This is a genomic window from Bacteroidia bacterium (genome assembly GCA_041391665.1).
Taxonomy (GTDB): Bacteria; Bacteroidota; Bacteroidia; order J057; family J057; genus JAGQVA01.
Genome location: JAWKNO010000002.1, coordinates 173014 through 288356, shown reverse-complemented (window position 1 = coordinate 288356; position 115343 = coordinate 173014). Strand labels below are relative to the sequence as shown.

Here is a 115343-nt window from a genome sequence, read left to right as displayed (position 1 = left end):
GTAATTATGTACAAACGCATGGGGATCAGCAATACCGATATTGCGTTGTACACATCCTGGCTGTATTTCCCCTGGGTCATCAAACCCTTCTGGAGTCCGCTGGTTGAGGTACTGCGCACCAAACGATTCTGGATAATTTCCATGCAACTGATTATGGGTGCTGGGTTTGCAGGTGTGGCACTTATGCTTCCATTGGAAGGATTTTTTCGATATTCCCTGCTTTTTTTCTGGCTACTTGCCTTTAGTTCTGCTACTCATGATATCGCCGCAGACGGATTTTATATGTTGGGGTTGAGACAGAATCAACAGGCCTTTTATGTGGGGTTTCGCTCTACCTTCTACCGGTTGGCCATGATCACGGGGCAGGGACTCATTGTCATCCTTGCAGGGTTGCTGGAAACAAAGGTCAGCCTGGTTTTGGCCTGGCAAATTTCGCTGGGGGTATTGGCAGTAATTATGATTGCCTTGTGGCTTTACCATTCATTTATCCTGCCAAAGGTCGAAGAAGAACCCACAACAAAACCAGATCTTCAGGAAATCCTTCAGGAGTTTGTGAAGGTATTTGTCGATTTTTTTCAGAAAAAACAGATACTGCTGATTCTGGGATTCCTCCTGCTCTACCGGCTGGGAGAAGCACAACTGGTAAAGATGACTTCTCCGTTTATGCTCGATGCGCGGGCTGATGGCGGACTGGCACTTTCGACTCAGGCCGTAGGCACGATTTACGGTACTATCGGCGTGATTGCCCTTGTCCTGGGAGGAATTCTGGGTGGCGTCCTGGCCTCAATCAACGGACTAAAATACTGGATATGGTGGATGGCCATTGCTATCAATGTGCCAAATGGCCTCTACATTTTACTCGCCCATCATCAGCCTGAATCCATACTTCTTATCGCCGGGTCAGTAGCCATCGAACAATTTGGGTATGGATTTGGATTTACGGCATTTATGTTGTTTTTGATTTATGTCGCCGACGGAAAACATAAAACTGCACATTATGCACTGGGCACAGGCTTTATGGCAATGGGAATGATGTTTCCGGGAATGGCCAGCGGCTGGATCCAGCAACAACTCGGATACGAAAACTTTTTTATTTGGGTATTGATTGCCACCATTCCAGGTTTTATTTTAATCAAATTTCTCCATATCGATCCTGCATTTGGCAAAAAAAAATGAATAAGCGCCCTGAATTTCTGCAATTCCTCCACACCGAATGGGTAAATCAGCAATTGGAACAGATGACACTTGCTGAAAAAGTTGCCCAGCTCCTCCACGTCGCCACGTGGTCCAACCGAGATGAAAGCCACTATCAATCTATAGAATCCCTGATTGGCAAATATGGCATCGGCGGACTCACCTTTTTTCAGGGCGATCCAATCTCCCAGGCCAAACTCACCAACCGATACCAGGCTGTTTCTAAAATTCCCCTGATGATATCCATTGATGCAGAATGGGGACTTGCGATGCGGCTCAACGATACCGTGCGTTTTCCCTATCAGATGGCATTGGGAGCGATTCAGGACAATACCCTGATTTACCAAATGGGCAGAGAGATAGGCAGACAATGCCGGAGGCTCGGAATTCATATCAACTTTGCGCCAGATGTGGACATCAATACACATCCGGACAATCCGGTGATCGGCTTTCGGTCGTTTGGTTCTGACAAGGAAGCCGTGGTTGAAAAAGCCAAAGCCTACATGGAAGGATTGCAGGAAGAAACTGTTTTAGCCGTAGCCAAACATTTTCCCGGGCACGGCGATACACATTCAGATTCCCATTTCACGTTACCCGTACTAACACACAGTAGGGAAAGACTCGAAGAGATAGAGCTTTATCCTTATAAAAAGCTCATCCCCGAAGGAATCGGAGGAATCATGACCGCACATCTGCATGTACCGGCTATAGACCCTGAGCCAGACTCAGCGGCCTCTCTTTCCCCCAGGATCACGCGGGAGCTCCTGATTGATCATATGGGCTTCGAAGGGCTGATCATCACTGACGCGCTTGATATGAAGGGTGTGGCAGCATTCAGAGAAGCCGATGAAGTAAATCTTATGGCATTTCTGGCCGGAAATGATATCATGCTTTTTTGCACAGATGTCAAAGGGTCGATCGAAAAAATCATTCAACAGGTCGATGCAGGAGCAGTTTCTAAAATCGAAATCAATAGACGTTGCCGGAAAATACTGGCAGCAAAATACTGGCTGGGACTCAGCCATTTTGAGCCAATCCTGTTATCCGGATTGGACGGGTATCTCAACAATGCCCATTCAGAACAACTAAATCAACGACTGGCTGCGGAGAGTATGACATTTTATTCTCCCAACGCCTCCGCTACTCCGGTATTTGTGCAACCCGGAGAAAAAACGGCCTCGCTCGCTATATTTGCCCAAAAAGAACAATCAGCCAACCAGCTGATTCACCACAGATTTCAAAGAACCAGGGAGGCTGCCAAAAACGATCCTGCCCCACTGTTCCAACGAATACTTTCTCAAACAGATATCGAAACTTATACTTTAGGGCATACATTTGAAGAGGAAGAAATCGCAAAAATCAACACCCAAATGGCTGAATATGATCACGTAGTTGTCAGCCTTCACGACATGCAGATCAAAGCTGTTGAAGGATTTGGAATCACTGAGAATATTGTAAAACTTGTGGATAACTTATCCACATCTACCCAAATAAGCTTTGTCCTGTTTGGCAGTGCTTATGCTTTACGAAAGTTCCAGTCACTGAATCATATGCGCTCGATATTGGTTGCTTATCAGGAAACGGCATTCACAGAAACAGCCGCCGCAGATGTTTTGAAAGGAAATTTAATTGCAAAAGGCAAACTACCCATACTCTTATAACATATAATTGATATTTAAAAACACCTTGCGGACAAATTTTCTACCTGCCACAAAAAAAATATACCATATGGGCCAATTTTATACACAATCTGTTTTCAGATGTGGATAATTTGGTTTAATTTTAGAGCATACTCAAGCGAGTGTATTTTTCGTAATGTAAAATAAGTATCATCGGTTGTTTGCGCGTGAAAAGAATTATATTTTTCCTGATCACTGTCTCCCCCATCCTATTTTCTACCGGCTGTCAAAACCAACCGTCAGCTACGATTTCGACGATGTCGAAGTTGCCTGCACCGGGTCTGAAAAGGATGTCTCAGGAGCAGTTTGGGATTGATGTAAATGCTATGAAAGTGGTACAATCCAATTTCGAACGCAACCAGTTCCTCACCGATGTTTTGCTGGAACATAATGTTGACCCTACCATAATCGATGAAGTTGCCAGAAAATCTGAGTCGGTATTTGATGTTCGCCGTATGCGTGCAGGCAATTCATTCACCATTCTGAAAAACAACGCACACAAAGTCAACTATTTTATTTACGAAAAAAATCCTGCGGACTATGTCGTGTTTGACCTCCGGGACAGTGTTCAGATTTATGAAGGAAGAAAACGGGTAAATGTCCAGGAAAAAACGATTTCTGCCACCATTCATGGTTCGCTGTTTGAAACGATTCATGAAAACGGACTGGACGCAAGGCTAGGCAAACTCCTCGAAGAAGTGTATGCATGGTCAGTAGATTTTTTCCACCTCGAAAAAGGCGATTACTTTAAAGTCATTTACGAAGAGGAATTTGTCGACGGGGAATCTATCGGCATTTCGAGAATTGTAGCTTCTGTTTTCCATCACAACGGAAAAGAATATTTTGCTATCAGCTTTGCACAAAATGATCAGATCGAGTATTTTGATGAAGCAGGGCGCAGTCTCCGCAAAGAACTGCTAAAGGCCCCGCTGAAATACTCCAGGCTTAGCGCCAGATACGGAGCACAGGCAGAATCCCTGCCCAACAAAGAAAAAGAAGTAAACTATACGGCACCCGCAGGAACGCCCATTTATGCTGTTGGGGACGGTGAAATTATCCGTGCCAAATATCGCAAAGGACTGGGCAATCACGTCAAAATTAAACACGGCATCTATACCACCCAATATGCCAATATGTCCAAAATCTCAGCCGGTATCCGGGAAGGAGATGAAGTCCATCAGGGTGATATTATTGGATATGTCGGCACTTCCGGCGATGGCGCAAATCCGCGTATGAGTTTCCGTGTATGGGAAAATGGCAAAGTCGTAAACCTCTCTTCCCTTTCCCTCCCGTCCGTAGAGGTCATTACTGAAGAAAATCAGGACAAATTTCAGTCAGTTACGACCCGTCTGCTCAAAAAGCTGGAAGCCGTAAAAGTAAAACCAGGCACCCACATCCTGGTTATGAGAGACTAATCTCTACCACTCAAGTCCCGGCGTTTACCATTTATGAAAAAAAATAGTTTTTTCACACATAAATAACGCCCATTCACAACCCGGCCCGGAATTTGTAAAGTATCAGGGAAAGGAAGTGATTTCCACAAAAAATTTCTCCCTTTTTTCAACTGAATTTGTTATTTTTAATTTGAAACAGATCGGATAAAAATTCCGACCCCCAACGCCAAAACACCGTGCTACTTACCAGAAATGGTCATTCAGAACTTTCCTGTTACGAATCTGTATTTAAAGTTAGTACGAAAATGAAATATACCTCTACCCTCGCCCTCTCCCTTCTCGTTTGTTCTACTGTATTGGCACAGAATAATTTGTTTATTCCTTTTGGCCAATCCAGAGAAGACGTAAAATCCTTTTTGGGTACGAAAGATTATATTGCCCAGGTACAGGAAGACAATGAAATGCAAAGCGTTCGGGCCGTACTGGATAAAGATAAGCATGTGGAATATGCTTTCGAAAATGACGCCCTTTATGCCACAACCGTTACCCGCAACTATGCTGACAAAAAGACCGCGAAGGAAATTCAGAAAGATTGTATGGACTACATGGCCAATGTATGTATTGAAGAAATCAAGGCCAATGCCAACGACAATATCACCTGTTATACCGCAGTAACTGAGGCGAAAATTATTAAGTTATTTGTGATTAATCACCCTCGGAGTACTACCCTGACCCTTACTTCTGTGAGCCGTAACTATGGGCCCATCATTCAGGAGCAGGATTTCTTCTATGAAATCGAACTTCTGCAAAGAAAGTTCATCTCCAACTGAGGCTAAAACCTACGGTCTTCAAACTGTTATGCCCGCACATTTCCAGAGAATTGTGCGGGCTTTTTTTATCGCGATGCGGATGTTTGTTGTGGCACAAACCCCGTGTATAAATAAGCCTCATACATATCCCCGGAAGGAGATAACTGAAAGCCAACCTCGGGAAAACTCATAAAATAAGCCTGGTTTTTCTGCATATCCTTGCGCGCTGCCGCATCCAGGGTCGTCATATAATAGTTTAGAAAACGGCCATTGTTGATATAGGTAAATATGCTGGAAGACGAAGAAAAATGGTCTGAAAAATCTTTGTATTGCGGGTCTCTGCCCAGCACATTTTCGGCCAGATACTGATCAATGACATACTGCAGTGCCGTAGTATCATTGGAAAAAACCACATAATCGTCAATATAAGTAAAGTGTGGTTTTTCTATCCGGGAAAATAACTTCTTGAAGAAGATCTTAAAAAATCCTCTGAGCTCCAGATATTTGATTGTATACCCCTGATAGTCCAGTTCTTCAAACTTTACCGGTGTTTTTCCGATTCGTTTGGTTACATAATCCAATCGCTCTTTGACCAGGTCATAATCGTCAAAATGAAGCATGGCATAATAGGCATACTGTGCGGTATCTGAAGACACCGGAACCACCGCTGTCACCATTTCATCCGTCATCCAGGCAAAGAAATCTCTTTCAAATTCGATTTTCAACAACTTCTCTATCCGGTCTTTATTTTTTGCCATACTCTTATACCCTTCCGGGTCAGATTCGGCATAATAACTATCAAACCGCCGATAGAAATCACCAAAATCAGAAAACCCCATAGAAGTAAACATCGCCGTATTGGAAGGAAGAACATCCTGCGCATGAACCGCCCCTTTCCCCACTTCCTTAAACACCTGCAAAAATGACCCGACAGAATCCAATTGTTTGATGAACCCTTCCATTTCCACCTTATCGTCATCCATACTCAGGTCAAATCCGCCAAAAGAGAGAATTTCATTTAACCCATCGAGCATTTCAGGCATTTCGCTGGTATAGGCCAGAATGAATTTATCAATTACGGAAAAGTTCATGTATATAGAGTACAGTTCTCCCCGGTCAGTCTTATCCCTTACCTTAGTAAAATCCGGTACTTCCGTAATACTTTCTTTTTCTGACTGATCAATTGCCTTCCTTATCAGATCTGCACGATAAGATGTGATCAGCACATTGTCCACTACCGCGAGTGAAAGTGTTTCATTATACACCTTATCGTGGAGATTGTAGATCTCGATATTGAAATATTTATCTGTAGTAACCTCATATCCCAGGCTTTCAAACAGCGGTACTGTCAGGGGTTTGAGCTTGGGAAGCTTGCGGCCTTTTCCTTTCAAATCCACAAGAATCAGAAATTCATAGTCCTGCTTGGAAACCATATGGGCAGAAATCACCAGATCTCCCAGTTTGACAAAATCCACCAGCGTCTGATTGGCCTTAAGCAAAGAGTCCAGATAATCTGCGGACTCCGTAATGTCGGCAAAATACTCGATGCCTTTGAGGTATTGCCAGACTTCGGTTTTACTGAGATCCTGCCAGTCTCCGATGGGACGGTCAGACTCAATAGCATAGACAAAATCGTGAGGCACAAAGGAAAAAAGGCTTCGCTCTTCGGAGTCAAGATCAATGAAAAAATATCCGGCGACAGCAGCCACAGCCAGCAGTACCAGAAAAAGGATGATTTTGAAAAAGGTTTTCATGAAACCGCAATATTAAGATTTGGAAGACAGGGGTGTTTTTTCTGTTTCGGGATCAAGGATCAGCTTGCGTCCGGAGGTCAGATTATAAATAGGTGAATGTACCAGTTTCAATTTATTGAGCACATACAAAACGGAAACTCTCAGGACTCCTAATCCATACACAACACTTCTCGAAAAATTGATGGAAGAAGCTTCGTGAAAATATTTAGTCGGGCAGGTTACCTCTCCGATCGTGTAGCCGGCATAAGCGATTTGGCCCAGCATCTCATTATCAAATACAAAATCGTCGCTATTTTCTTCCAGTGGCAGTTTCAGCAAAATTTCCCGGGAAAAAGCGCGATAGCCGGTATGGTACTCGGCAAGTTTCTGATTCATGAGAAGATTCTGGAAAAACGTAAGTCCCCGGTTGGCTATATATTTATAAATAGGCATGCCGCCGGTTCGGGCACCTTTTCCAAGAATTCGCGAACCCAGCATTACCGGAAACAGGCCATTCGCAATCGGATAGATCATCGCCTCCAGCAGGAGGGGCGTATATTGATAGTCTGGATGCAGCATGACGACGATATCAGCCCCTGCGGCAATTGCGGCAGCGTAGCAGGTCTTCTGATTTCCTCCATAGCCGCGATTTGCCGGATGCCGGATGACTTTGTGCACACCCAGTTGCTCAGCCTTTGCGGCAGTATCATCACTGCTTTTATCATCCACTAAAATCACTTCATCCACAATGTCAAAAGGGATTTCCCTGAAGGTAGCTTCCAGTGTACGCTCTGCATTATAGGCGGGCATGACCACCACAACTTTTTTTCCTTTTACCATATCAGCGGTTTCGGGCACAAATTACAGATAATTCTGCTTTCTACCCAGAATCCACAGGCAAATCAATTGACGCTGGTTTTTCCATAAAAAAAACCTACTTTCAGCTAACAATTGACATTTCCATGAGACTACTTGCTGCTTTTACGGGTATCATAATGGTGCTGCTCCACCAGGGCTATTGCGGTGGCTTTCAGCTGAATCTTCATGGTCAGCGCCAACTGGGGATGGCTCATACAGGCACAGGGCTTGCGCTTGACGGTAGTTCGGTATTTTTTAATCCCGGTGCACTGGGATTTCAGCCGCGTGGCTCTGTGATGATTGGAAGCAGTGCAGTTTTCCCCGTTACCAGTTTTCTTGCCCGAACGCCAAGCGTATATCAGGTCAATATGGATACCCTGCTTTATACCCCTATCTACCTGTATCTCTCATGGAATGGTAAAGCGGATATTGTCAAAGAAAAAGGATTTTCATTTGGGATTAGTGTCAACAACCCTTACCTGGGCGGTTCCAAATGGCCCGATGACTGGAAAGGAAAATATATATCGCAGGAATTCGCGATCAATACGTACTTTATTCAGCCCACCATTAGCTATAAGTTTAATGAACAGTTAGGAATCGGCCTGGGGTTTTCTTATGGCTTTGCCAGTCTTTTTAACCGTAAAGCCATAAAAGGAGACGGCCCCAATGGAAGTGAAGGCGCAGCGATTTTATCAGGAACCGGAAGAGGAATCGGTATCAATGCAGGAATATTTCTCAAACCCAATGAACAAGTTAGTCTGGGTATCTCTTACCGCTCCAGCGTAAGGATTGACATCCTGCATGGAGTCGCAAAATTTGACGTTCCGGAATCCCTGGCTGATGTTTTCCCCGATATGGGTTTTTCTACAGATTTTACGCTTCCGGGTGTGCTCAACATTGGGATCGGTTACAGGCCGGATGAACGGTGGCTCCTTGCCTTTGATTTAAACTTTACGGGGTGGAGCAGCTTTGATTCTTTGGCTTTTACCTTTGACCAGGAAATACCCCCCGTAAATAAATGGCCTGCCCGCAGAGGTTTTATCAATTCGACCACACTCCGAATTGGCGGCGAGTATCAGGCTAATCAAAAAATCCGTTTCCGTGGCGGTGCTTACTACGATAAATCTCCGGTTCCCGAAGGCTTTGTCAGCCCTGAAATTCCCGATGCAGACAGAATCGGGCTATGTTTAGGAATGGGCATAAATCTTGTAGAAAGACTTTATTTCGATCTTACATGGTTATATGAGTTTACGGGTGAAAGAACTGCTATTTTTGACGAAGCCGTATTTGGAGGAACGTATCAGACGTCAACGAATATCGTGGGTGTCGGCCTGAGATATGATTTTTAAAAAAATATGTTTCAAGCAGAGTAAACGATCTTGACCCGGAATGCGATATACTAATAAAGAAGACCCAATAGAAGGCGTTGAGTGGATACTATATGAGAAGAATTTTTACGATTGCCTGCACCCTTTTCCCCACACTTACAATATTATTGCTCTATAGCGGCTGTAAACCGGGACTTGTCGGACCAGCCCCTTCGACCGGATTCCTGAATGTGTTCCGCTACGTCGCCATCGGCGACGGGTTTACCGCTGGTGTAACCAACGGCTCACTGGAACCTTACAGTTATTCCGGACTCTATGCCGAAGGGCAACAATATGCATTCCCGAAACTGATCGCTGATCAGTTTCTGCTTGCACAACTCATTGATTTTGAGCAACCTGAGATGCCAGGCGTAGGTTCCGGACATCTCCGCATTGATTCTATGTCTCATACGGAATGCCCTTTGGAATCACCGGCACCGGTACTGAGTACCGTAAACCCTCAGGCTGGATGGAAAGATGTTTATGTGCCTAAAAAACAGATCAATAACCTGGGAATTCCTCAGCTGAAAACCAGCCATATCTTGAAGGATAGTATGATCCAGATGAACCCATTTTTTACCAGAATAAACCCCTCCGGAGATTCCTATATTTCTCTGATAAAGGAAAGTCGCCCGGGGTTTTTCACCCTCTGGCTGGGTATGACGGATTTTCTGGGGTTTGCAATGAAAGGTGCTGAATATTACGGCTTTCACCCTGCCGATGCAGAGCAGTTTGCACAAGCACTTGGCCTGTTACTCGACGAAGTGGTCCTTGCTAGTCCCCAGGCAAAAGGTGTGATTGGAAATATCCCGGATATTACCCTTTTTCCTTATTTCAAAACAGTTCCGTCTCAATATGTCAACCGGGAAAAATGTAAAGGTTCCATCATCCCCATCTACATTTCGACCGATGCTGGCGTTCGTATTGCAACAAATGAAGATCAAATCTTATTACCGGCCAAAGATCAAATTGGAATGGAATATGGGCAGGGATCATCCTTCGGATTAGTCGCAGAAAACCCTGTTCCCGGTCATTGGGTTCTGGACAAATCAGAGATTGAACTGATCAAAAAGCTGATTAATGAATACAACCTGAAAATCAGTGAAAAAGTCGCTTCGCTCAATGCTTCTCTGGAAAAGCCTGCATTTGTCATTGCTGATATTCACTACCTGATAGGCCAGCTGGCTCAAAGCTATACAGAAGATGGGTTGGAGGTATCCAATGAGTATCTTTCCGGGGGAATATTTTCACTGGATGGAATCTACTTCACCCCAAGGGGTAATGCAGTCATTGCCAATACATTTATCCGTACGATCAACAGTTTTATTAGCTTCGGGGCTTCTATTCCGCCGATTAATATTACCGATTATCCGGGCGTAGTCTTCCCCTGAGAAAATTTTTGTTCAAGAAAACGTATCGCAGCCGTAACCTGGGTAGAAAGCGGCTGAATGCCGTCATTGTAGATGACGAAGTCAGATCGGAAAATTTTTTCTGATTCAGGCCATTGTTTATTCATCCGGGAAAAGACTGCCTCCCGTGTAGTATGGTCGCGTGTTACGACCCGACTGACCCGGATATTCTTAGGTGCGTATACAGAAATTACGGCATCAGAAGTTTTGTATGCCCCAGACTCAAAGAGGATGGCCGCTTCTTTCAGCACAAATGAACGGGAATAGTCAGCCGGTGTGTGTGTTACCCAATCTTCGAAATCCTGACCTGTAACCGGATGAACATATGCATTGAGTTGAGACAACAAAGCCGCATCGGAAAATACCTTTTGGCTGATCAGGCTGCGGTTGAGAGAGCCGTCTGACAGGTACGCTTCATCGCCAAACAAACGGCGTATATTTCCCACTAATTTCTCGTCGTGAGCCATCAGCCACCTGGCACGATCATCCGCAGAGTATACCCTATACCCCAAAGTGGAAAAAATAGTACAGACGCGGCTTTTACCGCTGCCAATACCGCCGGTAATGCCTATTCTCCAGGGATTCATTTCTTAATAATTACATAGGACAACCGTAAAGGTGTACGACTCACCACTTTAATAGGTTCAGGAAGCTCTATTCGCGGAATAAAAAAAGGCACTTGTGGGTCCAGATCCTGAAAGGGAACCATGACGGTGAGATGCTCATTTTCCTTTTTTAGCTGTTGAAAACGCTCCATCGGAACCAAAGCCGTAACATTTACGAGGGTCTCACTAAGTCGTACCTCCATTCCGGGTGGAATATCATCCACCTCGATCTCAACAGGGATCTGCGTCTGCGTATACAGAACAGGGTTGATCCAGACCCTGACCTTATGAGGGCTGACCGACAGCCCCGGAACCGTGTTCAGGACATTTACTTCAATCTCCCCCGTTGACGAAATAATATCTGTTTTTTCATCAGTTGTAAACCATTCTTTAATACTATCAAGACGGGTTTGAGGACCCAGAATAATCACAGAATCCTGTTGAAGTACCGGTGCTTCCAGGAGTTGGTAGGTAGGTTTGAGTTGTATTCTTGTGCGAAGGCGCAAAGGAACACGTTTGTATATTTTTTTTTCGTATTCAAAATAAATACGGCCGGGATTGATCGCCTTTATTGTATAAGGGATAATCCGGGTAAAGCCATCTTTATAAGTACCAGTCGGAATAAAATTATTCTTCCGGTATTCCTCACTAAAGGGAAATTCGAGTGTATCACGGGAGAGCTTAAAATGTTCCACTAAAAGATCAACGCCTCCCCCCCTTGCGACAATATCTACGGTAGGGTTGAGATTTCGCGTAATTTGAATCGTTTCAGGGACAGCCGTAATTTTTACCGGGTAGTTAATAGAGGTATCGTACTCCTGATTGATTGTAACAAGAAACCATAAAGTAAGAGAGAGCAGGGCTGCAATCAAAAAGGTTGCACCCTGATCATTTTTACCCGGAAAAGAGGTGATAATTTTCCGTATAAATTTCCGGGCTGCGAGGCCTGGATTATTTTTCATTTTCAGCAGCCGGTACAGGCTTTAATGCTGCTTTCTCAAAGCGAAGTTTTACGTTAGTATCCACTTTTACGAGTACAGACTTTTCGTCAATACTTTCGATTTGCCCGTAGATGCCACCGATGGTGACCACTTTGTCGCCTTTATTGAGGTTTTCGCGAAATTGGCGTTCCTCTTTAGCTCTTTTTTGCTGGGGGCGAATCATAAAAAAGTAGAAGATGGCGATAATACCACCGAAAAACAAAAACTGCTCCATGCCGCCAAGGCCTCCGCTCGCGCCGGTCTCTGTGGTTTGCAGTAAGATCATTATGTTTTGCATAAAAAAAGTATCAAGTCAAATTAGGATCTAAAAGTAGATAAAAATACAACAAAGGCCAAAGGGTAAAACGCCTTTGGCCTTTGCAATACGTTGTATGATCCAGGTAGTTTTAAGTACCAGGAAATAATCGAAATTTAGTTGGCAGCAGCTAACACTTCTCCGGAGATGCGGAGAATTTTGTTGATGGAGCCTTCGAAATTACCGGTAACAGTTACGGTTTTATTCTGAACACCTGACTTACCAGCAGAGTTAAATACTACATCGATAAAACCTTCCTGTCCGGGTGGAATAGGATCTTTGGAGTAGCTGGGAGTTGTACAGCCGCAGGAAGCTTTTACACGGGTAAGAACCAGAGGCTCTGTACCTGTATTTTTAAATTTAAACTGGTGGGTAACATTTGTACCAGCCTGAACCTGACCATAGTTGTATTCTTCTGAAGCAAACTCCACGGTAGTTTTGGCCATTTCTTCAGCTTTTGCCTGAAAATCAGGAACTTTAGGGGTGGTTGCAGGGTCAGCATTCTGAGCAGCCAGATTTTGACCGTCAGGAGAAACCTGTACAGCTGAGTTGCCGTCAGCGGTGGTTTTTTCTTCAGTAGATCCGGAGGTCTGACATGCAGCAAAAGCCATGATTGCTACTACTGCAAGAAAGGAATAACGGAATTTTTTCATGATGACAAATTGATATTATAGGTGATATCGGTATCCGATTAACTAAAACCTTAGTGCAAATATACTAACTAATTCTTTAGTGCAAAAAAAATTATACAACTAATCCAGATTTTCTATAACAAATCGCGCAAAATCAGTGGTAGAAGCACGACCGCCAAGGTCACCGGTTGTTTTTTCTTTTTGGGAAAGGGTTTTAAAAAGCGCCTTTTCGACACGATTGGCAACCTCAAACATGGAAAGGTAACGAAGCATCATGATCGCTGACTGCAGGAAAGCGGAAGGGTTTGCCTTATTTTGTCCGGCAATATCAGGTGCACTGCCATGGACTGCTTCGAAGACCGCCACATCTTTCCCGATATTTGCACCGGGTACAAGTCCCAGGCCACCGATAAGACCAGCGGCGAGATCTGATAAGATATCGCCAAAGAGGTTCGTGGTTACAATTACCTCATATCGTTCCGGATACATGACCAACTGCATACACATGTTGTCAATAATTCTTTCTTCCACTTTGATTCCGGGAAACTCTTTGGCTACCTCCATTCCTGTTTTCAGAAACAATCCACTGGATTGTTTCATGATATTGGCTTTATGAACGATCGTAACTTTGCTGCGATTATTTTTGACCGCATATTCAAAGGCAGAGCGAATAATTCTTTCAGAGCCAGAGCGGCTGATACGCGCGATCGCATCGGCAATTTGGTTGCGTTCGTCAAAAATTTCGAAGCCTGAGTACATCCCTTCGGTATTCTCACGAAACAGCACCAGATCTACATTATCAAACCGGCTGTTGATACCGGCTACACTTTTACAGGGTCTTACATTTTGATAGAGATCAAACATTTGCCGGAGCGTCACATTAATACTTTTAAACCCTTCTCCTACGGGAGTAGTCAGCGGGCCTTTCAAGGCGATTTTTGTGCGCTTAATGGATGATATAAGATCTGCGGGAATAAGGTCGCCTACTTCGCGGAAAGCGGTGAGGCCAGCTTGTTGTTCATCATAGTCAAGGTCTGCGCCGGCAGCCTGTAGGATACTGACTACGGCGTCTGAGATTTCCGGTCCAATTCCATCTCCGGGAATTAAAGTAATGGTCGTCATTAAAAAAATAAATTGTCTTTACGTTATAAATCAGAAGGTACAATCAGAGAGCTGTATCTTCTACTGAATTTCCGATGGAATGGTTTATCAGTCCACGTCCTTTTTTTACAATTTTCCCATTAGTATGGAGATCATTGTACAAACTGTCGAGGATACCATTGATAAACTTGCTGCTTTTGGGGGTGCTATAAGTTTTTGCCAGTTCCAGGTACTCATTAATGGTAACCTTAACCGGGATTTCTTCAAAATTGAGCATTTCACAGATGGCCATATGCATCAGGATCCGGTCAATTCTGGCGATCCGTTCGAGTTCCCAGTTTTCGGCTTTCCCTTTGATCATATCATCGTACTTTTCTGCATTCTGCATAGAGTCGTAATACAGGGAAGTTAGTAACTGAGTATCGCCGGAAAGCTTTTTTTTCTTTTCCAGGTCTTCAACCTCATCTCCCAGCTCCTTTAGCAGGAGTTGAAATACTGCCTCAGGTTTTTGTCCTGAGGTGATACAGGCGTACACCGCCTGCATAACTTTTGCCCGAATCTGCCTTCTAGTAATCATCTGGAATAAGCTAGTGAAATTGCGTGTAAGTTAAGTAAAGAGCAAATTGTTGCCAACCGCACGAATTCGCGCTTCTGCCATTTGCAGGGCTGCATCGTGGGTCGTGATCCCCTGTTCATTTGCCATTTGGAAAATATTGAGGGTCGTATCGTATATTTTTTCTGTCATTCTCATTGCAATCTCACGATTGTAAGTGCCCAGTTCAAGACTGACATTGATTATCCCGCCGGCATTCACCATAAAATCTGGTGCATACAGGATGCCCCTTTCCCGGATCAAATGCGCATCAGCCACCTCATCCAGCAATTGGTTGTTGGCAGCACCATTGATAATCGCACAATTCAGGGTGGGAATGGTCTCAGAATTAAGGGTAGCACCCAGGGCACATGGGGCATAAATATCTACAGGGAGCGAATATACCTGATCTTCGGTAATCACCGTTGCACCTGTTTTTTTCGCTACTTGTGCCAGCACATCGGGATAAATATCATAAATAAAAACCTGCGCATTTTCTTTCACAAGATAATCGACAAGATGTGCGCCGACATGACCTACCCCCTGTACAAGCACTTTTTTTCCAGAAAGAGAATCATTTCCTGTCAGCACTTTCACCGAGGCCTTCATACCCAGATATACGCCATAGGCGGTTACCGGTGAGGGATCCCCGCTTCCTCCCCTTTCTATTGGGAGTCCGGTGACATAAGGTGTTTCCATACGGATATAATCCATATCCGTAGTAGTCATCCCCACATCTTCTGCGGTATAGTATTTACCGCCGAGGTTATGCACAAATTTTGCGAAGCGCCGGATCATCGCTTCAGATTTCCGGGTACGGGAATCCCCGATAATTACAGCTTTTCCTCCACCGATATTGATACCAGCCAGCGAGTTTTTGAGGGTCATACCCCGGGAAAGGCGCAAAACATCCGTCAAGGCAGCCTGTTCAGAGGTATAAGGCCACATACGCAACCCACCCATAGCTGGGCCAAGGGTTGTATTATGAACAGCGATGATCGCTTTCAGACCGGTAGCATTGTCATTACAAAAAAGGACAAGCTCGTGGTTGTGTTTGGCTAGTGAGTCAAATACAACTGGTTCGGCTTTGGTTTCAAAAAACTGTATTCCAGACATATTCGTGGGGCGAATTAGCAATTAAGAACCACAAAGGTAACTATTGTTTTCAAAAAAAACGGGCTCCCCAAAGAAATCATTACAAGGTACATGGCAATTTTCAAATTACCATACATTAATTGATAAAAACCATTCTGTGATCATTCATAAGGAATCATTTGCATTTCACGTGGTTTCCTGTCTATTTTTACCACACCAAATGATTTGTTTATGAGCAACGAAATTTTTCCCTCAAAAGATAGCATAACATCAAAGGTTAAACCTGGGTTTTTCCCAAAGCACCAGAATGCCATATATAAACGCCTTGAGGATAAACATACTACCGTAGAAGTAGATGAAGATCCATTGGGTACAAGAATGGTCATCAATCTTGGCCCCCAGCATCCGGCGACACATGGGGTTTTGCGAGTGGTTCTGGAAGTCGATGGGGAGACGATTCTGAAATGCGTCACAGATATCGGCTATCTGCACAGGGGAATAGAAAAAATTGCTGAAAACAAAACCTATCAGGAGTTTATGCCCTATACCGACCGGATGGACTATATGTCTCCCTACTCCAACAACGTGGCGTTCTGCCTGGCTGTGGAAAAACTGGTTGGCATAGAAGCTCCGGAAAGAGCGCAATATATCCGTACGATTGCCTGCGAACTTGCAAGGGTATCTGCCCATCTTCTTTGGCTGGGTACGATGGTTATGGATGCTGGCGCGATCTCTATGTTCCTTTGGACATTCAGGGAAAGAGAAGTTCTCTATGATGTGTTTGACAAACTCGCAGGTGTACGTTTTACGGTCAGCCATTGCCGCATTGGAGGTATCCAGTATGATATGAATGATGAAACGCTGAATGCCATCATCAAGTGGAAAGAAAATTTTAAGAAGGAACTTAAAAGCTGGAAAAAACTTCTCGGCAATAATGGTATCTGGCTCAACCGCAACCGGGGAGTGGGGGTTATTACCAAAGAAACTGCAATCAATAGCGGCCTCACCGGGCCTGTACTTCGCGCCTCGGGCGTCGCACATGACATTCGTGTGTTTGAACCCTATCTGGTTTATGATCAGGTCGAATTTGATATCCCGATCCGTGAAGAGGGAGACTGCCTTGCGCGTTATCTCGTGAGAATGGACGAAATGGAACAAAGTATCCGTATTCTCGACCAGTTGATTGCCAAACTGCCCAAAGGGGATATCCGGGTAGATAATGCCAAACATACCTACGCATCCAAAGATGAAGTGTACTATTCCATGGAAGGAATGATCCACGACTTTATGATGACCGACGTAGGGGTTATGCCTCCTGAAAATGCAGAAATTTATCATGCAATTGAAGCGCCCAAAGGCGAACTGGGTTTCCACCTCAAATCTGATGGAACCGGATCTCCCTGGAGATGTAAAATCAATTCGCCATCCTTCACCAATCTGCAATGCCTTGATGACCTCATGGAAGGTCATATGATTGCGGACACTGTTGTTCTGATTGGTTCAATTGACCCGGTAATGGGAGAATGCGATAAGTAACAACCTGACCGTTGTGCCGTATATTCATCGCCCTGGCCTTAACCTATAAAGATTACCTATGGATTTTATTCAGATCGTATTCTGTACGATTTGTGCATATTTGATCGGATCAATTCCTACCGGTATTTGGATCGGAAAGATCTTCTACGGAATTGATATCCGTGATCATGGTACAGGCTCAGCCTGCCATATCAATATAGCCCGGATTATGGGCCCCAATGCAAGTATGATTGTTCGGATTCTCGATGCGGTAAAAGGCTTCCTTGCCGCCAATCTTGCATTTTTTGTTTACAACCGCTATGGCATATTTGCCGAACTGGAATACCCTGTTTTGACGCTCAGCTTTGGTCTGGCTGCACTAATGGGGCATATTTTCCCCGCTTTTGCCCGCTACCGGGGTGGAAAAGGGGTCCACGTTACGCTGGGAGTTCTGGCCGCAGTAAATCCTATCGCCACTGGCGTATTTGTGCTGATTGCATTGATCATATTCATGATCTCCCGCTACCCAATTTTGGGTTATGTAACCGCCGGTCTGGCTTTACCTGTATATGTAATTGTCACTCGGGCTGCCTACGGCTATATGCTGATCCCAATGTATGTTTTTGCCACATCCATTTTCCTCATGCTTTTTATGACCCACAGACAGGATCTGCTGGGGATTATTCACGGAAAAATCTTACCGCAGCAACATCTTTGGCCTCATTTCCGAAGAAGACATTAATCTATTATCTTTGCAGCCTCATATCTGTTTAACCTTTACGCGATGAAAGTACTTGTATTTCCTGGCCAGGGCGCCCAATATCCCGGAATGGGTAAAGACCTATACCTGACTTCTGATCAGGCAAAAAATATGTTTCATATTGCCAATGAGGTATTAGGCTTTGATATACAGTCCGCAATGTTTGAAGGTACGGAAGAAGATCTGAGAAGAACTTCTGTTACGCAACCTTCCATTTATATTCATTCCGTAGTCGCAGCTATGGTCCATAATGTGATTTCAGATGTAGCGATGACCGCAGGCCATTCACTCGGGGAATTTTCGGCCCTTACGGCTGCCGGCGTTTTGAGTTTCGAAGATGGTCTTCGCCTCGTAGCCATTCGCGCCAATGCTATGCAAAAAGCATGTGATATTCAGGAAAGTACAATGGCGGCTATTCTCGGAATGGAAAACGAAGTGGTTGAAGAAATCTGTGCAGAAATTGACGATATCGTTGTACCTGCAAATTACAATACCATCGGTCAGCTGGTAATTTCAGGGACAAAACAGGGAATTGCCAAGGCCATTCAACTGGCTGAGCAAAGAGGCGCTCGCCGCGCAGTGGAAATCCCCGTAAATGGTGCATTCCATTCTCCTCTTATGGAACCTGCCAGACTCGAACTCGCCGAAGGAATTGAAAAAACCACCTTCCATGATGCAAATATTCCTGTCTATCAGAATGTTACTGCATTACCTCACACCGACAAGGAAACCATTAAAGCCAATCTGCTAAAACAGCTTACCTCACCGGTAAAATGGACCCAAACCATGCAGGCCATGATTGAAGCAGGAGCAACAGCGTTTATTGAAGCTGGTCCCGGGAATGTCCTTTCCGGACTTGTAAAGAAAATTGACCGGAAAATGCCTGTGAGCCAGGTAAGCTAATGGCTAAAATGGATAAAAGACAGGAATCAGCCAGGTTGCCATTGCCCAGAAAATAAGACTCAGCCCCACTCCTACTTTGGTAAAATCGTTAAACCGGTATCCTCCGACGCCATAGACCATTGTATTACACTGATACCCAATAGGTGTCATAAAGCTGGCGGATGCAGCAATGGTTATGGCAACCAGAAATGGTACGGGGGACAACTCCATATGCGTTGCTGTTGAGATTGCAATAGGGGCCAGCAAGGCCGCAGCTGCATTGTTGGACATAACTTCTGTCAACAGTGCTGTAATAAAATATAAACCGGCTATTATCGCCACCGGGCCAAAGGGACCGATCGTCTTGATGGTAAAGTCAGCAATCGAGGATGAAAGACCGGTTTTTTCCATCGCAGCACCAAGGCTCAGCGCACCAGCAAGCAGAAAAATTACTTTCCAGTCCACCTCATCATATAATTCTTTGACTGGCAGACAACCGGTGAGAACCAGAATGAGCGCTGCGATCAAACTACCTCCCAACACGTGAATAATATTAAAAGATGACAACACCACAACGCTTACCAGACAGGTGATCACAATCGAAAAGTTGCGCCAGTTGACCGAAGAAGTCTTAAATTCGGTAAGCAGCAAAAATGGCTGATAGTGGGAAGATTCCTCTTCCTTCAACTTATCCAGCCGGTTGTTTTTAATTTCAACCAGTACAATATCTCCAGCCTTTAATTTCGCTTCTGCCAGTCTTTCATGCACGATATCCTCTCTGTGTTTGATAGCTAACGGAATGGCGCGGAAACGACGGCGAAAATCTACTTCATCGAGGGTTTTTCCTTCAAACCGTGAATTGGAGGTGATAATTAATTCGACCAGAGAGGTATCTTTAGTCGAAAAATCATGATTACTGACTGTAAGCGTGTGTTTGATACGAATATTCAACTTATCCTTTAACGCATTCAGCTTTTCAATATCACATCTGACTTTGAGAATATCACCTTCTTTCAGGATAAAATCACCGGTCGGAAGTGTAAAAGATTCGGTTTCTCTGATTACCTGAAGAATATCCATACCATATTCCGTGACCAATGGCGAATGATGGATAGGCTTATTGGCAGACCGGGCTTCTTTAAACAATTGAATCTCGGTAATATAGCTTCTTAAAGGAAGATTGCCATTGTCTTTCAAACTCCGCCAGGGAAGGAGTTTGCGGCCAATCACCGTCATATACAGAATACCCGTAACCAGGAAAATTCCTCCTATAGGAGCCAGCGTAAACATTCCGAAACCGGGTAATCCTGCCTTCCGCGCAATACCGTCAACCAAAATATTGGTAGAAGTACCGATCAACGTTGTCATTCCACCCAAAATAGATGCAAATGAAAGCGGAATCAGAAATTTACTGGCAGGCTTGCCAACCTCTTTGGAAGTCTGAAGAATTACGGGAATAAAGGCCGCTACAACTGGTGTATTATTGATAAATGCAGAGATAAACGCAATAATACACATCATGACAATCAAGCCGAGGGAAAAACTCTTTTTGAAAATATTTGCAAAAAATACCCCTACCGGCTTCAGTGCACCTGTTCGCATCAATGCTGCACTTAAAATAAACATGAACAATACGGTCAGGGTGGCCGCATTACTGAAACCATTAACTGCCTCCTGCGGAGTTAATATTCTCGTCAATACTAATGCAGCCATTATCATCAACGCGACAATATCTACCCGCAACTTTTCGGAGATGAAAAGAGCCAGAGAAGCAAGAATAATAACGCCAACAATGATACCGTCCATTTCAAATTCAATAATTCCTATAGAATCAGTAGAATATTAATTACTAATTATTTATTATCCCGAAGCTGATCTTCCTGATCCGCTAATTCGCGCAGGCTATGGCTCTTTAAGATGCGAACTGTCGTCTCCCTCACCTCCTGAAACGCCTTTCGAATGGAGCAGACATCTTCATCTTTACACTCTTCGCACCGCTCATAAAACCGATAAGTAACACACGGAAGCAACGCAATCGGCCCATCAAAAATCCGCATAATATCTGCGATATTGATCTCTGAAGGGTCTTTTCGCAGATAGTATCCCCCACCTGTACCCTTTTTACTACTAAGAATTCCCGCCCTTTTCATCTCAAGAAGGATCGTCTCAAGAAATTTGGGCGGGATATTTTCGGATTCAGCGATCTGGCTTATCAAAATAGGTCCTTTCCCAAACTCCCGGGTCAGGTACAGAAGCGCGTTCAGTGCATATTTGGACTTCTTCGAAATCATAGTCCAAAATACACAATAACTCTACCAAGTATATAGGGTATGTTAGAAATTGTAGAAATGGTACGTCCAACCGCCCCAAATACTGTGTAACCGGAGGAAATAAAATTATTGGAAACGAATGGCTACGCGAGCAAACTCTCCTTTATCCACGAGGTTGTTGGCATTTCTGTCAATAAAAATTACCAGGTAGATATTGTCTGATGCCCATTTTTTTACGGATAGTTCTTTCCCGTTAAAATTAAAGGAATTGACTGTATACGAAAGATCCAGCAGATCATCAGGTCCCTCTGAGAGCAGGTCACAACGGCTTGTCTCGTCTCTCGAATAGTAGATAAAGTGATGGGAATTGGGTTCATCGACGTACAGGTATCCACCTTCGTAGGGGCCGGCAAGACCTGTACCGGGCTCGAAGAAAGAAATTTTTGAAGTACCTACGCCTGATGTTACTTCAGACATATTTTTGGGTTGGGAAAAAGCAGCAATCTGTGCAGCACCGTATAGATTGCGGTTGGGATTGTATTCGGTATTCTGAAACTGAATGGAAAATGGCGCTTTTTTCAGCGGTACTGCATTATACTCCTCATCCAGGTTAATTACCGTTTTGCCCTGAACGATACGCATCCCTTTGGAGTGAAACCCCTCTCCAACAGAAGAAACGGTTTTACTGGACTTACAACCCTGCAGGGCAAACATTCCCAGTAATACTGTAGAAATAATCAGAAGTCTTTTCATTTTTATTCGTGTTTGTTAAGTTGACGATTTAATAACGCAATATCAGTCCGGATTTTTATAAAATTATCCGGAGTCATAAAAAAACCGACAGAAGAAAGATGCCTCCTGTCGGTTTTATGTCTCTTATTCATTGTTATGCTTTCCGAACCAGCTGACCGTTGAAATGGTTGCTGGTAAGAGAATCCATTTCTCTCGTCCCAGCCACAATATCTGTCAATTTCTTCCAGTCTCCATCTTTAATAAGTCTGCGCAAAGGTTGAGAGACTTTAAGCACCTCAGGAAATACAGAAAGTAGGATTTGATCCCACTCTTTTCCATAGCGAAGGAGGTCATCCGGGTACACTACTTTTCTTTCGGTACCTTCATCAAAAGGGACAAACGGCTCTGTCACGTTCAAATATCCATAATCATCCGTAAGTTCTTCCCCCGGAAGAATATCTTTGATGGCAACTTCAAACTCATATGGGGTTGTAAAACAATTGGGCCGAAAACTGTGGTTGACAAATCGAGCATAATCCCAGCAAAGGATAAAGTCGCCTTTACGGTTTCTATAGCAATATTTGTCTATTTGAGCCCAATAAATTTCGTCCAGTTTTTCGACATCCTTTTGAGGGATGGCCCTGTCGAGGGCATCTATCGACCAGGTTATCGTACCCTTCGGGATAAATTCTTTTGCGAATACCCCAAAGCCAATTTCATTGTTGATGAATTTTAGTTCTGTGCCAGGATGCATCATAATCTTAAGATACTTTGAAAGTTAATTGATTTTATTGAGTTAGATTTAGTAGACAAAAAAAATCCCGCTTCCACATTTACGCGGAAGAGGGCGAATATGAAAGGTATTGGGACCAGGTCGAAAGTCAGACCAACCCGGGTCAAACTTCCGCATTTGCAGGGATTTCACCTATTGAAAGCTAGGATCGCACACGCAATCTCAGAGAATTCCCAATTACAACCACATCTGACATTGCCATGGTAAACGCACCAATTATAGGACTAAGAAAACCTGTCGCAGCCAGCGGAATAGCCAGCACATTGTACAAAAAAGCCCAAAAAAGATTTTGCCGGATCGTTCTTACGGTGAGTTCGCTCGTCCGGTAAAGTTCTTCTATCAGGGACAAATGATCGCCCAGCAATACAATCTGAGCAGATTGGATTGCCGCTGCAGTTGCTTTTCCCAACGAAACACCGACGGTAGCCCTTGCCAAAGCAGGTGCATCATTTATACCATCTCCTACCATAACTGTAGGTTTTTCGTTGGAAAATTTTTCAATCAATGCCAATTTTTCATCAGGAAGTTGTTCGCCATATATATTTTCAATTCCCAACGCCGCCCCTACCAGACGGCATTTTTCTATTTTATCTCCACTAACCATGATTGTTTCGACATTTTTACTATGAAGAAACCGAACCATTTCTGCTGCTTCCGGTCGAATTTCATCAGCAAGGTCTATGGAGGCCAGCAGGTTGCCGTTTTCAATCAGGTATAAATCGTGGCTCAGATCCGTTGTCAGACCTGTAGCTATCCGGAAAGATCCCAGTTGATATTGGTTACCATTTCTATCTTCTGCTGTCATCCCAAGACCTTTCTGCTCTGCGACGTTTCTCATAAATAAGGGTTTTACCCCAGCCAGAGATTTTACCAGAGACCTTGCTACCGGGTGGGTAGAATTGCGTTCTATACCCATAATAATTTGCTCTACCCTTTCCCGGTTTTCCTCCGGGCAGGTAAGTTTTTCGAGGGTAAATGCACCGGTAGTAAGTGTACCGGTTTTGTCAAACACGATTCTTTCTGATTCATGAAAGGCAGCAAGTGTTTTCCCCCCTCTGACCAATATACCTTTTCTTGAAGCCCGCCCCACGCCGACAATCACAGCCGTAGGGGTAGCCAGCCCCATCGCACAGGGACAAGCAATCACCAGTACCGCTACACTATGAATGACTGATGCATGAAGAGAAACCCCAAACACCCAAAATGACAGGATAAATGTCAGCGCAGAAATACTCAGTACTACAGGAACGAAAATTGCGCTGATCTTATCAGCCAGTTGCTGTATTTCAGGTTTTTCGGCCTGTGCCTTTCTGACCAGGTCAATCATACGGTTGAGCACCGTTTTGGGGCCGACTTCTGTGGCTGCCATTCGTACAGGACCCGATACCAGAATAGAACCAGACATCACATGATCACCCGGGGACTTAAATACCGGTAAACTTTCCCCTGTAAGCATGGATTCATCTGTTTCTCCTGTACCTGCGAGAATTTCGCCATCTACGGGGATTTGGTCGCCGGTATGGATCGCCAACTGGTCGCCGGGACGTATGGAACCGGCAGGAACCATGAGCATGACCTCCTGCCCTTTATCAAAGACAATTTTCCGTGCGTGTTCTGGCTGAAGCCGGGTTAGTGCTTCGATCGCAGAGGTAGTTTTTTTTACGGCACGATGTTCCATCACATTTCCCAAAAATACGATAGTAATAATACTGGCAGCTGTCTCATAAAAAAGAAAGTCGTGCCCAAGGTTCATTACGGTACCGTATAAGCTATAAAAATAAGCCGCTGCGGCCCCCATAGCAATCAGCACATCCATGTTGGGAACCCCAGATCGCAAAGACTTCATTGCACTGCTGCCAAAATGATACATTCCCAACAAAAATACAGGCGTCGCAAGCACAAGTTGTATCCAGGGATTGTGTAAGGGCTCCCAGGACAAAAACATATGCAGAAGAAGCGGAATCGTAAAAAACAGCCCAAACAGGAAATATTTTTCTATATCCGAAAGTCCCTGTTTTTCGACAGCATCTTCTCCCATGACTTTATACCCCATCCGCTCAATTCCGTCGATAACAGAAGCGATCTTTTCCTCCTCATTGGTTTCAAACAGGACGGATTCTCCGGCAAAGTCAACCATCACAGCATCCATACCTTCTTTCTCCAGATATTTGGTAATACCCAGCGCACAATTGGTACATGTCATTCCCTTTACCGCCAGTTCAACTTGTTTCATGACTTAACCTTTCTTCCCAATGAAAAGCATGGGAAATATAATACAATTCTCTATTCAAGCAACAAATGTAAATCAATTGAATTGACAATTGACAACAGTTTATCTTACTTATACGTTTTATCTACGAGCTTTCATCATCTATGTTGATTTAGGGTTGTATTTATTTAATTATTTTCAGTGTTTAGGAGATATTTTAAAGATTTTATCATGAAACAGTTTCATATTCACGCACTCATTGTATTAATGTTTTCCACTCTTTTTTTGGGTGGAATGAATGCTTTTGCACAAGACGCTGCTGAAAAGGCCAATGTCAAAAAAGAGCTCAGCAAAGTAATGAAAGACTTGCCTGAGGATGTACAGGTACAGATTCTTCGTTATGCGCAGCGTAAACGAGATGCCTTAAAAGCGGCACAGGCAAAACAACTGGAGGCAGAAGCAAAAACCGCCATCGCTCAACCCGTTGAAAAAGCACAACAGGAAATGGCAACGCCACAACCTAAACCTGCACAGCCTGCGGCTATTGAAGTTGCCCCTTCTTCGCCTGCTTCTGTCGCAACCCCTGATCCAAAGCCTGTACCGGCAGTACCTACTTATATCCAGGAGGCAAAGGAAATGGCCGAAACGAATCTTCAGTTTGAAGATGAAGCCTACAACTATGGGAAAGTAGAAACAGGAACAGTGGTTACCCACACCTTTAAATTTAAAAACACCGGCACCGAACCGCTGAAGCTTACCCGCGTTAAAGCCAGCTGTGGCTGTACAACGCCCAAATGGTCACAAGAGCCTGTGCAGCCAGGTGCTGAAGGATTCATTGATGTATCATTCAACAGTACCGGAAAAGTTGGTGTTCAAACCAAAACCATCACCGTTACAGGTAACTTCCCCGGCAACAACAAAGTGCTGAGAATCAGCGGAGAAGTTCTTCCAAAACCGGTACCTGAAGGAAACTGATTCCGAATCGTACAATAAAATTTTACCAGGCAACCCCTTCTGTATTAAAAGAAACGGGTTGCCATTTTTTATTTTTCAACACATAGACTTCTTCATACCCGATCTGCCTTAGTACCCGGGCTGCCTCCGGAAACTGGGCAATCAGTTCTCTGGGATGATGGGAATCTGAGTTGATCGTAACCGGGATATTCATTTCCAATGCGGCCTTCAATATTGGTGCACCCGGATAATTTTCCTGCAATTTTTTCTTATAACTGCCTCTGGTATTGACTTCAAGAATCAAGCCTTCCGAAGCGAGCGTCTCCAGCGTAGCCATAACTTCCGCCCGATACCAGTCTGAATCAGGATCAAACAATCTGCCACCTTCGCTTTGAATCTTTATTTTATCGATATGCCCGACCACCTCAGGTTTGAGGCGGGTGATCATCTCCCGGGTAATTTCAAAATAACGCTTTATGGCTCTTTGGGAATCGTTATCAAAAATTTCTCTTAATCCCTTGAGAAATACCTCATGCTCCCCATCAATCTCCCAGGGCTCTCCATTGGAAAAAGTATCGACAAAATGAATGGAACCAACGATATAGTCCAACTTATCACGGGAAAACAAGGTGGATTTTTCATCAAAAATACCGGGAAGAAAATCCATTTCCATCCCCAGATACACTTCAATCTGCTCCTTATACTTTTCTTTTAAGCGGGCAATATCTTCACAATACTGCTCCATTCGCTCCAGCTTCATACTCCATGGACGGAAAAAAGGAAGCGGAGAATGACAGGAAAAGCCGAGCGCAACCATTTCAAGCTCAATGGCGGTTTTCAGATGATCTTCGGGAGTAAACTTGCCATCAGAGTACTGGGTATGAGAATGGTAATTGGTCCAGTGCATCAGGTTAAATTTTCCCGGCAAGATACACTTCACATGTAAATTAAATGTGAAAAAATTACTACTCCTTCAACAGTTTCCTGCAAAAATATCTGTCCCGGAACAATAGACGAAGGATATACCCTCCGCTGGGGAGATGGTTCATGGCATCGACTTCCACAAACAGATTTTCGCTGGCTTTTTCAGACATATACCAAATCCTTTTCCCCTGCATATCCAGTATTTCGAGGAGAAATTCTTCCCCCGGATTACCGGGTATTTTCAGCAAAAACAAGTCTTTAAAGGGTTGAGGGTATATTTCCAGTGAAGAGGTAAAATCTTTCCTGCCAGGCACTTCGAGGTAAGAGGAAAATTCGTAACGCCCATCCTGATAATGAAACACAAGCCGGTAGTAGGTACGGGATGCAGAATTGTTGGCATCCTGCCAGGATCGTGCGCCCCGGACTTCAGGAAGGGTGATTATTTTTTCAGGTAAAAAGTCTCCTTCTTTACGTCTTTCAATGGTTACGGAGTCTGCCCCGGTTTCCTGAGCCATTTTCCACTCGATGACAACCGTTTCGTCGGTCAGTCTCGTCGCATACAAACGATCATACAATACCGGAAGCAGGCTACCGGCAGATTCTTCCGCACCTACATCAAACTGCCCGTTGGCGGGAATTGTATTGTTAAAAAAGTCTTGATTCCCCACATCTACTCCAAATACAGTGTTGAGCGTCAACCCCATATCTTTCAGTGGAGAAGTATTCATCAGGTTGTAGGCATTTAAAGTAAACAGCAGGGTAGGGTCGCCAATCGTCCCTCCGCCTCCCGGGTTGCTTACCATAGGATTTCCCTCAAAACCAACCGCGTTGCTGTTGAGCATTTCCTGCCCTTTGCCGGTTTGCCATGCAGCCAGATTGTTGTATTGGTTGGCACCTTCGGAATACCGGTATTGCCCGGTCATAGAGTAATAGGCATTCCCTCTGAAATCGATATTGGCAGAATTGCTCGATTTATCCACCAGATCAATATTGCCAGAAGTGATGAATAAATTATTTGAAACTAGCACGGAGTCAATCCCGGCAGAAACAGACCGGAAAGCCGCAGGATTAATCCCGGGTGCGTCGCTTATATAGATGACATTGTTGTAGATTTTTATATCGGACAGTATCCCCGATCCTTTCCAGAAATGAATCCCCCCGTAGTCGTTATTCCGCGCATCATTCTGGCTGATATTGTAGCGGATAGAGTTATTGCGCAGTGGCCTGGCTCCGTTATATTCCGCCAAAAGAAAACCTGCCCCATCATTATCATGAGAATAACAATATTGAATCACGGACTCCGTACAACCGCCATCAAGATCAAAGCCTCCCCCGTCTTTGGTTGAACCTGTTTTATTGTGGTGTGATTCACAAAACTGTATCACCCCTTTGTGGGAATCCCATATCCAGATTCCAACAGGGCCTCCGCCATTGTAAAAATTTTCGGCGCCGTTGTTATACGCTTCGCAATATTCAATGACTACCCCATCTGTATTCCCGACAACAATACCATTGCCTGTATGGGCGGTATTTTTCCCGATCTGGCCCGGGTTGTCGTACACTTTACAATGACTGATATGGATGTTTTTATGAGGATGCCCCGTAGTAAGCACTTTTCCAAGAACCCCTATCCCATAATCCCCGTTGTCATGCAAAACGGCATGGGTAATTTCAATATTACTAAATCCCGAGTCAGAAAAGATTACATCAGCCAGAATCGTTATTCCGCCCCGGTTAAATCCACTGACCTCGACTTCATCGATAGAAATAAAGTCAAACCTTTGGGCAGAGTTAAGAAAAGAATAAAACAGAATACCATGCTTGTCATTAAGTGCGCGCCCATCGCCGACGATATTTAACGCAGCTATTCGTATTCCGGCACAGTTAGACACCTCAATCCCATTGTCTGTACCTGCGAGGATTGTGGCGCGTCCGGTTCCATAACTACTGATCAGCAAGGGGCTGGCGGCAGTACCGCAGTTCGGTCCGGAAAAGGAAAGGTTACCGGCAAAGTTTTGCCCACCTTCAAAAAGGATGCTGTCTCCGGGCACAAATGACTGACTATTGACCTGGGCGATAGATTGCCACGCCAGAAGAGGTGTCGTACCAGGATTTGCATCATCACCGGATGGACTGATATAATAAGTGGTAGCCATTGCCGGGGATAAAATCTGTAATAAAAACAAAACAACAAACCATATCCGCCTTTTCCATAACGGACTAAAGCAAAAGAACTGTAGAAGCGCTGTCATGATTCATTAGGTCTTAATACAGTAAAACTGCGACGACTTCATTTTTGTTAAAGCCGTCGCAAAATATTTTTAATGAAAATCAACGATCCTGATCGTAAGGCATCCGGAGTGCCTCATTTAGCTGGGACTCTATTTCTGCTCCACTGGGGCGACTGGGGTTAGAATTGGCAATGGTTCCATCCCGGTTAATGAGAAAATAATTGGGAATAGATTTGACGCCATATTGGTTGGCCACTTCCGAATTCCCCCCCTGGGAGAAAAGCAGTACACCCTGAAGTTCTTCTTCAGATACCGCTTTACGCCATGCGGCTTCGTCATCATCAATAGAAATATACAAGAAAACCACATCCTGCCCTTTAAAGGTCTGGTATAACCTTCTGGATGCGGGCATTTCTCTGCGGCATGGCCCACACCAGCTTGCCCAGAAGTCGAGGTAAACTACTTTACCCCGGAAGTCGCTCAGGGAAACACGTGCACCATTGATGTCCAACAAGGAAAAATCCGGCGCTGGCTGCCCGGGTGCCAGGCGCATTGCCTGTTCATAAATCGGTTTTAAAATCTTTGCATACTCTCCCTTCTGGTCCATTGCAATAAAGGAAGCATAGGCACCTTCCGCATGAAGCGGGTTTCCATATTCAAAGAGGTCTTTCAGCATGGACGCCTGAATCAGCAACCGCGAATCACCCTGAAGAATAGAGCTGACAAACTGATATTCCTGCGCAAATCGCTCTTCGGGTTTAGGTGCAGTTTCAGCTTCGGCAAACTGCTTATCCATTTTCCATGAAATATAGTTCTGCACAAAGCTGATATATTCTGGAATGCTTACTGCCCGGTCATTCATTACCCGGATCTCATTGAGGAAATCATAATAATTTTTGGAAAGCTTTACTTCTGCTATATCCTTTTTCGCCAGATAAGCATAATAGGAAGGGAAACTCATCAATCGATTGGCACGGGTGTAAAGGCTTCGATCTGAAGCAAAATTCATAAATGCCTCGGAGAGTTTATGGCCTTTGGCATAATCAGAAAGGAAGCTGACCTGATTATTGTACATGCGGTTTACCCAGGCGGCATACTCCAGTTCCAACCCTTCTTTTACCAGATTTTGTGCGTCATCTTCAGCACCTTCATCTTCAAATTTCAGGAAATATTTTGCCAGAAAGTTGGATGCATCTACACCTGGGCCATCGCCTTTATATTTGATGGATTCATCAAATTCTTCCGTATTGAGTGATACTGTGATATTGTCTCCGGGGTGAATGAACATGGCTGTTCGCTCACGACCATGGCTGAAAGTAGCAGAAACGGGTTTTTCAATTTGAAAGGTCATCTGAAATTTACTTTCTTCATCGAGCGTCGCTTTGGTAGATACAGGTCTCTCCATCAACAGATTAGGATAGTAGTAGACAACAACCGTTTTACCTGCAGGATTATCGATTTTGCCGGAAATCGTCACTACTCCCTGCCCAAAAGCAGTAAAAGCAGAAGATATGACCCACAAAAGGATTAAAACATAATTTTTCATACACCAGTGAAATTAGGGTTACAGATTGGATCAAAGTATCAGGTCTATTAGTTAAGTTACTGATAAGTGTCTATCTTGTCAATTAGTTCAACGGCTAAAAATACATATTTGGTAAATGAAAACCTACAATGAACAAGAGGCGGCCCGTCTGCTTGAGCCATTACCCGGATGGGAATTTCGCAACGATGGTATTGTAAAACAGTATAAATTTCAGGATTTCATCGCAGCATTTGGGTTTATGACTCAGGTAGCATTACTCGCAGAAAAAGCCAACCATCATCCTGAATGGAGCAATGTGTATAACCGGGTGGAAATCAGACTCAGCACTCATGATGCAGGCGGGCTTACGGATCTGGATATTTCGCTTGCAGGGGCCATCAATAAAATTGCCAATGGTTAAGATAAAAATCATTAATCGATCAGAAAATCCGCTGCCTTTTTACGCTACGGCTCTATCAGCTGGGATGGATCTATATGCCAATAATGATACCCCTGTTGTATTGGATTCTCTTGAGAGGGCGATGATCCCAACGGGTCTGTATATTGAACTGCCTCCGGGATATGAAGCGCAGATTCGTCCCAGGAGTGGCCTTGCTGTCAAACACGGGCTTAGCATGGTAAATACGCCAGGAACAATCGATGCCGACTACAGGGGGGAGATCCACGTGATATTGGTCAACCTTAGTAAGACACCGTTTACCATTCAAAAAGGAGAAAGAATCGCACAAATGGTCATTGCCCGCCATGAAACAGCAACCTGGGAAGAGGTGGAAGTGTTATCTCAGACAGACCGGGGAACAGGGGGATTTGGGCATACCGGGAAATAATCATAATTTATTAGCCATGAGGATAAGGAATTGGTTTTTTTATATAGGGACAGCCAGTCTGATGTTAGGGCTTTGGGGCTGTAAAGGTTCGAAATCTGTTTCGGGGAATACAACGCCCCCCCCATTTAAGCCTGAAGTAGCCGGTGCATCTGGTCTTCAAATTGAACAGCTGTACGTGGAAGCCTGTACACAACTGATGCGCGGCGATTATTCTGCGGCGGAAGGTCTCTTTGAAGAGGTTTTATCTAAGGACCCGGCCAACCATGCAGCGATGTACAATGTCGGCAGGCTTGCCATGGAAAAACGCGACTATGATCGTGCAATCCGTTATGCAAAATCTGCAATAGAAAAAGAGTCGGGAAACTACTGGTATTACAGCCTGCTGCAGAAAGCCTACGAATTTAAAGGTGACTACGAAAACTCTGTCGCCGTACAGGAGTCCATCGTAAATACTTTCCCCCAACGTTTTGATGACCGCCTCCGCCTGGCAGAGCTTTACATGCAAAACAATAAAATAGAAAAGGCAGTCGCACAGTTGCAGTCAATAGAAGCTCAGACCGGGCCCAATGAAGAAACCACGCTGAGAAAATACCAGATTTACGACAGGAGCAAACAATACGAAAATGCCGTCCAGGCAGCTCAGGCGTTGATCGACATGAACGAAGATGAGCCGCGTTATTACCAACTAAAAATCGAAGCTTATCAGAAATCCGGACAAAATCTTGCTGCCATTCAAACGATGGAGCAATTGCTCGAAAAAGAACCGGGAAATGGGTTTGCCCTCCTTTCCCTGGCCGAATACTACAAATCTACCGGAAACCTCGAAAAGTCAGACGCATTTCTGTTCCGCGCATTCCAAAATCCCGATATTGATCCTGATTTTAAAATGAACCTGATTTCCGGATTGCTGCAGTATGTGGAAGGTGAGCCGGAAATCTTACCGAGAATCCAAACACTTGCCGGCATTTTTAATCAGACACACCCGGGTTCAGCCAAATCCTATGTTATTCAGGGAAAACTGTTTTTCATTGAAAAGCAGATCGATTCAGCTAGGGTTTATTACCGGAAATCACTCGAAATAGAACCCTCCAATACCGAAACATGGATGGAATTGTTGGAAACCTCGCTTGAGGATGAAAACTTCGACAGGCTTTATGAAGATGCCGGGGAAGCACTCGAATATTTTCCCAATCAGGAACAGTTTCTTTTCTTTCATGGTATTTCCGCTTCCTATACCAACAGATACCCTCAGGCGATCCGTTCATTTGAGAAAATCAAAAAAATCGGATCCAAAGACCATGATTTGATGGCGCAGGTTTACGCCGAACTCGGAAAAATCTATCACTTCCAGAACAACTATACAGAATCTGATCAAAACTACGAAAAAGCGCTTGAGCTAACACCCGACGATCCTTTTATTCTGAATAATTATGCGTACTACCTTTCCCTGAGAGGCGACAAGCTACCCAAAGCCAAATCACTGGCTGAAAAAGCATTAAAACTCAGCCCAAACCAGGTCTCCTATCAAGATACCTATGGCTGGATATTGTATCAGGAAGGGCAATACGCAGAAGCTGCCAAATGGCTGGAAAAAGCGACGGCTACAGCAGATTCTCCCATAATATTTGAGCACTATGGAGACACATTATTAAAACTCGGACGTAAGGATGAGGCCATAGTACAATGGAAAAAAGCACAGGAAAAGGGCGCTAAAGACCTGCAAATTGAGATAAAATTACAAGACCAATGACTATATTCGCGCGTTTGAACAAATGTAGCATACAATTTGTGTATCTCAATTTCATAAACCAGATCCCTGACTGAATGTTGATTCGAATAAATTACTTCTGGTGGGCATTGATTCTCCCCTTAATGACCCTCAGTGCGTGCAAAGGATTAAAAAACACCACGGACGAAGAAAACGCCGGCAGTGGATGGCGCATGATACTCAACAAAACAGAAGCAGAAACTGTTCAGTTTGACGAATTAACGATCTCCGGAAAGTCGATTTTGAATATCCCTGAGGCCAATATCTCGGGAATGAGCGTACAATACCGGATCAATATTGCCAAAGACAGCATGATCCTCATCCGGGTTTCCAAAATTGTGGAAGCTGCCAGAATTCTCATTACCCCGGATTCTGTATTTGTCATGGACAAAATCAACAAAACGTTTATCGCCTGCGACTACCATCTCGCTACCGAATACACAGGCCTGGAAGCCAACTTTTCTATGCTTCAGGATCTCCTTCTGGGCAATTATCACCCGATTCCGGAAAAAATTACGGCAGACAAAAAGGTAACAAACCCGCGTATTTTCAGAGGGGTGGAATCAGGAACGGATTTTGCTTATTTCATTGATACCAAGCTTCATAAGGTCGTAACAATTGAAGCAAAAAACGCTTTAAAAAATCAGGAATCACAGATAACTTATCAGGACTTTGAAGAAAATGGAGGTACGACAATTCCAATGACTACCCGCATTTCAGTTTCGGCACCTTCACAAGTTTCTTTTGAGCTTCAACATAAAAAAATTCAGATAAACCCCGGCGATGTTTCATTTGTGCTGGGTTCGGCTGACAATTATGAGCGGATGTTGTGCAAATAGAATAGGGGTACTTCTCCTTTTTGTCTGGGTAATTTTTTTACCCGGGTATCTGTTTGCCCAGGAATTTGTGGAGGAATTTGCAGAAGAATCCGTAGATGAAAGGGAGACCCTTCAAAAACAGCTTCGGCTCACCGATCAGTTGCTGGAAGAAACAGCCGGAAACAGAGAAAAAACCGTCAACGAACTTCGGCTCATCAATCAACAGATTGTCTTGAGAGAACGGCTGATTGATATTCTCAATGATGAGGTGATCGCCCAATCAGCAGAAATAGAAAAACTCAACGAAATCATTTGTCAGATGGAGGAAGATGTTTCGGGAATTTTTGAAAACTACGCAAAAACTGCCCACATCACTTATAAATCATTTGACAGGGATAATTTTTTTCTCGCGATTCTCACTTCTGGCAGTATTTCGGAAGCATATTATCGGGCGCAATATTTCCAGCAGTTTAGCCACTACCGCCAGCAGCAGATTCAGATGATCAAACAGGCACAACTATTTCTGGCCAATAAAAGTATGGATTTGCAGGAAAGTATGTTGGAAAACGAGTTGCTTTTGGAAGAAAAGCAAATAGAAATCGCCCGTCTTCATTTAGCCAAAGGCAAACAGACCGATTATTTCGCGGCCGTACGACCCAGAGAAAAAAACTACCGTAAGTCCGTATCTCAACAACAGACTACCGTAAAATCCCAGATCAAAAAAACAGAAACCTCCTCCAATATTCAGCAGGCCGCGTATGTAACCGATGGCGCAGGCCGTGCAGATGTGGATTACGCAAAATCATTTGTCAAAAACAAAGGTTTCCTCGTCTGGCCGGTTCCCTCAGGAAAAGGGATTGTCATTGGGAAATTTGGTAAAACCGAAGATCCCTTTGGAAATCAGATCCACAATGAAGGCATTTATATTCGTACCCCCAAAGACCAGAGAGTACGGTCAGTTTATACAGGGATCGTTACCGGAGTAAAACAGCTTCCCATGAATGGCGGGGTTATCATCATTGTCGAACACGGACAATACCGCACCGTTTATGCAAATCTGGAAGAAAGTTTTGTAACGGAAGGGCAAAAAGTCTCCGCCAATGACGAACTCGGCGTTGTCAAGACTGACAAGCGAACCGGGGAAACTATTCTCAACTTCCTGATTTACAAGGAACCCGATACTTTTATGGATCCGGAGCGCTGGATGATCAGCCAATAATCTTCTCAAAAAATCTTATCCCCGGTGTGGGATTTTCGTTGTATCGCGGGATCTCATAAAAGCCCATAGAGATATAGCGTTTATGCGCATCTTTCATCCAGGGATGTGTATCCAGTCGCATGGTATGGTAGCCTTGCTGCACGGCATATTCCTGAAGCGTTACAATCAGCTTAGAGCCGATTCCCTGACGGCGGAAAGATGGCCGCACAAACATTCTTTTCATTTCACAAATACCTTCGCCAACTGGTTGATATGCAATACAACCTGCGGGCTGAAAGTCAAGGGTTGCCAGCAATACACAACCCGAAGGGGGCGCATATTTCCCGGGAAGATGAGTCAATTCATACTGAAAATTGCCGAGCGCAGCGTCGTGGTTGCGAAGCACGGCGTATTCGGCAAATAGTTCTCTTATCTGAGCAATTGCAGGTTCAGTAATTGCCGGAAAGATTTCTACCATATCCGATCAGTTACCCGACCATGAAAAGAGTAAAATACCACCGATTGCCAGCATAAAATAAGGAACCAGAATCGCCGCACCTGCATAATCTTTAGCCATACGCTGGCCAAAAAACAACATAACCAGACTCAATGCAGCAACCTGTGCGCCAATCAACGCAATGCCTGTCTGCCCTGAAAACAAGATCTGCCCCGCACCAACCGCTGAAAGCAACCCGGAGGCCACCTCAAACACTGTGATGACGGAAAGCAGCAACGGAACCATATTCTTCAATGGGCTATTGCCGAAGTGCCCTCCCAGCCAGGAGAGATTCCCTTTCCGGTCGACGATCTTGTCAATACCTGACTGAAGAAACAAAATCGCAATAAACGCCGCAACGAGCAACTGCGCAGAAGTAAGCGGCTGAAAGAGTTGAGTAATATCCATAATAGTAGTTAGAGCATAGATATATAATACACGAAAATAGCTGAATTTATTTTCTGTTTCTGATTTTCCCCAAACCTTCTTCGGGAGCCGGAATATGATGCCCGACGCCTCCCCCTTTCGGATCGTCAAAGCTAACCGGAATATCACCTGACGCAACGCGATCTTTCCAGGTCTTAGTTGGCAAATCGTCTCTTCGTTGCATGGTGATACAATCCTCCACGGGGCAAACCAGCGCACAAAGATTACAGCCCACACAATTTTCCTCTATCACAAATGGTATCCGCGAATCCCCCTTCAAACCGATCGCCTGATGCGCCCCGTCATCACAGGCTGTATAACACAGCTGACACTGAATACATTTATCCTGATTGATTTCAGCAACGACTTTATAATTCATGTTCAGATCCTCCCAATGCTGAACATTAGGGAGTGCCTTTCCGCGAAAATCATCCATTCGCTCAAACCCCTTCTCCACCATATACATTTCCAACCCGGCCACCATCTCCCGGATAATGCCAAATCCATAGTGCATGACGGCTGTACACACCTGAACAGAAGTTGCGCCTAGCAGAATATGCTCTACTGCATCGCGCCAGTTTTCAATTCCGCCAATACCGGAAATGGGGATTTTCACCTCAGGGTGTGCCGCACATTCCCGCACCATATTGAGGGCAATGGGTTTGACAGCCGGGCCGCAATACCCCCCATGTGTGCTTTTTCCATCTACAACAGGATAGGGAACAAAATAGTCGATGTCCACTCCCGTAAGGCTCTGGATAGTATTGATCAGAGATATAGCATTTGCACCGCCTTCCGAGGCCGCTATGGCCGGAACGGTAATATCGGTGATATTGGGTGTCAACTTTACAATTACAGGCTTAGTGGCCACTTCCATGACCCAGGAAACAATGGTTTTGAGCACTTTGGGTTCCTGCCCTACCGCAGATCCCATTCCCCGCTCACACATGCCATGCGGGCAGCCGAAATTCAACTCATGTCCGTCAACACCTGCATTTTCAGCATCTCGCACGATCTGATGCCATTGTTCGCGGGTTTCCACCATCAGCGAAGCAATCACTGCATGGTGTGGAAAGCGTTTTTTGACTGCTTCAATTTCCCGGAGATTGTCGGAGAGCGGGCGATCAGAAATCAGCTCAATATTATTGAAACCCATCATCCGCGTATTGCGGTAATTGACGCTGCCATAGCGGCTCGAAACATTGACAATCGGAATGCCCATGGTTTTCCATACCGCACCACCCCATCCGGCATCAAAAGCTTTCATCACCTGGTAGCCAGAATTGGTTGGCGGTGCGGATGCCAGCCAGAAAGGATTAGGCGAAGTAATTCCCGCAAGGTTTATTGATAAATCAGGCATGCTGTTATTTCCCTAAAAATAAATAGTCGTGGATTCCTTTTGCTGCTTTTTTTCCTTCAGCTACGGCATTTACAACTTCAGCCCCCCCATTGACCGCATCTCCGGCAGCAAAATAACGAGGGTTGCCGGTCTGAAATGTCAGCGTGTCAATCTCTATTCTCCCACTACCGTCCCATTTTAAGTCTTTGATCCGTTCCAGAAAATGCACCTGTTTTTCCTGTCCGGTGGCGCGTATTACCATATCACAGGACTCGATAAATTCACTGCCGGGAATAGGGGTAAGTTGTCCGCTTGTTGCGCTCAGCCGCACAAATTTCACCCCTTCTACCTGGGTGGTTCCGATAATTTCTATGGGCTGAACATAAAATAGACCTTTCGCACCGACCAGCTTTGCGAGTTCATACTCAAACGAATACGCACTCATTTCGCGCTTTCCGCGCCGGTAAGCGATGATGACCTGTTCGGATCCCAGACGCGACGCTTCAGAAGCCGCGTCCATAGCGGTATTCCCACCGCCGAGTACAATTACCTTTTTGCCGGTAGTAACATTGTGTTGAAGGGTTCTGAGATTTTCGATAAATTCTACTGCTCCCAGGCTGTTTTCCAGATCCTCACCAGGCAGATTCAGAGATTTTGTAAGTCCAAGTCCGATTCCGAGAAAAATCGCATCATACGTTTCTTCCATCTGGCGGAGCTGGTCTTCAGATTCTATCAGATGATCGTAGTGAATATGGAAACCAAATTGTTTTTCCAGCCATCTGACTTCAGCGAGCGCCTGTTCATTAGAGATTTTATACGGCGCAACACCGTAAATTGTCAGGCCTGAAGGTTGATTTTTGGCCTCAAAAATGTCCACTTCATACCCCAGCATGCGCAATTCGCAGGCGCAGGAAATTCCGGCAGGACCTGCACCTATGACCGCTATGCGATAGCCATTGGGTCTGCCGGAAGTAAACAGTCGTTTGTCCAAAGCCAGTACATGATCTGTAGCGAAGGCCTGAAGCCTGCCGATTTCTATCGGTTTTACGTCCTGATGGTTGTACACACAAGCGCCTTCACAGAGTACATCTGTAGGACAGACTTTGCCGCATGCGAATCCGAAGAAATTATCTTCATAGATGGTTTTTGCCGCCCCCGAGACATTGCCGGTTTGAATCTGCCGGATAAACAGCGGAATGTCGATTCCCGTCGGGCAGGCATTTACGCAAGGCGCGTCATAACAATACAGGCAGCGAGAACTTTCGTAATAGGCCTGAGTTTCATTCATCAGCGGATGAACATGCGCAAAATTCTCTTCGAATTCCTGCTGGTTTACCGGTCGTTTATATTCAGCCATTCCCTCATTTTTGATATTACAACTCTGTCAGCTTTCCATACGTTTCCGGGCGGCGGTCGCGGAAAAACTGCCAGACAGAACGCACCTCTTCGATTTTGTCGAGGTCAAATTCGGCTACCAGCAATTCATCTTCTGTCTCTGAAGCCTGAGCAAAAATCTGTCCCCTGGGATCTACAAAATAAGAGCTTCCGTAAAAACGGCCAATTCCCCAGGGTTTTTCTTCCCCTACCCGATTGATGCAACCCATAAAATAACCGTTGGCAGCGGCATGCGCAGGCTGTTCGAGTTTCCAGAGATATTGCGAAAGCCCAGCAACAGTTGCCGAAGGATTATATACAATCTCTGCCCCGTTGAGTCCCAGAATGCGCGCACCGTCGGGAAAATGGCGGTCATAGCAAATATACACGCCAATCTTTGCGTAAGCCGTTTCAAATACGGGATAGCCTAAGTTGCCCGGGCGGAAAAAAAACTTTTCCCAGAAACCAGAGGTATGAGGAATATGATTTTTGCGATACTTACCCAGGTAGGTTCCATCTGCGTCAATGACGGCGGCAGTATTGTAAAGAAAACCCGGGGCCTCCTTTTCAAAAAGTGGAATGATCATCACCATCCGATACTTTTTGGCGTATTCAGCCAGGCGTTCGGTGGTGGGGCCGGGGACAGATTCAGCGGCGGCATACCAGGCATGATCCTGTCCGGGACAGAAATACGGCGTATCAAAGACCTCCTGAAGACAGAGAATCTGTACCCCCTGTTTACCAGCGGCATCAATAAATGGCAGATGTTTTTGCAGGTTTGCCTCTTTGATTTCAGCAATAGTACCCTCCCCCTCGGTTTTGGCGAGGCTGGTCTGGATAAGGCCTGATTTAATAATTCTCGGCATAGGATAAGTTTTTGTGATTTCAAATGGTTTTAGAGACTTTATTTCGGCGGATAAACCGGCCATAACCTTTGGAGATTTTCACCTCTCCGTTGTCAATAGCAACTTTCCCCCGCAGGATTACTGTTTTTACCTTCCCGGTTACTTCCCAGCCTTCGTATCCAGAGTAATCCACATTCATATGGTGGGTGGCTGCGGAGATGACATGTTTTTCGTTGGGGTCAAAAATAACGATATCGGCATCAGCGTCAGGCGCAATACAGCCTTTGCGCGGGTACATACCGAAGATTTTGGCGGCATTGACAGATGAAACCTCCACAAATTTGTTGAGGCTGATACGGCCTTTGGCCACTCCTTCGGAGAACAGCAGTTCCATCCTGTTTTCAATGGCCGGATGGCCATTGGGAATTTTGGAGAAATCTTTTTCTCCCATTTTTTTCTGTTCCCACATAAAGGGACAGTGATCGGTAGCAACTACCTGAACCAGTCCCTGATTGATCCCGGCCCAAAGCGTTTGCTGATCTTTTTTCTGTCGGAGCGGCGGGCTCATCACCCATTTGGCACCTTCAAAATCTTTTTCATACAGCGAAGCGTCCAGCAAAAGATATTGAATACAGGTTTCGACAAATACCTTCTGATTTCGGGCAGTAGCTTCACGCACCTGATTGAGTGCGCCTTCGCAGGTCAGGTGTACGATATATGCAGGCACATCGGTATAATAGGCCATATCCACAAATCTGCCGGAGGCTTCTGACTCCGTGATTTCTGGTTGAGAAAGGTAATGGTACAAGGGAGAAAGTTTTCCCGCTGCGCGGTGAAGCGCAATCAGCCGGTCAATCATATCGCCGTTGGTGGCGTGAACAGTAACCATTCCCCCGAGTTTTTGCACCTCGCGCATAAGATCGACCATTTGTCCGTCGTCGATCATCAGGGCGCCTTTATAGGCCATGAAGGTTTTGAAGGAAGTGATTCCCTCCTTTTCGATCATATCACGGATTTCGGCACGGGTATTTTCATTAAAGTCCGTGACAGCCATGTGGAAAGAATAGTCGCCAAAAGCATTGCCCTCAGAGCGCCCCTGCCATTCCCCCAAAGCATGATACAGCGATTTTCCCTGTGTTTGAAGAATAAAATCGATCACCATCGTCGTACCGCCAAACAGCGCAGCGCGGGTACCGGTTTCGTAGTTATCGCTGGAATAAGTACCCATAAAGGGCATATCGAGGTGAACATGCGGGTCTATTCCCCCGGGAAACACGAGTTTACCTGAGGCGTCTATCACCTCATCTGCCTGAAAGGTCAGATTTTTACCTACCGCAACTATGGATTCTCCCTCAATATAGACATCACCCGTAAAGTCAGCGTCTGCGGTGATAATTCTTCCGTTTTGAATAAGTATTGACATAAGTTTTCATCCGAATGCTGAAGGAACCTTCAGCGTTTTGAACCAAAACTTAATTTAGCTTGTCTTAGCGATAAGGCCTAATGAATGAGCAGAAAATTTTGCAGGGGATAATCAATATCTGGAATCATCAGTAACCCATTCCCGCAATACAGAACCAATCGCCCGGAAATATTTCACCTGATACCTATGGCAAATATCCTGCAATTCAGAAAGTATTGCGTTTATTGATTTTTACTGCACAAAGTCCGGAGCCTATCAGGCCTAATTCTCTTTCTTATGTCTGCGCCTTCTTTTTTTGCTGTCACCACTGTCGTCAAAAAAGGTGGTTTTGGAGGAATTTGAGGATTTATCCGATTTGAAATTTTTGTCTGACTTGAACGGTTTGTCAGATTTGAATGGTTTGTCGGATTTGAATGGTTTTCCCTTTCCAAACGGTTTTCCAGGTTTCTGATCGTTTTGCTGGTATGAGTCCGGCTTGGCTACTTCTACATCAATTGTTACCCCTTCAATTTCCTGATTTTTAAGAGAACGGATGATATCAGGCGCGATACGGCTATCTACCTCAAAGAAAGAAAACTTGCGAAGAATATCAATTTTCCCAATCCTGAACCTCCGGTTGGATACATAGTCATTGAGGATGCCCATGAGGCGTGCCGCATGAAGCTGGTGTTTTTCGCCGAGGTTGATATATAGTCGGGTGAAGTCAATTTTCTCTCTTCCCCCACGTTCGCCTCTCTCTGTTTCGTGGATATTGAGATCGGGGGCATTTTTATAGTAATCGAGAAACTGGTTAAACTCTACGGAGAAAAAGCGTTTGATCAGCTCTTCTTTGCTCATGGCTTCGAGCTGCTCGTTGATTGCGGGGAGAAATGAAGCAATTTGTTTTTCATTGACCTCTACATTCTCCACTTTTTTGACAAGCTGGTAAAGTCTTTTTTCACAGATTTCTTCACCGGTCGGGACCTGCATCCGTTCAAATTTTTTGCCGGACATATTTTCCAGCAAACGAATCTGGCGAATCTCCCTGGTGTGGATGATCGATATGGAAACCCCACTTTTACCTGCTCTTCCGGTACGTCCGCTGCGGTGGATATACACTTCGAGTTCGTCAGGAAGCTGGTAATTGATGACGTGGGTAAGGTCATTGACGTCAAGTCCGCGCGCAGCCACGTCGGTAGCGACGAGGAGTTGAAGTTGTCCGGAGCGGAACTGATCCATCACCTGGTCGCGCATGGCCTGGGACAAGTCCCCGTTGAGCACGGCGGCGTTATAGCCATCGTTGATCAGTTTTCGGGAGACCTCCGTCGTATCAGTACGAGTACGGCAGAAGATAATCCCGTAAATATCGGGATGAATATCGGCAATACGTTTCAGGGCTTCATACCGGTCTTTGGCATGAACCATAAAGTATTCATGTTTGACATTTGCCGCACCGGTATTTTTGGTTCCAACCGAAATTTCTTCCGGCTTGTTCATATAATTGCGGGCCATGCGGGCAATTGCCTGCGGCATGGTTGCCGAAAAAAGCAAAGTTTGTCTGTCGGCAGGAGAAGTCGAAAGAATGGCATCCAGGTCTTTCTGGAAACCCATGTTCAACATTTCATCAGCTTCGTCAAGGACCAGATAGCTAATCGAACTGATATCAAGCGCACCTCTTTCGATCAGGTCAAGGACACGACCGGGGGTACCAACGACGATCTGGCAATTGTTGCGCAGGGAGCGAATCTGATCACGCATACTTGCACCGCCATATACTGCGGTAATTCCCAGTCCTTTGATATATTTAGAATAGCTTTCCAGATCGTTATAAATCTGAATCCCCAGTTCACGGGTCGGGCAAAGAATCAGTCCCTGCACTTTTTGTACTCCTGTGTCAACCTTTTCGATCAGTGGCAGACCAAAAGCGGCAGTTTTACCTGTACCAGTCTGAGCCAATGCAATCAAATCGCGGCCTGATGTAAGAATAACCGGGACAGCTTTTTCCTGGATGGGGGTTGGTTTTTCGTAGCCTAGTTCGGTAATGGCTTTAATTATTTCCGGGCGAAGGCCTATATCTGTGAAATTTTCCATTTGTCTTTCTCCTGCTTTACTCCCGCCCGAAACCCCACCTTGAGGTATTCTGTCCGGAAATCATTGATAATGAGTGAAAACGCGCCGCAAAGGTATGAAAAAAATAGTGTTTTTAATATCCCGTCAAAGATTTATCCGATAACATTTACTTCGCGCTCCAGGCTAACATCAAACTTCTCTTTCACAGAGTCCATAATCCGGGTGGAAAGTGCGAGCAATTCGCTGCCTTTTGCCTGGCCATAATTGACCAAAACAAGGGCCTGGTTTTTGTGAACCCCAAAATCATTTTCGCGATATCCTTTCCAGCCACAGGTCTGTATCAGCCAGGCGGCTGGTATTTTTACTTGCCCTTCTTCGGCAGGAAAAGATGGTACCTGAGGATACTCAGACTGTATGCGTGCAAAAACATGGGCATCCACGACAGGATTTTTGAAAAAACTGCCCGCATTGCCGATCTCTGCCGGGTCGGGTAGTTTGCTTTGCCGGATACGGATGACGGCATCGCTTACCTCACGGATTCCGTGAGGGCCGGGAATCGCCGCCAGCTCCTCCGCGATCGCGCCGTATGCCGTATTGATTACCGGGTATTTTGACAAACGAAAAACCACGCGGGTAATCATAAATTCGCCCTTACAGTCTTGTTTGAAAATGCTGTCGCGATACCCAAAATGGCACCCGGCATTTGTGAATGTGTGAATTTCTCCTGTTCGAATATGAATCGCCTCCAGATGATCGAGCACGTCTTTAATCTCGACACCATAAGCGCCGATATTCTGAATCGGTGCAGCACCCACACTCCCCGGAATCAATGATAGGTTTTCGATTCCTCCCCAACCATTTTCTATACAAAAAAGCACAAACTGATGCCAGTTTTCCCCAGAGCCCGATTTTACCCAGACAAACTGTTCGTCCTCCCCAACGATTTCCTTTCCAAGAATACGATTGTGTAGTACCACGCCGTCAAAATCGCCAGTAAGCAAAACATTGCTTCCTCCGCCTAAAATCAACAAGGGTTCTTCACCATGCATATTGTCTGACAGAAACTCAATCGCTGCCTGTTCTGAGTCTATTTCCAGCCAGAATCTGGCCGTAGCAGCAAGTCCAAAGGTGTTGTAGGGTTTTAGTTGAACGTTTTGTTTTAACAGTGGCATAGCTGACATTCAAATGATGGGCAAGTTGCACGATTATTTCGTTGGAAAAAAAGCAAAAATTAAACTAAATTGATGGTTGAACCTTAATCTCCACTGCTTATGAAAGGATGTATCTTTACCCTCCTTATCGGTATTTTTGTACATGCAGCCGGACAGCAAACCATGACCATCAACCGAACCTTCCGGCCTGCACAGGAAGAAGAGTCGGAAATGGTATTTCTGTATTATCCCTACAAATCCAATATTCTCGATCTTTCACACTTCAGAAATGCGTTTCCCGCATCCAGGCTGGAACTTCAGGAAAAAATTGTCATTCTGCCACCTGATCTTTCACAAATGCAGGATACCGTCTATGGTATCACATATTTCCCTCCTGAGAAAAACCGCCCCGGCAAAATGGTAATCCTTATCATTGGTAATTTTAAGTCGTCCGATCCTGTCTACTTTATTGATTATAATCTCGATCGGAATTATGCCAATGACGGGCCGCCCTATGTTTTTGGTAATGAAGCATTTACTACGCTTACATTTACCAACAACCAAAATGCTTCACATCCTTATATTCTTCGTATTCTCAACCCCGGAGATCAGAGAGAAATTCAGCAGGCTGCACTTCACAACAACCGAAAAGACCAGCGCAATATACGGAAGGAACAGCGACAGATTGACTATGATGCCTATCAACGCTATACGGTTCAGTATGCCAGTAATATGAGAGAATCCAGTCATGTGGGAATAAGAGTTCTTGCTTCCGTGGATTTTGGTACGCTGAAGTACAATTTCCAAAACGGCCAAACGGGTTATCCTACCAAGTTTTTTGTAGATTTTAATACCAAAGGTATTTCTGCACAGGCAACCTACCGCTTGGGGCAGTTTAAAGCAGGTGTGATGGGACGGTATGAAAACATATTTTACTGGAGTTCTACCAAAACTACCCGGCTGGGCGATCCATTTTTTGCCTGTGATGACAATGGCGACTGTAAGTGGTATAATAATATCAAATATGACTTTAACTCAGCCATTTTACCCAGAAACCGGTTTTCCTATGGGTTTACTGCCGAATATGGATTCAGGATCAGCTCTTATACTTTTTTGCTGCCTTATTTTGCGACGTTGGGTCATATCTATACGGGAAATGGATTCATTCCGTCCCGCTACCAGGATCCGGAAAGAAGTTATCAGATGGGGCCGGATCTTAGTTTTGAAGCAGGTATGATGCTGGTTACGGATATCAATCGAAGTATGTCTTTTGTTGCAGGCATCCACGCCGCAAATCTGGGCTTTCGCCCACGGGAATATTTTGAACAGTTTTCACCGCAAAATCTCTATGCAACCAACCGCCAGGCAGGCGTAAGTCTCGGGTTTCAATTCAGAATGGAGTAACAGACGAGGAAATTTGATCTGTAAAACTCACTTTTATTGCAAGGATTGTTTGTAAATTGCGACGGGAAAAATTATAACCAAACTGTGCTTCACGATCTGAATATGAATCGTATTATCAAAACTTTCATCCTCACCGGATTACTCTTATTCGTGATCAATGGTATTATTTCTGCGCAGAACCAGATTTATATCAACCGAAATTACCGGCCGGGCCAGACGGAACGAGAACAGATGGTCGCCCAATATTACCCATTTTCCTCTACGGTATTGGATCTGAGTAAATTCAGGGAAAGATACCCCGCCTATAAAAATATGGTTCCGGAAGAGGTTACGATACGGCCTCCCGATCTTACGGGATTAAAGGATGTGGTTTACAGCGTCAGCTATCTCGAAGTGCCCGGTGAAGCCGAAGGAATTCTGCTCATTACGCTGGTTGCCAATTACTTCAGTGATGAACCCATTCACTTTTTTGACTTTAATCTGGACAAAAATTTTACCAACGACCGAAATTCCCGCTACATATTTCCGGAAAAAACCGAAGTACAGTCCTTCACATTTACCAAAACAGGCAATAATTTTCGCCAATACACAATCGATATTCTCAACCCTGAGTTTCAGGTAAGCACTGATCCTGAACTGGAAATCGCACAAAACAAACAGGAAGGTGAAATGGCACTTCCCTCAATCGACTATGCGAATCTGGAAAAATCTTCTTCAAAAAACGCCATTCCCCGAAAAAAACAGCTCATATTTCTACAGTTTAAAACCGTCATCGGGTTTGGGGGCATAAGCTATTCTTATACGCTGCCCGTAACAAACTATCCTTCCAGGTATAATGTAGAGTTTAACTCCAAAGGTATTGGTACAGAACTGACTTTTGCGTTTAAACAGTTCCGGCTGGGAACTACAGCAAGAGTAGAAAATCTTTTTTACTGGACCTCAAAACGCTACACGCAAATTCAGGAACCCTATACTACTTGTGAAAAAGACCGGTGGGGACGGCTTGTATGTACCAATTATGACGGGGTAATGGAGGAAATCAACCGGGAAATAAAGCCTAAAAACCGGTATTCCGTGGGGCTGATTGGAGAGTATGCGTTTATTCTCACGCGAAGAACCGACCTGGTGCCTTACATAGAGGCAGGGTTTATGCAGTATTTCAATGACCAATTTGTGCCCAACCGTTCTTATCCAGATGTGAGTTACACATTTGATATGTTCCAAACTTATGGTGGCGGGCTTCGCCTGAAGCACAATGTGGGCAACAATGGCGATATCGTCATATCTGCCGGTTTTGAGAAGATGCAGTTTAATCCAAAAGGATATTTTGACGGAGTTGAAAATTTACAAAACGGGCAATACCAGACGGCTTTTAGCCTGGGTTACCAGTTTGGTATTTTGTAAGTGCTTCAGATTTTAGCTTTGAAGGGATTGCGCAGATTTTGGTATTCCACGAGATCCGCTTTCAATGAACCAATCGCCAGATCAGACTGAATGCGAAGCGGGATTTTATTGTCATCATCAGAAATCCAGAAGACAATCGTGCTCCCATCTGTAACCAATCCGGCTTCTTCTATCAGAAGATTCATTTTCAGTGCATTGTACCAGTTCCCGTCAATTTTTATTTTCTCCCGGGCGACAAGGCTTGCCTCAAGGCCAAAATTTTTCCTGTCCAGAAAATTGTGTAAAGAAATTCTGTCGCCAGGCTTTAGCGAATCCTGGTCATAACGGGTCCGGGCATAATAAAAAGCGGAAATCACATCCTGAATATTCGCAGGCACATCGTAGGTTGTCCTTCGTTTTTTGTGGTCAATGTATAAGGCCTTCCCGTTTTGCTGGTCAAAATGAGTTTCAGAATAATTTTCAAATCCACCTTCACGTATATAGCGGTTAAACTGCTGGGAAAGCATCGACTCCTCATCCATAAAAGTCTCATAATTGTCTCTGACTTTATAGAAGACGTCAAAAGTAGCGTTGGTAAATCCCTGCCCGACAATATGGTAACAATTCTTACCATTGACGACTTTCCGCGCTTCTTTTACCTCCAGCGTGGCAAAACCCGCAGTAATCAGCCCGTAGTGAATCCGAAACTTAAGGAATTCGCCTCTGTGGAAAGTATCATTGTTGATCATGTAATGATCCTCACCGCGCCAGCTCAGACAGACAAAAGCCAGAAAAAATCCAATGGATAACAATCGGGTTTTCATACAGAATGAACGAATAATTCCGCCAAATTGTATCAGGGTTCTGATTCTTCCGCCGTTTCGAGTCCTTCGGTCAGCTGTTTTTCATAGATCCTTGCATAATACCCTTTTTGAGCCAGCAATTCGTCGTGGGAGCCGGACTCAGAAATACGGCCATTTTCCAGGACAAGGATCAGATCTGCATCCTGAATACAGGAAATACGGTGAGCTACCTGAATAACGGCTACTTCGGGATGGTCTTGCCGAAACTGACGGAGACTGCGAAGAATGGATTCTTCCGTGCCAGTGTCCACCGCGGACAACACATCATCTAGAATCAGAAGTTTGGGAGTTTTTACCCATGCCCGGGCGATGGAAATACGTTGTTTTTGCCCCCCCGACAAGGTCACGCCCCTTTCGCCCACCACTGTATCAAAACCATTGGGGAAATCGGCGATACTATCATAGATAGAAGCCCAGCGGGCCGCTTCTTCCACCGCTTCGCTGGTGGCATCGGGTTTGCCGAAGGCGATATTTTCGCGTACTGTCGCAGAAAATAAAAACACATCCTGGGGAGCAAAACCAATTGCCTGCCTCAATTCATCCTTTCCATACTGTTTGAGCGCCAGTCCATCGAGTACAATTTCTCCATGATCGGCATCAAACAATCGCGGAATCATCGCGCAAAGCGTGGATTTCCCCGAACCAGTCGGACCGACAATACCTAGTTTTTGACCGGCCTCAAGGTGAAAAGATACATCCTGCAATGCCTGAATGCCCGTGTCAGGATAACGAAAACTGACCTCATCAAATGTCAAAGATGCAGTTTCAACAGATTTGCCCGATTCGGGAAAACGAATTTCCGAACGCTCTTTCAACAGATCGTTGAGCCTTACCTGGCTGGCGGCAGCACGCTGTACCATGGTAGTTACCCAGCCCACAGCGATGATCGGCCAGGTGAGGAGATTGATATAAATGATAAATTCGGCAATATTCCCCAGTGACAATGACCCGCCAATTACCTTTTCGCCCCCAACCCAAACGGTAATCAACATACTCATACCCACAAGCAAAGCGACCAATGGAAAAAATACCGCATCTACCCGGGCCAGAGACATGGATTTCACTTTATACAATTGAGATTCTTCCACAAATTTTTCGGAAGACTCTTTTTCTTTTACATAAGCTTTTACCACACGGATACCCGAATAAATTTCCTGCGTAAACGTCGTCAGACGGGAAAGTTGAGCCTGTATTTTTTCGCTCCTGCTTTGGATCAACGATTCTACATAATAAATCAGATAACTCAATATCGGCAATGGGATCAGCGCGTACAGCGTGAGGCCGGGATTTACCATCAGCATCGTAATGACGACTACAACAAACAAGGTAATCGTATTCATTGTGTACATAATCCCCGGTCCCAGATACATCCGCACACGGTTGACATCTTCAGAAATCCGCGCCATCAGATCGCCCGTGCGGTTGCGGCGGTAAAAGCTAAGCGACAGTTGCTGAAAATGATCATAAATATCATTGCGGAAGTCGTATTCCACCAGCCGCGACATCACGATAATTGTCTGACGGGTAAAAAATAAAAATACCCCGCGAATAACGGCCATCAGAATCACCAGTCCGCCAAAAAGCAAAAGACTGCCGACCAGCATATGCCGAATATCGTCTCCGATCGAAAACCCTTCAAACAGTTTGTAAAACTTCAGCACATCCCCGACCATATCAATGGCCCCCCGGACAATCTGCGCAGGATACACAGCAAATAAATTGGACAGCGTCACAAACAGAATGCCCAGCAACAAATGTTGCTTGTATTTCCAGATATAAGGATTTAATGCAAAAAGCGCCCGCATTCACCAGTAATTTTCAGCAAAGATAAGGATAATTGATAAGGATGTCCCGTACAGGATACCGTTTTATTCAAAGTTTGGTCTGAAGACTCAGGGTAAGAGCGGTAGTTGTAGCCAATTGCTGGTCAAAATAAAACTGATATAAGGGAATATCTGCCAGCAGGGAAAGATACAGATCAGGCGTGAGGGAATACGTGAGTTGAGGAACAAAAAAAACTTTACGCGAGCCGGTAGGAATGACAATCTCCCGGAGGTCATCGATCGGGATACCGGAGCCCGAAAGCAGCCGGGTATCTCTCCCCCTCCACTCTCCGCGGAGCTGAGATACCAAAGTCCAGCGAAGCGAGGGACTCCACGAGAAAAAGCCTGAAGCCGACAAGAGATGTCCGTAACGGTAGCGATCAGGATTTAATCCTTTGATTTCCAGCCGGGTAGAAAAGAATGTGCGAAATTTCTCAGAGAGAAACCCCCGATACAAAAATAAACTATGTACAAAATCATAAGAGCCGGTCGTGGGTTGAAGATCGCGCGTTAGTCTCGCTCCCTGGTCCATTTGGTCGTGTCGGCCTACCGGAATTTTTATCCCTGCCCCAGAAGTTATTTCGGCATCTTTGAGAAGATTCCGCCACAATTGTACCCGGATCTGAAGGTTCAGATCGGTAAGGCCGTGGCCTGAGAGTTTTTCAGGCAGAATACCTGCAACGTATGATTGCGTCTTATTGATAAAATACCCGGTTTCAGCATCTATCGTCAGCTTGTTTGTAAGTCCATACGAGAATATAACGCCCACATGGTTATAATTTCCGCTGCGGATAAACTGAGCCGGAACAGGCTGATTTCCCATAAAATAAGTACCGGAATAACCATAACGGTAGTTTAGCATCATTTGCCAGGAACCTTCTTCATTTGTTCCTAAAGCTGCCAATCCACCTACCGGATTACCAGGAGAGCAGCATTGAGCCATTGCAGGCTGGGTTCCCCAACGCAATAATAGCACAGCCACCACTAGCAGGGCAATCAACGTTTCGTTAAACTTTACCATAGTCAAAGCAGGATAACCTTGATGGTAAAATGGTTGTTGAAATTGTTGAGATTATTTCCCACCTCCACCTCCAGAATATATAAGCCTGGAGTAAAATAAGGTACAGGAATTATTTTTTCTTCCAGTCTGAAACCCACAGAGCGGGAAAACGTCCCGGATTCCAGGAGAGTTCCGCTAAGATTATAAATTTTATAGGTTACACGAGCTGCTTCGGGATTTAATGCCCAGTTAAAACGCAAGGGGATTTGCCTTCCGGAGACAGGGTTTCCGCCCATGCTTACCATTCTGGCGGAATTTTCAGGGGTTTCTGTGAGAAACGAAGAAATAAGCGACCATTCACTCGTATCACCATCGACCATAATCATGCGGGTAATCCAGTAATACCAGCGGTCGGGTTCCATATTATAGGCAACCAAAAATGTATCCGGGGTAAATCCTTCACGGGTATCCCCCGAGCAGCCTGAAAAGCAGAGCGGGTTGTCGCTGATCACATATTGATAGCTCAACACACCTTCTACCCCACCCCAACCGAAAACAAACGAATAGGGAAATGCACCAGGAACGCCTTTCCCCCCATGATCGGGAAATTTGTGGACCTGGGAGAATACGGAAGGAATAACAGAAACAAAAATTGCCAGTGTGCTAAGAAACCAGGAGAACGATGGGCCGTGCATAGGACAACTATTTTGAGATAATCGGGAATAAAAACCAATTATAACAACGAAAGTTAAACCCAAAAGTAAGCCAGGCGATAAATGAGGTTATTTTTTTATAAAAAAAGGCCCTCCTGAAAAAACAGAAGGGCCCTGGTTAAGATTTGGTAATTTTTACAATACAATTACGCTGTTTTGTGCGTCGCCATAAGGAGAGGAAACAAATTTATCAGCTTCATTGTCGTTGGTCCAATCCTGACCGTTGATCAGGTAGCGGAACTGATACTCATTTCCTTGTTCGAGTTCGAGTGTGGTGGAGAATTCTCCGCTCTTGGAGGATTTCATGGGAGTTGCGCTGGGATTCCATTCGTTGAATTCACCGACAACGCTTACAGAATCAGCATTGGAAACCGCCTCTTTAGGTAAGCGGAAAGTAACTTTGCAGACAGACTTTGACTTGAGAAATTTTTTTGTGATACTCATTGTGATAATATAAGATTACTATTTTGTATCAAAATATTTTGCAAATATATTAAAATATTTGCCAGAAATTCAAATTTCAATAAAAAATTTATGTGAAATTTTAATAAATTCCCTTCAAAAGTTGAATAATCCGGGTTATTTAGCGGATTCGGTCAATAGAACGAACCAGCTCTTCATCTTTTTTGATGCGATTAATCGCCAGCCATACCAGAACAATTGCAGCTACCGGAAAGGCAAAACCAAAAAGGGCAATGGAATTGGCGGTTCCCCCCAAAATGAGTGTAGGTTTTTGAAGGGTAAGGAGCACGAAGGCAAGAATTTCGATCATGATCATACCAATACTGAGGTAAGCCAGGCGAATTTGTTTCTTTCGGTCGTCGTAGCGAAAGATCACATACACTGTAAATATCCCGGAGATCAGCACAAGTGCAAAAAAAGCTATATGAGCGATATTTTTCAGGGGCTCTCTGTGTTGGTAAAAAAATTCCTGCCGGGCTTCATCGGAAATAGGATCTACAGAGGAAATCCGCATTCCGGAGACAATTTCCGTATCCAATCCTGCACTGTGTTGCCACATTGGGACAAATAAAGTCGCGAAGTTGATCAGGATTGCAAGTAGTAATAATACAGATTGAATTCTTTGTAACATTCGGTTTAATTTGCTGTTTGTGTTCTTCCCGTCCTATTTTGCCGCAAAGTTAATAAAAATGCGTTACTTTTTGGATATTTCTTATAAAGGCACTCACTACGCCGGCTGGCAAAAACAGTTGAATGCTGCCAACACGGTACAGCAGGAATTGGAAAGCGCGTTGGGTCTGACTTTAGGGTCAGAAACCCATTGTACCGGAGCTGGCAGGACAGATACCGGTGTACATGCCCACCAACTGATGGTACATTTTGATACGGAAAAAACGCTTGACCGGTCATTTATTTATAGTCTAAACGGAATACTTCCCTATGATATCGCCGTCAACCGGCTGCTTCTTCCGACAGATCCCGCGCTTCACGCCCGTTTTAATGCGATATCCAGAAAATACATCTACCGTATTGTGCAGAAAAAATCTCCGATGGACTGGGAGTTTGCCATGTGGGTGCGGTATCCACTGGATTTGAAATCGATGAACGAGGCCAGCAAAATACTTTTTGACTACAATGAATTTGGCGCTTTTTGTAAATCACACGCTGCGAATCAGACCAACCTTTGTGAAATCAGACAAGCTTATTGGGAGGAAAAATCTCCCGGAGAATTATCGTTTACGATAGAGGCCGACCGATTTTTGCGTGGCATGGTTCGCGCAATTGTCGGTACACTTTTATGGGTCGGTTCGGGAAAACGCACAATAACTGATTTTGCAGCAGTGATAGAATCGCAGGACAGGCGAAACGCGGGCGGGGCGGCAGATGCCAAAGGTTTATCACTGGTAGCCGTAAATTATCCGGAAGGAAGCCTGACTGAAATTACATAAAAAAAGCTCCGGACAAGTCCGGAGCGTATAGTATAAATACCTGTTTTGGCAGATCCTACCAGAAGATAGAGAAATTAACACCACCCGTTGTTTGTACACCCAGATTCAGGGTAGTAACGGAGTTGTTAAACCGCTGGGTAACGTTTACCGGTACGATATTGCCGGCATCAGAAGTAGGCTGAATAGAACCGGTTTGAGCAACCACTACGGTTCCACCATTTTGGCTATATCCAAAACCCAGCGCATATTCAGCACCAATGGCAAATTTAGGAGAAAAGAAGTAGTTAAAACCACCAATCAGGTTCAGCCCTACACTGATTCCGCCATCAACTGTAGTTTTGGTATTGATATCTTCGCGATAGAGGCGGGTTCCGGCAGCATCGGTACGAATCACATCCAGATCAAGATCCGTAGTAGTTGTCCCCAGCAATGCGAAAGGAATTTCGGCAGCTACATAAGGGTCAAGTTTAGCAGCGTCCGCCATGAGGTGATATTCTGCTCCGGGAGCAAAACTCACCGAAAACGCGCTGACAGTGGAGTTGATAGAAGAATCGATCCTAACGGCTTGTCCAAAATTTTCGGTATCAATGATACTGCGGTCAAAACTGGAAGTCACATTGTTAAGACCTACCCCCAGACGCGCACGTACGGCAATCCGGTCAGAAAGGTAGTAACGCCCCATGACCTGAGGAAAATCAAAGGCATCAGCGCCCCATTCCTGAAATGCGACATTATTCAGGCCGGTGACGCGAAAACCGAGGCTGATATCTTTTGCCACGGGCTTGTTCTGCGCAAATGCAGAAACCATTGACAATACTACTATTACGCTGAAAACAATCTTTTTCATAAATACTTGCTAGGTTATTAATTGGGAAACAAACGAAGCGGCAAATTACGAATATTCCTTTTTATTCAAACCCATAGCGGCCCCGGAGAGGTACAAACTTAAAATTATGGTGGGTGACGGTTTCGTAGTCTGTAGAAGAGAGTCGCCTGACAACCGTCATTTTCTGTGTGCGGAGTGTACCTACGGGCAGGACCATGACGCCACCGATGTCTAATTGGGAGAGCAGTGATTCGGGGATTCCCGGGCTGGCAGCCGTAACCAGGATTCGTTCATAGGGTTTATATATGGGCCATCCTTCCGAGCCATCTCCCAATAAAAGTTGCGGATCATATCCCAGAGATTTCAGACGTTCTTTTGCCTCGAGATGCAGGCGACGGTCGATTTCGACTGAAAAAACACGCATTCCCATTTCACACAGGACCGCAGCCTGATAACCTGAGCCGGTTCCAATCTCCAGAATTTTCATTTTAGGCTTTAACTCCAGCAGTTGTGTCTGGAATGCAACCGTGAAAGGCTGGCTAATCGTTTGTTCGCGATGAATGGGCAATGCTTTATCCTCGTAAGCTTCATCAGAAAAAACACCTTCAACAAAAACATGACGAGGCACTCTGCCAATAGCCAGTAGCACGCTTTCATCCGTTATACCTTTCATGATCAGCTCCTTAACTAATCTGGCCCGGCGGCCTATATGCTTATAATCTTCCACTGAATTGCTACCGATTAGGGGTAACAAATCTAGCTAATCTTTTTGGTAAAATATACCACATCAACCTTAATTTCGGGCTTTAAAAGTTCAGTTAAATACACTTAATTTGCACTTTCTTTTTTGGTAAAAAATTTCCAATACACCTCCCATGTTTAATCACCCAGATGTATTTGTAAAACGCCATATTGGCCCATCCGGTAAAGATACTCAACAGATGCTTAACCGTCTGAATGTAAGCACGGTTGACGAACTGATTGCACAGACGGTTCCAGGAAAAATCAGACTTACGCACCCACTGAAACAGAAACCTGCCTTAAGTGAATATGCGTATTTAAATAAAATCAGAAAGATTGCCCGGAAAAATAAACCTGTCAAATCTTATATCGGATTGGGGTATTACGACTGTATTACGCCTGCTGTAATCCTGCGCAATATTTTTGAAAATCCGGGATGGTACACGCAATACACGCCTTATCAGGCCGAAATTGCACAAGGCCGGATGGAGGCACTCCTCAATTTCCAGACGATGGTCTGCGACCTGACCGGCCTTCCGGTAGCCAATGCCTCTCTCCTCGATGAAGGTACTGCCGCTGCCGAAGCCATGGCCATGGTACATGGGCAAAAACAGAAAAAAGACAGAACTACTGCCGCCAATACCATTCTCGTAGCGAATACCTGTCTGCCTCAGACGATTGATGTGATCAAAACCCGGGCAGGCGGACTGGGCATTCAGGTTGAAGTAGCCGATCCTGCGGAGTTTGTCATCAGCGAAAACATATTTGCAGCTATCGTACAGTATCCCGACATGGGAGGTAATATTCAGCCTTACGATACCCTGGCAAAAGATCTGCATGAGCGCGGTGCATACCTGATTGTAGCAGCTGACCTGATGGCGCTTACCCTGTTGAAAGAGCCTGCGGCTTTTGGTGCGGATGTGGTTGTGGGAAGTGCGCAGCGTTTCGGTGTGCCTATGGGTTTTGGCGGGCCCCACGCAGCTTTTTTTGCTACCAGAGAAGAATTTCTTCGCCTCCTTCCGGGTAGGATCATTGGAATCTCGATTGACAGCGCAGGAAATCATGCGCTTCGAATGACACTCCAAACCAGAGAACAACATATTCGGAGAGATAAGGCAACGTCCAATATTTGTACTGCCCAGGCTTTACTCGCCATCATGGCGGGTATGTATGCCGTATATCACGGCCCCAAAGGGCTCAAAGCCATTGCCTCCCGCATCCACCATATGGCGGGATTGCTGGATCAGGGACTTGCCAAGCTGAATATTCGCCAGCTGAATAATCAATTTTTTGACACCCTTACCTTTCACCTGGGGAGTCAGGAAACCGTAGAAAAACTACGCCAGGTCGCGCTGAGTCATTCCATCAATTTTTATTATCCCGGCGAAGGTAAGGTAACCATTGCGGTTGACGAAACAACGGATACAGAAAACATTCAGGCTATTCTGAATGTATTTGCGGAAGCGATGAGCCAACCCGCTCCGCAAATTAATACCACGACTCTGCCCTACAACCGGCATGAAGATTTTATCAGAACCAGTAGGTACCTCACACACCCGGTTTTCAACTCTCATCACTCCGAGACGGCGATGATGCGCTATATCAAGTCGCTGGAGAATAAGGATCTTTCGCTCAATACAGCTATGATCCCTCTGGGAAGCTGTACCATGAAACTGAATGCTGCGGCAGAATTGATTCCCGTGAGCTGGCCAGAATTTGCGGCGGTTCACCCGTTTGTACCCGCTGACCAGGTCGAAGGATACCTCGAAATGATCGAAGAGCTAGGCAATGACCTTTGCGATATTACAGGTTTTTCCGGCATCTCTTTCCAGCCCAATTCAGGCGCACAGGGAGAATACGCCGGATTGATGGTCATAAGGGCATGGCACCACAGCAGAGGAGATTTTCACCGGGATGTTGCGTTGATTCCTTCTTCCGCCCACGGAACAAATCCGGCAAGTGCGGTAATGGCTGGTATGCGCGTAGTCGTTGTAAAATGTGATGAAATAGGCAATGTGGATATGGAGGATCTCCGCCTCCGCGCCGAGCAATATAAAGATTCCCTTTCCTGCCTGATGGTAACTTACCCTTCAACTCATGGTGTATTTGAAGAAACCATCATTGATATCTGCGAAATGATCCACCAAAATGGCGGACAAGTGTATATGGATGGAGCCAATATGAATGCACAGGTAGGGCTTACCAGTCCAGGCCGTATCGGAGCAGATGTTTGCCATCTCAATCTTCACAAAACTTTCAGCATTCCCCACGGCGGTGGTGGTCCGGGTATGGGCCCTATTTGCGTAGCAGAACATCTGAAGCCATTCCTTCCAGGCCATACTCAGTTCAAAACCGGAGGCGAAGCGGCTATCAGTGCTGTCTCAGCAACGCCTTTTGGCAGTGCAAGTATCTTGCTGATTTCCTACGGATATATCCAAATGCTGGGAAGTGAAGGGGTAACAGAAGCTACGGTTTCGGCGATTCTCAATGCCAATTATATGAAGTCAAGGCTGGAAAAGGTATATCCCGTATTGTTTCAGGGAAAAAATGGGCGGGTAGCCCATGAGTTTATTCTCGATCTCAGAGAGTTTAAAAGCAAGCTCGGACTGGAAGTAGATGATATCACGAAACGACTTATTGACTATGGATTTCATGCGCCGACCGTTTCGTGGCCGGTACCCGGAACCATAATGATCGAACCTACCGAGAGCGAGCCAAAAGAAGAAATGGACCGTTTTTGCGATGCGATGATCTCTATAAGAAATGAAATCAGAGAAATAGAAAGTGGCGCCGCAGACAGCGAAGATAATGTGTTGAAAAATTCACCGCATACCATGGATCAGATTACCAGCGATGAATGGTCGCATAGCTATTCTCGTCAAAAAGCGGCGTTCCCAGTACCCGGTCTGAAACAAAATAAGTTCTGGCCATCGGTTGGCAGGGTCAACAATACGTATGGAGACCGCAATGTCGTCTGTACTTGTCCGCCGGTTGAATCCTATATTACGGAAGAAGAAGAGGTTTTCAAGGAGGTATAACAGGTTTTTATACAAAATCTTACACCCCAGCGCTTTTATTTTCGTAAGACAAGCATAGAGGTAGTGACTTTTTTCAAGGTTTTAACGTCATTATTCCAGAAAGAATATACAAAACCGGAATGATACATTACTTGTAAATCGAAATGTCGCATAACAAATCTATTTGCAAGTGATAATGAAAGCCCTTAGATTTGCGGTCTGGATTACGACTGGTCTGAGGGCTGGAAGTTTGGAAAAATTAAACACAAAGCAAAATTAGCCGCTCCGATACATGAGACAGCTCAAGATTAGTAAGCAGATCACCAACCGCGAATCCCAATCACTGGATAAATATCTTCAGGAGATTGGAAAGGTCGAATTGCTTACTCCGGATGAAGAAGTTGAACTCGCAAGAAGGATCAAACAAGGAGATCAGGTAGCATTGGAAAAACTGACAAAAGCAAACCTCAGGTTTGTGGTTTCAGTGGCCAAACAATACCAAAATCAAGGTCTCTCGCTCGGTGACCTTATCAATGAAGGAAACCTCGGTTTGATCAAGGCGGCGAAAAGGTTTGACGAAACCCGCGGTTTTAAATTTATCTCTTACGCCGTTTGGTGGATCAGACAAAGTATCCTTCAGGCTTTGGCCGAGCAATCCCGTATTGTTCGCCTTCCGCTCAACCGTGTAGGTGCCCTTAACAAAATTGGTAAAGCTTTCTCCAAACTGGAGCAGGAGTTCGAGCGTGAACCTTCCGCTGAGGAAATCGCCGAAGTGCTGGAAAATATGAGTGAGGATGAAATCTCCGACACACTCAAAATTTCCGGAAGGCATGTTTCGGTGGATGCGCCTTTTGTACAGGGTGAAGAAAATCGCCTTCTGGATGTTCTGGAAAACGATGCGGAACCTAATCCCGACAATGAGCTGATCAATGAAAGTTTAAGCAAAGAGGTCGAACGTGCACTGAGCACACTTACCCAACGCGAAGCAGAAGTGATCAGACTTTATTTTGGCATAGGTGTAGAGCATTCCCTGACGCTGGAAGAAATTGGGGAAAAATTTGACCTTACCCGTGAAAGGGTTCGTCAGATCAAAGAAAAAGCCATCCGGAGATTAAGACATACTTCCCGCAGCAAAGGCTTAAAAACCTATCTGGGTTAGCAGATAAATTACAAATGACTAACAAGGAAGGCTAAATTATAAATCCCTTCGGGAAGACAAGTTCATACTTTGTAATTCCCTGAACCTTAACGGTTTCCGAGATTTGTAATTTATAATTCTTTGCTTGTCATTTGTAATTCCTTATTGGTTATCACCGTCTCCCTTAAAGTCTTCTATAAAAATCCCTTCCTGCCCTTCCGGCTCCTGTCCATATAGATAGATATCTATAGAAAAGCCCATACGTACAGAGTCGCCAAAGCCAGCTTTGGGGTTTTGGGAATATACCCTTCCTTTTTGGTCTTCAGGGCCATTGGGGTTGTAATCTACACTACCCAGACCCAGACCCATTTCTGAAAGAATTGTCAGCGCATCTTCATACGTATAACCCACCAAATCAGGGATTTGCACTTTGGCGTACCCGAGTCCTTGTCCTACGACCAGGTCAATTTTTGATCCCTGGGGAATCGCTGTGCCAGGCTGAATGGCTTTGCCTTTGTAGGTAACTTTGAGTACAACATTTTCTGCTATATCAGGAATACGGGTAACCCTTCCAACACCGAGTTTCCATATTTCCAATCGGGCTTTTGCCTGATAGAGCGTCATGTCCTGTATCTCTGGCATGGATACCATCGGAGGCAACATCTTGTTGACCGTAAGAGAAATCGTACGGTTTGGTTTTACCCGGCTGTATGGAGTAGGATATTGTTTTAACACAGAGCGCCCGGGCAACTGATCCTGAAAAACAGAATCAATAATTTCAGGGCGAAGCCCTGCTTTTACTAGAATTTTTTCTGCTTCTTCAACAGGAAGCGTATTGACATCCGGGACCAGCAACCCATCTCCATGTCGGGTATAGGTTGGCAAAATCCAGAAGAATATCATCATATATGCCAGGATACCGAGTCCTACCAGCCCCAAAACCGTCATTAGAAACTCCCGGCTAACAAAATATTTAAACATATTCCGAAGGTAGTTGAATGTTGTGATTTCGATTTACAAAAATCTTTGAAACTCTCCAATTTGGCTTACATACGTTCGGGTACCTGAATACCCAACAGACGCATGGTTTCTTTGATCGTGTCCCCTACCCGACCCGAAAGCGCAAAGCGGAATGCGCTCGTAAGGGGAAAATCTTTTCGAAGGATTTTAGCTTCATGATAAAACCGGTTATACTCTTTGGCAAGATCAAAAGTAAAATTAGCGATCATTGCCGGATTGTAAGCCTCGCCAGCTTCCCGCAATACATCCGGATAACGGGCCATCATCTTCAGCAAGGTACGTTCACTGTCGAGAATTTCCTCTTCGGGTTTGTGGTCCGGATTAAACGCGGGTATCTCCACTGCACCCGACTGACGCTTGACGGCCTGGGTACGGGTATAGGAATATTGAATAAACGGCCCCGTATTTCCCTTAAGGTCAATGGATTCGTTTGGGTCAAAGAGCATACGTTTTTTGGGATCCACTTTTACCAAATAATACTTTAACGCTCCAATACCCAGTATCTCGTATAAATGATTTAATTCTTCTTCATCCATACCCGAGGTTTTGTCCGGGTTTTTCATCGTTTCTTCCTTTGCACTGCGAATCATATCATCCATCAGATCATCGGCTTCCACAGTAGTGCCTTCCCGAGACTTCATTTTTCCACTGGGAAGATCGACCATTCCATAGGAAAGATGAAATAGGCCTTCGGCATAGGGTTTTTCGAGTTTTTTAAGGACTTCAAACAGCACCTTAAAGTGATAATCCTGCTCATTGCCCACTACATAAATGGATTTGTCCATGCCAAATTCATTAAACTTGTCAGCAGCAATGGCCAGATCCTGAGTAATATAAAGGGAGGTTCCATTAGAACGAAGCAGCGTCTTTTTATCCATCCCGTTTCCGGTAAGGTCTATTTCGACAGAACCGTCATCTGTGGTGTAAAATATACCTTTTGACAGACCTTCATCAACCGTTTCTTTCCCCCGCTGATAGACTTCCGATTCGTAGTAAAACCGCTTAAAATGAACGCCCAGCCGCTGGAAAGTATCATTAAACGCCTCATATACCCATCCGTTCATTTTTTCCCACAAACTTCGGATCGCACTATCACCCGCTTCCCAGCGCACGGTCATATCCTGAACTGCCTGCATACTGGGAGCAAGTTTTTCCGCCTCATGTTTAGCAAGACCTTTTTCGATCAGATGAGCGGTTTCTTCCGACAGCATTTTTGAAAACAACACATAATAGTCTCCCACCAGCTTATCTCCTTTTACTCCCAGGGTCTCAGGCGTATCGTATTTCCCCGATTTCAGCCATGCGTACATCGACTTGGATATATTGGTCCCCCGGTCATTAAACAGACATACAGGAATCACATTGTAACCGTTGGCGGCAAGGATTTCAGAGAGCGAATAACCCAGGATAATATTCCGCAAATGCCCCAGATGAAGGGGTTTATTGGTATTGGGCGAGCAATATTCCACCACTACCGTCTGACCTTCACCGTGAGAATTGTTAAAGCCCGAATTTGTCAGGATAATTTCAGACAAAAATCCTCTCCAGAAATCATCAGAGAGAGAAAGGTTGAGGAAACCCTTTACCACATTGTAAGCAACAATATGAGGCTGGGAATCCAGCAGATTTTGGCCAAGCTTTTCCCCGGTCTCCTGCGGTGGACCCAACCGGTATTTGGACAGGGGGAATATGACAACAGTAAAATCCCCCTCAAACTCCTTGCGGGTTTCCTGAATCGAAAATTCTTTCGGAGCAATTTCGATATTATACAAATCTTTTACTGCCTGAGCAGCAGCAAGTTGAATCTCTTCAATAATGGTCGCCATACAGTCTTATTAAAAGGCTGGTCAAAGTTGTGAAAAATATTGGTGGATTGAAAGTTTCGATCCACTAGGAAGGCAGATGTGGGTCAAATATATCTCTGAGTTTTTCTCCAATAAGGTTAAACGATAATACCGTCAGAAAGATCGCCAGTCCGGGAAATACCCCTACCCACCATATAGAAAAATTGTTTCGGGTACTGCTCAGCAAACTTCCCCAGGTCACAGTTCCGTCGACCAGATTCAAAAATGAGAGCGCGGATTCTGCAATAATCGCATTGCCAATGCCAAAAGCGATGACAATCAATGCTGGGGGAATGGCATTGGGTACCACATGCCGGAAAACTATTCGCCATGCGCCCAACCCTAAAGCTTTGCCAGACTCGATATATCCCATCCGAATTACCCGTAAAGTTTCTGCACGAATCAGCCTTGCCAGTCCGGTCCAACCCAATAATCCGATCATAATGGTGATAAACCCCAAACTTCTCTCAAAAATTGCAGAAAGCGATATAATGAGCAATAACAAGGGAAGAGAATTCAGAATTTCAATGGCACGCATAATCAGGCTGTCTGCCGGAAAAGTTATCTTCTTTGCCATATACCCCTTATAGCTGATGATTTTCCCCACCAGAAGCCATAAAAACACTGTAAGAATGGCAATACCTATACTGATTGCGATCTCAACCGGGAGTTTTTCCAAATTTCCGTCGACCGCATCCTCCCATTCATAGCGCCTCACCCGAAAACCGTAAAACCAGGCAAAAAACATGGCAGGCAACATACTCAGCATTACGCCCCTTCGCATATATAACCGGTCGTCGCCCCAATAGCCGGCAATCACTCCCAGCAGGATGCCAATCAAAGCGGCAATACTTACTGCTGCCAGCCCGACAGACAGTGAAATACGGGCGCCATGAATCAACCCTGCCAACAGATCATGTCCGGCATAATCTGTACCCAGATAATGGTTGTGCGGGCCAAAAGGTGGAATATTCTTGTGTCCGTAAGTGATTTCAGTTCCATAAGGCACCGGTGCCCATCCCTTTTCGGGATTGTGCGCCAACACATCAGCCAGCAATGCCGTCAGCCCGATCAGAATCAGCCAGCTGAAAGCGAATAAAACACCCCGATCGCGTTTAAATTGTTTCCAGCGGGACTCCCGGGTGATATGTACAGAAGTTTTCAACTCAATCTTCTTTTGAGAATCTGATTCGAGGATCTGCCCACATATATAAAAGATCAGCGATAAGGTAACCCAATACTGTCATAAATCCCGTGAGCGTAAACACTGCCAGAATCATAGGAATATTGTTGGACTGAACAGCAGTAATGATTTCATTGCCCATACCCGGGATGGTAAAAATATTTTCCAAAATCACAGATCCGCTTACCACCGCAGGAAATATCCCCACAAATCCTGTGATCATCGGCAGGAGTGCGTTTCGGAGCGCATGGCGAACGATCACCTGCTTTTCCGGTACACCTTTGGCCCGGGCAGTACGGATAAAATCCTGTCCGAATATTTCGAGCATACTCACCCGCATGACACGACTTACTGCGGCGAAAGAACCATAGGTATAAGCCAGTATCGGAAGAATAAATCGAGTGATTTTTTTCCAGCCCACAGGATCCACCAAATTAAAAGTAGAGGGAAACCAGTCTAAACCGTCGGCATTCGCAAAAAATATCAGGAGCATACTGGCAACCCAAAAACCTGGCATAGCATCGAGTGCAAAAACAAAAATACCAGACAGCCGGTCAAACCACTGGTTTCGATACATTGCCGCCCAAATACCCAAAGGAATGCCGATCCCATAAGCAAAAAAGACAGAAATGACGGTGAATAAAAAAGAGTAAAAAAACAGCGAGCCAATCCTTTCACTTACGGGTCGGTCATGGGTCCAGGAAATGCCAAAGTCACCCATTAGCACGATATCTGACAGCCATCTATGGTAACGGTTGGCCGTACCATGCCAGATGATTTTGGGCAAGTAAGACTTCCAATGCTGTGAATTGTCGTCCAGATTGTCCCAGGCCCGCAACACATGAAGAAAGGGTATATTCAGGCGAGCCAGGCAGGGATAATCTGCTAAATATTTTTCGATGGCTGCCAGTTTGGGGTTAATAACATCAGGTTTTCCTGAGCCCATCAGGTTGCGGGTTCTTTGGAGCAGTTCCTGACGGATGCTTCTGACCATTCTGAGAGAATCAGGAGACACACCATGGAGAGAAAGCAGCGAAACGGAATCATAAAAAGCCTGAATAGAAAGATACCACTCTTGGACGCTTTCCCAGTTGCCACTAGCAACGGTAAGTCTTCGGAGCGCATTACGGGTAGATTTAGGGTAAATCTCATGAAGATGACCGGGTTCTGCCATCGTTGTTATTTCAATATAAAAGACAGGCAGGAGTTGATTGTATTTTGCCCGAAGTGTATCTTCACATTGCACAATCTGTCTAAAAGTCAAACCCTCATTCAGTCCCTGGCATTGGTTTGCTACCGGATCTATATCCGAAAACAAGCTAATCATAAATGCCAGCAGAGAGATGATCAGCAGGGTAGGAAAAAACCAAAAAATTCTTTTGAGAATATAGCCGTACACAGTGTATTTTGTTCGTATTGTAGAAAGTGAAGTTAGCTCAAAACAAGTAGTAACCAAAGAGAAGAGTCTGCGTAAAAAAAATCTAAGGAAATTTAAAAAAAGTTTAGGCTTTTTATTCTGAATTACTATCTTTGCAATCGCTTTGGAGAGGTGGGTGAGTGGCTGAAACCAACGGTTTGCTAAACCGTCATACCTTGAAAAGGGTATCGAGGGTTCGAATCCCTCCCTCTCCGCCATCAAAGCTAGCTTTGGCTAGCTTTGTTCTTTTTTTTTGAAAGGTCAATTTCAAGGTGTAGCGTCTGCTTAGGCAGATTAGCGTACCTGCTTTGGTTTATTGAATTATTATTTCGAGGTGTAGCGCAGTCCGGTTAGCGTACCTGCTTTGGGAGCAGGGGGCCGCAGGTTCGAATCCTGCCACCTCGACAAACCGCTTTGGGAGCAGGGGGCCGTGTGCTTAGGCACACCACCTCGACAAAAACATAAAGGATCACTGAATAGTGGTCCTTTTTTTTATGGTTGATGGGCAGCTTTGGGAGCAGGGGGCCGTGTGCTTAGGCACACCACCTCGACAAAAAAACCGCTTTGGGAGCAGGGGGCCGTGTGCTTAGGCACACCACCTCAACAAAAACATAAAGGATCACTGAATAGTGGTCCTTTTTTTTTCGGAATTATCAACTTATCGGGATAAACCACGAGGGACACAAGGAAGCCACGAGGGACACAAAGCGCAGTTTCCTTGCGCCCTTTGTGAGTCTGCCTATGCAGATGGTTTCTGCTTCGCTTCGGAAAGTTTACTTTCTCCCAATTACTTTATCATTCCGTTTTTTTATGATTGATGGGCAGCTTTGGGAGCAGGGGCCGTGTGCTTAGGCACACCACCTCGACAAAAACATAAAGGATCACTGAATAGTGGTCCTTTTTTTTAGGACGAGACCGTCTTTCCATCATACCCCATGCCACATTGAATTACCCCACTTCACCTTCTTATCTGACAGATAACCAATTTTGATATAATGTATCGGATGATATTCCCCTTTTATACCCACGTTGCTGCATTGCTTGGAGCAATCGCTTATCTCCTGTCCATAGCATAGCGTCCAGATATTCGGCTAGTGCTACAAAGGCAATGTCATCCATATCAACATCTCTTACAATCGGAATAGCGTTGTGCCAATGTTCATAGGCTATTTGCTCTTCTGAAATAAAGGAAAGGCATTCAAAAAGTTCTTCCCGCACACTATTAAATTCTACTTCACTGAGTTTGGATATTTCCTGCAGGCGTACTTGATGTTTTTTGACCTCTATTTTCATCAGATTAGGGGCAAAAAAAGTAAAATGTTGCCTTCCAAAGATTATCAGCTCCCCCGCTTTACTGTTTGGATTTAGGATAGCACTAACCACCACATTAGTATCCACAATGACTTTCATGGTTTGAGAAAGCGGTTTTGATTTTCTGCCCACCAGGACTTATTCATCTCGGATGTGATTTGGTCAATTTGCTCCTGGGTAGCCTTGCTTTTTGATACGACCTCACGATAGCGTATATACTTTAGAATGGACTCAAGATCACCCCAGTCTATACCGCTTGAAAGTCTTATAATAATCTCTTTTTCTGTTCTTTCTACAACCATTTTATTGCTTTATTATAAATATACGGGTTAATTCGGAGTAGTCAAAATGTAATCCCCCCCATGATACTACAGCCATACAACTCGCTTTGGCCTGAAAATTTTGAATCTATCAAAGCCATTCTCCAAACATCTATATCGGATAGCAATATTCGCATTGAACATATTGGAAGCACTTCCGTAATCGGACTGGCGGCTAAACCGATTATCGATATTGACCTGATCTATCCTCCGTCTGTAAATTTCCTGAGTGTGAAAGAATGTTTGGAGAAAATCGGCTATATCCATAACGGTGATCAGGGAATTCCAGGCAGAGAGGTTTTTAAAAGACCCGGTGATGCTGGTTTCCATAAAGTTCTGGATTCCATAAGCCATCATCTGTACGTTTGTTCCACCGACAGTGAAGAGCTTAAAAGACATATTTTATTCAGGAATTTTCTCAGAGACCATGAACCGGCAAGGATTGAATATCAAAACCTAAAGTACGCCATAGCAGCAGACAGCAAAGGGGACAGAAAAATCTATGCGAATCTCAAACAAATACGCGCCCGGGAGTTTATTCTGTCAATCGTCGAAATGGCCAAAAATGATATCCAATGAATCAACCCACCATCACGATCAGAGAATATCAACACACCGACCAGCCGGCAGTATTGACCTTGTTGCGGCTAAATACTCCTGATTTTTTTTCTCCGGAAGAGGAATCGGATTTGATCTATTACCTTGAAAATGAGATCGAATACTATTTTGTGATTGAAACAGACGGGCAAATCTGCGGCTGCGGGGGATTTAATTTTTCAGGAAATCACGCCGTCGGGAAAATAAGCTGGGATATCATTCATCCAGATTTTCAGGGTAAATCGCTTGGAAAAACATTGCTTAAGTACCGGATTGAGCGATTAAAAGAATTTGCGGAAGTTGAAACGATTATTGTCAGAACTTCCCAACTGGTTTACAAATTTTATGAAAAAGTGGGTTTCCAACTTGTGGAAACGGTGAAAGACTACTGGGCGAAGGGGTTTGATCTGTATAAAATGGAATATAGGGGAACCTGAAATTACCTCGATTTTCTACCAGCAATCCTTTTGATTTTTCACCAAAAGCCGTACATTTGCACTCTGATAATTTCAGGCGATATAGCCAGTCCGGTCCCGTAGCTCAACTGGATAGAGCAACTGCCTTCTAAGCAGTAGGTTCGGGGTTCGAGCCCCTGCGGGATCACAGGTCCAAACCGGAAATCGGTTTGGGCTTTTTTGTTTTTGGAGCCCCGTAATCTGAATCCTAAAAAATCGACAGACAGCTTTAATGATCCTGAATATAGGTTAGCCTGGCTTTTGCATATTCCTCCAGATGAACCCTTTTCTTAAACTGTTTTAATGTATTAACAGGCCCATAATCAAGCGCAAAATTTATCAGCCAGGCCGGAACATATCCTCCCGGATCTGCGATAAAAAAATACTCGACTTTTAGTGTACCATCCTCCTGCGGCCAAAAAGTCCACTCCGAAATGGCTTTCTCCACCCGTATATAATCCGGATTCAATGCCAACGCATCCGGCCGGGCCACACAACGAGAGCAGGTTTTCAGCGAAGGTCTTTCCTGAAAAGTCGTACACTGTAATACAATTTCCCGGTCCTTGAAAAAAAAAGGCACAACCGTTCGGTTCACAAACGTGAATGCAGCGCCTTCGTTTTTGCCAATAAATTCTGCCTCTTCACATTGATAAACCCATTCAGGCATTTTTTCAATATCGTTAATGACACTTATTGCCGATGAAAGTGTGCAGTCAAGGGTGGTGGTGATTTTTAATTCTTTGATATCACTATCGTCCGAACTTCTGAAATAGACCTGAATATCGTCTGAATTTTTGCGGAGTTCCCAATCTGCCTGTGAATGGGAATAAGCGGGAATCATTAAAAATACGATTGTCAGATACAAAAAATGGCTACACTGAATCATTGATTGGATTTGGTTACTTTTACTCAAGTTAAAATTAATTTACATGACTCCTTCTTCTTTAGGCATCATCCCGGTATTACCTTCTTCAGATATAGATCGTGATCTGAAATGGTACGAACAATACACAGGCTTTCATTATTATTTCGGGGATAATTTATACTCAGGAATCCGAAGGGACAAACTGGAAATTCATCTTCAGTTCCACCACGGTACCGATGAGGACCCCATTCCGGATGGATCGGTCATTAGAATTTTTGTCCCTGATATTATGGACTGGTTTCACGAATTTGTAGAAAGAGGTACAATCCTCAAGGAAAAGCTGAGCATGAATACCCCCTGGGGTACACACGAATTTGGCTTTTACGACCCCAATGGAAATGCTATTTTTATCGTTCAGGATGCATCATAAATCTGGCGCAAATTATCCTTTCCGCATTACCCGCCATATCCCCCACCCTGCCAGGATCAATCCGGCTATTGCCCAAACCCAGATCATTCCACTGCCGGAATGATCTGCTGTATCTTCCGCTTCTGTGACCGTAATCATGGTATTGGCCGGCTGCTGAGTCAACACCTGTCGTTTACCGCCTGTCCAAATCACGATGACCGAATCGGCTTCCCCTGCTTCGCCCAGGCCAAAATGGGCGATCGTGGAATTTTGAGATAAATGGCTCGATGCCCCGCCGTCAATTTCCCTGATCATGCGGTTTTTGCCGGAGACTACAATTACCCGTGAACCCAGGCCATGTGATTCTGCCTGCACGCCCTTAAGGGCTACTTTCAGCCAGTTGCCCTTTGCCGCACTTTCGTTGCGGTAAATATGGGTCATCGAGGATACAGGATAATTCAACACGGGTTTCTGATTTACTACCAGAATATCCAGGTCTCCATCATTATCCATATCAAAAACCACAGAACCTCTGCCTACACCATAATCATTGACGCCCATCGCGCGGGCGTTTTCGGTAAATTTGCCTTCGCTGTTTTCGAAATAAAAATCCGCCATCGGCACATCGTTGGGATTGAGGTCGCCATTAGCCACAAACAGATCCACGTCGCCGTCGTGGTCAAAATCTGCAAAATTGGCGCCCCAACTGATCGAAACGTATGACATGCCCAACTCCTTCGCTTTGTTGACAAAGGGTTTTCCCGGTCCCTGATTTACCATAAACCAATTAAAACGAATATTGGTTATATAGTAATCCAGCAGTCCGTCTCCGTTGTAGTCCCCAACCGCTGCGCCCATAGAATTGATCTTCAGGTCCATATCCATGGCCTCGCTTACGTCTTCAAATAATTTTTGCGGATATTGATTTTGTAGAAGAAAGTCCGGAGTCGCTTTGTACCCAAAATCGTGATTGACAAATAAGTCCTGATCGCCATCATTGTCGAAGTCTGTGAATATGGCGCCAAAACCATAGCCTTTGTGTTTGAGGCCATATTCGGCATATACGTCTTCAAAATACTGCCCGCCTCTGTTTACCAATAAATAGCCTTTGGAAGTCTGATTGGCACTTACAATTGTCGCATCGTTGATGGCACTCAACTCTCCTTCATAGGCGCGAAAATAGTTCCCTACATAAAGGTCAGGGTACCCGTCTGCATTAAAATCTCCAAAATTTGCTCCTGTGCTGAACGAGTTGAGTGAATCGAGTTTATATTCCGTCGTGGCATCTCGGAAAGTCATGTCGCCATTGTTGAGAAACAGCAAATTGATCGCCCGGGGAATCTTTTTTACGCTGTCTTTGGAAGTAATGGTGGTAATAAACAAATCAACCCACCCGTCGCGGTTTACATCGGCTCCGGCAACCCCCTGCGTTACGTAGTGCCGGGTAATTTCCAGCCCTGACCCTTCATAGATATTTTTAAACGTGCCATCTCCATTGTTGAGATACAGGACGTCTTCGTTCATTCCGCTGGTGATAAAAAGGTCTTCAAATCCATCGTTGTTGAGGTCAAATACACAGGCACCTCCGCCAAACATGCCTTCATACACCACAAACTGATGCCGAATGCCTGCGGAATCGGTGACATCAACAAAGGGGGTTTGGGCTCTCATGGCAGAGCTTAAGGATATAAAAAGGAGAAAAATCCAGGCATAAGACAAAAACGTAGATAAGCGAGGGACAGACATAATGAGGCTAAATAGGTAGGTAAATATCCCTAATTAGCTGTATTATTGCAAGGACGGTATTTGAAAAGAAATTTTATTAAATTTATCCGTATATATCTAGTAAAAAGGATGTCTATACAATTATTGAAAAAATCGATTGAAGCAGGACTTGCTGACATCAAAAACGGGGACGTTATTTCGCACGAACAGGTAATGAAAGAGGTTAGCCTTTTGCTAAAACGCTCAAAATGATACGGGAAGTTCGTTGGTAGAAAACCTCAAGGCAAACATATTTGGATATTTTGCTTTATATTCAAGAGAAATGGAGAGATGAAAAAGCTGTCGAATTTGCAGAAAAAGTAGAATCGCTCATTCAAAAAATAATAAAAATGCCGCTAATGTACCCGGCAACAAACCATGAAGGTAACCAAATCCGACGTTGTGTAGTCTCTAAACAGACATCCATCTACTACAAAGTTGAGGCAACTTCTATAGACCTGATTACCTTTTACGATAATAGACAAAATCCAGCAAATCTTAATCTCGGATAATACATCAGAATAGTTGAGAGTAGTCTCAACTTAATTATCTTCAGCCTTCTTATTCCACTCCAACCCCAATACATTTCCTGCAATTTTCTGGCCTTTTTCCAGCCCGACTTTGTTGTCCTGCGGTGTATGAATACCTCCATAAAACCGGGAATTGGCAGTTTCTTCTGCAACCTGCCAGAATGAAGTAAATTTTCGTGGCACAAAATCCACATCCCGAAGTTCGTCCCTCTCCCGCCCATAATGCGCACTGTCGGTGAAAACAAACTCATTTCCGTACAAATCGGCAAGTGCAGTTGCGGCAGCAGAAGCCTGGATTGCATGTCCGGAAGGAAACGCAGGAAATGGCGGATCGGGCCAGAATGACTCCCATTCCACATCGATAAACTGAGGGATAAATGTATTAGGTCTTTCTGTGAAAAAGTGATATTTCCATTTCCAGCAATTGATAAATGCATCAGCTACGGCCATACCTGTACAAGCATAGGTTTCTGCACATTTGATCAGCGGAGGATTTTTGGCTTTAATAACAATCGTAGCCAGGTAGTAGGAATGCCCCGGAGGGGTAAAGGTAACATCAGGGTCATCTCCCCACCAGATAGCCGCTTCTTTTTCTTCCTGCGTGAGGGTTCTTTCTTTTTCATACACCTGCCAAAACTCCTGATAGTAAGGCGATCCCTTCGTCGTATCATAGGGGATCATTTCCGGATAAGAGATTTCTGCATTTACCTTGAGAAAGGTCCGGTTTTCGCCCCAATGCGGGTGCAGCGGATGATGACTGAAAGACTGTGCGTACAGCGGCGGTTTCCATGACCCAGGCCGATCGGGGTGAACCATATCCTTATCAAAATTGTGGAGATACCCCCGGTGTCCGCCGTCGGTTTTTGACCACTCAAAGATGGCTTCCGCAACAGATTTCCCATAAGCTACCGATCGCGCTACCTGTTCTTTATCAGGGTTTTTAGCCGAAAAATAGTCGTAAAATACTTTTTCGAGCGAATCGATCCGGTTTTTGTTTTCGTCGGAGGTCTGGTTATAAATGTTTTTAAGAATCGAAGCCTGGGCAGCATTTAACGACAGAATCCAGTCATAATTTTGTCCGGGAGTAGGTTTCACAAGTTCATCCAGACCGTTTAGTTGTCCTGCAAGGCTTTGATATTCGGGATAACCGTGGACAATAGATTCGTACATGGTCAGGCCGATATAACCAAAACCACGGGAAGCAAATGTAGGCGAATTAGCGGGTGTGTATTGGGTAACGAATAAACTCATTTCCGCCCAGGCAACTGCGACTTCCTGATCTGTGATTATGTTTTTTTCAGAAGGAGCACAACCTACGGCAAATAAAACCATCAGCAAACATATACCCCTGTTTTTTATTGAAAGTTGAATTCGATTTTTCATAACCGGTAAAATGTCAATGGTTTGAGTGTTTTAATCGGTACGAAACCATTCCACGCTGATTGATCCCAAATATATAATCCCCATTTATTTCGATTACACTTCTCACATCGCCCTTTAGGCTGAGTCCTGACTTCATTTGATTGACATAGGAAAACCCACCTTTTCCATCTCCTTTAAGCAATACACCATAGTTGGCATCTGATTTTCCCAGGCGGAGTTTTGTGTGGCTGTTATTTCCGCAAAGCAAAATATCCTCATTTTCATCGCCGTCAAAATCCAGCACATTAATCGTATATACCGGCGCGTACTGAACCTGGCCGGGCAATGGACTGACAACAAATTTCCCATCAGGCTGGCTGAGAAATAAGGTCGTTTCCATGTGATTTGCTACCAAATGGCCGGCTGTTTCCAACTCTTCTTTCTTGAAAATATCGGAGATCGTAACGTCCGCATAACTTTGATAAGAAGTAAACCGCGAACGCAAACCGCCCAGTTGCCGCAATAATTCATCCCTCGTGATATAAGGGTAACTTTTCCCCTGAATATAAAAACAAAACAAAGGATCAACGGCTCCATTGTTGTCAAAATCCTTGAAATACATTTCTGCAGGTTGTTGTTCTGAGACGGCAAACTGAGTATTCGTTCCCGTGTTGCCGACAATAATATCAGGTCTCCGGTCGTGATTAAAATCGCCAATTTGGATCTTGTTCCACCAACCCTCATAGCTATTATCCAGCCAGTCATTGGTTATATTCTCCAGTTTCCCGATTTTATAGTCAAATATTGAAACCGGTATCCATTCACCTGTAACGATCAGTTCTTTTTTATTATCCAGATCCAAATCCACCCAGAGAGCGTCTGTTATCATACCCATACTTTCCAGAGAGGGCGCTATCGACTGGATCTGATTGGTAAATTTTCCTTTTCCATCATTGATCAGGAGATAACTGGGTGGAGTTTCAGGATATTGACCAGGAATCACCCTGCTACCTACAAAGAGATCAGGAAAACCATCTTGATTGACATCATTTACGGCTACGCATCCTTTGCTGGTAAGCATTTCCGGGAGAGATTCAGGACTTGCAGAAAAATTACCTTTTCCATCATTGAGGTATAAGCGATCCTGCAACAGCTCATCGTGGGGTTCAAAATTGTGGTAGCCCCCACTGGCAACGTAGATATCGGCAAAACCATCTCCATTTGCATCAAAAAACACAGCTGCGACATCCACGCTTTGTTGATCTGCTTCGAATGCCGGTGTTGATTTTTGCACAAATTTTCCACCCCTTTGTTGGATCCATAGGGCGGCACTTTGGTTTGCAGCGCCACCGACAAATATATCTTCCAGCCCATCCTGGTTGACATCTCCCTTGATCATACAGGGGCCGGTGTAGGAAAATTCGCTGATTAACAGCGGCTGGCGGTCAAAATCATTGATCCCCACCTCGGGAGCCTGATAAGAAATGGGGGAGGTAATTTCTGTGAACAGCATTTCAGAAGGAGATGCGGGTTTGTATTTTTCGCCGGCATCCTTTTCCGATACATGCAGTACCTGATTGGCAGAAACCTCAGTGAGAATCTGCTGTTTTCCACTACCCCAGACCACTACCAGAGAATCAATCATCGTTTCACGACCAAGGCCAAAGTGGAGCACGGGAGATACTGAGGAAAGATAACCCCGGGTAATTACCTGCTCCTGAGTTTGTGTTTTCCCTTTGGAAAGCAGGGTAACCCGGGCGCCAATGCCCTGCGTATTCAAGCCATCACCAGCGAGTACGACCTGGAGGAAATGATTTTCAGGGTCATTGGAAGACTCATTGCGGTAAATAAAAGCAGGCTGATTGATATTATTGACGACCAGGTCGAGATCGCCGTCATTGTCGAGATCTGCATAGGCTGCGCCGTTACTATTGGAGGGATTATTAAGCCCCCATGTCTGGGTTGAATTAGAAAAACCTGTTCCCTGATTATTAGAAAAAATATAATTTACGACATTGGAGGCAGGCATATGATCAATGATTTCGAGGACATCTTCCCGCACCAGACGGCCTTTTGCCTGCACATAGCCATCCATATACTTAATAAAATCGAGATTGGTATAATCGCGGTAATACCCATTGGTAATAAACAGATCTTTCCATCCGTCATTATTGTAATCGGCGAGTAGTGCTGCCCAGCTCCAATCGGTATTGGAAATGCCTGCCATCTGCCCGATTTCGCTGAAAGTTCCGTTTCCATTATTTACCTGAAGCATATTGCGCATATACTGGTAATGGAATCCACTGCGCACATTGAGGTCAAACTTCGCATAGTTATCAGGTGCCATCAGCAATTTTTGCCGGTGGTTGTCTTCCGGAAGCATATCGAGGGTTACGATATCTGTCAGGCCGTCATTATTGATATCAGCGATATCATTGCCCATGGAGAACTGGCTGTTGTGGCCAAAACAATCTTGGAGTTTATTAGAAAATGTTCCATTCTGATTGTTGATGTATAAATAGTCCGGAACAGCATAATCATTGGAAATGTAAAAATCAGGCCATCCATCATTATTTACATCTGTAATGCCCACTCCGAGACCATAGGTAAGCGCAGATCCGCTGATTCCAGCTTTTTCCGTTACGTCTTCAAAAACATTGTTTGTTTGTTTGTATAAACGGACGCCACGGAAGGGATCATCTTTTTTAAGAAACTCAGCTGTGCTGACTTCGTTGAGGACAGGCAGAGATTTGGGGTTGTGGTTGAGGATAACTGCGTCGAGGTCTCCGTCGCGGTCATAATCAAAAAAATATGCCTGATTACTAAACCCCTGGCTGGCCAATCCATATTCAGCCGCTTTATCAGTAAAAACAGGAAAATTATTGCTATCATTCCCCTGATTGACAAACAATTGATTTGCGCGTTTTTCATCAGGTAGGGCGCCGGAATAGGAAAGGTAGAGATCGAGTTTATGATCGCCGTTGATATCGACAACCGTAACGCCGGTTTTCCATGGGCCGAGCCTTCCGGCAGCACCGGAAACGCTTGTAGCGTCTTCAAACTGCATATCGCCTTGATTGATATACAATTTGTTGTCGCTCATATTGGAGGTAAAATACAGATCAGGCAGCCCGTCTCCGTTCAAATCACCGACCGCGACGCCTCCACCGTTGTAGAAATACTCATACATCAGAATATTTGTATTCAGGCCTTCAGTGAGTGTGTTCTGAAAACGGACATTGGTTTGATCCGGCTGTAAGAGGGTAAATAATGGCGGCAATTGGGGTAAAGCAGCCAAGCCCGTAGAATTTTCAGGTTTTTCCTTATGGCAACTGGTAAATGTCAGAAGAAAAAACACGCCGGTTAAGGCTATTTTTATTTGGGAATGGAATTTCATAATAGGTACAAAAGTAAGAAAATCTATCTCCAATAACTCAGAGATAGATTTTCTTATTATAGGAAATGAATCAGCAAACAGATCAATAACCAGGGTTTTGGATCAGCTTTTCATTACGGCTGATCTCATCTCTGTTGAAAGGTCTGAAGTACATTTTATCATTCCATGTACGGGTCTCATTTTCGGTATTATCTACCACTGTGTAAGTGTAGTCATATACCGCCTTATCATGTCTGTATGGAACATGTGGGGTTGCACCGGGCTTGAGGGTAGCCGTAATGTTGATCGCTTTGATACCTCTTCCGAGAGTTTCATTCGCAATCATCCATCTGCGGGCATCATGGTAGCGGTGTTCTTCATAAGCCAGTTCCACACGGCGCTCATTGATCAGGCGAGCCAACAGTGCCTCACCGGATTCGGTAACTTCAGGCATACCCACGCGGAAACGAATTTTGTTGATCCAGGCTCTGGCTTCACCATCATCACCGGTTTTGATACAAGCCTCTGCATAGGCAAGTGCCATTTCAGTGTAGCGAATAAAGGGCCATGGAATAACCTGCGCACTTGACTGGTTATCAGCTAATGCCGGATCCGGATCGATAAATTTACGCACGTAGTAATGGGTACGGCTACCGTTCCAGTTTTCAATAGCTGACTCACGGGTATCAATACCATTGATCGTACCGCCCGCTCCGTCATCGTAGTAGCCAGTCTGAATCTGGTTGGCAGGATCCAAAGCAGTTACGTCAGAAGGGCGTGGTTTCCAACCTGCACCGTCATACATGATACTCGCATAAAAACGAGGGTCGCGATCTGCATAAGGATCAGCCGCCTGTGTGGGATTGCTCCAGTCAAATTTTGAACCGTCCATCATTTCGTAGTCATCCACCAGCTGCTGAATAGGCGTATTACCTGCCCAGTTGTGGTAACCGTTTGGACCATTATTGATACCAAAGTGAATACCACCTAATGGCCAGTTATCTTCCTGGGTATAAAGCGCAGTATGTGTACGCTGAAACAGAAGTTCTACTGCTGCAGATGCATCACCGACAGCACTTCCACCACCGGTATAGATGGAAATATAGTTGGCTTTGCCTTCTTCAGCAGAAACCGGAGCAGTAAGATCCAGCTTGTAACCTTGTCCTGCATCAAGTACTGCCTTAGCAGCTGATTTTGCAGCTTGCCAGCGGGAGGCGCGGTCTCCGGAAGTATACGCAATCAGATCCAGGTTTGCATAAGAACCCAATGTGTTTGACTTGGACTGAACAGTAGGCCCGTCATGAAGGTCACTGGCAGCATACAGAAGGATTCTGGCTTTTAACGCCATGGCAGCAAGCTTGGAAGCACGGCCTGGCGTTTCTGCCTTGCCATCCAGAAGCGTAGCAGCCTTATCAAGATCACCTACAATGAAGTCCACACATTGTGCCCAGGTATTTCTTTCAATAGAATAATCTTCATCCAGACCATAAGGCTTATCGATGATAGGTACACCACCGTAATAGCGAACCAACTGGTGATAGTAATAAGCGCGCAGAAAATGCGCCTCACCCAGCAGACGATCGCGGAGTGCATCATCGTCAAAGGAAGAAGTAGGCAGCCTGTCGATGGCTATATTCGCCTGTCTGATTGCCAGGTACATGGTTCCCCACTCATAAGTACTACTCATCCATGCAAGGCTGGAAGGGCTTTCTGTTCCTTCATTGAAGGGGTTGATATTCCGGCCGGCATGCGTAAACATCGCCTCATCGGTAATCGCAGAGAGTCCCTGTTCTTCAAAACCTCCATAACCGAGGAAAGAGTATACGTTAAAAATAAAAGCCTCAGAAAGGGGGCCATCAGCCCAGGTAGCCTCACTCGAAATCTTATCAAGCGGCTGAGTATTTAGAAAGTCCTTGTTACATGACAGCAGTACAGCCGACACAGACAAGGCTATAAGAAGTAGTTTTTTGGTTATCTTCATTTCAGATTATCTTAGAATGTTAGACTAAAACCTGCATTAATGACTCTGGCCTGTGGATAGTAAACACCACTACCTGTTGTTGTTTCCGGGTCAAATATCTTCAGTTTATCAAACGTAACGAGGTTCAGTGCATTGACATAGAACCTTACGCTGCCTACTTTCACTTTTGAAAGTACATCAGGAGAGATCCGGTAACCCAATTCCAGGTTTTTCAGACGGATATAATTCTTGCTGAAAAGGAAGTAGGTATTGTTACCAAAGCTACCACCGGTAAAGTAAGTATCACCTCTACTAGCCAGACGAGGATGCTCACTGCTAGGATTGTCAATAGACCACCGGTTGTCATAGCTGTATTTCAGGAAGTTACCGATATCACCTGATTCTGTTCCAAAACGGATAGAAGCACCTGTAGCACCCTGAAGAAGGGCATTCAGATCAAATCCTTTGTATTGAAGCATCAGCGTAGCACCAAAGTTGAAGGTTGGCGTTGCATTTTGGTTCAGACGTACACGGTCGTCTGCTGTAATTTTTCCATCTCCGTCTACATCTTCAAATCTCATATCACCGGGAATCAGTTGAGAAGTAACGGCACTGTAGTCAATGGTATTAGCTTCGATCGCAGCTTTGTCCATGAATACACCGTCTGACTTATAAACTAAATAACCGCCAATTGGTTTGCCTTCCTGCAGCTGATATTCTGGTGCACCAGGGATTTCATCCATGAATACCACTTTGTTTTGTGCATATCCACCGTTGAGACCGGCGCGGAACATTAAGTTTCCAGAAGTACTTCCATTGTAAGCAACATTAAACTCGAAACCACGGTTGTCAACTTTACCACCATTCACAGGAGGGAGGAGTGAACTAATACCGGATGATGCAGGAGTAGAACCCGTCAACTGGATCAGGATCTGATCACGTCTGTTGTAGAAGTATTCGAAAGTAAAGTCAACTTTACCACCAAAAAGTGATCCATCAAGACCCACGTTCAGGTTATTCGCTCTTTCCCATGTAAAGTTAGGGTTAGCAAGAATTGTCTCTCTGAGGGTAGTAGCCACAGCACCATTGATAGGATAGGCACCGAAACCATAGGTTGACAGATAGGCATATTCCTGAAGGGCACCATTGTAGAATACCTGGTCATTACCCATCTGGCCGAAAGATCCACGGAGTTTCAGATAGTTGACGAAGCTCACATTGAAGAAATCTTCATTGGAGATATTCCAACCTGCGAGGATACCTGGGAAGAAGCCGAATCTTTGTGATTCCGGGAAAATGTAAGAACCATCATATCTCCAGATAAATTCTGCCAGATATCTTTCTTTATAGTTGTATTGCGCACGACCGTAGTAACCAAGGCGAGCTCTTTCATAAGCGCTACCCCCTGTATTTTGCTGGAGTGATCCACCGGCAAACAACTGATCAACCGCACCAGAAATATAGTTTCTACGGAATGCAAAAAATCCTTCTCCGGTAAATTTCTCTCTGGTTACCCCTGCCAGAAGGTTCAGTGTATGGCCACCAAAAGTGCGGTCATAAGAAAGCATACCGGTCATGTTGGTATTCAGCACACTGCTGTAACCCTGTGTAAGGCGTGGATCTTTAAAGTTGGAACGAACGGCACCCACCAACAGCGGGGTTTTACCATCTGCTTCATAAGAAACGCGATCCCAATAATAAAGACTCCAGGGAGTTTCCCAGATCTTATTAGTTTGGCTGTTTTGGTCAATAGAGCCACTCAGTGTCAGCTTCAGTCCTTCAATCCATGGATTGGTAACAACTACAGAGCCATTAGCCTGCAGGTAACCGGTAGGATTGTCCTGATAACCTGTAGCGTTGGTAGTGATTACATAAGGATTCTGACCATTTTCGATGTCAGGTCCTGGCAGGCCATTGGGCCATACTTCCGGCTCGGTGGGTCTTCCACGCATCAGCATACGGAAAATTGCACCCGCTGACTGAGTCGGGAACCGGCGATCTTCGCGACGTGTCATCAGACCCAGGCTCGTATTGATGTACTTGTTTACTTTTGCATCAAGATTGATACGAAGGCTGTACTGCTGATAACGGGTAGCCGAATTTTTGTAATACGCATCCTGGTTTACATAACCCATAGACGCCATATATTTTACGCTTTCAGAACCACCACCGATTTGCAGGTTGTGACGTGCCTGAGGAGACCAGGTTTTAAACGCATCACCAAACCAGTCGGTGTCAGGATATCCCCAGGGATCAGAACCATCGCCATGCTTGCGAACAGCATCAGGGCTGTAGTTCGCATTCAGGGTAGAAACACCCGGCGTAGGAGAATCATAAGTACCTGTAGTCTGAATGCTTTGCCATGCGGTAGCCCACTCATCCACAGGGATTGTTCTGTAGATCGGCAGCTCGTTCATGATATTGGCATACTCAACAGCATTTGACATTTGGGGAATAACCGTTGGCTGTGCCCATCCCTGATTGAAATCATAAGTAACGGAGGGCTTACCTGTTTTACCGCGTTTGGTAGTGATCAGGATTGCACCATTTGCCGCTCTTGCTCCATAGATCGCAGCAGAAGCATCTTTCAGTACAGAGATAGACTCGATATCCTGCGGGCTCAGTCGGCCTAAACCACCATCACGATCAGGAATACCGTCAATTACTACCAGCGGGCTGCTGTTTCCCAGTGTGTTTGTACCTCTGATACGGATAAGCGCACCGTCGTAGCCAGGCTCACCACTTGGCTGGATCACAACCAGACCAGGCAGACGACCTGCCAATGAGTTGGAGATATCGACTGCCGGAGAAGGCATGATATCTTTTCCGGAAACACCCACAACGGCCCCGGTAACGGTAGCTTTCTTTTGCGTACCGTAGGCAACCACTACGACCTCATCCAAAGTAGAAGAACTTTCTACCATAGAAATATTGATCTGGCTGCGACCGGCAATTTCTACCTCCTGAGTAGTAAAACCAATGTAGGAAACAACCAGGGTGGTAACACCGGCAGGTACATCCAGGCTATAGGTACCTTCGCCGTCAGTCAGAACGCCACGCTGCGTTCCTTTGGCCAGTACGGTCGCTCCAGCCAAAGCAGAACCGTCCTGAGACAATACTGTACCGGTTATTTTCTGAGATTGCGCAAAGCCAATCTGAGCAAATAACATCATACAGGCACTCAGAAGTAAGATTTTTGATTTTCGATTAAATAGATGGTGAAGCACCAAATAAGGGTGGGTTTTGTTCATAATAGTAGTCGTTAGGTAAATACATGGATCCTTTTCAGAACAGGCCTAAACTTGTTTAGTTCCTGATTCTCAATCTAAGGTATGAAATAAAAGTAAATCATACAATAATAAATTAACGTGGAAGAATTGGGCAATCATTTGCAGCTATACCGGAGACAGACAATGTCATACATAAATTCCTGATTATTAGTATCTGTATATTCGAAATTCTGGTTGCTTCCAATTCTGAAATAAGTTACAACTTTTATTTCATCAGATACACCAAAAATTAATAGAAATTTTATCCTTTGGCTTAGTTCCTGATTATCACTAATATAGCAGCTAAACAAACCTCTCCCCTATGATTACCCGAATCGTCCGCATCATTAAAAGCTTTTTTTTCAATTTGTTTGGAAACACCCCTGATATGGAACCAAATCAGGATCCCCAGCCTGAACCGGAAACCAAACCCAAACAAGATCCTGTTATACCTCCAAAAGCCGAATCTTCCGGTAGCAATGATACCAAGGGCCCTGTTCTCGTTCCGGATCTACCCGATGACGAAGTTGTTTCCAAGCCGGAAGAACCAACACCTGAGCCGCCCAGGCCTCGTGTGAAATTTGCGTCCCTTCCGGCAAACAATGGAGATACGCTGCTGTTAGGTTTTGAAGACCATGCAGGATCAAGTCATTATATATGGATTGACGGTGGGTTGGTGAAATCTTACCAAAACTATCATAAGGACTTTCTCAAACGCATGCACGAAGCCAATGCATCCATTGATCTGCTGGTCGTAACCCATGTAGATCAGGATCATATCGGTGGTGTACTTGCCTTCTGCAATGATGCCACGTTTCCCAAAGACTGGATAAAACAGTTCTGGTTCAACTCTGGTGTCCTGCTTTCCGCTTACTTCAACCAGCAACCTGATAACTCCCGGGCTGTGGCATTGCCCGATACCGGCGACAAATCCAGAAGCCTCGCGCAAGGCATAAGTCTGGAAGATTTTCTGGAGGAAAATGGCAACTGGCATACCCAACCAGTTATGACCGGGCAGATCCACGAACTCTATGGGGCAACACTCACCATTCTCTCACCTGCAGAAGAAGGACTCGCCAAACTCAACCGCGAATGGCAGGAAGAAATGGAAAGTACCCGGGCTGTCATTACCCTCGACTACGACCAACCGCTGGAAGTTTTGGCTCAAAATAAAGAAAATGCAGATACTTCTATTCCCAACGGCAGTAGCATTGCATTCACTTTTGAATATGGTGGCGTAAAGATGCTTTTATTGGGCGATGCGCATGGCAAAGTAGTAGGCGAAAGCCTCCGCGCGCTGGGTTATTCTGAGGAAAACCGCATGAAAGTGGATGTGGTAAAACTCTCCCACCATTCCAGTAAAGCGAGCAATACCCATGAAATGCTCGACCTCGTTGACGGAAGTTATTATGTTGTCAGCACCGACGGCAGCCGCCATGGACTCCCCAATAAAGAAGCTATGGCCCGCATTATCCTCCACCCAAAAAGAGACATGTCCAAAGAAATTGTTTTTGCTTTTAACCACGACAATGAAGTTCTTCGCAGTGTCTTTACGGAAGCTGAAAAACAACAGTATAATTTCAGTTGTTTATTCCCGGAACCCGGAAAACAGGGCATCGAACTCAATTGGGGTGGATAATCGTGAAATCAATTTTTATTGTCGGATACTGGAACAGCGGCACTACCTTGCTGGTGGACATCCTGAGAAAACACCCGCAAATCTGTCTCCGGAGGGCGCGCTTTAAGCCAAACCTGGAAGAACGCACCCTCACCAAAATCCTTAGGAAATTTGATGCGGGATTTATCCGGCTGGAAGATGATTATGCCACCATCAACCGGGAAGGTTTTGTCCATTATCAGGAACCGCGGTTTGACGCCGAAACCCATCACCGGTTTCGGAAAATCTTTGACCGAAAGTTTTCCGTACCTTCCTCCCAAACCTTACTTCTAAAAAATCCCTGGCTCTTTTATATGCCTTCGTTTTTGCAGGAGAATTTTGGCAAAGATGATATTCGAAAAGTTATCATCCTTCGCGATGGCCCTGGGCAAATTGTTTCGAAAGACTACTGGAAAAGAAATACAGAAAACCCCGAACACCAGCTATATGCACGGGCCAATTTCTGGGTGCGGAGTATGGAGTATTTTTACGAAAACTGGTATCAGAAACCGGACACGCTTACCCTTCGCTATGAAAACTTCTGCAACAACCCGGTAGCTTTCACCCGGCAAATCTGTGATTTCGCGCAATTGCCTTTTCCCATACACTTTGCATCCAAACTTCCTGCAAAGCTGGATAACCGCAGAACAAACTGGAATCAGCTGGATGATGATTACAAGGAACAGGTAATCCAAATTATCAGCGATATGCAGGCCCGGCTGGATATGGATTTTCCGGTTTTGTATGGTGAATAAATGGTTTTTCTCGCACGAATTTCTTTATTTCCCGGCTCATGAAAAGCTATTTCACCCCCGCCAATGTTTCGTTTTTCCTCCTGCTCGCAATGGTGGGGGGACTTACCGCTTCCAAAGCCGTTCTCAGTTTTGGAATGGTATCTTTACTGGCTGCCGGGCTTTGGAATCTCTGGCAAAACCGCCAAAACTTTTCCATTAACAGAGAAAAACTTCGCTCGGCCGGCCTGCTTGCCGGGCTTTTTTTTATTGCCGTGATCTCTGGTATTTTCACCGAAAACTCCGATGGCTGGCTCCGGGACGTCAAAACTAAACTGTCTATTCTACTGATTCCTGTCGCCCTGGTGCTTTTACCGGCACTTAACGGCAAACAAAAATATATACTGGGCCTGACCTTCATTTTTGTTCAATGCCTCTGGGCGATCATTACGCTCTCGATATTCTGGAAAAACTATGCAGAAGAAATGGAGAAAGTACGGCAGAACAGCAATATTGATGTTTTTGGAAGTATCAGCCATATTTACTTTGGTTTATTGCTGGCCTTCGCCTGTATTCTTGGTATATTTTTGATATTGAAAAAAAGGCAGTATCTGAGCCGAAAGCTATTGTTTCTACTGATTTTGGCTACTGCGGTAAATATCGTTTCCCTGCACATCCTCAATAGCCGTACAGCCCAGGTGAGTTTTTATGCGGGGGGGTTGGCATGGCTCATGATGGAGATCATGACACAAAAGAGATGGAAAGAAGGATTGTCTTTTTTGTTACTGTTAGTCTTGCTTCCGGTAATCGCCTACTATACCATTCCTTCTTTTCATACAAGAGTCCAGGTGAGTATTTGGGACTACAACCAGTATAAAAACCAATCGGGAATATATAAGGACAACTCGATTTCTTCACGGCTCCTCGCCTGGGGCGAGGCCTGGGATATTTTCACTGAAAATCCTGTTGTCGGTACCGGACTCGAAGATATTGGCCCGGAAATCGAACGCCATCTCATCCAAATAGGCATGTACACGACGGTACCCGACCATATAAAAATTCCCCACAACCTGTATCTGAAGTATCTCAGTGGTGTAGGTATTGTGGGTTTTCTGTATCTTTTATGGGTGATTTTTTACCCTTTAAAAAATGCATTCCGGAGAAAAAACACCCTTATGGTAGCCTTTACCGGCCTGATTGCAGTAGCGTTTTTATTTGAAAATTTTCCGGAAAGGCAGATCGGAATTGTCTTCTTCTGCCTCGGTTATCTTTTGATTCCTGATTTTGATTCCTGATTTTGAATAATATGTTTACTACCCTCATTTCTGCTCATGACCTTCTCCCCCATCTCAATGATTCCAATTTCAGGATCGTCGACTGCCGGTTTAACCTTGGCGATACCCGTTGGGGCGAAACCGAATATGGGAATTCTCACATTCCCGGCGCTGTATATGCCCACCTTGACCGGGATCTGTCTTCTCCTATAATCCCGGGCAAAAGCGGCCGCCATCCTTTGCCGGATACGGATAAACTGGTAGCCCTTTTTTCCAGTTGGGGAATTGAAACCCACACTCAGGTAGTCGTTTACGATCAGGGAGCCGGAGGAATTGCCGCACGGCTTTGGTGGCTGTTGCGGTGGTTGGGGCACGATCAGACAGCTGTGTTGGACGGCGGCTGGGCAAAATGGAAACAAGCAGGGCATCCGGTATCGGACCAGCCTTTTTTGGGGCCCGGAGGAACATTCACAGCGCAAATCAGAAACGAATATATCGCTGATATCGAAGATTTTACATATGCCAAAACAAAGCATGCCTGCACATTGATAGATGCCCGTGAAAGGCCTCGTTATCTGGGTGAAACAGAACCGATCGACCCTGTAGCCGGGCATATTCCCGGAGGAAAATCACTCCCGTTTGCAGGTAATATCGGGAATGAGGGCTATTTTCTTCCCCCGGAGGAACTTAAAAACAGGTTTTTGGAAGTATTAGGTAATACCAACCCTGAAGAATCTGTAACTTATTGTGGATCAGGAGTTACCGCATGTCACAATCTGCTTGCCATGGCGCATGCGGGTCTGGGCATGGGAAAACTTTACCCCGGTTCATGGAGTGAATGGATTACAAATCCGGAGCGGCCGGTGGCTGTGGGAGAGGAAGTTTAACGCAGATTGGGAGGATATTTCCCTGAATTATTGTAAATACAGCAACAATCAGCAATTATTATGGACCAATTAATCACCCAATATATCCCTTTTGCCGAGAAAGATTTTCTGGAAGAAATCAAACAATACGGATTGCTAAAAACCTTGCCGGCTCATACGGTGATATTGGAAGAAGGGTCCTCTGTTCACGTCTTACCCGTAGTACTCCGGGGTCTCATCAAAGCTTCCAGTATGGGAGAAGAAAAAGATTTATTGCTGTACTATATCCGCCCGGGAGAATCGTGTATTATGTCTTTTTCATCCTATATGACACATTCGGAGAGCAAAATTCAGGCGGTAACCGAAACAGAAACCGATCTCCTGTTAATTCCTGTAGAGCGGCTTGACGGCTGGCTGCGCAAATATCCTTCACTTAACCGGTTTCTCTTTAGTCTATATAACCTGCGCTATCTGGATCTGCTCAACACGGTCGATCAGCTGGTCTTCAGAAATCTGGATGAACGGCTCTTTGAATATCTGAAAACCCGTGCAGTCAATCAGAGTACAGACACCCTGCACAGCACACATCAGGAAATTGCCAACGATATGGGCACTGCAAGGGAGGTAATTTCACGCACCTTAAAAAAACTGGAGTCCTCCGGGAAGATTAAGTTGGCCCGAAATGAAATAAAATTACTCGGTATGTGACACAAGTCACTGATCTGGAGGTATACTATGTATTAGTTTAGCATTATGAAAGAGCAAAGTGTCATACAAAAAGTATTCAAACTGGTGCTTGTATGCATCATTTGTATCGGCACTATCTCTGGAATTGTACTTTTAATTCAATCACGCTAATCTAACTTACTATGAAAAGGAACATGGGAAACACCGACAGAATTGTACGCATCCTGGTTGCTGTGGTAATCGCTGCGCTATATTTCACAAATGTCATCGGCGGTACACTTGCCATTATTCTGGGCGTAGTAGCAGGTATTTTTATTCTGACAAGTATTGTCAGCTTCTGCCCGCTATACGCAATTTTTGGTCTTAACACATGTAAAGTTACTTCCTGAAAATTATGTCTCAACCTAAAACATCCTTCGCTTCGCTCATTCAGTCCAGCCAGCCCGTGCTGGTAGATTTCTATGCAGATTGGTGCGGTCCCTGCCATGCGATGGCTCCCGTACTGCGCGAACTGGCTGCCGAGATGAAGGAGAAAGCCAATATTATCAAAGTTGATGTGGATAAAAACCCGCAGGTAGCCCAGGCATACCAGATTATGGGTATCCCGACCTTTATCTTGTTTCAGGAAGGTCAGGTAAAATGGCGCGGCTCAGGGGTTATGCCGAAAACGCAACTTAAAAATGTGATCGAACAATTTGCCTGAAAAACTTTTATTTTTCAGCTGAGTTATAATGTTAAGGAGAGTCAATAGCTCTCCTTTTCTTTTTAATCGTTATAATTACAGATACTTTTTCTGAATCAAAGTTTTTATTTTTTTCCATAAACCCCAAACCCATGACCCGAAAAACACTTTTCCTCTTCATCCTTGTTCCGTTTTTCTTTCTTTCCTGTAAAGAAAAACCCTGTGAAACCGTCACCTGCCTCAATGGCGGTGCCTGCCAGGAAGAAGATGGCTCCTGTGTGTGTCTGGATGGCTATGAAGGCGTTTTTTGTGAAAATCTGGTGATTCAGAAGTTTCTTGGCACCTACCAGATTCGATATGAAGGTTGTTTTACGACAACCGCCAACCATACGGTTTTTATTGAAGAAATCGAAAACGAGCCGATGAAAGTATATATCTACAACCTCGGCGACTACGACTGCCCGGGTGGCGAAATAAAGCTGGAGGCATCTATCAGCGGTGCAGAAATCGGCATTGCCTCCCAAACGATAGACTGTGGCGTGATTGCCTATACATTTGAGGGTGAAGGCAGCTTTAGCGGAACTACCCTCACCCTCAATTTTTCTGTTCAGTACGAATCAGACGGATTTACCAAAACCGACAATTGTACTGCAATCATGCAGAAATAACCCCTATCAGCTCCCTGGTGTATCTTTTTTAGCGATTTCTTCCAGTTCTCTGTCCAGGATTTCCTCCACCTGTTCAACTGCGATCTGCTTGTAGCGGATAATTTTATCTTTGTCCAGAATAAAAATGCGCGGTGTACTCAGTACATCATACATCCCGTCAAATCCTGTCTGACGTCGGTGATCCTGCACGTTTATAGCTTGTCCGAGTCCGTATTCCACCAGTTTTTTCTTCCACACTTCCACATCTCCGTTGATGCTTACGGCATAGACTTTCACCCCTTTACTGAGGTATTTGGGATATATTTTGGATAGTTCCGGCGTGATCTTTTTACAATGCCCGCAGTCATAGTCCCAGAAATAGAGAATTGTCAGTTTGGCATCCACATCATACAGGGGAAGCGGGTTTCCATTCAGGTCAAAAGCGGCAAAGTTGGGTGCCGGGCGACCAATGAGATTGGGACTAAGTGCAGTCGCGCGTTCGATCATCTTATTGAGCAGCGCAGAATCGGCCCACCAGGCATCGCCTGACAAATAATACCGCTCCACCATATGGACATATACAGCGTCCATGCCCATCAGTTTGCTTTCTACCCCCCACGTATTGAGGAGTTTGGCTACCAGATATTCAAAATTATCATCGTTTTGACGGGCAAGCCCCAGAATATAGTCGATAGACTGAATAATAGAATCAGGGTGTTTGACCGTGAGTTTATCCATATATTGATTTACCCGGTTCCAGAGAGAGGGAGACCGGAGCAAACGACCATCGGAGAAATCTACCTTATCGAAGAATTGTTTGCGGTAGTAATAAAACGCATAGTTTTCATCGGCGCCTTCCGGAGCGGGAGGAACCTGGGGGTTTTCCATACTCAGGAGAAATTTGGTAAAAAACAGGTCGGGGTTTTCGGTAAAAAGTTTCTGCCTGTGGTTCATTACCAGAGTATCTACCTGGCGAATTTGCGCCTCGATTTCTTTAGTTTTTGCCTCATTTCCGGAAGCGGCCTGCAATTGGGTGCGAAGACCTTCCACTTTTTTGCGCTGATCAGCCAGGAAACCAATATCGCCATACATGACTTCATTTTCAACCGAACCGGTAGCCTTCATATGTTCGACATAACTGGCGGTATCCGTTTCCAGTTCAAAAAACTGGTCCTTATCGACAATGATTTCGAAGAAAGTGTTTTTGGGAGGAAGAATCACCATATACAACCCTTCAGGGAGATGTTCTTTCCCGGCAAACGTAAAACTGCCGTTGGTGACGTCTGCACTATCTTTTAGCTGATTGGAGCTTCCGTAATGGTGTGCCAGATACGCCTTATCAGCAGTAAAATTCTTTACCTTGATTTTGATCTCATATCCGGGATCTGTCGAAGCAATCTGGGTATCGCCCGTATCATTTTTGCTGGAACTACAGGCAGTAAACAAGCCTGCCCAGACCAGGAGCCCGACTACCCCCCATATAGATCGCTGTATATCTTTCATCTTTATCTGTTTTGATACGTTTCAATTATACTATTCTTCGCCTTCTGATTCGTCTTCATGTGTTTTTTCTGGCATAGGAAGCCCCAGTTCGGTGCTTAAAATTTCCTCCATTTGGGATACAGAAATCTGTTTGGCGATGATTTTTTTATTTTCATCCAAAATAAACAGCCTTGGGGTGCTGCGAATATCGTACATTTTGTCAAAACCCGAGCGGCGGTAATGATCCTGTACATTAATAGCATCCTGAAGCCCGTACTCCTGTAGTTTTTTCTTCCATACCTCAACATCACCGTTTATACTTACGGCAAACAGGGCTACGTCGTGATCTTTGTAGCGTTTGTATGCTTCCGCAAGTTTAGGGGTGATTTTTTTACAATGCCCACAATCATAGTCCCAGAAATACAGCAGGGTAAATTCGGCCTCAACACCGTACAAATCCCTGTAATTTCCGTTAGAATCCTGTGCACGAAAATTGGGAGCAGGCCGTCCCACCAGATTGGGACTGAGTGCTAGGGCGCGTTCTTCCATCTTTTTAATGGTTTCTTCATCTGCCCACCAGGCTTCGCCCGACATATAGTATTTTTCCACCAGATGCACATAAACGCCATCCATTCCCATGATCTTGGACCCTGCGTACTTATTCAGCTGATTGACCACCAGATACTGAAAAATATCCTCACTGCCCCGGGACTTGTCAATAATATAATCCAATGCGATATTGATTGAGTCCGGGTGTTTGGGAACCAGTCTTTCCATATATTGCTCCACCTTGTTGTGAAGAATCGGTGTGCGAAGCATGCGGTCATCCTTCAGGTCGAGATGATCGAAGTAGTGCGCACGGTAGTATTTGTAAGCAAACAGCGAATCCAGTGTTTTACCATTTTCATCTTTGGGTGCTTCCGGAATAACGGGTTCTTCCATACTTTCCAGCACTTTCACATAAAAAAGGTCCGGATGTTCCTGCATAAATTTTTTGCGGAAGGCCTTTACCTCTCCATCAATCCCGGAAAGTTCATCGTTGAGTTTTTTTGCTTCCACAGCCCCGATACCCGGATCTTTGAGGCTGGCATTGATCTCATTGGCGCGAACGCGTTTTACCGCCAGAAACTGAATATCCTTGTAGAAATAGTCATTTTCTTCCGAACCCGATACCTTCATATGCTTCACATAATCAACGGTATCAGTAGCCAGTTTGAATTTCTGGTCTTTATCTATAATTATCTCAAAATAGGAGTTTTTGGGAGGGAGTACAATGAGATAAATCCCACCATCCAATGCCTCTGGACCTTCAAAAACAAAACTTCCGTTCTGAGCTGCCGCAGTATCCTTGATATACTGTTTATCGCCATAATAATAAGCGAGATATGCCTCATTGCCCGAAAATCCGGAAACAGCGACTTCTATTTTATACCCATTCTGAGAAAATGCCGGACCGGAAAATACATAGATGGTTATCAGAACCATTAACCGGAGAATATTCTTCTTAGTCATACGATTTTTTCAAAAGTGATGTATGAATGTTTGCGGAGCAAATATAAACGAAATCTTTAGTTTTACATTTTGGTTTTGCAAGCTTTCATTACAATTCACCTGTCTAAAGGGGAAACAAGCCAAAAACTGCACTCCCGCTGCCAGACATAGCTGCATACACGGCTCCCTGCTGATAGAGATTTTCCTTTATTTCTTTCAATCGGGGATACATGGCAAATACCGGTACTTCCAGATCATTTACCAGTAATTCGGGCCACTGACTTACGGGCAACTGAAGCGTAGCCATCAGATCTCGGTTGGGGTCAAACTGCCGGTAATCCAGCGCTTTATATGCTGCGATGGTGGAAGAATGGATATCCGTGGTAATCAGTTCCAGCCGGTAAGGAAGTGTCAGGTTGACCGGGGTAAGTTCTGTACCAATACCTTTGGCGAGCAGCGGTTGGTTAAAAATAAAAAAGGGCACATCTGCCCCGAGGTTTCCGGCGATTTCAGCCAGCATATGATCAGAAAGTCCCAGCTTAAAGAGTTGATTGAGGCCTTTAAGGGTTGCTGCCGCATCGGAGGAGCCACCGCCGAGGCCTGCCCCTGCGGGGATGTTTTTTTGCAATTGCAGATGTACGCCCGGCAGATCGGGAAAACGCGTCTGAATCAATTTCCAGGCCTTATAACAAAGATTATCTGTTATTCCACTATCGAGCACAATGCCGCTCACAGAAAGCGAACAGCCGGGTGTGTCGGTTTCCGAAAGGGTAAGGGTATCGTGAAGGGAGGGAACCGGAAAAAGAAGGGTTTCCAATAAATGATAGCCATCATTACGTTTACCCTTGATAAACAGCCCAAGATTGATTTTTGCGTTGGGAGAAAGCGAAATGGTATTTGTCATCCCGGTGAGTTATCGTAATTCCTCATAATCCACATCTTCCGCAATATCATCGGCAGATATGCTTTTTTTCTGGGTATGTTTGGGAGAGGTGACTTTCACTTCCTTATCTACAAAAACCTGCTGATGGAAAGCATCCTCACTATAGTTTTTGTAATATTGAAACGATTGGTTCTCTGAATCTTTTACAAGTCTGGTAAGAAGTTTCTTGAGACCAAATTGCAGAATTTGCCTGCCAAACAACCGGAAGGTTAGGTAAATAGCGAATAATATGCCCAGGGGCCAAAGTAAAATCTCCATAATGAATTATACGAATTTTCTGCCAGAACACTAAATCCGAACTGATAATGTTGGGCAGAAAGTATTAAACTGCTGCATATTGTCTGCAAATTTCTTCATAATACGCTTCATATTTGGGAACAATCGCGTCAATGGAGAAAGTTTGCGCGTGGGCAAACGCATTTTGAGAAAACACCTGCCATTTGGCCTCATCTTCCAGCAGTGAAATTGCTGCTTTTGCCATAGAATCCACATCTCCGATTTTACACGCATACCCATTTTCTCCGTCAACGACGAGTTCGGTTAGTCCGCCGGCATTGGAAGAAATGACGGGCACCCCGCATGCCATCGCTTCCAGCGCCGAAAGGCCAAAACTTTCGTTGCCGGAAGGGATCAGAAACAGATCACCGATTGCATAGATTTCCTCCACTGCGTTTTGGCTTCCCAGGAAAATCACATCTTCACAGATACCCATTTCGCGGCACATTTCTTCTGCCATAATCCGTTCGGGCCCATCCCCTACCATCAGCAATTTGGACGGTACTTTTTGTCTGATCTTCTCAAAAGTCAGCATCACATCGTCGATGCGTTTTACTTTTCTGAAGTTGGAGGTATGCACAATCACTTTTTCTCCGCCGCTGGTGATCATTTTTTTGAAATGGTCTTTATTTTGACGGCGAAACCGGTTGAGGTCCACAAAGTTGTGAATCACCCGGATATCTGCCTTCACGGCAAAATTTTCGAGGGTATCTTTTTTGAGAAATTCGGAGACAGCGGTCACCCCATTGCTTTGATCAATAGAAAAGCTGACCACCGGCTCATAGCTGGGGTTTTTGCCTACCAGAGTAATGTCGGTCCCGTGAAGCGTGGTTACAAATGGCACATCGCGGTCATACCCTTTCAAAATCTGGCGGGCCATATAGGCAGCCGAAGCGTGAGGAATGGCATAATGAACGTGGAACAAATCCAGATCGTGATATCTCGCCACATCCACCATAGTAGATGTCAGCGCAGACTCGTATGGGATGAAGTCAAACAATGGGTAATCTTTTGTCCGGACTTCATGGTAAAATATATTTTCTGAAAAAAGATCCAGTCTGATAGGGCGGCTATACGTGATAAAATGAATTTTATGGCCTCTTTCGGCAAGTGCCTTACCCAATTCGGTGGCGATAACGCCGCTTCCACCATAGGTTGGATAACATACAACACCTATATTCATAAGGTTTACTGGTTAGCGATTGGTGAGGGAAAACCAAGATACAAGTTAAAAACGCGCAATCTCCTGAAATGTTAGGCAGAAGACCAAACCATCATTTCCCGTTAAACGAAAAATCCGGATGGCATGATTGTATAGACGCCATCCGGATCAGAATATTTTATCAGATTTTATTTATCCAAAAATCAGATAGGTCAGAATCAACATGACGCCGACGGATACCATAAGTACATAATTGGATACCAGACCCGTTTGTAATTTCCGGAAAACATCGCCAATCGAAGCCACGGTAGCGGCACTTCCGTTGACTACCCCGTCAATGACATTTTTATCAAACCATACAACGATATTCGAACCTGCCCATACAAAGGGACGGATGATAGATGAATTGTAGAGTTCGTCCACAAAAAATTTGCCCTTCATGGAGTTGTAAAGTCTTCCAAAGAAGTTTTGCACTTTTTCATCACCCGCGAGGTCGTATTTGGTGTAGAAATTCCGCGTCCATAGAACTGTCCCGATGGATACTACAAAAGCAAGAACCAGGAGCAGGTATTCAAAAGCTGCATGTTCGGTCATAGCATGGTGCAGGTCGCGGTTTTCAATCAGACCGTGGAACCATTTTTCATTAAGAATATGATAGTGCCCGTGTCCAATGATATAGGGAAGTCCCAGATATCCACCCAGAATAGCCAGTACTGCCAGAATCCACAAAGGGATGGTCATGATGGCGGGGCTTTCGTGCGGGTGTTTTTCGTGAGGGAAACGCTCCTGACCGTTGAAGGTAAGGAAAGTAACCCGGGTCATATAAAACGCCGTGAGCACGGCGGTAAACAGAGCAACACCCCAGATCAGGAAGTAGAGTGGTCTTTCAAAACCGTTGAAGAACAGGCTGGAAAGAATCTCATCCTTGGAGAAGAAACCGGAAAGAAGCGGAATACCGGCGATTGCCAGCGTTGAAATCCAGAAAGTTTTGCTGGTGGAAGGCATATATTTTGAAAGTCCTCCCATCGTGCGGATATCCTGCGGATCTTTGACTGTATGCATATGCTCCATGGCGTGGATCACTGAGCCGGAACCAAGGAAGAGACATGCCTTAAAGAAAGCGTGAGTCATCACATGGAAAATAGCTGTAGTGAAAGCGCCAGCCCCAAGGGCCATAAACATAAAGCCCAGCTGAGAAACGGTTGAATATGCCAGTACACCTTTGATATCATTTTGTGCTACGGCTATAAATGCCGCCATCAAAGCCGTTAGCGCTGCGACGATCACCACTACGGTCATCACTTCAGGAGCGCCGAGGAAAATCGGGTGTACACGGGCAATCATATAGATACCAGAGGTGACCATGGTTGCCGCGTGGATCAGTGCAGAAACAGGTGTCGGACCGGCCATCGCATCAGGGAGCCAGACAAACAACGGAATCTGGGCAGATTTACCGGTAGCTGCGATAAAGAGGAGCAGGGCAATCCAGAAAGTTTTATCACCAAAGTCGGTATGAATAATCTCACTGAAACTCAGGCTGGTAGTGCCGCCGTGAGCGACCAACTCGGTGAAAATCAGCATCATTGCCACGATCATCGCAAAGTCACCGATACGGTTGGCAACAAACGCCTTCTGGGCAGCTGCAGCTTTTGCCATATCTTCGTACCAGAAACCAATCAGGAGGTAGGAACAAACCCCAACACCTTCCCAACCGAGAAACATCACCGCCATATTATCTCCGAGAATCAGGTTATTCATCGAGAAGATAAAGAGGTTGAGGTAGGCAAAAAACTTATAGTACCCCCGGTCGCCATGCATATAACCCACAGAATAAATGTGGATCAGTGCACCCACACCATTGACAATCAGCCCCATAAGGAGCGATAACTGGTCGAGGTTGTAGGCAAATTTGATATTCAGGTTACCGGCAGCCATCCAGGTAAACAGCTCAAAGTGAACAGGTTCACCCGTAAACTGAAAGAAAGCTGTGAGCACCAGAAAAAAAGGAATCGCTACGGCTGAAGTAGCGAGAAATCCTACCAGCTTTTCCTTTTCTCGGAAAGCGGGGAAAAAGAAGCCCCCAAGTCCGATCAGCGCGGAACTAATAATGGGTAGAAGAATGATCAGCCTTAGCAGAGTATCCATGTATCTCGTTATCTAGGATTCAAATGGTGTGGTTACCATTTAAAAATGTTTACATTATTGATATCAATATCCAGTTTGTTGCGGAAGAGAGCAATCACGATCGAAAGCCCCACTACTGCTTCAGCCGCTGCCACGCACATTACAAAAAACACCAACATAGAGCCGGTGGCATTGTTGTGCATATTGGAGAAAGCGACAAGTGAAAGGTTTACGGCGTTGAGCATCAGCTCCACACACATAAAAACCACTATCCCGTTTCGGCGTGTCAGTACCCCTATGGTTCCAAGGGCAAACATGACTACACTGACTGCCAGATATGAATAAATCGTCGGAGTAAGCATATGTAAATTTAAACTAGTCAGAATAATTATGTTTCCTTGCGATTACGATTGCTCCGATAAGCGCGGCAATCAGGACAACCGAGATCATTTCAAAGGGGAAAAGATAATCCGTCATCATTTTATCACCAATGGACTCTACCTTTCCAAAAGCGAAATTTGTGCTGACTTCTTTCTCCGCAAATGATCTGAATACGAATAACATTTCTGCAATAAATGCCAGACCAAGAATAAAGGCAATCCCCCTTCGGGCATCAAAAGAATAGAGACCGTGCTCGTCCTGAAGGTTGAGCAGCATGATGACGAAAAGAAATAATACCATAATGGCTCCGGCATAAACCAGAATCTGAATTGCAGCGATAAATTCTGCATTCAGCGATAGGTACAATCCTGCAATACTGAAAAAATTCAGGATCAGGGATAGTGCCGCATAGATCGGGCTTCGGTTAAATATAAGCCCTACCCCGCCGGCAATGCCAATGATGGCAAAAACCCAGAAAAGTACCGTTTGAACTGTTAAAGATGTTGCTTCCAATGATCTCTTAATTTGGGGGCTCAATATGGGAAAAAAGGCGAATTTTATCAAAATATTCTCCTATAAATCCGAAAATTCGGACAAGTCGTCAGGTGTATCGACTGATATGGACTCTGTGAGGGTAATTCCGACCTGTATTCTGTATCCGTTTGTCAGCCAGCGGAGCTGTTCCAGGGACTCTGACACCTCCAAAGGAGACGCGGGCATTTGGGGTACGGCCAGCAATACTTCTCTGCGAAAACCATAAATACCGATATGCTTATACCATACCATGCCCGGTGTTTCATTTCTGGGAAAAGGAATCACTGACCGGCTGAAGTACATGGCATTCCCCAACATATCCATCACCACTTTCACAAGGTTTGGATTGCTGATTTGTTCGCGGTCAACCATGGGTCTTGCCAGCGTAACTATATCCGGAGCGCCATTCCCAAGCAATATTTCCCCTACCTGATTGATTTGCCCCGGATCAATAAAAGGCTCATCTCCCTGTATATTGATAAAATGGCTAAATTCTCCGTACTTTTGTGCAATCTCAGCCATTCGCTCTGTACCTGAGAGATGTTCTGTTCCGGTCATTTCTACATTTCCACCAAAATCAAGCACATGCCCGAAAATCCGCTCATCATCTGTAGCAACTACTACCCGGCTGACTGCCTCGGCTTTCTGACACTGCTCGTACACACGCCGGATCATACTCTTACCCTGGATTTCGACCAATGGTTTTCCGGGAAAACGACTCGACCCATAGCGGGCAGGAATGACTCCAAGTATCATATAGAATTTTTAGCCCGTACTGGCGTTAAGGATTTAATCTTCGTATCTTGATCATTGACCCAAAGTAATATAAATATCACCGTGCTGAAAAGCGTTTATTGAAATAATTCACAAAGTCCCTGGTAATGAAACTGAATACACTCCTTAGCTGTTTTTTTGCACTATCCGTGTCCGTATTTTCTCTGAAAAGTCAACCTGTGGAGCGAAAAGCGACCATCCTTGACCACAAGGACCAGATCAGGATTCAGAAAGTTACCACACTGAGCAGTCCCCACCGTGAAACCAATCTGTCCATCACTCCTGACGGACAGTTTTTGTTTTTTATGTCCCTCCGTGGAAGCCAGCCCTGGTCGCGTAGTTACATGACTTTCAAAGGTGATTCGGTATTTGACGGCGATATCTGGTACTCTCAAAAAACCAATGGCCGCTGGCAACCTCCGCGCAGTATGCCCTATGGCATCAATACCGGACAGGGAGAAGATGAACCCAATATTTCTGCCGACGGCAAAACCGTTTATTTCCAAAGCTGGAATACCAACTGGTACCGCACCGGCGGCCCCTACTACAAAGCCCGCTGTACCGATGGCAAAACCTGGGGCGAACGCGAAGGCCTCGGCGGCGGCATCACCGAATTTTTCCGCATCATGCCCGCTACCGATGGAATGACCCTCGCCGCAGATGAAAAACGTCTGATTGTTGCAGCCGGCCCTGACTATGATGCCAATATGGACATTTATATGAGCAAACAGTCCACCTATGGCTGGACTTACTGTAAAAAGCTACCCATCAGCACGCCCGGCGATGACCGCTCCGTATTCCTTGCCGCAGATGGCAAAACCCTTTATTTCGCCTCCGACGGATATGAAGGTTTTGGCGGACTCGATATATACAAAACTACCCTCAACAGCGATGGCACTTTCGGTGAAGTAATCAATGTCGGTGCGCCTTTCAATACTTCCCGCGACGATTATGGACTGATCCTTACTGCCGATGGCAATGAGGCATATTTTGTCAGAGATGGCGATATATATTTTGCAGACCTTCAGCTTGCCGACGAAAGAATCAAACCCGATATCCCCGAATTTGTCCACACCCTTACCGGAACAGTACGGGATAGTACCACCTGGCGGGGGTTGACCTCAGAGGTGATCGTGCTGGACGCCAGAACCAAACGTGTGGTGAAAAAAGTTACCACCAATACGGCGGGTAAATATTCGATAGAACTGCCCAACAAAAGCCGGGTATATGACCAGATTGTTGTATGTGAAGGTTATCCAAATTCCAGACGTACGATTAATGTCACCACTAAAGCTTACAATGAAACGTATCCCTCCAATTTCCTCCTGTCCAAAACTCCGGTAGTGACAGAACCAGAGCCACAGATCATCGTTCAGAATCATACATCTCAACCCGAAGCGCCTACGCATACGGAAGAAGATGATCAGGTACCCGTCATTTCAAAAGTTGATATCAAACCCCGCGCTGTTACAGAGCCTCCCAAGATTACCCAGACACCGGTAGAAACGGTGGAGATTGCCGATCCCTATTCATTTGATGGGGTGGCAGAAAACAATCTTATCCTTTTACTCGATGTTTCGGCGTCTATGCGCAAGCCCGAAAAACTCCCTTTGCTGAAAGACTCCTTTAAGAAGCTGCTGGAACATATGCGCCCGGAAGACCAGATTTCCATTGTGGTGTATTCGGGAGATGCGGAAGTCATCCTTGACGGCGTATCTGCCGCAAGGCAAAAAACCATCAGCGATGCGATCGAAAACCTGCGAAGCGGCGGAGGCACCAAAGGCCGGATGGCCCTGAGAAAAGCCTATAATATCGCCTCAAGAAATTTTATCGGCGAAGGCAATAACCGGATCATTCTCGCTACGGATGGTTATTTTGAAGTCGATGACCTCTACTCTATCGCCGAAAAAAATGCCAGTAATTCGGTGTATTTGTCGGTATTCTCTTTTGGTAAACTCAATGATGACAAAGTCAAACAATTGCAAACCCTCGCCGAAAAAGGCGGAGGAAACTATGCAGGAATTACCGCAGAAAATGTAGATTTGGCATTGCTCAAAGAAGTAAAAGCCGTAAGAAAAAAATAAAATGGAAATCAGGACTTTTGTCAAGGATGAGATGGTGATTGAGGAAAAACCATTTATGCAACAAATGCTTTTTCTCGCGTTGGCTTTGGCCGGTATATCGCTGTGGATTGGTTCGGTGAAAGAATATGGCATTCAGGCCTGGTACAGGATGTTTTATGTCATGGGAATCATCCTGTTTATTGCTGGTATTGTGGGTATTCTGATATCTGTTACCATTCGCATCAGACTGGACAGAAAAAGCGGATTGCTGACTATTTTCAAAACCAGCGGTACCTCCACCGTCATCACCTGCGAAATGCCGCTCGAAGAAATCCGCAGTGTCGAACTCGAAACCCTCACAAAAGGAGACAAACAAGTGTACCGCGTAGTGGTAATGGGAAACGGCACTACAGGCATTCCACTCTCAGAAAGAGCCGATACAGATTTTGGCACAATGGATCAGGTAGTGAAAATGATTCGGCGATTTTTGGGGGAATAACGTCTCTTAGCAAGAAACCCTTTTCGCCAAGCGTAGGTTTCACCAAGTGCCTCTTTGCGAACTTCGCGACACCTTTGCGACCTCTGCGAGAAAATACTTTTTGCAAACCGTAGGTTTCACGCAAAGTACGCCAAGAACCGCAAAATACGCAAAACACTTCTTAGCGACCTCTGCGAAACCTCTGCAAGAAACCCTTTTCGCCAACCGTAGGTTTACTTCTTCACCACAATTTTCCCCTGTGCCAGCACTTCCTGTGCTTCGGTGCGCAACTCGTAAAGATAGATGCGATCCGGCACATTCCGCGTGTCCCACAGCCATTGGTCTTTCTGGGTTGTGATAAGGTATTGGGCGACTTCCCGGCCATAGGTATCCAAAATCCGGAGACCGGCTTCGCCCTCCAGATGGATCAGATCCCACTCAAAGGTGGCGTATAGGCCCGCCGGGTTGGGATAGACTTTCAGTTTGTAATATTCCGACCGGATCAGATCACGGGCGTTGAGGCGGGGATCGGCTCGCCGGGCGTTGTTTCCTTCTTCCGATGCCGGAGGATAATCGCGGCACCGGTCGTACCCAAAACACAAAAGATTCCACGCCATCACCGAGGCCGGGCCTACCGTGTTTTCGGCCATCGCCTGTAGATCCACCACTTCGGCACTGTCAAGCATCATCAGGGTGCGGTCATCGTTTTTATCTGCCGCAAAACTCATCGCCCCGGCAACAAAAGGTAAAAGAATAGTACGTGTTTTTGCATGTATATTGGGTTTTTGTGATGGCTGGGTGTGGTGTCGAACATGTTTTTGGAAGATAGGGAAAGTTCCTTTGAGTAAAAAGAAGCCTCAAAAAAAATCCCCCCTTTGCAGGGAGGATTTCCATATTTACTTTTTGCGCCCGGAGGCTAACAATTACATATTCCGGATAATTTCGTCGCCAAATTCGGAGCACTTCAGTTTGGTTGCTCCTTCCATGAGGCGGTGGAAATCGTAGGTTACCCTTTTTTGAGCGATCGAGCTTTCGATGCCTTTGAGGATCAGATCAGCTGCTTCCTGCCAGCCCATGTGCTCCAGCATCAGTACACCGGAGAGAATCACGGAACTGGGGTTTACCACGTCGAGGTCTGCATATTTGGGAGCAGTACCGTGGGTAGCCTCAAACAAAGCATGACCAGAGATGTAGTTGATGTTGGCACCAGGAGCGATACCGATACCGCCTACCTGAGCAGCCAGTGCGTCGGAGAGGTAGTCGCCATTGAGGTTGAGGGTGGCAATCACGTCAAACTCACTCGGACGGGTCAATACCTGCTGAAGGGCAATGTCGGCAATAGCATCTTTTACGATGATTTTACCTGCTTTCTCAGCGGCTGATTGCTCGGCATTAGCAGCGTCTTTTCCGCTGACCGCAGCCGTACGGTCGTACTGTGCCCATGTATAGACGTAGTCTCCAAATTCGCGCTCAGCGAGTTCATAACCCCAGTCGCGGAAAGCACCTTCGGTATATTTCATGATGTTTCCTTTGTGTACCAGGGTAACGGATTTGCGTTTGTGGCGGATCGCGTATTCAATGGCACCGCGAACCAGTCTTTCCGTACCGGTGCGGGAAACGGCTTTGATACCCAGACCTACTTCAACTGTTGAAGAAGGTGCTGCACCAATGGACTGGTTGAACTCATTGATCCGCTCTTCAGAACCAAAACGGATTTTTGCAAAGTCTTCGGGAAATTCTTCACGGATAAAGTCAAGCAATCTTTCTGCTTTCTCAGTTCCTGCTTTTGCTTCGATACCGGCGTAAATATCTTCGGTATTTTCACGGAAGATCACCATGTCCACCAGTTCGGGATTTTTGACGGGAGAAGGAACACCTTCAAAATATCTTACCGGGCGGAGACAAACGTAAAGATCGAGTTTCTGGCGAAGCGCAACGTTGAGTGAGCGGATACCACCACCAATAGGGGTAGTCAGCGGGCCTTTGATGGCGACGAGGTATTCGTCGATATCGTCAACGGTCTGCTGTGGAAGCCAGTCTCCGGTTTCGTCAAATGCTTTTTGTCCGGCGAGTACTTCTTTCCAGACAATTTTCTTTTTGCCGCCATAAGCTTTTTCTACTGCTGCGTCAAACACGCGTACGGATGCATGCCAGATGTCGGGACCTGTTCCGTCGCCAATGATAAAGGGAATGACAGGACTGTCAGGTACGAACAGTTTCCCGTTTTTGATGGTAATTTTGTCTCCAGCCATAACAAATATATTTTTATTGGAGGGTGAGTATTTTTAAACACGGGTGCAAAACTAAGGAATTAATATGGGATTATGAACCCGTAGCGAGATTCTTAATGAATGACTTTTGTCTCTTTATATCCTGCCAGGCATCATAACCGAAAGCAGAAACAGACATGAGAATCATAATCAGCCCAAAAAATTTGAGTCCGAGGAATAATCCGATGCCCAGATGCAATGAAATGATCCCTGCCAGCCAGAAAACTCTCAGCTTTGGCACCCACATTCCGATGAAGTAAAACGTTTCCACAACCATCGTAAACCAGCTCAGAAGCATGGGAATCCAGGGGAAACGCGCCAGCCAGGTGAGGTCAAATTGCCGGAAATCGGGCTGTACCAAAGATCGCCAGAGCACATTTCCATCCCACCATTCGGCAGCCAGCATTTTTTCATATCCGGCAGAAAGGTAGGCCATACACATATGCAACTGAAGCACTCTGAGGGAAATCGTTACACCCCAGGTCGGATCTCCGGATACCCTTCCCTGTCTGAGGTCCAATGAAAATGCCTTTGAAACGGGCATCAGCATCAGATAAAAAAGGGCGATCTGAAGGAAAATATCCACCCCATACATAAATGTCGGACTGGTGCTCATCATCGTAAAGTGGCAAAGCCAGGTGAGGATCGCCCAGACACGGGTAAACCAACCCAGCAGCAAGCCGGTAGCAGAAATCACGTACACCCAGAAAAAAGCCATCACCATCTGATCGGCAGAGATTCCGGTAAAACTCAGCCATTCATAAATCAGAGAGAGGTGGAGATTCCAGGCCTGGTTGAGTGCATGCGAAATTTCCCACTGAATCCAGCCTTCTTTTCCAAAAAAGGCCAGCCAGTCAGGATACCAGAATACCGCCTGAACAATGGCAAAACCCGCGATCAGTATGCGAAAAATCCCCAGAGGTGCAGGATCATGCGGGTCGCTGAAAAAAGCTATCCCTTTTTCTTTGATTTGCTGATAAGTAATCATGCGCCTTTCCGCTAATTGAGTTCAAATTCTGTATTGTAAAATTCTATCACGGACACCGTATCGCCTTTGACATAGTCTTTCATGGCAGGATAGCGGATGCTACGCATAATGTAGTTGATACGCCAGCTTTGCTGGTGGATATTCATCAACCTGACTGCAGCAGACCGGGCGCACAAATCCTGAAATACACTGTCCGCAGCGGTATGCACCTTAAACCCATAAAAACGATTGGCAGATTCACCGTTTGCTGTAAAAAAATCAAAATCTCTGAGGGTAGAATAGTTCACAACATTGCCCCCATCTTCAAAGACATTGATCTCCACTTCCGTACTTTTCCCCACGTCTGGAGAGAAGAAGCCGTACTGCCAGACAGAGTAATTGAGGCTGCTGAGAAAAGACAGGGGTTTTTCGAGGATTCCACCGTGAACCCAACTGTCTATGCCGTGAAAAATAACCACACCGATGAGCGTCAGGTGAATAAAAGCGAGTGTATAGACCAGTTTTTTCATGATCATAATAGTCGGAAATACCCAATAAAAACACAAAAGGATGTGTACATTTCTGTCACACATCCTTTAGATTTTTTTTCTCCAATGGAGGGCTACTGATATTTCGCCATGATCTGATTGAGCTTGAGCGCTTTTTCTTTTCCGATAACGCTCACCAGGTCGGAACTACCTACGGCGAGTACATACACAACGTCATCTCCTTCAACAACAAAAACAATCCAGCCGGCAGCTTCACCCGGATTGGTGATTTTTTTCACCTGCCGGATATCATTCATGCTGACATTTCTTGTACCCAGGGTTTCCGTTTTGTTATTAAACTGAAGGCGGTACTTGGATTGATCTACTCCCTGGAAGATCTCTTTGATTGCTTTTTGATCAGCAGCAGAGATTCCTTTCTTTGTCGCAGCAGTAGTCGCTTTGGTAGTTCTCGTAGGAGTGGTTGTCCTTTGCGCAGTTGCTGACAGTACCAGAAAACTCATGAGAAGGGTCAGAAAGCCCAGTTTCAGTAAAGTGCTCGATTTCATAATGGTATGAATTAATTAAGGGTTTGACGGGAAAGCAACGGCCATTCTGTAATGTAACGTTGAAGATAATGGAAAATTACCAATTATGAATCTGCCTCCTAATTTTTTTTTTCATACTTCCTGCCCCCTGTGATCAGTCGCGTTTTCCAAGCTTTACAGTCGTTTTCATTTTTTTACCACCGCGGATATAGGTAACATCAATTTTATCTCCGGGATCATAACTCCTGATAATGGCTGAGAGTTGTTTATCATTTCCGATACGCTCTTTTTCAATCATGACAATAATATCCCCCCGGCGGAGGCCCGCTTTTTCCGCACTGCTATTATTTTCCACACCAGAGATACGCACGCCGCCACTTTCGTCATTGGTCATACTAATACCCATAAAAGTACGGGAGTGCCGGTCGCTGGCATCTGAATCCCAGTCGAAGTCAAAATTCATCCCTTTTCCCTTCTTGTCCCCATCTATAAAGGTAAAAGTGTTGCCGCTGTCAGGGGAAAAAAACAGCTTCACGCCCGCATTTCCGACGATCATCGAATCGGATAGATTTTCAGTGGAAAACCACTTCAACTCATGGTCATCATGTTTTAAGGAATTTTGATCCCTGATAATGATGGTTTTTTCCATCGAACGGTTTTCATCCAGATCACTGATTCCCAATTCATTCAGAATAACAGTTACATCTTTTGCGGATTCAACGGTAAGGGTAGTATCCATTTTGATAACTTTACCATTGACATCGCCATTGATTCTGATGGTAACCGATTTGATCGTATCCTGTGCAAAGGATGAAAAAGCCCAGAGGGCGATCATAAGAAATAGTGAATAATTTTTCATACTAATTGTTAATGGTTTTATTCCGGAGGGAATCATGTAAAAACGAGACTGTTACAAAAGACAACTTATTTTGTTGACCGCTGCACAGATTGGGCAGGATTTACGGATTCCTGCCAAAAGTCATTTTTACATTACGGAATAATACTATTATTAATGTTTTTTTGAGGTGATTTTATTATTTTCCGCAAATTTCCCCATTATGGAAGCAATCTCATCTTTTCAGGAACTCTTATTTGATAAAATAAAAGAAAAAATTCCCCCGCACGAATCCTTACCAAATTATATCACTGATATATTGAATATTGGAATAGACGGAGCCTATCGACGCATCAGGGGAGAAACGCCGCTAAAGATTGACGAAATCATTAAACTGAGTCAAGAGTTCAGAATATCATTGGACGAACTGACCCAGGAAATCCAGGGAAACACCATTGTTTTTCGTCCGGCAGGATTGACAGAAGCTGGTTTGGATTTTGAGATATACCTTCAAAACCTATTGGCACTCCTTACAGATATTCACCGCAGAAAAGTTTCTGAGGCGATTTATCTCGTCAAGGATATTCCGGTTTTTCACCTGTTTCAGATTCCGGAAATCGCCTTGTTTAAGATGTTTTTTTGGAGAAAGACCATCTTTAATGACCCTTACCTGGATGGAGTAAAATTTGAGCTGAAAGTAAACAATGATAAGGAAAAGCGATGCCTGGATCTTTGTTATCTGATTGCGGAGAAATACTGCCAGATTCCCACAACGGAGATATGGAATACAGAAACAGTGGCCTCATTTATCAAACAAATTGGCTATTACGAAGAAGCTGGCTTGTTTCACTCCAAAGAAGATGCGAAAAACCTGATAGACAAAGTAGAATTCTATTTCACCCACCTGAAGCGCCAGGCCGAACTTGGCTATAAGTTTATTGTTGGCCACCATCCACACCAAAAAATAGAAAATTTCAACCTTTACTTCAACGATGTGGTGTCGAATGACAATAATATTGTCGTGAAATATGAGGACCGGTGGGAAGCATTTATGATTTTTCACAATACCGAATATCTCCATACGACAAATCAGGCCTTTACGCAAAAATTGGCGACAGGGCTGGAAAATATCACCCGCAAATCAGAGCTGATCAGTAAAGTGGCGGAAAGAGGAAGAAATCGGTTTTTCAATCAGATATTTACCAGGTTGCAAGAACTCAAAGCGTCAATCCAATAAATCCACAATCCCCCGGGAAAAAATTTCATGGAATCTGCTATCTTCGCACCAACAAATGAATTAACATGAAAAAATTAGCACTTATTTCAACCGTTTGTCTCGCTTTTGTTTGTACCAGTTGTCTGAATATTGTAGAGGAAATCTTCCTGAAAAAAGATGGATCAGGTTCGTATAGCATTTCTGTTGATATGAATGAAATGATGAACATGATGCAGGGGCTTATGACTCAGGAACAGATGGACGAAAACGATATGTTTGGACAGATGGACTCTACCATCCAGGAAACGCTGGCTCAATTGCGGTCGGTTGATGGTTTGAGCAATGTAAGCCACAAATCTGAAGGGTATAAATTCACTATTTCCTACGATTTCACAAGTGTAGCTGTCCTGAACGATGCAACAAAAAATGGAAATGTAACCCCAGGCATGGATTTTAATTCGGGAACCACCGATAACTTTACCTGGTCCAAAGGCACTTTTGAAAGGGCAAATCCTCCACTGGGAGATCTGATGGAAGATGAAGAATTTGCCTCCAACTTCGAAATGGCCAAAATGTTTATGACTGGCGCATCCTATAAAACTATCTACCATATGCCCGGTAAAGTTTCGAAAATGGAAAATGATCAGGCGCGCCTTTCCGGAGACAAAAAAACTGTTACCCTCGATGTGCAGTTGGTCGATGTATTGGAAGGTAAGTCTTTGCTCGGTAATAAAGTCAAATTTAAAGGAAAGTAGGTTTTCCGATTTTACGGAATAATTCAATATCTTGGCAGGACAAATGCCTGTCTGATGAAGCCAATTATTCCCCAAAAATATAGCCGATTTTCTTTCATTTTATGCGGTGTCTTTCTGATTTTTTCCACTCCGGCAAATACGGGCTGTGCTTCAGAAAAAGAGAAATCACCCGCAGAAATCACACATAAGCAGGAACCTGTTTTCGAACGGGTTCCTGCTTCTTATTCTGGTATCCAGTTTCAGAACGCGCTTCCGGAAAACGACCAGCTCAATATCCTCTCCTATGAATATTACTACAACGGAGGAGGGGTCGCGATTGGAGACGTAAACGGCGACGGACTTTCCGATATATTTTTTACGGCAAATCTTGTCGCCAACCGCTTGTACCTCAATCGCGGGAATCTTCAGTTTGAAGAAGTCACAAAAGCCGCCGGCATCGTAAGCCATCCCGGCTGGAAAACAGGCGTCGCCATGGCCGACGTCAATGGCGACGGTGCCCTCGATATTTATATCTGCCGCTCCGGCAACCTGGACGAGGCAGGCCGCGCCAATGAGTTGTTTATCAACAATGGCGATGGCACTTTTACGGAAAAAGCGGCGGCGTTTGGCCTGGCAGACCCGGGGTTTTCGACGCAAGCGTCATTTTTCGACTATGACAGAGATGGTGATCTCGATATGTATCTGCTCAACCATGCGATAAAACCTGACTTTAACCTGACCGTCGCCGCTGTCAAATCAAAACGCGACCCATTTTTCGGGGACAAACTATATCGCAATGACGGCAATACCTTCACCGATGTAAGTGCAGCAGCAGGAATCAAAGGAAACCCCATAGGATTTGGACTGAGCGTAACCGTAGGCGATATCAATCTCGACGGCTGGCCCGATATTTTTGTGGGAAATGACTATACCGAACAGGACTATCTGTATATCAACAACGGCGACGGCACTTTTACTGACAAACTTTCCCCCTCATTTGCCCATACCTCGCATTTTTCAATGGGGTCAGACATGGGGGATATCAACAATGACGGACTGCCTGATCTGATGGTTCTCGATATGCTGCCGGAAGACAATTACGGGCAAAAAATCTTAAAAGGCCCGGACAACTACGACAGGTATCAGGAGCAGGTGGAAAGAGGTTTTTACCACCAGCAGATGCGCAATACCCTGCAGATCAATCTGGGAAATGGAAACTTCAGCGAAATCGGGCAGCTTGCCGGCATTTCCAATACAGACTGGAGCTGGTCTGTACTTATGGCTGATTTTGACAATGACGGGGACAAAGATATTCATATCACCAATGGTTATTTCCGCGCCAGCACACATCTCGATTTTGTCAAATACACCTATCCCGAAGCCCTGGAAAAGGCACAGAAAGCGGGCGTAAAGCTGAGTGATGGCGTGATTTCGAAGCAGATTCCCCAGATATATGTCAGCAACTATATATTCTCCAATGAAGGTGATTATCACTTTGCCAACAAAACCCGGGATTGGGGAATAGAAAAACCCAGCTTCTCCAATGGCGCAGCCTACGGAGACCTTGACCAGGACGGAGACCTCGATCTCGTTGTCAACAATATCGGAGAGGATGCATTCATTTACAAAAACCTTACTCAAGACCGAAATGAAGGGCATTACCTGCGGGTCGTTTTGGATGGCAGCGAGAAAAACCGGTTTGGAACCGGTGCCAGCATCTCCTTACAAACAGGCGAAAAAGTACAGTATCAGCAGCTGATACCTGTGAGAGGCTACGAGTCATCAGTCGAGCCGATCTTTCACTTTGGGCTTCCTGATGGTAATACTCCCAGCGCACTTACCCTGACCTGGCCTGATGGCAAAAGCCAGGTATTAACAGATATAGCGGCAAATACTACGCTGGTCCTGCACTATAAGGATGCAAAGGAAATTTCAGGTGGGCAATCACCGGTTGAAGGAAGGCATATTTTTTCAGATACCGTGATTCCGGGGCTTCAGTTTGCACACAGGGAAGATGCTTTTAATGATTTCAAAAGGGAGCCGTTGTTGCCACATATGCTTTCGCGCATGGGCCCATGCCTGGCGGTCGGGGATGTCAATCAGGACGGAAAAGACGATCTGTTTGCAGGTGGTGCGGCCGGACAGGCAGGGAAAATTTTCATTCAGACACCAGACGGGAAATTTGTTTCAAAGGAACTATCAGACAGCGAATATGAAGACACAGATGCCAGTTTCTTTGATCTCGACGGAGACGGAGATACCGATATCTATGTAGCGAGCGGGGGAAGCAGTTTTCCCGAAGGGGATGCACTTTATCAGGATCGGGTGTATATTAATGACGGCAAAGGAAATTTTGTACGCAAAAACGATGCGCTTCCTTCGCTCCATACCAGTACCGGTTGTGTGCGCACCGCAGATATGGACGGCGATGGCGATATGGATGTATTTGTCGGTGGAAGAGTGATTCCGGGGCGTTACCCCTATTCGCCAGAAAGTTACCTGCTCAAAAATGAAGGAGGCAAGCTGGTCAACGTTACGTCAGCCCTTGCACCCGGGCTATTGCGGGCCGGAATGATTGCCGACGCAGCCTGGACAGATGTCAATGGTGACACCAAACCAGACCTGATTCTTGCAGGAGAATGGACCGCCCTTCAAATCTGGATCAATACAGGAACGACACTGGAAGATCAAACCGAAGCCTACGGCCTGGGACAGACACAGGGTTGGTGGAACCGGTTGCTGACAGTAGATTTGGATGGCGATGGCGATATGGATATCATTGCCGGAAACCGGGGCTTAAATGATCAGATGAAAGCGTCGCTGCAGTATCCGGCATCTGTCATAACCAAAGATTTTGACGGAAACGGAACACAGGATCCCATTTTGTGTTATTATATTCAGGGAAAAAATTACCCGATAGCAACAAGAGATGAGTTGATCGGTCAACTGGCATTTTTGAAAAGAAAATTTCTCCGTTACGAGGCGTATGCAAAAGCTACCCTTACAGATGTTTTCAGCGAAACCGAACTCGCGGGAGCCCTCGAACTGAAAGCCTTTACGTTTGAAACCGCCTGGTTTGAAAATACAGGGGAGGGAAAATTTGTTCAGCATAATCTGCCCCCGGAAGCACAGTTTTCTTCTGTATTTGGCTTGTTATACCAGGATTTTGACGGAGATGGCAGGAAAGATATATTGCTCTCAGGAAATTTTTATCCCGTAAGGGCTGAGACGGGAAGAGCCGATGCGAGCTACGGACTTTTACTCAAGGGAGATGGCAAAGGTCATTTTCAGCCTATATCGCCGGTAAAGAGTGGATTTTTTGTCAGAGAAGATATCCGAAGCATGAAAATCATTGCATTAGCTGATGGAAAACAGCTTTTGGTAGCAGGGAACAATGATGGTTTGATGCGGGTAATCAGCATTTCAAAATCAGCGTTATGATGTAACATATTATTTTATTTCGGATTGGGTATTTTATTTTTATTGGATAAAATTGCTTATGAATTTTATTTTAATAAAAATATATGCCTCGTCGTGAAGATTTGCCCTTTTTATTGAAACTTCTGGAAGATGAATCCCCTGTAGTACAAGCACAGGTTCAGGAAGCACTGCGCAGTTTTGGTCCAAGACTGGATCAGGAAGTTATTCCATTTTTGATTGGTATGGAACCCGAGATTGTCGAAAAAGTTCGAAATTTTTGCCAGGAATTGCGTTCCAATGAATTTTCTGACACATGGCTGGGTTGGTTGGATATGGAAGATGAAAAAGCCGCGTTGGAATATGTGTTGATCCGCCTTGCACTATTTGAAAATGGTTCTCTCGCCTATTCTATTCCGCAGATACTTGACGAACTGGGGGAAGAATTTATCAGAACCGGACATCCGGTAAATGCGACCAGTCTTATGGAATTTCTTTTTCAGCGGAAGGCCTTTCGTTCTCCCACACTTGAGGATCATAATCATTTATACGACAACCTGTTATTTGTGCTGAAAAGCCATCAGGGAAGCCAACTGGCGTTGTCCTGCCTTGCAATTTTGGTAGGAAAACGAGTCGGCATTCACCTCGATGGGATCAACATTCAGGGTAACTTTATGGCGATCAGTTTTGAGAATGAAAACATGTCCATGTTTAACTCTTTCAATATGGGTAAACCGCTGGCAAGAGCATCTGTGATGTATATCGAGGAAGCTTTCAGGCGAAATCAAATTGCCCCTTTCCATATGAAAGCGCAGGTACATGAGATTGTTACCCAGATTCTTAAAAATGCCATTGACATTCACCAGAAGAAAAACAGACTGAATGAGGCCAAACAGTTTATTCTTCTGTATAGAGAACTGTTAACTGAATTGAAAAACAGGAATTTGGTGGGATAATATTATTTTCCGAAGGCTATTCCCAGGCTTACGGACAATAAAATCCTTCTGAATGGCTTTATTCCTATTCCGCCAGACATTCCATTGGCAGGCAGAACACAATTTGCCCGGGTATCTGCAACCAGGATCAGATGTTCATTAACCGGAACTCTCACATCCAGTCCGGAAGTAAGTCCCCATTCCAACCCTCTGGCAGGAGTGGGCCATTCGGAGTCTAAGAGGGTCTGACCGACACCGATGAATGTACCGGCATGAAGCCTTACCCGGCTTCTCCGGTCCAGGTTGACAAACCCGGTAACCGGCAACCGAAATTCTGCTTCTGTCTTTTTCGACATTCCCAGATAATTCAGCTCCACCTGAATCCCCATACGAAAATTGCGGGTCAGATAGTTGGCGAATATACCCGCATACCCCGAGCTTCGGGAACCATTTTTTGAATCCTGATTTTCACCGACAGATTTTACCTGAGACATTCCGATTCTGCCACCCACTTGCAATTTTTGGGCGTGAAGGCCTGTTGTAGCCAGGAAAACGAGGCTTATCATCAGAAAAAAACGGCAAATTCGTTTCATAGATGTGTTTTAGATCGATAACGAAAAAGACAAAGCGGGCCGTTGCCTAAACTTTTCCTCTGTCCCAGGGACCTGTAATGGCAAAGGTAAGCCCTTCGTGCTGAATATTCACAAACAAAGTCGTTCCATCCGGCGAAAAGGTAACACCGGCAAATTCGGAATTTTTACGGGCATTGCTCGCCAGAGGGTAATAACCGCCATCGGGCGTGATGCCCATTACTCTGGCCTCCAGTGTATCCTCACAGACAATCAGATCGCCCCAGGGAGCCACTGTAAGATTATCGCAGTTCTGCATCAACATAGAGTTGTCAGGCTCAGAGAACAGCTCCAGGGTACCTGGAGATTCGGATTCCCTTTCAGTGCCTTCATACTGCCCCGGGCGGTAACGAAAAATCTGCCCCTGACGATTTTCTCCGCCAAAAGTACAGGCAAAATAACACTCTTCCACCCCAAACCACATCCCTTCTCCCCTGCCGAATATAGCCGCACCTTTTGTATAACCTCTGATTCGCAGGTCATCTTCGGGTGCGTCAATATTGTCCAGATCTACCCACTCTACCGGGAGTGGTGTATTTCGCGGAAATTTTCGGCCCGGAATTTCCTTCCAGTTGCGCGTATCACGGCCTGGTTCATCTTTAATCACAAGTGCCTGAAGTTTTCCTCCGGCATGAAGTTTTTCCGGAACATTCGGTATATACCGGTAAATCAGGCCATCCAGCCTGTCTTCGGTCTGATATACGATACTGGTTTGCGGGTCAATGCCTACCGCCTCATGCTGAAACCGCCCCATCGCTTTGATAGGTACCGGCATTGCCAGTTGCTGCGAAATTGAAGCTGGTACTTCGAATACGTATCCGTGATCTTTTTCCAGGCGGTATCCAGCCTTTACCACAGTCTCTTCACAACTCAGCCAGGTATTCCATGGTGTCGGCCCACCCGCACAATTACGAAAAGTACCGGCAAGGCTGAGATATTCCAGTTCGACTTTTTGGGCACGGGTATCGTAAACGATGGTGGTTGTTCCTCCCAAACCCGGAAGCTCGCCCTGCCCATAGTCGTAGATTTTTTCCTTTTCCAGTTTTTTCAACAATTTAAGGTCGGGTCCAAAAGGGCCCAGTTCGCGCATTTCGGAGCTAAGTTCGTGGTTGCGGATGAGAATCGTTTTTCCCCCTCCACCTTCAAAAGTCGCCATCCCGTCAGGTTTACCCGGAACCAGAAAGCCGTCTGACATCGTATTCCCCTGGGAAGAAATAATCTGGTACGAAAAACCCCGGGGCAGATCGAGAAATCCCATCGGATCGGGAATCAGTACCCCATACTTTTTCCATTTATGGCTGCGAACACGGGAAACGCCCCCCTCCATCCGGCACCCAACTATCTGTAGTCCGGCGAAGCCCACACCGACCATTCCGGCCAGTTTCAGAAAATTTCTTCGGGAAATCGAGTCATTCATTTTGGATAATCTTTCCTATAGAATTACAAGATAAGGATTGTCTGTTCTTCCATGCAACCGGTACTGTTTTTTTGGCTGGTTTATTTGCATTGCGGTGCGTAGGTTTGCGAATATGAAGCGATTTTTTTTCCCTCTGTTGCTGGCTTTCGGCGGATTTATGGTCTGGAGCTGCGAGCGACCAACAAATCCCGTAGAAGAAGGTACCCTCAGCTTTTCGGCTGATACTGTTCTCTTTGATTCTATTTTTACGACGATACTCACCCCCAGTGAGCGGCTGATTGTCTCCAATTTTACAGGAAAAGCCGTAAATGTCTCCCGTATCTGGCTGGAAAAAGGCGCAGACTCGGAGTTTAATATGATTGTGGATGGCATTCAAAAAAACGATGTGGAAGATGTTGTTATTGCCAACAAGGATAGTATTCACATGTTTATCAACCTGAAGTCTCAGTTGAAAGACAATTTCGCGGAGGAATACATCAATTTTCAAGTGGGGGACGAAATTCAGCAGGTGCTGATCCGCGCATTTGTGATCGATGCCTATTTCCTGCGGGCGCGCATCCGCCAGGAGCAGAATTTTCTGAATATCGACGGATTTTTCTTCACCAAAGACACCACGCTTACGCCCGACAAACCCATTATTATGGACGGGCCGATCTATATTCCCGAAGGAGTAACGGTTACGGTTTTACCAGGGACAGAAATATTTTTCACCCCATACCAGTTTGGAATCACAGACAGTTTTGGCAGTCCGACTTTCGGACTGTATTCGATGCTGTTTGTGGACGGCACCCTGAAAGCCGAAGGCGAACCCGGCATGCCCATTGAGTTTAAAGGATCCCGGCTCGACTCCCTGTATCAGGAGAATCCGGCCCAGTGGCGGGGTATCCGTTTTTTCAAAAACAGCAAAGACAATATTCTCCGGCATTGCCGGGTAAAAAATGCGCTGATCGGTATAGAAGTTGACTCTATTTCTGTCAATCAAAACCCCAAAGTCACGATCCAGTACACCGAGATCAAAAACATGGGCGCACATGGCATCGTCGGCGTCGGCGTTGACCCATCGGGAAGTGTTGCAGGTTCGGCTCCCGCTATTTTTATGGAAAACTCCATCATCAATACCTGCAAACTGCGGACACTGGCCCTGATCGGCGGGGGGAAATACAGTTTTTACAACTGCACCTTTGCCAATTACAGTATCATACGATTTTCGCGGCGCACGCCCCAGATGCTGCTGACCAACTGGTTTACCTTTGATGGCGTCACCGCAAATATATATGAGGCCTATTACCAGTTTACCAACTGCGTGATCTGGGGAAGTGAAGAAGATGAAATTGTGCTGGATACGTTGTCGGGCAATCCGTTTAACAGCCTTCGTTTTGACTATTCGCTGGTGCGGGTGAGCGAGGACTATGAAGTGGCGATTGTTCCGCATTTATTCAATTCCACCAAAAACCTCGACCCGCAATTCAACGACTTTTTATACCGCGACTACAGACCCAAGGCAGGCAGCCCACTGATCAATACCGGCCTTGACACGCCACCCGGCTCCAGCGGATACAACGACGACTATCGGGGAAGGAGTGACAGCCTGCGGTATGATGGATTTGACGTCGGGGCGTGGGAATATTATGAGTTGGATTGAGGAAAATCTGAATGGTTTTGAGGAAATTCGCCTATTCAAGGCAAAAAAAAACGGGACGTAAAGCGCCCCGTCTTTCAAGACTGTGATGATAATAATATGAACAGGTTCTTTATTTCACGATAAGGCGCTTCATCCAGTACCCCTCCCGGGTTTTACCCTTGAGGACATAGATGCCGGGAGTGATCATTCCCAAATCGAGCGTTGTGCTCACTTTATTCATTTCTCTCACCAGCACTTCACGTCCCATCAGGTCGGTAAGTACTACACTTTGCGTTACAATATTCCCTCCGTCGATTTCCAGCAGTCCGAATACCGGATTGGGATATACTTTTACTTCTCCACTGATCAGATTGTCTTTAATCGAGGTGCTCGTCTCCTGTACCACTACGACTGAATCGCTTTTCCCAAATACCGGCAGCCGCTGCTCCAGGGTGTTCATCGCTCCCTGCGGTACGATTTCGAGTCTCAGTTTCTCCGCTACCAGCGTTTTGCCTGATATATTGTCAATCGTTACAAATGTCAGCGATCCGATCATCCCGTACCCTGATGCATCTGTCTGGGTGATTCGGGTAAGTCCGACCTCCAGTTGACCTTCCACAGGAAAATCTTTCTCCATATAGATCAGATCCACACTGTCGGTTCCCATCCACGATACTGCCGGGGTGAAATGCATGCTGCTGGTATCGATCAGAGCAGGATCATATCGTACCGAAAAGCCTAGTGCATATACGTCTTCCACAAGGTGAGCAGAATCTCCATACATAACAGGTATGGTCATTGTCTGCCCCACCTCTATGCTATCCTGAGGCATTTCGAGAAACAGCGGCGGATCATCGGGGCCTCCGTTGTCTTCGCCTTTGTTGTGGGTGAGGCCGTAGTTGAGGATAATGGGAATAATGTCTGCCCAGCCGATATGGCCATTTCCGTTTCCATCGGCGTGTTTCATATTCACGCCATTGAAGAAACTGAAGTTCCAGTCAAGGGCGGACTGACCGGTCCACTGGATTGTGGCGTTTAACCGGGGTGGGCCAAATTTACCCCAGCCCAGGCCGACAAACATAAAGTCCAGCACATTGGCGATTCCGTCGGAGTTGGCATCGCCCGGCCAGACAAGTCCCTGACCAACACAGACCGTCGAATCATAGGTGGAAAGTAAAGCCTGGGGCAGGTTCAGCGTGTCCATAAACAGCGCGAGCGTATTG

The 115343-nt window shown here is 45.1% G+C and carries 100 protein-coding genes and 3 tRNA genes (2 of these 103 only partly in view); 41 read left to right on the top strand and 62 right to left on the bottom strand.

What is annotated here, in order from left to right; all coding sequences use genetic code 11:
* From R3D00_12920 to R3D00_12905, 4 genes are all read left to right on the top strand, one after another.
* Positions 1 to 1176, top strand: partial view of an MFS transporter gene (locus R3D00_12920; protein ID MEZ4774078.1) — the 3' portion only. It extends 108 nt beyond the left edge of the window; the window shows 1176 of its 1284 coding nt (coding positions 109–1284); its start codon lies off the left edge, out of view; the stop codon is at positions 1174 to 1176.
* Entirely contained in the window at positions 1173 to 2855 is a 1683-nt protein-coding gene (locus R3D00_12915; GenBank protein MEZ4774077.1) for a glycoside hydrolase family 3 N-terminal domain-containing protein, read from the top strand. The genes R3D00_12920 and R3D00_12915 overlap by 4 nt, the downstream gene beginning before the upstream one ends.
* Positions 2856 to 3040: 185 nt before the next feature.
* Entirely contained in the window at positions 3041 to 4288 is a 1248-nt protein-coding gene (locus tag R3D00_12910; protein ID MEZ4774076.1) for a peptidoglycan DD-metalloendopeptidase family protein, read from the top strand.
* Between the two features lie 284 nt (positions 4289 to 4572).
* Positions 4573 to 5097 carry a hypothetical protein gene (locus tag R3D00_12905; GenBank protein ID MEZ4774075.1) on the top strand — a complete coding sequence of 175 codons (525 nt, stop codon included), beginning with the start codon at positions 4573 to 4575 and terminating at the stop codon, positions 5095 to 5097.
* Positions 5098 to 5162: 65 nt separating this feature from the next.
* On the opposite strand, the gene R3D00_12900 is transcribed toward R3D00_12905, so the two are convergent.
* Both R3D00_12900 and R3D00_12895 read right to left on the bottom strand, forming a co-directional pair.
* Positions 5163 to 6830: a DUF3352 domain-containing protein gene (locus R3D00_12900; protein MEZ4774074.1), complete on the bottom strand. Its 1668-nt coding sequence runs from the start codon at positions 6828 to 6830 to the stop codon at positions 5163 to 5165.
* 12 nt (positions 6831 to 6842) lie between these two features.
* Positions 6843 to 7649: a glycosyltransferase family 2 protein gene (locus R3D00_12895; GenBank protein MEZ4774073.1), complete on the bottom strand. Its 807-nt coding sequence runs from the start codon at positions 7647 to 7649 to the stop codon at positions 6843 to 6845.
* Positions 7650 to 7771: 122 nt separating this feature from the next.
* On the opposite strand from R3D00_12895, the gene R3D00_12890 reads away from it, so the two are divergent.
* Together R3D00_12890 and R3D00_12885 are read left to right on the top strand one after the other, a co-directional pair.
* Positions 7772 to 9016 (top strand): outer membrane protein transport protein, encoded by a 1245-nt coding sequence (locus tag R3D00_12890; GenBank protein ID MEZ4774072.1) that lies wholly within the window; start codon positions 7772 to 7774, stop codon positions 9014 to 9016.
* Between the two features lie 92 nt (positions 9017 to 9108).
* Positions 9109 to 10425, top strand: a complete 1317-nt coding sequence (locus tag R3D00_12885; GenBank protein MEZ4774071.1) for an SGNH/GDSL hydrolase family protein — start codon at positions 9109 to 9111, stop codon at positions 10423 to 10425.
* Here R3D00_12885 and coaE read toward each other — a convergent pair.
* The 7 genes from coaE to R3D00_12850 all read right to left on the bottom strand — a co-directional run bounded on the left by coaE (position 10401) and on the right by R3D00_12850 (position 15785).
* The gene (gene coaE, locus R3D00_12880; GenBank protein ID MEZ4774070.1) at positions 10401 to 11030 is read right to left on the bottom strand and encodes a dephospho-CoA kinase; all 630 of its coding nucleotides are present in this window, start codon (positions 11028 to 11030) and stop codon (positions 10401 to 10403) included. The genes R3D00_12885 and coaE overlap by 25 nt on opposite strands.
* Positions 11027 to 12010, bottom strand: a complete 984-nt coding sequence (locus tag R3D00_12875) for a hypothetical protein (GenBank protein MEZ4774069.1) — start codon at positions 12008 to 12010, stop codon at positions 11027 to 11029. Before R3D00_12875 ends, coaE begins: the two co-directional genes overlap by 4 nt.
* Positions 12000 to 12314, bottom strand: a complete 315-nt coding sequence (yajC, locus tag R3D00_12870) for a preprotein translocase subunit YajC (protein ID MEZ4774068.1) — start codon at positions 12312 to 12314, stop codon at positions 12000 to 12002. Before yajC ends, R3D00_12875 begins: the two co-directional genes overlap by 11 nt.
* A 146-nt stretch (positions 12315 to 12460) precedes the next feature.
* Positions 12461 to 12997: a DUF1573 domain-containing protein gene (locus tag R3D00_12865; protein ID MEZ4774067.1), complete on the bottom strand. Its 537-nt coding sequence runs from the start codon at positions 12995 to 12997 to the stop codon at positions 12461 to 12463.
* A 99-nt stretch (positions 12998 to 13096) separates the two neighbouring features.
* A complete protein-coding gene (locus R3D00_12860; protein ID MEZ4774066.1) occupies positions 13097 to 14098 on the bottom strand; it encodes an isocitrate/isopropylmalate family dehydrogenase in 1002 nt (333 codons plus the stop codon).
* A gap of 43 nt (positions 14099 to 14141) precedes the next feature.
* Complete coding sequence (nusB, locus tag R3D00_12855; GenBank protein MEZ4774065.1) at positions 14142 to 14654, bottom strand: transcription antitermination factor NusB; 513 nt, start codon at positions 14652 to 14654, stop codon at positions 14142 to 14144.
* A gap of 30 nt (positions 14655 to 14684) precedes the next feature.
* A complete protein-coding gene (locus R3D00_12850; protein ID MEZ4774064.1) occupies positions 14685 to 15785 on the bottom strand; it encodes a Glu/Leu/Phe/Val dehydrogenase dimerization domain-containing protein in 1101 nt (366 codons plus the stop codon).
* Between the two features lie 210 nt (positions 15786 to 15995).
* Here R3D00_12850 and nuoD point away from each other — a divergent pair, with 210 nt between their 5' ends.
* Genes nuoD through fabD form a run of 3 tightly spaced genes read left to right on the top strand, consistent with a single transcriptional unit; the run spans position 15996 to position 18942 of the window.
* Complete coding sequence (nuoD, locus tag R3D00_12845; GenBank protein ID MEZ4774063.1) at positions 15996 to 17300, top strand: NADH dehydrogenase (quinone) subunit D; 1305 nt, start codon at positions 15996 to 15998, stop codon at positions 17298 to 17300.
* Between the two features lie 58 nt (positions 17301 to 17358).
* Positions 17359 to 18021 (top strand): glycerol-3-phosphate acyltransferase, encoded by a 663-nt coding sequence (locus R3D00_12840; protein ID MEZ4774062.1) that lies wholly within the window; start codon positions 17359 to 17361, stop codon positions 18019 to 18021.
* Between the two features lie 42 nt (positions 18022 to 18063).
* A complete protein-coding gene (gene fabD / locus R3D00_12835; GenBank protein ID MEZ4774061.1) occupies positions 18064 to 18942 on the top strand; it encodes an ACP S-malonyltransferase in 879 nt (292 codons plus the stop codon).
* 3 nt (positions 18943 to 18945) lie between these two features.
* Here fabD and R3D00_12830 read toward each other — a convergent pair whose 3' ends face one another.
* The 5 genes from R3D00_12830 to R3D00_12810 all read right to left on the bottom strand — a co-directional run bounded on the left by R3D00_12830 (position 18946) and on the right by R3D00_12810 (position 24949).
* Positions 18946 to 20727 (bottom strand): SLC13 family permease, encoded by a 1782-nt coding sequence (locus R3D00_12830; protein ID MEZ4774060.1) that lies wholly within the window; start codon positions 20725 to 20727, stop codon positions 18946 to 18948.
* Positions 20728 to 20774: 47 nt separating this feature from the next.
* Positions 20775 to 21212, bottom strand: a complete 438-nt coding sequence (locus tag R3D00_12825; GenBank protein MEZ4774059.1) for an Rrf2 family transcriptional regulator — start codon at positions 21210 to 21212, stop codon at positions 20775 to 20777.
* A 105-nt stretch (positions 21213 to 21317) separates the two neighbouring features.
* Positions 21318 to 21944 carry a hypothetical protein gene (locus tag R3D00_12820; GenBank protein MEZ4774058.1) on the bottom strand — a complete coding sequence of 209 codons (627 nt, stop codon included), beginning with the start codon at positions 21942 to 21944 and terminating at the stop codon, positions 21318 to 21320.
* A 133-nt stretch (positions 21945 to 22077) separates the two neighbouring features.
* A complete protein-coding gene (locus R3D00_12815) occupies positions 22078 to 22680 on the bottom strand; it encodes an SET domain-containing protein-lysine N-methyltransferase (protein ID MEZ4774057.1) in 603 nt (200 codons plus the stop codon).
* Between the two features lie 178 nt (positions 22681 to 22858).
* Positions 22859 to 24949: a cation-translocating P-type ATPase gene (locus R3D00_12810; GenBank protein ID MEZ4774056.1), complete on the bottom strand. Its 2091-nt coding sequence runs from the start codon at positions 24947 to 24949 to the stop codon at positions 22859 to 22861.
* A 207-nt stretch (positions 24950 to 25156) separates the two neighbouring features.
* Here R3D00_12810 and R3D00_12805 point away from each other — a divergent pair, with 207 nt between their 5' ends.
* Positions 25157 to 25900, top strand: a complete 744-nt coding sequence (locus R3D00_12805; GenBank protein ID MEZ4774055.1) for a DUF1573 domain-containing protein — start codon at positions 25157 to 25159, stop codon at positions 25898 to 25900.
* Between the two features lie 22 nt (positions 25901 to 25922).
* Here the strand turns inward: R3D00_12805 and R3D00_12800 are convergent, their stop codons facing one another.
* From R3D00_12800 to R3D00_12790, 3 genes are all read right to left on the bottom strand, one after another.
* Positions 25923 to 26786, bottom strand: coding sequence for a histidinol-phosphatase (locus R3D00_12800; GenBank protein ID MEZ4774054.1), 864 nt, complete (start codon positions 26784 to 26786; stop codon positions 25923 to 25925).
* 58 nt (positions 26787 to 26844) lie between these two features.
* The gene (locus R3D00_12795) at positions 26845 to 28959 is read right to left on the bottom strand and encodes a right-handed parallel beta-helix repeat-containing protein (GenBank protein ID MEZ4774053.1); all 2115 of its coding nucleotides are present in this window, start codon (positions 28957 to 28959) and stop codon (positions 26845 to 26847) included.
* 175 nt (positions 28960 to 29134) lie between these two features.
* A complete protein-coding gene (locus R3D00_12790; protein ID MEZ4774052.1) occupies positions 29135 to 30580 on the bottom strand; it encodes a TlpA disulfide reductase family protein in 1446 nt (481 codons plus the stop codon).
* Positions 30581 to 30695: 115 nt separating this feature from the next.
* Between R3D00_12790 and R3D00_12785 the strand changes: the two genes are divergently transcribed.
* From R3D00_12785 to R3D00_12765, 5 genes are all read left to right on the top strand, one after another.
* Positions 30696 to 30980 carry a 4a-hydroxytetrahydrobiopterin dehydratase gene (locus R3D00_12785; protein ID MEZ4774051.1) on the top strand — a complete coding sequence of 95 codons (285 nt, stop codon included), beginning with the start codon at positions 30696 to 30698 and terminating at the stop codon, positions 30978 to 30980.
* A complete protein-coding gene (gene dut / locus R3D00_12780; GenBank protein MEZ4774050.1) occupies positions 30973 to 31407 on the top strand; it encodes a dUTP diphosphatase in 435 nt (144 codons plus the stop codon). Before R3D00_12785 ends, dut begins: the two co-directional genes overlap by 8 nt.
* 16 nt (positions 31408 to 31423) lie before the next feature.
* A complete protein-coding gene (locus R3D00_12775) occupies positions 31424 to 33157 on the top strand; it encodes a tetratricopeptide repeat protein (protein MEZ4774049.1) in 1734 nt (577 codons plus the stop codon).
* A 74-nt stretch (positions 33158 to 33231) separates the two neighbouring features.
* Positions 33232 to 34014, top strand: a complete 783-nt coding sequence (locus tag R3D00_12770) for a DUF4292 domain-containing protein (GenBank protein MEZ4774048.1) — start codon at positions 33232 to 33234, stop codon at positions 34012 to 34014.
* Positions 33959 to 35212 carry a M23 family metallopeptidase gene (locus R3D00_12765; GenBank protein ID MEZ4774047.1) on the top strand — a complete coding sequence of 418 codons (1254 nt, stop codon included), beginning with the start codon at positions 33959 to 33961 and terminating at the stop codon, positions 35210 to 35212. The genes R3D00_12770 and R3D00_12765 overlap by 56 nt, the downstream gene beginning before the upstream one ends.
* Here the strand turns inward: R3D00_12765 and R3D00_12760 are convergent.
* From R3D00_12760 to murB, 8 genes are all read right to left on the bottom strand, one after another.
* Positions 35202 to 35669, bottom strand: coding sequence for a GNAT family N-acetyltransferase (locus R3D00_12760; protein ID MEZ4774046.1), 468 nt, complete (start codon positions 35667 to 35669; stop codon positions 35202 to 35204). The two genes, R3D00_12765 and R3D00_12760, sit on opposite strands and share 11 nt — an antisense overlap.
* Before the next feature lie 6 nt (positions 35670 to 35675).
* Positions 35676 to 36095: a DoxX family protein gene (locus tag R3D00_12755; GenBank protein ID MEZ4774045.1), complete on the bottom strand. Its 420-nt coding sequence runs from the start codon at positions 36093 to 36095 to the stop codon at positions 35676 to 35678.
* 46 nt (positions 36096 to 36141) lie between these two features.
* On the bottom strand, positions 36142 to 37473 hold the full coding sequence (gene preA / locus R3D00_12750) for an NAD-dependent dihydropyrimidine dehydrogenase subunit PreA (GenBank protein MEZ4774044.1): 1332 nt from the start codon (positions 37471 to 37473) through the stop codon (positions 36142 to 36144).
* A 4-nt stretch (positions 37474 to 37477) separates the two neighbouring features.
* The gene (locus R3D00_12745; protein MEZ4774043.1) at positions 37478 to 38809 is read right to left on the bottom strand and encodes an NAD(P)-dependent oxidoreductase; all 1332 of its coding nucleotides are present in this window, start codon (positions 38807 to 38809) and stop codon (positions 37478 to 37480) included.
* Between the two features lie 16 nt (positions 38810 to 38825).
* Positions 38826 to 39692, bottom strand: coding sequence for a nitrilase-related carbon-nitrogen hydrolase (locus R3D00_12740; GenBank protein ID MEZ4774042.1), 867 nt, complete (start codon positions 39690 to 39692; stop codon positions 38826 to 38828).
* A gap of 19 nt (positions 39693 to 39711) precedes the next feature.
* A complete protein-coding gene (hydA, locus tag R3D00_12735; GenBank protein MEZ4774041.1) occupies positions 39712 to 41094 on the bottom strand; it encodes a dihydropyrimidinase in 1383 nt (460 codons plus the stop codon).
* Positions 41095 to 41355: 261 nt separating this feature from the next.
* The gene (locus R3D00_12730) at positions 41356 to 43164 is read right to left on the bottom strand and encodes a DEAD/DEAH box helicase (protein MEZ4774040.1); all 1809 of its coding nucleotides are present in this window, start codon (positions 43162 to 43164) and stop codon (positions 41356 to 41358) included.
* Positions 43165 to 43295: 131 nt separating this feature from the next.
* A complete protein-coding gene (gene murB / locus R3D00_12725; GenBank protein ID MEZ4774039.1) occupies positions 43296 to 44315 on the bottom strand; it encodes a UDP-N-acetylmuramate dehydrogenase in 1020 nt (339 codons plus the stop codon).
* 99 nt (positions 44316 to 44414) lie between these two features.
* Here murB and R3D00_12720 point away from each other — a divergent pair, with 99 nt between their 5' ends.
* On the top strand, positions 44415 to 45698 hold the full coding sequence (locus R3D00_12720) for a hypothetical protein (GenBank protein ID MEZ4774038.1): 1284 nt from the start codon (positions 44415 to 44417) through the stop codon (positions 45696 to 45698).
* 102 nt (positions 45699 to 45800) lie between these two features.
* Entirely contained in the window at positions 45801 to 47102 is a 1302-nt protein-coding gene (locus R3D00_12715; protein ID MEZ4774037.1) for a hypothetical protein, read from the top strand.
* 5 nt (positions 47103 to 47107) lie between these two features.
* On the opposite strand, the gene R3D00_12710 is transcribed toward R3D00_12715, so the two are convergent.
* The 6 genes from R3D00_12710 to R3D00_12685 form a co-directional block, all read right to left on the bottom strand.
* Positions 47108 to 47905: a DUF3108 domain-containing protein gene (locus tag R3D00_12710; GenBank protein MEZ4774036.1), complete on the bottom strand. Its 798-nt coding sequence runs from the start codon at positions 47903 to 47905 to the stop codon at positions 47108 to 47110.
* A 32-nt stretch (positions 47906 to 47937) separates the two neighbouring features.
* Entirely contained in the window at positions 47938 to 49749 is a 1812-nt protein-coding gene (locus R3D00_12705) for an ABC transporter ATP-binding protein (GenBank protein ID MEZ4774035.1), read from the bottom strand.
* Between the two features lie 67 nt (positions 49750 to 49816).
* A complete protein-coding gene (locus R3D00_12700; GenBank protein ID MEZ4774034.1) occupies positions 49817 to 50788 on the bottom strand; it encodes a hypothetical protein in 972 nt (323 codons plus the stop codon).
* 2 nt (positions 50789 to 50790) lie between these two features.
* On the bottom strand, positions 50791 to 51462 hold the full coding sequence (locus R3D00_12695; GenBank protein MEZ4774033.1) for a T9SS type A sorting domain-containing protein: 672 nt from the start codon (positions 51460 to 51462) through the stop codon (positions 50791 to 50793).
* Between the two features lie 153 nt (positions 51463 to 51615).
* Positions 51616 to 51924: an isoamylase early set domain-containing protein gene (locus tag R3D00_12690; GenBank protein ID MEZ4774032.1), complete on the bottom strand. Its 309-nt coding sequence runs from the start codon at positions 51922 to 51924 to the stop codon at positions 51616 to 51618.
* A gap of 139 nt (positions 51925 to 52063) precedes the next feature.
* Positions 52064 to 52573 carry a DUF4293 domain-containing protein gene (locus R3D00_12685; GenBank protein MEZ4774031.1) on the bottom strand — a complete coding sequence of 170 codons (510 nt, stop codon included), beginning with the start codon at positions 52571 to 52573 and terminating at the stop codon, positions 52064 to 52066.
* A 58-nt stretch (positions 52574 to 52631) separates the two neighbouring features.
* Here R3D00_12685 and truA point away from each other — a divergent pair, with 58 nt between their 5' ends.
* Positions 52632 to 53390, top strand: coding sequence for a tRNA pseudouridine(38-40) synthase TruA (gene truA, locus R3D00_12680; protein ID MEZ4774030.1), 759 nt, complete (start codon positions 52632 to 52634; stop codon positions 53388 to 53390).
* Between the two features lie 55 nt (positions 53391 to 53445).
* On the opposite strand, the gene R3D00_12675 is transcribed toward truA, so the two are convergent.
* Entirely contained in the window at positions 53446 to 54237 is a 792-nt protein-coding gene (locus R3D00_12675; GenBank protein MEZ4774029.1) for a hypothetical protein, read from the bottom strand.
* Positions 54238 to 54298: 61 nt separating this feature from the next.
* The gene (locus R3D00_12670) at positions 54299 to 54943 is read right to left on the bottom strand and encodes a protein-L-isoaspartate(D-aspartate) O-methyltransferase (GenBank protein MEZ4774028.1); all 645 of its coding nucleotides are present in this window, start codon (positions 54941 to 54943) and stop codon (positions 54299 to 54301) included.
* A gap of 148 nt (positions 54944 to 55091) precedes the next feature.
* Here R3D00_12670 and gcvP point away from each other — a divergent pair, with 148 nt between their 5' ends.
* Complete coding sequence (gcvP, locus tag R3D00_12665) at positions 55092 to 57995, top strand: aminomethyl-transferring glycine dehydrogenase (GenBank protein ID MEZ4774027.1); 2904 nt, start codon at positions 55092 to 55094, stop codon at positions 57993 to 57995.
* Between the two features lie 271 nt (positions 57996 to 58266).
* The gene (locus R3D00_12660) at positions 58267 to 59133 is read left to right on the top strand and encodes a sigma-70 family RNA polymerase sigma factor (protein MEZ4774026.1); all 867 of its coding nucleotides are present in this window, start codon (positions 58267 to 58269) and stop codon (positions 59131 to 59133) included.
* 141 nt (positions 59134 to 59274) lie between these two features.
* Here the strand turns inward: R3D00_12660 and R3D00_12655 are convergent, their stop codons facing one another.
* The 4 genes from R3D00_12655 to R3D00_12640 form a co-directional block, all read right to left on the bottom strand.
* The gene (locus R3D00_12655; protein MEZ4774025.1) at positions 59275 to 60093 is read right to left on the bottom strand and encodes a PASTA domain-containing protein; all 819 of its coding nucleotides are present in this window, start codon (positions 60091 to 60093) and stop codon (positions 59275 to 59277) included.
* A gap of 65 nt (positions 60094 to 60158) precedes the next feature.
* Positions 60159 to 61958, bottom strand: a complete 1800-nt coding sequence (gene argS, locus R3D00_12650; GenBank protein ID MEZ4774024.1) for an arginine--tRNA ligase — start codon at positions 61956 to 61958, stop codon at positions 60159 to 60161.
* 64 nt (positions 61959 to 62022) lie between these two features.
* The gene (locus R3D00_12645; protein MEZ4774023.1) at positions 62023 to 63141 is read right to left on the bottom strand and encodes an ABC transporter permease; all 1119 of its coding nucleotides are present in this window, start codon (positions 63139 to 63141) and stop codon (positions 62023 to 62025) included.
* 1 nt (position 63142) lies between these two features.
* On the bottom strand, positions 63143 to 64558 hold the full coding sequence (locus R3D00_12640; protein MEZ4774022.1) for an ABC transporter permease: 1416 nt from the start codon (positions 64556 to 64558) through the stop codon (positions 63143 to 63145).
* Positions 64559 to 64702: 144 nt separating this feature from the next.
* Between R3D00_12640 and R3D00_12635 the strand changes: the two genes are divergently transcribed.
* Positions 64703 to 64794: transfer RNA gene (locus tag R3D00_12635), tRNA-Ser, on the top strand.
* Positions 64795 to 64906: 112 nt separating this feature from the next.
* A tRNA-Pro gene (locus tag R3D00_12630) sits at positions 64907 to 64981 on the top strand.
* 561 nt (positions 64982 to 65542) lie between these two features.
* Here R3D00_12630 and R3D00_12625 read toward each other — a convergent pair.
* Positions 65543 to 65986, bottom strand: coding sequence for a PIN domain-containing protein (locus tag R3D00_12625; protein MEZ4774021.1), 444 nt, complete (start codon positions 65984 to 65986; stop codon positions 65543 to 65545).
* A gap of 263 nt (positions 65987 to 66249) precedes the next feature.
* Here R3D00_12625 and R3D00_12620 point away from each other — a divergent pair, with 263 nt between their 5' ends.
* The 3 genes from R3D00_12620 (at position 66250) to R3D00_12610 (ending at position 67407) form a co-directional block, all read left to right on the top strand.
* The gene (locus tag R3D00_12620) at positions 66250 to 66786 is read left to right on the top strand and encodes a GrpB family protein (protein ID MEZ4774020.1); all 537 of its coding nucleotides are present in this window, start codon (positions 66250 to 66252) and stop codon (positions 66784 to 66786) included.
* Entirely contained in the window at positions 66783 to 67241 is a 459-nt protein-coding gene (locus R3D00_12615) for an N-acetyltransferase (GenBank protein MEZ4774019.1), read from the top strand. Before R3D00_12620 ends, R3D00_12615 begins: the two co-directional genes overlap by 4 nt.
* Positions 67242 to 67333: 92 nt before the next feature.
* Positions 67334 to 67407: transfer RNA gene (locus tag R3D00_12610), tRNA-Arg, on the top strand.
* Positions 67408 to 67488: 81 nt separating this feature from the next.
* Here the strand turns inward: R3D00_12610 and R3D00_12605 are convergent.
* Entirely contained in the window at positions 67489 to 68145 is a 657-nt protein-coding gene (locus R3D00_12605; protein ID MEZ4774018.1) for an START domain-containing protein, read from the bottom strand.
* Positions 68146 to 68188: 43 nt separating this feature from the next.
* On the opposite strand from R3D00_12605, the gene R3D00_12600 reads away from it, so the two are divergent.
* Positions 68189 to 68554, top strand: coding sequence for a glyoxalase/bleomycin resistance/extradiol dioxygenase family protein (locus R3D00_12600; protein ID MEZ4774017.1), 366 nt, complete (start codon positions 68189 to 68191; stop codon positions 68552 to 68554).
* 12 nt (positions 68555 to 68566) lie between these two features.
* Here the strand turns inward: R3D00_12600 and R3D00_12595 are convergent, their stop codons facing one another.
* The 5 genes from R3D00_12595 to R3D00_12575 form a co-directional block, all read right to left on the bottom strand.
* Positions 68567 to 70204 carry a CRTAC1 family protein gene (locus R3D00_12595; GenBank protein MEZ4774016.1) on the bottom strand — a complete coding sequence of 546 codons (1638 nt, stop codon included), beginning with the start codon at positions 70202 to 70204 and terminating at the stop codon, positions 68567 to 68569.
* A gap of 635 nt (positions 70205 to 70839) precedes the next feature.
* Positions 70840 to 72210, bottom strand: a complete 1371-nt coding sequence (locus R3D00_12590) for a vanadium-dependent haloperoxidase (protein ID MEZ4774015.1) — start codon at positions 72208 to 72210, stop codon at positions 70840 to 70842.
* Positions 72211 to 72223: 13 nt separating this feature from the next.
* The gene (locus tag R3D00_12585; protein MEZ4774014.1) at positions 72224 to 75586 is read right to left on the bottom strand and encodes a VCBS repeat-containing protein; all 3363 of its coding nucleotides are present in this window, start codon (positions 75584 to 75586) and stop codon (positions 72224 to 72226) included.
* A gap of 82 nt (positions 75587 to 75668) precedes the next feature.
* Entirely contained in the window at positions 75669 to 77546 is a 1878-nt protein-coding gene (locus R3D00_12580; protein MEZ4774013.1) for a RagB/SusD family nutrient uptake outer membrane protein, read from the bottom strand.
* 11 nt (positions 77547 to 77557) lie between these two features.
* Positions 77558 to 80698 (bottom strand): TonB-dependent receptor, encoded by a 3141-nt coding sequence (locus R3D00_12575; protein ID MEZ4774012.1) that lies wholly within the window; start codon positions 80696 to 80698, stop codon positions 77558 to 77560.
* A gap of 484 nt (positions 80699 to 81182) precedes the next feature.
* Here R3D00_12575 and R3D00_12570 point away from each other — a divergent pair, with 484 nt between their 5' ends.
* From R3D00_12570 to R3D00_12535, 8 genes are all read left to right on the top strand, one after another.
* Positions 81183 to 82433, top strand: a complete 1251-nt coding sequence (locus R3D00_12570) for a Zn-dependent hydrolase (protein MEZ4774011.1) — start codon at positions 81183 to 81185, stop codon at positions 82431 to 82433.
* A gap of 2 nt (positions 82434 to 82435) precedes the next feature.
* On the top strand, positions 82436 to 83206 hold the full coding sequence (locus R3D00_12565) for a sulfotransferase (GenBank protein ID MEZ4774010.1): 771 nt from the start codon (positions 82436 to 82438) through the stop codon (positions 83204 to 83206).
* A 38-nt stretch (positions 83207 to 83244) separates the two neighbouring features.
* Positions 83245 to 84477, top strand: coding sequence for an O-antigen ligase family protein (locus tag R3D00_12560; protein ID MEZ4774009.1), 1233 nt, complete (start codon positions 83245 to 83247; stop codon positions 84475 to 84477).
* A gap of 11 nt (positions 84478 to 84488) precedes the next feature.
* A complete protein-coding gene (locus tag R3D00_12555; GenBank protein MEZ4774008.1) occupies positions 84489 to 85343 on the top strand; it encodes a sulfurtransferase in 855 nt (284 codons plus the stop codon).
* A gap of 60 nt (positions 85344 to 85403) precedes the next feature.
* Entirely contained in the window at positions 85404 to 86030 is a 627-nt protein-coding gene (locus R3D00_12550; protein ID MEZ4774007.1) for a Crp/Fnr family transcriptional regulator, read from the top strand.
* A 161-nt stretch (positions 86031 to 86191) separates the two neighbouring features.
* Positions 86192 to 86398: a DUF2892 domain-containing protein gene (locus R3D00_12545; GenBank protein MEZ4774006.1), complete on the top strand. Its 207-nt coding sequence runs from the start codon at positions 86192 to 86194 to the stop codon at positions 86396 to 86398.
* Positions 86399 to 86403: 5 nt separating this feature from the next.
* Positions 86404 to 86712 (top strand): thioredoxin, encoded by a 309-nt coding sequence (trxA, locus tag R3D00_12540; GenBank protein MEZ4774005.1) that lies wholly within the window; start codon positions 86404 to 86406, stop codon positions 86710 to 86712.
* Positions 86713 to 86843: 131 nt separating this feature from the next.
* Positions 86844 to 87359: a hypothetical protein gene (locus R3D00_12535; GenBank protein ID MEZ4774004.1), complete on the top strand. Its 516-nt coding sequence runs from the start codon at positions 86844 to 86846 to the stop codon at positions 87357 to 87359.
* Positions 87360 to 87365: 6 nt separating this feature from the next.
* On the opposite strand, the gene R3D00_12530 is transcribed toward R3D00_12535, so the two are convergent.
* The 9 genes from R3D00_12530 to kdsB form a co-directional block, all read right to left on the bottom strand.
* The gene (locus R3D00_12530; GenBank protein MEZ4774003.1) at positions 87366 to 88841 is read right to left on the bottom strand and encodes a redoxin domain-containing protein; all 1476 of its coding nucleotides are present in this window, start codon (positions 88839 to 88841) and stop codon (positions 87366 to 87368) included.
* Between the two features lie 30 nt (positions 88842 to 88871).
* Complete coding sequence (locus R3D00_12525) at positions 88872 to 90332, bottom strand: thioredoxin-like domain-containing protein (GenBank protein ID MEZ4774002.1); 1461 nt, start codon at positions 90330 to 90332, stop codon at positions 88872 to 88874.
* Positions 90333 to 90435: 103 nt separating this feature from the next.
* A complete protein-coding gene (gene ispE / locus R3D00_12520; protein ID MEZ4774001.1) occupies positions 90436 to 91215 on the bottom strand; it encodes a 4-(cytidine 5'-diphospho)-2-C-methyl-D-erythritol kinase in 780 nt (259 codons plus the stop codon).
* A gap of 9 nt (positions 91216 to 91224) precedes the next feature.
* On the bottom strand, positions 91225 to 91512 hold the full coding sequence (locus R3D00_12515) for a hypothetical protein (protein MEZ4774000.1): 288 nt from the start codon (positions 91510 to 91512) through the stop codon (positions 91225 to 91227).
* 64 nt (positions 91513 to 91576) lie between these two features.
* The gene (gene bshA, locus R3D00_12510; protein MEZ4773999.1) at positions 91577 to 92713 is read right to left on the bottom strand and encodes an N-acetyl-alpha-D-glucosaminyl L-malate synthase BshA; all 1137 of its coding nucleotides are present in this window, start codon (positions 92711 to 92713) and stop codon (positions 91577 to 91579) included.
* 171 nt (positions 92714 to 92884) lie between these two features.
* The gene (gene nuoL, locus R3D00_12505; protein ID MEZ4773998.1) at positions 92885 to 94837 is read right to left on the bottom strand and encodes an NADH-quinone oxidoreductase subunit L; all 1953 of its coding nucleotides are present in this window, start codon (positions 94835 to 94837) and stop codon (positions 92885 to 92887) included.
* Positions 94838 to 94869: 32 nt separating this feature from the next.
* Positions 94870 to 95178 carry an NADH-quinone oxidoreductase subunit NuoK gene (gene nuoK, locus R3D00_12500; GenBank protein ID MEZ4773997.1) on the bottom strand — a complete coding sequence of 103 codons (309 nt, stop codon included), beginning with the start codon at positions 95176 to 95178 and terminating at the stop codon, positions 94870 to 94872.
* Between the two features lie 13 nt (positions 95179 to 95191).
* Positions 95192 to 95710 carry an NADH-quinone oxidoreductase subunit J gene (locus tag R3D00_12495; protein MEZ4773996.1) on the bottom strand — a complete coding sequence of 173 codons (519 nt, stop codon included), beginning with the start codon at positions 95708 to 95710 and terminating at the stop codon, positions 95192 to 95194.
* A 60-nt stretch (positions 95711 to 95770) separates the two neighbouring features.
* A complete protein-coding gene (kdsB, locus tag R3D00_12490) occupies positions 95771 to 96487 on the bottom strand; it encodes a 3-deoxy-manno-octulosonate cytidylyltransferase (protein ID MEZ4773995.1) in 717 nt (238 codons plus the stop codon).
* A gap of 125 nt (positions 96488 to 96612) precedes the next feature.
* Between kdsB and R3D00_12485 the strand changes: the two genes are divergently transcribed.
* Both R3D00_12485 and R3D00_12480 read left to right on the top strand, forming a co-directional pair.
* Positions 96613 to 98589, top strand: a complete 1977-nt coding sequence (locus R3D00_12485; GenBank protein ID MEZ4773994.1) for a VWA domain-containing protein — start codon at positions 96613 to 96615, stop codon at positions 98587 to 98589.
* Between the two features lies 1 nt (position 98590).
* Positions 98591 to 99067, top strand: coding sequence for a hypothetical protein (locus tag R3D00_12480; GenBank protein MEZ4773993.1), 477 nt, complete (start codon positions 98591 to 98593; stop codon positions 99065 to 99067).
* A 212-nt stretch (positions 99068 to 99279) separates the two neighbouring features.
* Here R3D00_12480 and R3D00_12475 read toward each other — a convergent pair whose 3' ends face one another.
* From R3D00_12475 to R3D00_12450, 6 genes are all read right to left on the bottom strand, one after another.
* Entirely contained in the window at positions 99280 to 99774 is a 495-nt protein-coding gene (locus tag R3D00_12475; GenBank protein MEZ4773992.1) for a T9SS type A sorting domain-containing protein, read from the bottom strand.
* Positions 99775 to 99969: 195 nt separating this feature from the next.
* The gene (gene icd / locus R3D00_12470; protein MEZ4773991.1) at positions 99970 to 101298 is read right to left on the bottom strand and encodes an NADP-dependent isocitrate dehydrogenase; all 1329 of its coding nucleotides are present in this window, start codon (positions 101296 to 101298) and stop codon (positions 99970 to 99972) included.
* Positions 101299 to 101368: 70 nt separating this feature from the next.
* Positions 101369 to 102304, bottom strand: coding sequence for an HTTM domain-containing protein (locus tag R3D00_12465; GenBank protein ID MEZ4773990.1), 936 nt, complete (start codon positions 102302 to 102304; stop codon positions 101369 to 101371).
* An 11-nt stretch (positions 102305 to 102315) separates the two neighbouring features.
* Entirely contained in the window at positions 102316 to 102819 is a 504-nt protein-coding gene (locus tag R3D00_12460; protein ID MEZ4773989.1) for a hypothetical protein, read from the bottom strand.
* A gap of 86 nt (positions 102820 to 102905) precedes the next feature.
* The gene (locus tag R3D00_12455) at positions 102906 to 103337 is read right to left on the bottom strand and encodes a hypothetical protein (GenBank protein MEZ4773988.1); all 432 of its coding nucleotides are present in this window, start codon (positions 103335 to 103337) and stop codon (positions 102906 to 102908) included.
* A gap of 133 nt (positions 103338 to 103470) precedes the next feature.
* Complete coding sequence (locus R3D00_12450; GenBank protein MEZ4773987.1) at positions 103471 to 104175, bottom strand: PDZ domain-containing protein; 705 nt, start codon at positions 104173 to 104175, stop codon at positions 103471 to 103473.
* Between the two features lie 199 nt (positions 104176 to 104374).
* On the opposite strand from R3D00_12450, the gene R3D00_12445 reads away from it, so the two are divergent.
* The 4 genes from R3D00_12445 to R3D00_12430 all read left to right on the top strand — a co-directional run bounded on the left by R3D00_12445 (position 104375) and on the right by R3D00_12430 (position 110474).
* Positions 104375 to 105388 carry a hypothetical protein gene (locus tag R3D00_12445; GenBank protein MEZ4773986.1) on the top strand — a complete coding sequence of 338 codons (1014 nt, stop codon included), beginning with the start codon at positions 104375 to 104377 and terminating at the stop codon, positions 105386 to 105388.
* 65 nt (positions 105389 to 105453) lie between these two features.
* A complete protein-coding gene (locus R3D00_12440; protein ID MEZ4773985.1) occupies positions 105454 to 106122 on the top strand; it encodes a hypothetical protein in 669 nt (222 codons plus the stop codon).
* A gap of 54 nt (positions 106123 to 106176) precedes the next feature.
* The gene (locus tag R3D00_12435) at positions 106177 to 109542 is read left to right on the top strand and encodes a VCBS repeat-containing protein (protein ID MEZ4773984.1); all 3366 of its coding nucleotides are present in this window, start codon (positions 106177 to 106179) and stop codon (positions 109540 to 109542) included.
* Between the two features lie 83 nt (positions 109543 to 109625).
* Positions 109626 to 110474: a transglutaminase family protein gene (locus R3D00_12430; GenBank protein ID MEZ4773983.1), complete on the top strand. Its 849-nt coding sequence runs from the start codon at positions 109626 to 109628 to the stop codon at positions 110472 to 110474.
* A gap of 2 nt (positions 110475 to 110476) precedes the next feature.
* Here the strand turns inward: R3D00_12430 and R3D00_12425 are convergent, their stop codons facing one another.
* Together R3D00_12425 and R3D00_12420 are read right to left on the bottom strand one after the other, a co-directional pair.
* Complete coding sequence (locus R3D00_12425) at positions 110477 to 111046, bottom strand: hypothetical protein (GenBank protein MEZ4773982.1); 570 nt, start codon at positions 111044 to 111046, stop codon at positions 110477 to 110479.
* A 46-nt stretch (positions 111047 to 111092) separates the two neighbouring features.
* Entirely contained in the window at positions 111093 to 112499 is a 1407-nt protein-coding gene (locus R3D00_12420) for a DUF839 domain-containing protein (GenBank protein ID MEZ4773981.1), read from the bottom strand.
* A gap of 112 nt (positions 112500 to 112611) precedes the next feature.
* Between R3D00_12420 and R3D00_12415 the strand changes: the two genes are divergently transcribed.
* A complete protein-coding gene (locus R3D00_12415) occupies positions 112612 to 114141 on the top strand; it encodes a hypothetical protein (GenBank protein ID MEZ4773980.1) in 1530 nt (509 codons plus the stop codon).
* Positions 114142 to 114250: 109 nt separating this feature from the next.
* Here R3D00_12415 and R3D00_12410 read toward each other — a convergent pair whose 3' ends face one another.
* Positions 114251 to 115343 carry the 3' portion of a T9SS type A sorting domain-containing protein gene (locus R3D00_12410; protein ID MEZ4773979.1) on the bottom strand. The gene runs 1250 nt beyond the window's last position, so 1093 of the gene's 2343 nt are visible here — the last part of the coding sequence; its start codon lies off the right edge, out of view; it ends in the stop codon at positions 114251 to 114253.

What these genes read in the sequence shown, in the direction of transcription:
- nuoK (MEZ4773997.1), bottom strand. Translation starts at nt 95,178, where the DNA reads ATGCTTACTCCGACGATTTATTCATATCTGGCAGTCAGTGTAGTCATG.
- nuoL (MEZ4773998.1), bottom strand. Translation starts at nt 94,837, where the DNA reads ATGGATACTCTGCTAAGGCTGATCATTCTTCTACCCATTATTAGTTCC.
- R3D00_12600 (MEZ4774017.1), top strand. Translation starts at nt 68,189, where the DNA reads ATGACTCCTTCTTCTTTAGGCATCATCCCGGTATTACCTTCTTCAGAT.
- R3D00_12700 (MEZ4774034.1), bottom strand. Translation starts at nt 50,788, where the DNA reads ATGGTAAAGTTTAACGAAACGTTGATTGCCCTGCTAGTGGTGGCTGTG.
- R3D00_12850 (MEZ4774064.1), bottom strand. Translation starts at nt 15,785, where the DNA reads ATGTCTGGAATACAGTTTTTTGAAACCAAAGCCGAACCAGTTGTATTT.
- R3D00_12575 (MEZ4774012.1), bottom strand. Translation starts at nt 80,698, where the DNA reads ATGATGTTATTTGCTCAGATTGGCTTTGCGCAATCTCAGAAAATAACC.
- R3D00_12830 (MEZ4774060.1), bottom strand. Translation starts at nt 20,727, where the DNA reads ATGGACGGTATCATTGTTGGCGTTATTATTCTTGCTTCTCTGGCTCTT.
- nuoD (MEZ4774063.1), top strand. Translation starts at nt 15,996, where the DNA reads ATGAGCAACGAAATTTTTCCCTCAAAAGATAGCATAACATCAAAGGTT.
- R3D00_12525 (MEZ4774002.1), bottom strand. Translation starts at nt 90,332, where the DNA reads ATGACTAAGAAGAATATTCTCCGGTTAATGGTTCTGATAACCATCTAT.
- R3D00_12865 (MEZ4774067.1), bottom strand. Translation starts at nt 12,997, where the DNA reads ATGAAAAAATTCCGTTATTCCTTTCTTGCAGTAGTAGCAATCATGGCT.
- R3D00_12775 (MEZ4774049.1), top strand. Translation starts at nt 31,424, where the DNA reads ATGAGGATAAGGAATTGGTTTTTTTATATAGGGACAGCCAGTCTGATG.
- R3D00_12455 (MEZ4773988.1), bottom strand. Translation starts at nt 103,337, where the DNA reads ATGAAATCGAGCACTTTACTGAAACTGGGCTTTCTGACCCTTCTCATG.
- R3D00_12915 (MEZ4774077.1), top strand. Translation starts at nt 1,173, where the DNA reads ATGAATAAGCGCCCTGAATTTCTGCAATTCCTCCACACCGAATGGGTA.
- fabD (MEZ4774061.1), top strand. Translation starts at nt 18,064, where the DNA reads ATGAAAGTACTTGTATTTCCTGGCCAGGGCGCCCAATATCCCGGAATG.
- R3D00_12595 (MEZ4774016.1), bottom strand. Translation starts at nt 70,204, where the DNA reads ATGAGAGCCCAAACCCCCTTTGTTGATGTCACCGATTCCGCAGGCATT.
- R3D00_12580 (MEZ4774013.1), bottom strand. Translation starts at nt 77,546, where the DNA reads ATGAAGATAACCAAAAAACTACTTCTTATAGCCTTGTCTGTGTCGGCT.
- R3D00_12615 (MEZ4774019.1), top strand. Translation starts at nt 66,783, where the DNA reads ATGAATCAACCCACCATCACGATCAGAGAATATCAACACACCGACCAG.
- yajC (MEZ4774068.1), bottom strand. Translation starts at nt 12,314, where the DNA reads ATGATCTTACTGCAAACCACAGAGACCGGCGCGAGCGGAGGCCTTGGC.
- R3D00_12420 (MEZ4773981.1), bottom strand. Translation starts at nt 112,499, where the DNA reads ATGAATGACTCGATTTCCCGAAGAAATTTTCTGAAACTGGCCGGAATG.
- R3D00_12760 (MEZ4774046.1), bottom strand. Translation starts at nt 35,669, where the DNA reads ATGGTAGAAATCTTTCCGGCAATTACTGAACCTGCAATTGCTCAGATA.
- icd (MEZ4773991.1), bottom strand. Translation starts at nt 101,298, where the DNA reads ATGGCTGGAGACAAAATTACCATCAAAAACGGGAAACTGTTCGTACCT.
- R3D00_12465 (MEZ4773990.1), bottom strand. Translation starts at nt 102,304, where the DNA reads ATGATTACTTATCAGCAAATCAAAGAAAAAGGGATAGCTTTTTTCAGC.
- nusB (MEZ4774065.1), bottom strand. Translation starts at nt 14,654, where the DNA reads ATGATTACTAGAAGGCAGATTCGGGCAAAAGTTATGCAGGCGGTGTAC.
- hydA (MEZ4774041.1), bottom strand. Translation starts at nt 41,094, where the DNA reads ATGTCAATACTTATTCAAAACGGAAGAATTATCACCGCAGACGCTGAC.
- R3D00_12740 (MEZ4774042.1), bottom strand. Translation starts at nt 39,692, where the DNA reads ATGCCGAGAATTATTAAATCAGGCCTTATCCAGACCAGCCTCGCCAAA.
- argS (MEZ4774024.1), bottom strand. Translation starts at nt 61,958, where the DNA reads ATGGCGACCATTATTGAAGAGATTCAACTTGCTGCTGCTCAGGCAGTA.
- truA (MEZ4774030.1), top strand. Translation starts at nt 52,632, where the DNA reads ATGCGTTACTTTTTGGATATTTCTTATAAAGGCACTCACTACGCCGGC.
- R3D00_12860 (MEZ4774066.1), bottom strand. Translation starts at nt 14,098, where the DNA reads ATGACGACCATTACTTTAATTCCCGGAGATGGAATTGGACCGGAAATC.
- R3D00_12535 (MEZ4774004.1), top strand. Translation starts at nt 86,844, where the DNA reads ATGACCCGAAAAACACTTTTCCTCTTCATCCTTGTTCCGTTTTTCTTT.
- R3D00_12720 (MEZ4774038.1), top strand. Translation starts at nt 44,415, where the DNA reads ATGAAAGGATGTATCTTTACCCTCCTTATCGGTATTTTTGTACATGCA.
- R3D00_12710 (MEZ4774036.1), bottom strand. Translation starts at nt 47,905, where the DNA reads ATGAAAACCCGATTGTTATCCATTGGATTTTTTCTGGCTTTTGTCTGT.
- preA (MEZ4774044.1), bottom strand. Translation starts at nt 37,473, where the DNA reads ATGCCTGATTTATCAATAAACCTTGCGGGAATTACTTCGCCTAATCCT.
- R3D00_12485 (MEZ4773994.1), top strand. Translation starts at nt 96,613, where the DNA reads ATGAAACTGAATACACTCCTTAGCTGTTTTTTTGCACTATCCGTGTCC.
- R3D00_12905 (MEZ4774075.1), top strand. Translation starts at nt 4,573, where the DNA reads ATGAAATATACCTCTACCCTCGCCCTCTCCCTTCTCGTTTGTTCTACT.
- R3D00_12840 (MEZ4774062.1), top strand. Translation starts at nt 17,359, where the DNA reads ATGGATTTTATTCAGATCGTATTCTGTACGATTTGTGCATATTTGATC.
- R3D00_12800 (MEZ4774054.1), bottom strand. Translation starts at nt 26,786, where the DNA reads ATGCACTGGACCAATTACCATTCTCATACCCAGTACTCTGATGGCAAG.
- R3D00_12590 (MEZ4774015.1), bottom strand. Translation starts at nt 72,210, where the DNA reads ATGAAAAATCGAATTCAACTTTCAATAAAAAACAGGGGTATATGTTTG.
- R3D00_12715 (MEZ4774037.1), top strand. Translation starts at nt 45,801, where the DNA reads ATGAATCGTATTATCAAAACTTTCATCCTCACCGGATTACTCTTATTC.
- R3D00_12605 (MEZ4774018.1), bottom strand. Translation starts at nt 68,145, where the DNA reads ATGATTCAGTGTAGCCATTTTTTGTATCTGACAATCGTATTTTTAATG.
- R3D00_12570 (MEZ4774011.1), top strand. Translation starts at nt 81,183, where the DNA reads ATGGAACCAAATCAGGATCCCCAGCCTGAACCGGAAACCAAACCCAAA.
- murB (MEZ4774039.1), bottom strand. Translation starts at nt 44,315, where the DNA reads ATGCCACTGTTAAAACAAAACGTTCAACTAAAACCCTACAACACCTTT.
- R3D00_12435 (MEZ4773984.1), top strand. Translation starts at nt 106,177, where the DNA reads ATGAAGCCAATTATTCCCCAAAAATATAGCCGATTTTCTTTCATTTTA.
- R3D00_12560 (MEZ4774009.1), top strand. Translation starts at nt 83,245, where the DNA reads ATGAAAAGCTATTTCACCCCCGCCAATGTTTCGTTTTTCCTCCTGCTC.
- R3D00_12810 (MEZ4774056.1), bottom strand. Translation starts at nt 24,949, where the DNA reads ATGAAACAAGTTGAACTGGCGGTAAAGGGAATGACATGTACCAATTGT.
- R3D00_12885 (MEZ4774071.1), top strand. Translation starts at nt 9,109, where the DNA reads ATGAGAAGAATTTTTACGATTGCCTGCACCCTTTTCCCCACACTTACA.
- R3D00_12480 (MEZ4773993.1), top strand. Translation starts at nt 98,591, where the DNA reads ATGGAAATCAGGACTTTTGTCAAGGATGAGATGGTGATTGAGGAAAAA.
- R3D00_12730 (MEZ4774040.1), bottom strand. Translation starts at nt 43,164, where the DNA reads ATGGAAAATTTCACAGATATAGGCCTTCGCCCGGAAATAATTAAAGCC.
- R3D00_12550 (MEZ4774007.1), top strand. Translation starts at nt 85,404, where the DNA reads ATGGACCAATTAATCACCCAATATATCCCTTTTGCCGAGAAAGATTTT.
- R3D00_12690 (MEZ4774032.1), bottom strand. Translation starts at nt 51,924, where the DNA reads ATGAGTATCACAAAAAAATTTCTCAAGTCAAAGTCTGTCTGCAAAGTT.
- R3D00_12585 (MEZ4774014.1), bottom strand. Translation starts at nt 75,586, where the DNA reads ATGAAATTCCATTCCCAAATAAAAATAGCCTTAACCGGCGTGTTTTTT.
- R3D00_12815 (MEZ4774057.1), bottom strand. Translation starts at nt 22,680, where the DNA reads ATGATGCATCCTGGCACAGAACTAAAATTCATCAACAATGAAATTGGC.
- R3D00_12875 (MEZ4774069.1), bottom strand. Translation starts at nt 12,010, where the DNA reads ATGAAAAATAATCCAGGCCTCGCAGCCCGGAAATTTATACGGAAAATT.
- R3D00_12450 (MEZ4773987.1), bottom strand. Translation starts at nt 104,175, where the DNA reads ATGAAAAATTATTCACTATTTCTTATGATCGCCCTCTGGGCTTTTTCA.
- dut (MEZ4774050.1), top strand. Translation starts at nt 30,973, where the DNA reads ATGGTTAAGATAAAAATCATTAATCGATCAGAAAATCCGCTGCCTTTT.
- R3D00_12415 (MEZ4773980.1), top strand. Translation starts at nt 112,612, where the DNA reads ATGAAGCGATTTTTTTTCCCTCTGTTGCTGGCTTTCGGCGGATTTATG.
- ispE (MEZ4774001.1), bottom strand. Translation starts at nt 91,215, where the DNA reads ATGACAAATACCATTTCGCTTTCTCCCAACGCAAAAATCAATCTTGGG.
- kdsB (MEZ4773995.1), bottom strand. Translation starts at nt 96,487, where the DNA reads ATGATACTTGGAGTCATTCCTGCCCGCTATGGGTCGAGTCGTTTTCCC.
- R3D00_12765 (MEZ4774047.1), top strand. Translation starts at nt 33,959, where the DNA reads ATGTTTCATTTGTGCTGGGTTCGGCTGACAATTATGAGCGGATGTTGT.
- R3D00_12675 (MEZ4774029.1), bottom strand. Translation starts at nt 54,237, where the DNA reads ATGAAAAAGATTGTTTTCAGCGTAATAGTAGTATTGTCAATGGTTTCT.
- R3D00_12755 (MEZ4774045.1), bottom strand. Translation starts at nt 36,095, where the DNA reads ATGGATATTACTCAACTCTTTCAGCCGCTTACTTCTGCGCAGTTGCTC.
- R3D00_12695 (MEZ4774033.1), bottom strand. Translation starts at nt 51,462, where the DNA reads ATGCACGGCCCATCGTTCTCCTGGTTTCTTAGCACACTGGCAATTTTT.
- R3D00_12820 (MEZ4774058.1), bottom strand. Translation starts at nt 21,944, where the DNA reads ATGAAAAGACTTCTGATTATTTCTACAGTATTACTGGGAATGTTTGCC.
- R3D00_12425 (MEZ4773982.1), bottom strand. Translation starts at nt 111,046, where the DNA reads ATGAAACGAATTTGCCGTTTTTTTCTGATGATAAGCCTCGTTTTCCTG.
- R3D00_12545 (MEZ4774006.1), top strand. Translation starts at nt 86,192, where the DNA reads ATGAAAAGGAACATGGGAAACACCGACAGAATTGTACGCATCCTGGTT.
- R3D00_12530 (MEZ4774003.1), bottom strand. Translation starts at nt 88,841, where the DNA reads ATGAAAGATATACAGCGATCTATATGGGGGGTAGTCGGGCTCCTGGTC.
- R3D00_12460 (MEZ4773989.1), bottom strand. Translation starts at nt 102,819, where the DNA reads ATGATCATGAAAAAACTGGTCTATACACTCGCTTTTATTCACCTGACG.
- R3D00_12825 (MEZ4774059.1), bottom strand. Translation starts at nt 21,212, where the DNA reads ATGATTTCGAAGAAGTCCAAATATGCACTGAACGCGCTTCTGTACCTG.
- R3D00_12705 (MEZ4774035.1), bottom strand. Translation starts at nt 49,749, where the DNA reads ATGCGGGCGCTTTTTGCATTAAATCCTTATATCTGGAAATACAAGCAA.
- R3D00_12685 (MEZ4774031.1), bottom strand. Translation starts at nt 52,573, where the DNA reads ATGTTACAAAGAATTCAATCTGTATTATTACTACTTGCAATCCTGATC.
- R3D00_12900 (MEZ4774074.1), bottom strand. Translation starts at nt 6,830, where the DNA reads ATGAAAACCTTTTTCAAAATCATCCTTTTTCTGGTACTGCTGGCTGTG.
- R3D00_12475 (MEZ4773992.1), bottom strand. Translation starts at nt 99,774, where the DNA reads ATGAGTTTTGCGGCAGATAAAAACGATGACCGCACCCTGATGATGCTT.
- R3D00_12745 (MEZ4774043.1), bottom strand. Translation starts at nt 38,809, where the DNA reads ATGGCTGAATATAAACGACCGGTAAACCAGCAGGAATTCGAAGAGAAT.
- R3D00_12795 (MEZ4774053.1), bottom strand. Translation starts at nt 28,959, where the DNA reads ATGGCTACCACTTATTATATCAGTCCATCCGGTGATGATGCAAATCCT.
- R3D00_12625 (MEZ4774021.1), bottom strand. Translation starts at nt 65,986, where the DNA reads ATGAAAGTCATTGTGGATACTAATGTGGTGGTTAGTGCTATCCTAAAT.
- trxA (MEZ4774005.1), top strand. Translation starts at nt 86,404, where the DNA reads ATGTCTCAACCTAAAACATCCTTCGCTTCGCTCATTCAGTCCAGCCAG.
- R3D00_12620 (MEZ4774020.1), top strand. Translation starts at nt 66,250, where the DNA reads ATGATACTACAGCCATACAACTCGCTTTGGCCTGAAAATTTTGAATCT.
- R3D00_12785 (MEZ4774051.1), top strand. Translation starts at nt 30,696, where the DNA reads ATGAAAACCTACAATGAACAAGAGGCGGCCCGTCTGCTTGAGCCATTA.
- R3D00_12660 (MEZ4774026.1), top strand. Translation starts at nt 58,267, where the DNA reads ATGAGACAGCTCAAGATTAGTAAGCAGATCACCAACCGCGAATCCCAA.
- R3D00_12770 (MEZ4774048.1), top strand. Translation starts at nt 33,232, where the DNA reads ATGTTGATTCGAATAAATTACTTCTGGTGGGCATTGATTCTCCCCTTA.
- R3D00_12655 (MEZ4774025.1), bottom strand. Translation starts at nt 60,093, where the DNA reads ATGTTTAAATATTTTGTTAGCCGGGAGTTTCTAATGACGGTTTTGGGG.
- bshA (MEZ4773999.1), bottom strand. Translation starts at nt 92,713, where the DNA reads ATGAATATAGGTGTTGTATGTTATCCAACCTATGGTGGAAGCGGCGTT.
- R3D00_12890 (MEZ4774072.1), top strand. Translation starts at nt 7,772, where the DNA reads ATGAGACTACTTGCTGCTTTTACGGGTATCATAATGGTGCTGCTCCAC.
- R3D00_12895 (MEZ4774073.1), bottom strand. Translation starts at nt 7,649, where the DNA reads ATGGTAAAAGGAAAAAAAGTTGTGGTGGTCATGCCCGCCTATAATGCA.
- R3D00_12555 (MEZ4774008.1), top strand. Translation starts at nt 84,489, where the DNA reads ATGTTTACTACCCTCATTTCTGCTCATGACCTTCTCCCCCATCTCAAT.
- R3D00_12515 (MEZ4774000.1), bottom strand. Translation starts at nt 91,512, where the DNA reads ATGGAGATTTTACTTTGGCCCCTGGGCATATTATTCGCTATTTACCTA.
- R3D00_12445 (MEZ4773986.1), top strand. Translation starts at nt 104,375, where the DNA reads ATGGAAGCAATCTCATCTTTTCAGGAACTCTTATTTGATAAAATAAAA.
- R3D00_12440 (MEZ4773985.1), top strand. Translation starts at nt 105,454, where the DNA reads ATGAAAAAATTAGCACTTATTTCAACCGTTTGTCTCGCTTTTGTTTGT.
- R3D00_12790 (MEZ4774052.1), bottom strand. Translation starts at nt 30,580, where the DNA reads ATGAAAAATTATGTTTTAATCCTTTTGTGGGTCATATCTTCTGCTTTT.
- coaE (MEZ4774070.1), bottom strand. Translation starts at nt 11,030, where the DNA reads ATGAATCCCTGGAGAATAGGCATTACCGGCGGTATTGGCAGCGGTAAA.
- R3D00_12805 (MEZ4774055.1), top strand. Translation starts at nt 25,157, where the DNA reads ATGAAACAGTTTCATATTCACGCACTCATTGTATTAATGTTTTCCACT.
- R3D00_12430 (MEZ4773983.1), top strand. Translation starts at nt 109,626, where the DNA reads ATGCCTCGTCGTGAAGATTTGCCCTTTTTATTGAAACTTCTGGAAGAT.
- gcvP (MEZ4774027.1), top strand. Translation starts at nt 55,092, where the DNA reads ATGTTTAATCACCCAGATGTATTTGTAAAACGCCATATTGGCCCATCC.